This window comes from Planococcus glaciei, assembly GCF_900099655.1.
Taxonomy (GTDB): domain Bacteria; phylum Bacillota; class Bacilli; order Bacillales_A; family Planococcaceae; genus Planococcus; species Planococcus glaciei.
Map to the genome: position 1 here is coordinate 1 of NZ_FNDC01000007.1, position 115,343 is coordinate 115,343.

114 protein-coding genes and 1 other annotated feature (1 of these 115 running past the window's edge) are annotated in these 115,343 nt (G+C 46.5%); of the genes, 25 read left to right on the forward strand and 89 right to left on the reverse strand.

The genetic code is table 11. From position 1 onward, the window contains the following. Window positions 1-508 precede the first annotated feature (508 nt). From BLQ32_RS09900 to BLQ32_RS10040, 29 genes are all read right to left on the reverse strand, one after another. On the reverse strand, window positions 509-1,420 hold the full coding sequence (locus BLQ32_RS09900) for an RluA family pseudouridine synthase (RefSeq protein WP_074510307.1): 912 nt from the start codon (window positions 1,418-1,420) through the stop codon (window positions 509-511). A 5-nt stretch (window positions 1,421-1,425) separates the two neighbouring features. After that, entirely contained in the window at window positions 1,426-1,905 is a 480-nt protein-coding gene (gene lspA, locus BLQ32_RS09905; protein WP_074510202.1) for a signal peptidase II, read from the reverse strand. A 297-nt stretch (window positions 1,906-2,202) separates the two neighbouring features. Continuing rightward, window positions 2,203-4,965 carry an isoleucine--tRNA ligase gene (gene ileS / locus BLQ32_RS09910; protein ID WP_074510203.1) on the reverse strand — a complete coding sequence of 921 codons (2,763 nt, stop codon included), beginning with the start codon at window positions 4,963-4,965 and terminating at the stop codon, window positions 2,203-2,205. 43 nt (window positions 4,966-5,008) lie between these two features. Continuing rightward, window positions 5,009-5,224: a binding site (T-box leader), on the reverse strand. 43 nt (window positions 5,225-5,267) lie between these two features. Beyond that, window positions 5,268-5,783, reverse strand: coding sequence for a DivIVA domain-containing protein (locus BLQ32_RS09915; protein WP_036806865.1), 516 nt, complete (start codon window positions 5,781-5,783; stop codon window positions 5,268-5,270). Between the two features lie 95 nt (window positions 5,784-5,878). Beyond that, complete coding sequence (locus tag BLQ32_RS09920) at window positions 5,879-6,664, reverse strand: YlmH family RNA-binding protein (RefSeq protein ID WP_074510204.1); 786 nt, start codon at window positions 6,662-6,664, stop codon at window positions 5,879-5,881. 65 nt (window positions 6,665-6,729) lie between these two features. Next, window positions 6,730-6,993, reverse strand: coding sequence for a YggT family protein (locus BLQ32_RS09925; protein WP_036806871.1), 264 nt, complete (start codon window positions 6,991-6,993; stop codon window positions 6,730-6,732). Window positions 6,994-7,013: 20 nt separating this feature from the next. Continuing rightward, complete coding sequence (locus tag BLQ32_RS09930; protein WP_053166412.1) at window positions 7,014-7,532, reverse strand: cell division protein SepF; 519 nt, start codon at window positions 7,530-7,532, stop codon at window positions 7,014-7,016. Further along, window positions 7,532-8,200, reverse strand: a complete 669-nt coding sequence (locus tag BLQ32_RS09935) for a YggS family pyridoxal phosphate-dependent enzyme (protein ID WP_074510205.1) — start codon at window positions 8,198-8,200, stop codon at window positions 7,532-7,534. Before BLQ32_RS09935 ends, BLQ32_RS09930 begins: the two co-directional genes overlap by 1 nt. Window positions 8,201-8,514: 314 nt before the next feature. After that, window positions 8,515-9,690: a cell division protein FtsZ gene (gene ftsZ / locus BLQ32_RS09940; protein ID WP_074510206.1), complete on the reverse strand. Its 1,176-nt coding sequence runs from the start codon at window positions 9,688-9,690 to the stop codon at window positions 8,515-8,517. Window positions 9,691-9,746: 56 nt separating this feature from the next. After that, window positions 9,747-11,033 (reverse strand): cell division protein FtsA, encoded by a 1,287-nt coding sequence (gene ftsA / locus BLQ32_RS09945; RefSeq protein WP_036806882.1) that lies wholly within the window; start codon window positions 11,031-11,033, stop codon window positions 9,747-9,749. A gap of 99 nt (window positions 11,034-11,132) precedes the next feature. Continuing rightward, window positions 11,133-11,498 carry a small basic family protein gene (locus tag BLQ32_RS09950; RefSeq protein ID WP_036806885.1) on the reverse strand — a complete coding sequence of 122 codons (366 nt, stop codon included), beginning with the start codon at window positions 11,496-11,498 and terminating at the stop codon, window positions 11,133-11,135. Between the two features lie 2 nt (window positions 11,499-11,500). Continuing rightward, on the reverse strand, window positions 11,501-12,217 hold the full coding sequence (locus BLQ32_RS09955; RefSeq protein WP_074510207.1) for a DUF881 domain-containing protein: 717 nt from the start codon (window positions 12,215-12,217) through the stop codon (window positions 11,501-11,503). Between the two features lie 15 nt (window positions 12,218-12,232). Then, window positions 12,233-12,967: a DUF881 domain-containing protein gene (locus tag BLQ32_RS09960; RefSeq protein WP_074510208.1), complete on the reverse strand. Its 735-nt coding sequence runs from the start codon at window positions 12,965-12,967 to the stop codon at window positions 12,233-12,235. Further along, the gene (locus BLQ32_RS09965; RefSeq protein WP_074510209.1) at window positions 12,936-13,730 is read right to left on the reverse strand and encodes a cell division protein FtsQ/DivIB; all 795 of its coding nucleotides are present in this window, start codon (window positions 13,728-13,730) and stop codon (window positions 12,936-12,938) included. Before BLQ32_RS09965 ends, BLQ32_RS09960 begins: the two co-directional genes overlap by 32 nt. A 19-nt stretch (window positions 13,731-13,749) precedes the next feature. Beyond that, on the reverse strand, window positions 13,750-15,114 hold the full coding sequence (murD, locus tag BLQ32_RS09970; RefSeq protein ID WP_074510210.1) for a UDP-N-acetylmuramoyl-L-alanine--D-glutamate ligase: 1,365 nt from the start codon (window positions 15,112-15,114) through the stop codon (window positions 13,750-13,752). Window position 15,115: 1 nt separating this feature from the next. Beyond that, window positions 15,116-16,087, reverse strand: coding sequence for a phospho-N-acetylmuramoyl-pentapeptide-transferase (mraY, locus tag BLQ32_RS09975; protein WP_139150531.1), 972 nt, complete (start codon window positions 16,085-16,087; stop codon window positions 15,116-15,118). A 21-nt stretch (window positions 16,088-16,108) separates the two neighbouring features. Continuing rightward, window positions 16,109-18,556, reverse strand: coding sequence for a penicillin-binding protein (locus BLQ32_RS09980; protein WP_083335301.1), 2,448 nt, complete (start codon window positions 18,554-18,556; stop codon window positions 16,109-16,111). After that, complete coding sequence (gene ftsL, locus BLQ32_RS09985; protein ID WP_074510212.1) at window positions 18,553-18,912, reverse strand: cell division protein FtsL; 360 nt, start codon at window positions 18,910-18,912, stop codon at window positions 18,553-18,555. The genes BLQ32_RS09980 and ftsL overlap by 4 nt, the downstream gene beginning before the upstream one ends. 12 nt (window positions 18,913-18,924) lie before the next feature. Then, entirely contained in the window at window positions 18,925-19,863 is a 939-nt protein-coding gene (gene rsmH, locus BLQ32_RS09990; protein ID WP_036806907.1) for a 16S rRNA (cytosine(1402)-N(4))-methyltransferase RsmH, read from the reverse strand. Window positions 19,864-19,884: 21 nt separating this feature from the next. Next, complete coding sequence (mraZ, locus tag BLQ32_RS09995; RefSeq protein WP_036806910.1) at window positions 19,885-20,316, reverse strand: division/cell wall cluster transcriptional repressor MraZ; 432 nt, start codon at window positions 20,314-20,316, stop codon at window positions 19,885-19,887. 147 nt (window positions 20,317-20,463) lie between these two features. Next, on the reverse strand, window positions 20,464-22,083 hold the full coding sequence (gene bshC, locus BLQ32_RS10000; protein WP_074510213.1) for a bacillithiol biosynthesis cysteine-adding enzyme BshC: 1,620 nt from the start codon (window positions 22,081-22,083) through the stop codon (window positions 20,464-20,466). Window positions 22,084-22,157: 74 nt separating this feature from the next. Continuing rightward, window positions 22,158-22,541, reverse strand: coding sequence for a DUF3397 family protein (locus BLQ32_RS10005; RefSeq protein WP_053166397.1), 384 nt, complete (start codon window positions 22,539-22,541; stop codon window positions 22,158-22,160). 3 nt (window positions 22,542-22,544) lie between these two features. Continuing rightward, a complete protein-coding gene (locus BLQ32_RS10010) occupies window positions 22,545-23,402 on the reverse strand; it encodes a 2-dehydropantoate 2-reductase (RefSeq protein WP_074510214.1) in 858 nt (285 codons plus the stop codon). Between the two features lie 73 nt (window positions 23,403-23,475). Continuing rightward, the gene (locus tag BLQ32_RS10015; RefSeq protein ID WP_074510215.1) at window positions 23,476-25,026 is read right to left on the reverse strand and encodes an acyl-CoA carboxylase subunit beta; all 1,551 of its coding nucleotides are present in this window, start codon (window positions 25,024-25,026) and stop codon (window positions 23,476-23,478) included. A 28-nt stretch (window positions 25,027-25,054) separates the two neighbouring features. Beyond that, complete coding sequence (locus BLQ32_RS10020; protein WP_074510216.1) at window positions 25,055-25,270, reverse strand: biotin/lipoyl-containing protein; 216 nt, start codon at window positions 25,268-25,270, stop codon at window positions 25,055-25,057. After that, window positions 25,267-26,616: an acetyl-CoA carboxylase biotin carboxylase subunit gene (locus BLQ32_RS10025; RefSeq protein ID WP_036806928.1), complete on the reverse strand. Its 1,350-nt coding sequence runs from the start codon at window positions 26,614-26,616 to the stop codon at window positions 25,267-25,269. Before BLQ32_RS10025 ends, BLQ32_RS10020 begins: the two co-directional genes overlap by 4 nt. A gap of 158 nt (window positions 26,617-26,774) precedes the next feature. Further along, window positions 26,775-27,527 (reverse strand): enoyl-CoA hydratase/isomerase family protein, encoded by a 753-nt coding sequence (locus tag BLQ32_RS10030; protein WP_074510217.1) that lies wholly within the window; start codon window positions 27,525-27,527, stop codon window positions 26,775-26,777. 83 nt (window positions 27,528-27,610) lie between these two features. Next, window positions 27,611-27,787: a 50S ribosomal protein L32 gene (rpmF, locus tag BLQ32_RS10035; RefSeq protein WP_036806933.1), complete on the reverse strand. Its 177-nt coding sequence runs from the start codon at window positions 27,785-27,787 to the stop codon at window positions 27,611-27,613. 24 nt (window positions 27,788-27,811) lie between these two features. Next, window positions 27,812-28,345, reverse strand: coding sequence for a YceD family protein (locus BLQ32_RS10040; protein WP_036806936.1), 534 nt, complete (start codon window positions 28,343-28,345; stop codon window positions 27,812-27,814). Window positions 28,346-28,472: 127 nt separating this feature from the next. Between BLQ32_RS10040 and BLQ32_RS10045 the strand changes: the two genes are divergently transcribed. After that, a complete protein-coding gene (locus BLQ32_RS10045) occupies window positions 28,473-29,672 on the forward strand; it encodes a nucleotidyltransferase (RefSeq protein WP_074510218.1) in 1,200 nt (399 codons plus the stop codon). Here the strand turns inward: BLQ32_RS10045 and BLQ32_RS10050 are convergent. From BLQ32_RS10050 to rsmD, 3 genes are read right to left on the reverse strand one after another with little or no spacing between them, the layout of a single operon-like run. Then, the gene (locus BLQ32_RS10050; RefSeq protein ID WP_074510219.1) at window positions 29,660-30,685 is read right to left on the reverse strand and encodes a SepM family pheromone-processing serine protease; all 1,026 of its coding nucleotides are present in this window, start codon (window positions 30,683-30,685) and stop codon (window positions 29,660-29,662) included. The genes BLQ32_RS10045 and BLQ32_RS10050 overlap by 13 nt on opposite strands. 56 nt (window positions 30,686-30,741) lie before the next feature. Then, window positions 30,742-31,221 carry a pantetheine-phosphate adenylyltransferase gene (gene coaD, locus BLQ32_RS10055; protein WP_074510220.1) on the reverse strand — a complete coding sequence of 160 codons (480 nt, stop codon included), beginning with the start codon at window positions 31,219-31,221 and terminating at the stop codon, window positions 30,742-30,744. Beyond that, complete coding sequence (rsmD, locus tag BLQ32_RS10060) at window positions 31,214-31,789, reverse strand: 16S rRNA (guanine(966)-N(2))-methyltransferase RsmD (RefSeq protein ID WP_036806950.1); 576 nt, start codon at window positions 31,787-31,789, stop codon at window positions 31,214-31,216. Before rsmD ends, coaD begins: the two co-directional genes overlap by 8 nt. 82 nt (window positions 31,790-31,871) lie before the next feature. On the opposite strand from rsmD, the gene BLQ32_RS10065 reads away from it, so the two are divergent. Beyond that, window positions 31,872-32,252 (forward strand): DUF7147 family protein, encoded by a 381-nt coding sequence (locus tag BLQ32_RS10065; protein ID WP_036806953.1) that lies wholly within the window; start codon window positions 31,872-31,874, stop codon window positions 32,250-32,252. Here the strand turns inward: BLQ32_RS10065 and BLQ32_RS10070 are convergent, their stop codons facing one another. Further along, window positions 32,253-32,525 (reverse strand): YlbG family protein, encoded by a 273-nt coding sequence (locus tag BLQ32_RS10070; RefSeq protein ID WP_036806955.1) that lies wholly within the window; start codon window positions 32,523-32,525, stop codon window positions 32,253-32,255. It lies immediately after the preceding gene. A 211-nt stretch (window positions 32,526-32,736) separates the two neighbouring features. On the opposite strand from BLQ32_RS10070, the gene BLQ32_RS10075 reads away from it, so the two are divergent. Next, a complete protein-coding gene (locus BLQ32_RS10075) occupies window positions 32,737-33,654 on the forward strand; it encodes a glycerophosphodiester phosphodiesterase family protein (protein WP_036806958.1) in 918 nt (305 codons plus the stop codon). Window positions 33,655-33,738: 84 nt separating this feature from the next. On the opposite strand, the gene BLQ32_RS10080 is transcribed toward BLQ32_RS10075, so the two are convergent. Beyond that, on the reverse strand, window positions 33,739-34,185 hold the full coding sequence (locus BLQ32_RS10080) for a YlbF/YmcA family competence regulator (RefSeq protein WP_036806961.1): 447 nt from the start codon (window positions 34,183-34,185) through the stop codon (window positions 33,739-33,741). A gap of 74 nt (window positions 34,186-34,259) precedes the next feature. Here BLQ32_RS10080 and BLQ32_RS10085 point away from each other — a divergent pair, with 74 nt between their 5' ends. Next, window positions 34,260-34,745, forward strand: coding sequence for a PaaI family thioesterase (locus BLQ32_RS10085; protein ID WP_074510221.1), 486 nt, complete (start codon window positions 34,260-34,262; stop codon window positions 34,743-34,745). Between the two features lie 3 nt (window positions 34,746-34,748). Here the strand turns inward: BLQ32_RS10085 and BLQ32_RS10090 are convergent, their stop codons facing one another. Then, window positions 34,749-35,813 carry a CAP domain-containing protein gene (locus BLQ32_RS10090; RefSeq protein WP_074510222.1) on the reverse strand — a complete coding sequence of 355 codons (1,065 nt, stop codon included), beginning with the start codon at window positions 35,811-35,813 and terminating at the stop codon, window positions 34,749-34,751. A gap of 142 nt (window positions 35,814-35,955) precedes the next feature. On the opposite strand from BLQ32_RS10090, the gene BLQ32_RS10095 reads away from it, so the two are divergent. Beyond that, window positions 35,956-36,321 (forward strand): YugN family protein, encoded by a 366-nt coding sequence (locus BLQ32_RS10095; RefSeq protein WP_074510223.1) that lies wholly within the window; start codon window positions 35,956-35,958, stop codon window positions 36,319-36,321. A gap of 100 nt (window positions 36,322-36,421) precedes the next feature. Then, the gene (ytvI, locus tag BLQ32_RS10100) at window positions 36,422-37,480 is read left to right on the forward strand and encodes a sporulation integral membrane protein YtvI (RefSeq protein WP_074510224.1); all 1,059 of its coding nucleotides are present in this window, start codon (window positions 36,422-36,424) and stop codon (window positions 37,478-37,480) included. A gap of 74 nt (window positions 37,481-37,554) precedes the next feature. Here the strand turns inward: ytvI and BLQ32_RS10105 are convergent, their stop codons facing one another. The 7 genes from BLQ32_RS10105 to cyoE all read right to left on the reverse strand — a co-directional run bounded on the left by BLQ32_RS10105 (window position 37,555) and on the right by cyoE (window position 44,110). Next, window positions 37,555-38,016 (reverse strand): DUF420 domain-containing protein, encoded by a 462-nt coding sequence (locus BLQ32_RS10105; protein WP_074510225.1) that lies wholly within the window; start codon window positions 38,014-38,016, stop codon window positions 37,555-37,557. A 24-nt stretch (window positions 38,017-38,040) separates the two neighbouring features. Next, complete coding sequence (gene ctaG / locus BLQ32_RS10110; protein WP_074510226.1) at window positions 38,041-38,964, reverse strand: cytochrome c oxidase assembly factor CtaG; 924 nt, start codon at window positions 38,962-38,964, stop codon at window positions 38,041-38,043. A 208-nt stretch (window positions 38,965-39,172) separates the two neighbouring features. After that, complete coding sequence (gene ctaF / locus BLQ32_RS10115) at window positions 39,173-39,505, reverse strand: cytochrome c oxidase subunit IVB (protein WP_036806983.1); 333 nt, start codon at window positions 39,503-39,505, stop codon at window positions 39,173-39,175. 1 nt (window position 39,506) lies between these two features. Continuing rightward, complete coding sequence (locus BLQ32_RS10120; protein ID WP_074510227.1) at window positions 39,507-40,133, reverse strand: cytochrome (ubi)quinol oxidase subunit III; 627 nt, start codon at window positions 40,131-40,133, stop codon at window positions 39,507-39,509. After that, the gene (gene ctaD, locus BLQ32_RS10125) at window positions 40,120-42,006 is read right to left on the reverse strand and encodes a cytochrome c oxidase subunit I (protein WP_074510228.1); all 1,887 of its coding nucleotides are present in this window, start codon (window positions 42,004-42,006) and stop codon (window positions 40,120-40,122) included. Before ctaD ends, BLQ32_RS10120 begins: the two co-directional genes overlap by 14 nt. A gap of 35 nt (window positions 42,007-42,041) precedes the next feature. Continuing rightward, window positions 42,042-43,139, reverse strand: coding sequence for a cytochrome c oxidase subunit II (coxB, locus tag BLQ32_RS10130; protein ID WP_074510229.1), 1,098 nt, complete (start codon window positions 43,137-43,139; stop codon window positions 42,042-42,044). 53 nt (window positions 43,140-43,192) lie between these two features. Continuing rightward, on the reverse strand, window positions 43,193-44,110 hold the full coding sequence (cyoE, locus tag BLQ32_RS10135; protein ID WP_074510230.1) for a heme o synthase: 918 nt from the start codon (window positions 44,108-44,110) through the stop codon (window positions 43,193-43,195). A 399-nt stretch (window positions 44,111-44,509) separates the two neighbouring features. Between cyoE and BLQ32_RS10140 the strand changes: the two genes are divergently transcribed. Next, entirely contained in the window at window positions 44,510-45,373 is an 864-nt protein-coding gene (locus BLQ32_RS10140; RefSeq protein WP_235525077.1) for a COX15/CtaA family protein, read from the forward strand. Between the two features lie 33 nt (window positions 45,374-45,406). Here the strand turns inward: BLQ32_RS10140 and pyc are convergent, their stop codons facing one another. The 3 genes from pyc to BLQ32_RS10155 form a co-directional block, all read right to left on the reverse strand. Next, complete coding sequence (gene pyc, locus BLQ32_RS10145; RefSeq protein ID WP_074510231.1) at window positions 45,407-48,847, reverse strand: pyruvate carboxylase; 3,441 nt, start codon at window positions 48,845-48,847, stop codon at window positions 45,407-45,409. A gap of 15 nt (window positions 48,848-48,862) precedes the next feature. Beyond that, window positions 48,863-50,029 carry an FtsW/RodA/SpoVE family cell cycle protein gene (locus BLQ32_RS10150; protein ID WP_074510232.1) on the reverse strand — a complete coding sequence of 389 codons (1,167 nt, stop codon included), beginning with the start codon at window positions 50,027-50,029 and terminating at the stop codon, window positions 48,863-48,865. 62 nt (window positions 50,030-50,091) lie between these two features. Continuing rightward, a complete protein-coding gene (locus tag BLQ32_RS10155; RefSeq protein WP_036807037.1) occupies window positions 50,092-50,373 on the reverse strand; it encodes an Fpa/YlaN family protein in 282 nt (93 codons plus the stop codon). Between the two features lie 165 nt (window positions 50,374-50,538). On the opposite strand from BLQ32_RS10155, the gene BLQ32_RS10160 reads away from it, so the two are divergent. The 3 genes from BLQ32_RS10160 to BLQ32_RS10170 are packed head-to-tail and all read left to right on the forward strand — an operon-like array spanning window position 50,539 to window position 51,710. Further along, window positions 50,539-51,045, forward strand: coding sequence for a molybdopterin-binding protein (locus BLQ32_RS10160; RefSeq protein ID WP_074510233.1), 507 nt, complete (start codon window positions 50,539-50,541; stop codon window positions 51,043-51,045). Between the two features lie 12 nt (window positions 51,046-51,057). Beyond that, window positions 51,058-51,261 carry a YlaI family protein gene (locus BLQ32_RS10165; protein ID WP_036807042.1) on the forward strand — a complete coding sequence of 68 codons (204 nt, stop codon included), beginning with the start codon at window positions 51,058-51,060 and terminating at the stop codon, window positions 51,259-51,261. Then, window positions 51,261-51,710, forward strand: a complete 450-nt coding sequence (locus tag BLQ32_RS10170; RefSeq protein ID WP_036807045.1) for a hypothetical protein — start codon at window positions 51,261-51,263, stop codon at window positions 51,708-51,710. Before BLQ32_RS10165 ends, BLQ32_RS10170 begins: the two co-directional genes overlap by 1 nt. Here the strand turns inward: BLQ32_RS10170 and BLQ32_RS10175 are convergent. Both BLQ32_RS10175 and typA read right to left on the reverse strand, forming a co-directional pair. Further along, the gene (locus BLQ32_RS10175; protein WP_036807104.1) at window positions 51,704-52,003 is read right to left on the reverse strand and encodes a YlaH-like family protein; all 300 of its coding nucleotides are present in this window, start codon (window positions 52,001-52,003) and stop codon (window positions 51,704-51,706) included. The two genes, BLQ32_RS10170 and BLQ32_RS10175, sit on opposite strands and share 7 nt — an antisense overlap. Before the next feature lie 57 nt (window positions 52,004-52,060). After that, window positions 52,061-53,908: a translational GTPase TypA gene (gene typA, locus BLQ32_RS10180; RefSeq protein ID WP_036807048.1), complete on the reverse strand. Its 1,848-nt coding sequence runs from the start codon at window positions 53,906-53,908 to the stop codon at window positions 52,061-52,063. A gap of 109 nt (window positions 53,909-54,017) precedes the next feature. Here typA and BLQ32_RS10185 point away from each other — a divergent pair, with 109 nt between their 5' ends. Further along, entirely contained in the window at window positions 54,018-54,203 is a 186-nt protein-coding gene (locus BLQ32_RS10185; RefSeq protein ID WP_036807051.1) for a YlaF family protein, read from the forward strand. A gap of 37 nt (window positions 54,204-54,240) precedes the next feature. Here the strand turns inward: BLQ32_RS10185 and BLQ32_RS10190 are convergent, their stop codons facing one another. Continuing rightward, window positions 54,241-55,032, reverse strand: coding sequence for an inositol monophosphatase family protein (locus tag BLQ32_RS10190; RefSeq protein ID WP_074510234.1), 792 nt, complete (start codon window positions 55,030-55,032; stop codon window positions 54,241-54,243). Between the two features lie 86 nt (window positions 55,033-55,118). Continuing rightward, window positions 55,119-55,313 (reverse strand): hypothetical protein, encoded by a 195-nt coding sequence (locus tag BLQ32_RS10195; protein WP_036807058.1) that lies wholly within the window; start codon window positions 55,311-55,313, stop codon window positions 55,119-55,121. 164 nt (window positions 55,314-55,477) lie between these two features. Between BLQ32_RS10195 and BLQ32_RS10200 the strand changes: the two genes are divergently transcribed. Further along, the gene (locus BLQ32_RS10200) at window positions 55,478-56,116 is read left to right on the forward strand and encodes a YktB family protein (protein WP_074510235.1); all 639 of its coding nucleotides are present in this window, start codon (window positions 55,478-55,480) and stop codon (window positions 56,114-56,116) included. A 43-nt stretch (window positions 56,117-56,159) separates the two neighbouring features. Here BLQ32_RS10200 and BLQ32_RS10205 read toward each other — a convergent pair whose 3' ends face one another. Together BLQ32_RS10205 and BLQ32_RS10210 are read right to left on the reverse strand one after the other, a co-directional pair. Further along, entirely contained in the window at window positions 56,160-56,438 is a 279-nt protein-coding gene (locus BLQ32_RS10205) for a UPF0223 family protein (protein WP_074510236.1), read from the reverse strand. A 15-nt stretch (window positions 56,439-56,453) separates the two neighbouring features. Continuing rightward, a complete protein-coding gene (locus tag BLQ32_RS10210; protein WP_074510237.1) occupies window positions 56,454-57,419 on the reverse strand; it encodes an NAD(P)H-dependent flavin oxidoreductase in 966 nt (321 codons plus the stop codon). 134 nt (window positions 57,420-57,553) lie between these two features. On the opposite strand from BLQ32_RS10210, the gene BLQ32_RS10215 reads away from it, so the two are divergent. Continuing rightward, window positions 57,554-59,023: an aminotransferase class I/II-fold pyridoxal phosphate-dependent enzyme gene (locus BLQ32_RS10215; protein WP_074510238.1), complete on the forward strand. Its 1,470-nt coding sequence runs from the start codon at window positions 57,554-57,556 to the stop codon at window positions 59,021-59,023. 364 nt (window positions 59,024-59,387) lie between these two features. On the opposite strand, the gene BLQ32_RS10220 is transcribed toward BLQ32_RS10215, so the two are convergent. The 6 genes from BLQ32_RS10220 to BLQ32_RS10245 form a co-directional block, all read right to left on the reverse strand. Then, window positions 59,388-60,236, reverse strand: a complete 849-nt coding sequence (locus tag BLQ32_RS10220; RefSeq protein WP_074510239.1) for a polysaccharide deacetylase family protein — start codon at window positions 60,234-60,236, stop codon at window positions 59,388-59,390. Between the two features lie 101 nt (window positions 60,237-60,337). After that, window positions 60,338-61,747, reverse strand: coding sequence for a dihydrolipoyl dehydrogenase (gene lpdA, locus BLQ32_RS10225; protein ID WP_074510240.1), 1,410 nt, complete (start codon window positions 61,745-61,747; stop codon window positions 60,338-60,340). Window positions 61,748-61,752: 5 nt separating this feature from the next. Next, complete coding sequence (locus BLQ32_RS10230; RefSeq protein WP_074510241.1) at window positions 61,753-63,135, reverse strand: dihydrolipoamide acetyltransferase family protein; 1,383 nt, start codon at window positions 63,133-63,135, stop codon at window positions 61,753-61,755. A 28-nt stretch (window positions 63,136-63,163) separates the two neighbouring features. Beyond that, window positions 63,164-64,141: an alpha-ketoacid dehydrogenase subunit beta gene (locus tag BLQ32_RS10235; RefSeq protein WP_036807083.1), complete on the reverse strand. Its 978-nt coding sequence runs from the start codon at window positions 64,139-64,141 to the stop codon at window positions 63,164-63,166. Between the two features lie 3 nt (window positions 64,142-64,144). Beyond that, complete coding sequence (gene pdhA, locus BLQ32_RS10240) at window positions 64,145-65,257, reverse strand: pyruvate dehydrogenase (acetyl-transferring) E1 component subunit alpha (RefSeq protein ID WP_036807087.1); 1,113 nt, start codon at window positions 65,255-65,257, stop codon at window positions 64,145-64,147. A gap of 256 nt (window positions 65,258-65,513) precedes the next feature. After that, a complete protein-coding gene (locus BLQ32_RS10245) occupies window positions 65,514-66,155 on the reverse strand; it encodes a YkyA family protein (RefSeq protein WP_074510242.1) in 642 nt (213 codons plus the stop codon). A gap of 142 nt (window positions 66,156-66,297) precedes the next feature. Here BLQ32_RS10245 and def point away from each other — a divergent pair, with 142 nt between their 5' ends. Continuing rightward, window positions 66,298-66,864, forward strand: a complete 567-nt coding sequence (gene def, locus BLQ32_RS10250) for a peptide deformylase (RefSeq protein ID WP_074510243.1) — start codon at window positions 66,298-66,300, stop codon at window positions 66,862-66,864. A 520-nt stretch (window positions 66,865-67,384) separates the two neighbouring features. Here def and BLQ32_RS10255 read toward each other — a convergent pair. Further along, window positions 67,385-68,155: a Cof-type HAD-IIB family hydrolase gene (locus tag BLQ32_RS10255; protein ID WP_074510244.1), complete on the reverse strand. Its 771-nt coding sequence runs from the start codon at window positions 68,153-68,155 to the stop codon at window positions 67,385-67,387. 286 nt (window positions 68,156-68,441) lie between these two features. On the opposite strand from BLQ32_RS10255, the gene BLQ32_RS10260 reads away from it, so the two are divergent. Together BLQ32_RS10260 and rnjA are read left to right on the forward strand one after the other, a co-directional pair. After that, window positions 68,442-68,654, forward strand: a complete 213-nt coding sequence (locus tag BLQ32_RS10260) for a DNA-dependent RNA polymerase subunit epsilon (RefSeq protein ID WP_036807097.1) — start codon at window positions 68,442-68,444, stop codon at window positions 68,652-68,654. 2 nt (window positions 68,655-68,656) lie between these two features. Next, window positions 68,657-70,324: a ribonuclease J1 gene (rnjA, locus tag BLQ32_RS10265; RefSeq protein WP_036807100.1), complete on the forward strand. Its 1,668-nt coding sequence runs from the start codon at window positions 68,657-68,659 to the stop codon at window positions 70,322-70,324. Between the two features lie 174 nt (window positions 70,325-70,498). Here rnjA and BLQ32_RS10270 read toward each other — a convergent pair whose 3' ends face one another. Both BLQ32_RS10270 and BLQ32_RS10275 read right to left on the reverse strand, forming a co-directional pair. After that, window positions 70,499-71,158 carry a potassium channel family protein gene (locus tag BLQ32_RS10270; protein ID WP_036807111.1) on the reverse strand — a complete coding sequence of 220 codons (660 nt, stop codon included), beginning with the start codon at window positions 71,156-71,158 and terminating at the stop codon, window positions 70,499-70,501. A 79-nt stretch (window positions 71,159-71,237) separates the two neighbouring features. Beyond that, the gene (locus BLQ32_RS10275; RefSeq protein ID WP_036807114.1) at window positions 71,238-71,534 is read right to left on the reverse strand and encodes a hypothetical protein; all 297 of its coding nucleotides are present in this window, start codon (window positions 71,532-71,534) and stop codon (window positions 71,238-71,240) included. Window positions 71,535-71,829: 295 nt separating this feature from the next. Between BLQ32_RS10275 and BLQ32_RS10280 the strand changes: the two genes are divergently transcribed. The 6 genes from BLQ32_RS10280 (at window position 71,830) to BLQ32_RS10305 (ending at window position 77,465) form a co-directional block, all read left to right on the forward strand. Next, window positions 71,830-72,372 (forward strand): helix-turn-helix domain-containing protein, encoded by a 543-nt coding sequence (locus tag BLQ32_RS10280; RefSeq protein ID WP_036807117.1) that lies wholly within the window; start codon window positions 71,830-71,832, stop codon window positions 72,370-72,372. 15 nt (window positions 72,373-72,387) lie between these two features. Next, window positions 72,388-73,494 carry an ABC transporter ATP-binding protein gene (locus tag BLQ32_RS10285; RefSeq protein WP_074510245.1) on the forward strand — a complete coding sequence of 369 codons (1,107 nt, stop codon included), beginning with the start codon at window positions 72,388-72,390 and terminating at the stop codon, window positions 73,492-73,494. Next, window positions 73,484-74,305: an ABC transporter permease gene (locus tag BLQ32_RS10290; protein WP_074510246.1), complete on the forward strand. Its 822-nt coding sequence runs from the start codon at window positions 73,484-73,486 to the stop codon at window positions 74,303-74,305. The genes BLQ32_RS10285 and BLQ32_RS10290 overlap by 11 nt, the downstream gene beginning before the upstream one ends. After that, a complete protein-coding gene (locus tag BLQ32_RS10295; protein ID WP_074510247.1) occupies window positions 74,289-75,086 on the forward strand; it encodes an ABC transporter permease in 798 nt (265 codons plus the stop codon). Before BLQ32_RS10290 ends, BLQ32_RS10295 begins: the two co-directional genes overlap by 17 nt. Window positions 75,087-75,088: 2 nt before the next feature. Further along, on the forward strand, window positions 75,089-76,165 hold the full coding sequence (locus tag BLQ32_RS10300) for an ABC transporter substrate-binding protein (RefSeq protein WP_074510248.1): 1,077 nt from the start codon (window positions 75,089-75,091) through the stop codon (window positions 76,163-76,165). Between the two features lie 109 nt (window positions 76,166-76,274). Further along, entirely contained in the window at window positions 76,275-77,465 is a 1,191-nt protein-coding gene (locus tag BLQ32_RS10305; RefSeq protein ID WP_036807133.1) for an MFS transporter, read from the forward strand. Between the two features lie 196 nt (window positions 77,466-77,661). Here the strand turns inward: BLQ32_RS10305 and BLQ32_RS10310 are convergent, their stop codons facing one another. The 14 genes from BLQ32_RS10310 to fadH form a co-directional block, all read right to left on the reverse strand. After that, a complete protein-coding gene (locus BLQ32_RS10310) occupies window positions 77,662-80,235 on the reverse strand; it encodes a vWA domain-containing protein (protein ID WP_074510249.1) in 2,574 nt (857 codons plus the stop codon). Then, window positions 80,216-81,949 carry a vWA domain-containing protein gene (locus BLQ32_RS10315; protein ID WP_074510250.1) on the reverse strand — a complete coding sequence of 578 codons (1,734 nt, stop codon included), beginning with the start codon at window positions 81,947-81,949 and terminating at the stop codon, window positions 80,216-80,218. The genes BLQ32_RS10310 and BLQ32_RS10315 overlap by 20 nt, the downstream gene beginning before the upstream one ends. A gap of 11 nt (window positions 81,950-81,960) precedes the next feature. Further along, entirely contained in the window at window positions 81,961-82,821 is an 861-nt protein-coding gene (locus BLQ32_RS10320) for a DUF58 domain-containing protein (protein ID WP_053165583.1), read from the reverse strand. Further along, complete coding sequence (locus BLQ32_RS10325; protein WP_074510251.1) at window positions 82,818-83,810, reverse strand: AAA family ATPase; 993 nt, start codon at window positions 83,808-83,810, stop codon at window positions 82,818-82,820. Before BLQ32_RS10325 ends, BLQ32_RS10320 begins: the two co-directional genes overlap by 4 nt. A 14-nt stretch (window positions 83,811-83,824) precedes the next feature. Further along, the gene (locus BLQ32_RS19705; RefSeq protein WP_139150533.1) at window positions 83,825-85,237 is read right to left on the reverse strand and encodes a hypothetical protein; all 1,413 of its coding nucleotides are present in this window, start codon (window positions 85,235-85,237) and stop codon (window positions 83,825-83,827) included. Between the two features lie 12 nt (window positions 85,238-85,249). After that, window positions 85,250-86,092, reverse strand: a complete 843-nt coding sequence (locus BLQ32_RS10335; RefSeq protein WP_036807153.1) for an ABC transporter permease — start codon at window positions 86,090-86,092, stop codon at window positions 85,250-85,252. Then, complete coding sequence (locus BLQ32_RS10340; protein WP_074510252.1) at window positions 86,089-87,024, reverse strand: ABC transporter ATP-binding protein; 936 nt, start codon at window positions 87,022-87,024, stop codon at window positions 86,089-86,091. The genes BLQ32_RS10335 and BLQ32_RS10340 overlap by 4 nt, the downstream gene beginning before the upstream one ends. Continuing rightward, window positions 87,021-89,372 carry a hypothetical protein gene (locus BLQ32_RS10345; protein WP_074510253.1) on the reverse strand — a complete coding sequence of 784 codons (2,352 nt, stop codon included), beginning with the start codon at window positions 89,370-89,372 and terminating at the stop codon, window positions 87,021-87,023. The genes BLQ32_RS10340 and BLQ32_RS10345 overlap by 4 nt, the downstream gene beginning before the upstream one ends. 102 nt (window positions 89,373-89,474) lie before the next feature. Further along, entirely contained in the window at window positions 89,475-90,590 is a 1,116-nt protein-coding gene (locus tag BLQ32_RS10350; RefSeq protein ID WP_074510254.1) for an N-acetyldiaminopimelate deacetylase, read from the reverse strand. 13 nt (window positions 90,591-90,603) lie between these two features. Beyond that, window positions 90,604-91,317 (reverse strand): 2,3,4,5-tetrahydropyridine-2,6-dicarboxylate N-acetyltransferase, encoded by a 714-nt coding sequence (gene dapD, locus BLQ32_RS10355; protein WP_074510255.1) that lies wholly within the window; start codon window positions 91,315-91,317, stop codon window positions 90,604-90,606. A gap of 66 nt (window positions 91,318-91,383) precedes the next feature. Then, on the reverse strand, window positions 91,384-92,259 hold the full coding sequence (locus BLQ32_RS10360; RefSeq protein ID WP_036807167.1) for a transcriptional regulator CcpC: 876 nt from the start codon (window positions 92,257-92,259) through the stop codon (window positions 91,384-91,386). Then, window positions 92,252-93,727 carry an MDR family MFS transporter gene (locus BLQ32_RS10365; RefSeq protein WP_083335303.1) on the reverse strand — a complete coding sequence of 492 codons (1,476 nt, stop codon included), beginning with the start codon at window positions 93,725-93,727 and terminating at the stop codon, window positions 92,252-92,254. Before BLQ32_RS10365 ends, BLQ32_RS10360 begins: the two co-directional genes overlap by 8 nt. A gap of 117 nt (window positions 93,728-93,844) precedes the next feature. Continuing rightward, the gene (gene cbpB / locus BLQ32_RS10370; RefSeq protein ID WP_036807175.1) at window positions 93,845-94,288 is read right to left on the reverse strand and encodes a cyclic-di-AMP-binding protein CbpB; all 444 of its coding nucleotides are present in this window, start codon (window positions 94,286-94,288) and stop codon (window positions 93,845-93,847) included. A gap of 101 nt (window positions 94,289-94,389) precedes the next feature. Next, complete coding sequence (gene fadH, locus BLQ32_RS10375; protein ID WP_036807178.1) at window positions 94,390-95,157, reverse strand: 2,4-dienoyl-CoA reductase; 768 nt, start codon at window positions 95,155-95,157, stop codon at window positions 94,390-94,392. A gap of 293 nt (window positions 95,158-95,450) precedes the next feature. Between fadH and BLQ32_RS10380 the strand changes: the two genes are divergently transcribed. Next, window positions 95,451-95,912, forward strand: coding sequence for a YkyB family protein (locus BLQ32_RS10380; RefSeq protein ID WP_053165588.1), 462 nt, complete (start codon window positions 95,451-95,453; stop codon window positions 95,910-95,912). A 76-nt stretch (window positions 95,913-95,988) separates the two neighbouring features. On the opposite strand, the gene BLQ32_RS10385 is transcribed toward BLQ32_RS10380, so the two are convergent. From BLQ32_RS10385 to BLQ32_RS10405, 5 genes are all read right to left on the reverse strand, one after another. Continuing rightward, a complete protein-coding gene (locus BLQ32_RS10385; protein ID WP_074510257.1) occupies window positions 95,989-96,846 on the reverse strand; it encodes an NAD(P)-dependent oxidoreductase in 858 nt (285 codons plus the stop codon). Window positions 96,847-97,050: 204 nt separating this feature from the next. Beyond that, window positions 97,051-98,274 carry a DUF4129 domain-containing protein gene (locus tag BLQ32_RS10390; protein ID WP_074510258.1) on the reverse strand — a complete coding sequence of 408 codons (1,224 nt, stop codon included), beginning with the start codon at window positions 98,272-98,274 and terminating at the stop codon, window positions 97,051-97,053. Continuing rightward, window positions 98,271-99,425: a DUF58 domain-containing protein gene (locus BLQ32_RS10395; RefSeq protein ID WP_074510259.1), complete on the reverse strand. Its 1,155-nt coding sequence runs from the start codon at window positions 99,423-99,425 to the stop codon at window positions 98,271-98,273. The genes BLQ32_RS10390 and BLQ32_RS10395 overlap by 4 nt, the downstream gene beginning before the upstream one ends. A 1-nt stretch (window position 99,426) precedes the next feature. Then, window positions 99,427-100,362: an AAA family ATPase gene (locus BLQ32_RS10400; protein ID WP_074510260.1), complete on the reverse strand. Its 936-nt coding sequence runs from the start codon at window positions 100,360-100,362 to the stop codon at window positions 99,427-99,429. Between the two features lie 39 nt (window positions 100,363-100,401). Then, window positions 100,402-100,590 (reverse strand): hypothetical protein, encoded by a 189-nt coding sequence (locus BLQ32_RS10405; protein ID WP_036807196.1) that lies wholly within the window; start codon window positions 100,588-100,590, stop codon window positions 100,402-100,404. Between the two features lie 197 nt (window positions 100,591-100,787). On the opposite strand from BLQ32_RS10405, the gene BLQ32_RS10410 reads away from it, so the two are divergent. Both BLQ32_RS10410 and BLQ32_RS10415 read left to right on the forward strand, forming a co-directional pair. Next, a complete protein-coding gene (locus tag BLQ32_RS10410; protein ID WP_074510261.1) occupies window positions 100,788-101,402 on the forward strand; it encodes a CPBP family intramembrane glutamic endopeptidase in 615 nt (204 codons plus the stop codon). A 53-nt stretch (window positions 101,403-101,455) separates the two neighbouring features. Beyond that, complete coding sequence (locus tag BLQ32_RS10415) at window positions 101,456-102,133, forward strand: hypothetical protein (protein WP_074510262.1); 678 nt, start codon at window positions 101,456-101,458, stop codon at window positions 102,131-102,133. 43 nt (window positions 102,134-102,176) lie between these two features. On the opposite strand, the gene BLQ32_RS10420 is transcribed toward BLQ32_RS10415, so the two are convergent. The 10 genes from BLQ32_RS10420 to BLQ32_RS10465 all read right to left on the reverse strand — a co-directional run. Next, window positions 102,177-102,620, reverse strand: coding sequence for a MarR family winged helix-turn-helix transcriptional regulator (locus BLQ32_RS10420; RefSeq protein ID WP_036807205.1), 444 nt, complete (start codon window positions 102,618-102,620; stop codon window positions 102,177-102,179). Between the two features lie 91 nt (window positions 102,621-102,711). Continuing rightward, window positions 102,712-104,061 (reverse strand): TrkH family potassium uptake protein, encoded by a 1,350-nt coding sequence (locus BLQ32_RS10425; protein WP_074510263.1) that lies wholly within the window; start codon window positions 104,059-104,061, stop codon window positions 102,712-102,714. A 126-nt stretch (window positions 104,062-104,187) separates the two neighbouring features. Beyond that, complete coding sequence (locus tag BLQ32_RS10430; protein WP_074510264.1) at window positions 104,188-105,435, reverse strand: anti-sigma factor domain-containing protein; 1,248 nt, start codon at window positions 105,433-105,435, stop codon at window positions 104,188-104,190. Continuing rightward, a complete protein-coding gene (gene sigI, locus BLQ32_RS10435) occupies window positions 105,435-106,187 on the reverse strand; it encodes an RNA polymerase sigma-I factor (protein WP_074510265.1) in 753 nt (250 codons plus the stop codon). The genes BLQ32_RS10430 and sigI overlap by 1 nt, the downstream gene beginning before the upstream one ends. Before the next feature lie 204 nt (window positions 106,188-106,391). After that, on the reverse strand, window positions 106,392-107,168 hold the full coding sequence (locus tag BLQ32_RS10440) for a TerC family protein (RefSeq protein WP_036807214.1): 777 nt from the start codon (window positions 107,166-107,168) through the stop codon (window positions 106,392-106,394). A gap of 218 nt (window positions 107,169-107,386) precedes the next feature. Continuing rightward, window positions 107,387-108,466, reverse strand: coding sequence for an SDR family oxidoreductase (locus BLQ32_RS10445; protein ID WP_074510266.1), 1,080 nt, complete (start codon window positions 108,464-108,466; stop codon window positions 107,387-107,389). A gap of 148 nt (window positions 108,467-108,614) precedes the next feature. Then, window positions 108,615-111,680, reverse strand: a complete 3,066-nt coding sequence (locus tag BLQ32_RS10450) for an efflux RND transporter permease subunit (protein WP_074510267.1) — start codon at window positions 111,678-111,680, stop codon at window positions 108,615-108,617. A 197-nt stretch (window positions 111,681-111,877) separates the two neighbouring features. Then, on the reverse strand, window positions 111,878-113,446 hold the full coding sequence (locus tag BLQ32_RS10455; protein ID WP_036807223.1) for a peptide chain release factor 3: 1,569 nt from the start codon (window positions 113,444-113,446) through the stop codon (window positions 111,878-111,880). 108 nt (window positions 113,447-113,554) lie between these two features. Further along, window positions 113,555-115,015, reverse strand: coding sequence for a UDP-N-acetylmuramoyl-L-alanyl-D-glutamate--2,6-diaminopimelate ligase (locus BLQ32_RS10460; protein ID WP_074510268.1), 1,461 nt, complete (start codon window positions 115,013-115,015; stop codon window positions 113,555-113,557). A 10-nt stretch (window positions 115,016-115,025) separates the two neighbouring features. After that, window positions 115,026-115,343, reverse strand: the end of a protein-coding gene (locus BLQ32_RS10465; protein WP_074510269.1) for a M42 family metallopeptidase. It continues 738 nt past the right edge of the window; the window shows 318 of its 1,056 coding nt (coding positions 739-1,056); its start codon lies beyond the right edge, outside the window; its stop codon occupies window positions 115,026-115,028.

Here is a 115,343-nt window from a genome sequence, read left to right on the forward strand (position 1 = left end):
TGCTGACTTCTGGTTGTTCAGCTGCCCATCACTGGGCAGGTTACCAAGGGTACTTGGCGTTTCAACCAGACCTCCCCGGGTAAGAACGCAATCTTTCCCTCCACCTATCTGCTTCATTTACTGCATGCGACCTTCGGCAGAAAGGGCTTTGCCTTGTTCAGCAGACTCACCCAATCGCACATAGCCTTGTATGAAGTTCGTGTTCCTCAGACCGGAGGTTTGCCGCCCGCTTCCTTCAGATTCCACGTCGCCGTGGACACCCTTGCGCTTGGCTAACGGTTACTTCTGCCTTCACCGTTCGGGACTTGCACCCTATAGATTACGCCCATGCCGGGCACACTAAAAAACCTCTTGCCTGAGAGGCAAGAGGTTAGATGCGCAGAAAAATTAAGCATGGAAGACAGTCTCCCAGCCAGCGTAAATACCTTCTCGGCCTCTCTGGACCGTTTTTAAAGGTGTTGCTTATTCGATTTGTTTTTTTAAGTATAAAGAACAGTCAGCCGTTTTGTCAATCTTTCTCTCGAAGAGATTCCAAAAGCTCTGCAAATTGGGCTGGCGGCTCTGCCGAAAACTCGAGGTATTCCCCTGTTCTCGGGTGATCAAAGCCGATCACTTCCGCATGCAGCGCCTGTCCGTTGATATCCATTGTTTTTTTCGGTCCATACTTCGGATCGCCCACTAATGGGAAGCCGATGTATTTCATGTGGACACGGATTTGGTGCGTACGGCCTGTTTCCAAGCGGCATTCCACTAAAGTGAAATTGCCGAAGCGCTCCAATACGCGGAAATGGGTGACGGCGTGTTTGCCTTTGTCGATGACAGCCATTTTCTGGCGGTCCTTCGAGTCGCGGCCGATTGGCGCTTCGATTGTGCCTTTGTCGTGCGGAATATGGCCATGGACAAGCGCCACGTATTTACGCGTAACGGTTTTCTTCACCAATTGATCGACCAAAGACGTGTGCGCCATATCATTTTTGGCAACCATCAATAAACCGGAAGTGTCTTTATCGATGCGGTGGACGATTCCCGGACGGGCTACGCCGTTAATGCCGGACAAGTCCTTGCAATGGAACATCAGCCCGTTGACAAGCGTGCCGTTTGCATGTCCGGGAGCCGGATGGACCACCATGCCTCTTGGCTTGTTCACAACTAACACATCAGCGTCTTCGTAAGTGATTTCGAGGTTCAAATCTTCCGGAACAACGTCCAGTTCTTCCAACAGCGGCGGCGAGACAATGATGATATCGTCCAGACGCACTTTGTAATTCGGTTTGACCGTTTCGCCGTTGACTTTTACTGCGCCGTCTTTCACCCAGTTGGCAATTTGCGAGCGGGACCAGTCTTCGTCGATTGAGGATACAGCTTTATCAATCCGTACACCGGCCATTTCTTCTGTTATTTCTATTGTCAAATCTTCAATTTCCATTAAGACACCTTTTTCTTTTCTTGTTTTTCGTCAATGATGATAAATAGGATCATCAATACCACACCTACTGTCAATGCAGCATCCGCTACATTGAAAATCGGAAAATCGTAATTGATGACAGGAATCAGCACATCCACAAAGTCCACTACTTCCCCGCGCAGCATCCGGTCGATAAAGTTGCCGATTGCACCGCCGAGCAGCACCATCAAACTCAATTGAAACAACGGTTTTCCGGTTGCGTGCTTATGAAAATACCAAAGAATTCCGGCTATTACAGCCACTGTGATGATGGCGAACAGCCACATTTGCCCTTCCAGCATCCCCCAGGCAGCTCCGCGGTTCCGGTGCGAAAGCCAGCCAAGATACGGGTCCAGAACAGCAATCCGTTCACCCAATTCCATATTTTTTACTACCAGCCACTTGGTCCATTGATCAAGTGCAATGATCACTAATGCAATCCCATAATAAAGTATAAACATGTGTTTCCCCCGTCAATTCATCAGTCAGTTTATTTTACCACATCCCGCCTCGAAAAAGGAAACTGGCTGAAATGTCCCAATAGGATACGAGCCCTTGCCTGCCGATATTGCGCAAACGAGCTAGATCAACCATTTCTGCTAGTAAGCCTATTCAGTGCTATTCATGGCGATGCTCTGAACGACAAAAGCAATATATTCGATTCCTTTCAAGCAACTACAAGCTAAAAAGCTTAACTTTATAGCGATAATAAACAAAAAAGCTGCCAGGATTTCTCCCGGCAGCTTCCAGTATTCGGATTATGCGTATTGTTTTTCGACGACGCTTGCACAACGCGGGCATAGCGCCGGATGTGATTCGTTTTTGCCGATTTCTTCAGAAATTGTCCAGCAGCGTTCGCATTTTTCGCCTGACGCTTTTTCGACAACTACTGCCACTTTATTTAATTTCACTGCCTGTTCCGGTGCTTGTTCAAGCGCTCCGCCGAACTCGTATTGAGATACGATGAACAGTTGAGCTACGTTTTCATCCACCGAAGAAAGCAAGCTGTTTACTTCTTCTGATCCGTAAACGGTCACTTTGGCTTCAAGCGATTTCCCGATGGTTTTCGCAGCACGGGCTTCTTCCAAAGCTTTCAGCACATCATCGCGGACGTCCATGAAATTTGTCCATTTCGCTTCAAGGTCTGCAAATGCCGGGTTTTCTTCGCTTTCTGGGAAATCCGTCAGCTGAACGCTTTCTTCTTCCACAAAGCCCAAGTAGCTCCACATTTCATCTGTTGTGTGCGGGATGATCGGCGTCGCCAATTTCAGGATCGCCATCAAGGAATCGAACATGACCGTCTGCATTGCACGGCGGTGTGGATGGTCAGCCGCTTCAATGTAAACAACGTCTTTCGCTACATCCAGGTAGAATGAGCTCAAGTCATTTGCACAATAGCCATTCAATGCGTGATAGATCGAAGAGAACTCATACGTTTCGTAGCCTTTGCGGGCTGTCTCGATCATCTTCTGCAATTTCATGACCATATACTGATCCATTTCGCGCATATCTTCAAATGCGACACGATGTTCTTTTTCAGTGAAATCCGCCAAGTTGCCGTGAAGGAATTTCAAGGTGTTGCGGATTTTGCGGTAGACTTCCGACACTTGCTTGAAGTTGTCGTCTGATACGCGCACGTCAGCGGTATAGTCAACAGACGCTACCCATAGGCGCAGGATATCTGCACCCATCTGGTTCATGACTTTTGCAGGAACGATGACGTTGCCGAGTGATTTACTCATTTTGCGGCCATTGCCGTCCAATGTAAATCCGTGGCTCAAGATGCCTTTATAAGGCGCGATGCCATTGATGGCGACGCTTGTCGTCAACGATGAGTTGAACCAGCCGCGGTATTGGTCAGAGCCTTCCAAGTACAAATCAGCCGGGTATTGAAGATCTTCGCGTTCTTCCAGGACGCCTTGGTGGGACGAACCTGAATCGAACCAAACATCCATGATGTCGGTTTCTTTGACAAAGATGCCGTTCGGGCTGCTTGGATGCGTAAATCCAGGCGGCAATAATTCGGCAGCCGTGCGTTCGAACCAGACATTTGAACCGTGTTCGCGGAACATTTCTGCGATATGGGAGATCGTTTCTTTCGTGATGATCGGATCGCCGTTTTCTGCATAAAACACAGGAATCGGCACGCCCCAAACGCGCTGGCGCGAGATATTCCAGTCGCCGCGGTCACGCAGCATATTGAAGAGGCGTGTCTCGCCCCATGCCGGTGTAAAGCTTGTTTCGCCGATGGCTTTTAAGATCTGGTCGCGGAATGCTTCGATGGAAACAAACCATTGAGCCGTCGCCCGGTAGATGACCGGCTTTTTCGTGCGCCAGTCGTGCGGATACGAGTGCGTGATGAATGACAAGTGCACAAGTGCGCCTGCTTCGTCCAAAGCTTCCGTGATGGATTTATTGGCTTTGTCATAAAACTGGCCTTCAAATCCTGGTGCTTCGTCCGTCATGACGCCTTTTTCATCAACCGGGCAAAGAACGTCCAAACCGTACTTTTTGCCGATCAGGAAGTCATCTTCCCCGTGCCCAGGAGCTGTGTGGACAAACCCGGTACCGGAATCGATCGTTACGTGCTCCCCGAGCATCATCAATGAAGGTCGGTCGTATAGCGGGTGTTTTGTCAGGATATGTTCAAACTGGGCGCCTTTGATTTCGCGCACCACTTCATAATCCGTCCATTCCACTTCTTTTGCCACTTCATCCAATAAATCCTGAGCCACCACATACAACGATCCATTCACGGAAACTTCTACATAATTGAAATCAGCATGTGCTGAAATGCCCAGGTTCGCAGGGATCGTCCAAGGAGTCGTTGTCCAGATCAGCACGTTCGTGCCTTCTGCCAATACGCCTTTTCCGTCCACAACTTTGAAAGCGACATAAATTGATGGTGATTTTTTGTCAGCATACTCGATTTCTGCTTCCGCCAGTGAAGATTCACTTGAAGGGGACCAGTAAACCGGTTTTAGGCCTTTATAGATATAGCCTTTGTTCGCCATTTTGCCGAATACTTCGATTTGGCGGGCTTCATAGGCCGGCTTCAATGTAACATATGGATTTTCCCAATCGCCGCGAACCCCGATGCGTTTAAACTGCGAACGCTGGTTATCGATTTGTTGGTAGGCATATTCTTCACAAAGCTTACGGAATTCCGCAAGTGACATTTCTTTGCGGTTGACGCCTTTGTTCGTCAATGCCTGTTCAATCGGCAAACCGTGCGTGTCCCAGCCCGGCACATATGGAGCATGGAAGCCCATCATCGAACGCGAACGGACGATCATGTCTTTTAGCACTTTGTTAAGGGCATGGCCCATATGAAGGTCGCCGTTGGCATAAGGCGGGCCATCGTGAAGAATGAAGAACGGGCGTCCTTTTGTGCGTTCCAGCGATTTTTGGTAAATGTTCATGTCTTCCCATTTTTTCTGCATTTCCGGTTCCCGGTTCGGCAAATTTCCGCGCATCGGGAAATCTGTTTTCGGCATCAATAACGTGTCTTTGTATTCCATTGCAATTCCTCCTGTAGGCATAATAAAAAGCCTCCCATCCCTGGAAAGGGACGAGAAGCTAAACTCGCGGTACCACCCTTGTTGCAGCGCTTAGCTGCCACTCGAACACCGTAACGTGGTGGATACGGAACTGGGTACTAATCGATTCCCCAATTCTGCTCAAGAGTGATTTTCCTCAAAACATTCATCACCAGGCTCTCACTGTCCCCGGCTCGCTTTGTCGAATTGTTTGGAGTACTGTCTCCGTCAACGCTTTTAAAGATATGACGTAATTATAGAATTTAGAAGTTGCTGCGTCAAGTTCAGTAGACTTCTTTCTTTTCTTCCAGTTTGTCCAGGTTGGTCGTATCGATGTCATATTCCATCAATGTTTCCCAATCATCTGTTTCAATCAAGTCCAACTGGGCTTCCACCAGCATTTTGAAGCGGTTGCGGAATACTTTGGACTGTTTCTTCAACTCTTCGATTTCCAGCGCAATGCGGCGCGCTTTCGTCAAGGATTCATTGACGATGCGGTCTGCATTTTTTTCAGCTTCGCGGATAATCAGCTTCGCTTCTTTTTGCGTATTGCGGCGAACTTCTTCTGCTGCTTCCTGTGCCACCACAATCGATTTCTGCAGAGTTGACTCAATTGTTGTGAAATGGCCGACGCGCTCATCTGTTTGTGTTAAACGGTCTTCCAATTCTTTCTTTTCTTTTAACAGAATTTCGTAGTCTTTGATGATTTGATCCAGGAATTCGTTTACTTCGTCTTCCTGATATCCTCTGAATGCTTTGCTAAACTCTTTATTATGTATATCCAAGGGGGATAATGGCATAGTAAGGGCACCTCTCCTTAATTAACTTCGTTTCTTTACATTATACAGTCCATGGCAGTAAATATCAGTACTATTTTGCATTTTTTCAAACCGGCTTACTTGGCCGTCTCCAAGCGGCCAACGAGCAGACGGATTTTGTCTTTTTTAGTGCGGCCTTCGATTTCCATCATTTTGACGCGGCCATACCCACGCGATGATACCATATCCGATTCATTCAACTCAAACGAGGGCTGTTCCTGAACCGTCCAGTTGACTTTCACTTTTCCGCCGTTGATCAATGCCGACGCTTTCTGGCGGGAAATATTATAGACCGAACTGATGACGGTATCCAAACGCAGCGAACTGACCGTATGGCTTTCTTCTGTCCAGTCTTCCGCCACTTTTATGAAGCTCTCTTCTGATGCGGCTTCTTCCAAATGGACTTTCACTTTTGCAGCCGTTGTAAAATTAGCCTGCAAATAGCTGCTGACTTCATCTGCAACGGCAATCTGGATTTGCTGCCCGTCAATGCGGATATCGCCAAACTTGCTCCGGTCAAGGCCGATTGACATCATGGAGCCCAGAATATCCGGATGCTGCAGCGTGACGAACTTGGTAGGGTAGTTCAAATCAAAAACGGTGATTTGAAAATCTTCTTTTTGCGGCTCGTAATACGAAGGATACAGCAGCACACGCTGCCTTTCCGCATCTTCGAACAGCCCCGATGCCGCCATTTGGATGTCGCCTGAACCAATCACGGACGTCACGATAAAACGCTGTCTCGGATCCAGAAAATCAGTCAGTTTAGGCGTATAGCGGTCTTCAACATCTATCATCCAGCCTGTCACTTGTTCGATGAACGGCTGTTCGTCTTTTCTGAAATGCTGAAACAATGACTCCATAGAAAGCGCTCCTTTTTGGATAGTTAATGGGTTTCAAGCAAAAAACCTCACGTTATGTGAGGTCATTAGCTGAAATAAGAAAATAAAACGATAATCCCGCGGCTCGCTAAGTTCAAAGCGAAGATGGCAACGATTGGCGAAAAGTCGATCATTCCGAACGGGGGAATAAAGCGCCTGAAAATATCAAGATAAGGGTCGGTGATGCTTGACAGCATACGGCCAAAACTTGATTCTTTCGCATTCGGCAGCCAGCTCATTAAAATGCTGGCAATTAAAATAAACGAATAGATGTTTATAGCGACTAAAATTAAATTCAATAAAGCAATCATCGGTTATTCATGCACCTCTTTTATTGTTGATCGTCATAGTAGTACTCGGAAATGGCTCCGTCAACTTCAACGGTATCCGGCACGCATAGGAATATATCCGTTCCAATGCGCTGTATGTCTCCGCCAAGTGCATAGACGGTTCCGCTCAGGAAATCAATGATGCGCAAGCCTTGGTCTTTCTCAATCCGCTGCAGGTTTACTACGACGGCGCGTTTGTTTTTCAAATTTTCGGCGATGTCCTGGGCTTCGGCATAAACTCTCGGTTCTGCTAAAATCATTTTCGAGGATTTAACTGCACTTTGCAGGCTTACAAGATTGGTAGCTCCTGTTTCCACTGTTTTTTGTCTCCGTTCCTTGGGTTGTTTTCGAATATCCGGCTGCACCGTTACCGCTTTCTCGTAGCGGGAAGTGGTCTGCGGCTTGGGCCGCGGCTGTGTTTGTTCTGGCTGAGGCTTCGGTTGCTGCTGTTGGACTTGCGGCTCGTCTTCTTCAAATTCTTCCAGATAAAAGAAATTTTTAAATTTGTCTTTCATGCTCATCACATTGCCTCACTTTCTGACCCTACTAATGCAGTCCCTATGCGAACAAAAGTCGCTCCTTCTTCAGCTGCGATTTTGTAGTCATTGGACATTCCCATCGAGCACTCAGTGCAAGGGGCATGGCTCATTCCTTCAGCCGCAACTTCAAGTTGAAGCGATTTCAATCCTTTGAATACATTGCGAATGACGTTCTCGTCAGTGGTGTTCGGCGCCATTGTCATCAATCCGACTACCTGGATTTTATCAAAAGCTTCCAGTGATTTAACAAATGCGACTGCTTCTTCTGCAAGTACTCCGCTTTTGGATTCTTCCTTCGAAACATTCACTTGTACAAAGCATTTTAAGGGATGAGTTGCCCGTTTCTGGATTTCCTTGGCCAGGCTCATGCGGTCCAAGGAATGAAGATAATCAATTTGGTCAATGACTTCCTTGACTTTTCTCGTCTGCAGATTGCCGATAAAATGCCAGCTGGCCTCACTTGAGATTGCTTGGCGCTTATTTAACAATCCTTCCGGCCGGTTTTCCCCTAGATGGCGGATGCCAGCTTCAATTGCCTCATTCGTGCGCTCAACACCCACTTGTTTGGTCACCGCAATGACCTGAATGCCGGGCCGGACATTATTTAATTCTTGTGTAATTTCTTCATAGACTGGTTTAATGGGTTTCATGCATTCACAACTTTTCTATTGATGTTCAACTGATCCTGCTTACCACAAGACAAGTCACCTGCTGCATTCAGCGAAAGCCACTGAACACAAAAGTCTGATCGGTTCCACTAGCACTTTCCGGGGAGCCCCCATCTGAATGTAGTTTCACTTTATTGTACCAAGTTACAGGTTTTTTATCAATTCCACCCGATCATTAAGCCCTTCTTATCTTGCAATGCCGCCTTTTCTTGTACAAAAATATGCAGCTTAGGCGATGCTCTGAAATCACTAGGCAAAAAGAAAAACAGCCGCCCTAAGGCGGCTGTCGATTTCAATTATCTTCTCTTTTGGCGGTTGCGCAGGAATGTAGGGATGTCTAATGCATCTTCCTGTGGTTTGTCCTGGCGGGCAGGCTCTTGCTGATACGACGGGTAATGCTCTTCCCGGCGCTGGTCTTCCCGGCGCGATTCACGAAGAGACGGCGGAGACTGCTGTTGGATTGACTGCACTCGGCTTGAGTTTAATCCTGATCCTCTTGGCGTTCTCGGCTGCAGTAATTCTTCGTTAAATCCGGTAGCAATAACGGTAACTACGATTTCATCTTTTAAGTTGTCGTTGATGACCGATCCGAAAATCATGTTTACATCTTCGTCAGAAGCTGAAGCCACGATATCTGCTGCTTCTTGTACTTCATAAAGGCTAAGATTAGATCCGCCTGTGATGTTCATCAAAACACCTTTCGCTCCGTCAACAGAGACTTCAAGCAACGGGCTTGAAACAGCTTTTTTCGCTGCTTCAGATGCACGGTTTTCGCCTGAAGAAACACCGATCCCCATCAAAGCAGAACCTTTGTTGGACATGATTGTTTTTACGTCAGCAAAGTCAAGGTTGATTAGTCCAGGTACAGCGATCAAATCGGAAATACCTTGAACCCCTTGGCGAAGGACGTTATCCGCTTCGCGGAAAGCTTCAAGCATTGGCGTGCTCTTGTCGACGATTTCAAGCAAACGGTCGTTTGGAATGACGATTAGCGTGTCAACAGATTCTTTCATCGTGCTGATTCCGCTGATTGCCTGAGTCGAACGCTTGCGTCCTTCGAAAGTGAATGGGCGAGTTACAACCCCAACAGTCAAAGCGCCCAATTCTTTGGCAATCCCTGCAATTACAGGTGCTGCTCCCGTACCGGTTCCGCCGCCCATGCCGGCAGTAACAAATACCATATCTGCTCCGCGCAAAGCTTCTTCGATTTGTTCTTTGCTTTCTTCAGCCGCTTTTTTGCCGACTTCCGGATTTGCGCCTGCTCCAAGTCCGCGAGTCAGTTTGCCTCCGATTTGAAGTCTAGTTTCAGCTTTTGAAAGGTTTAAAGCTTGTGCATCTGTATTTACAGCGATGAATTCTACGCCTTGCACTCCGTGTTCGATCATACGGTTTACTGCGTTGTTTCCGCCGCCGCCTACACCGATTACTTTAATGACTGCCAGTGCATCGATTGATGTATCAAATTCCAACATTCTTTTTCCTCCTATATATTGCTCAGCTTTAGATTAAGCATAATGCAATGTTGATTTTATTCAAAGAATCTATCAAACATTTTTTTAGCTTTTGTAACAACGCCTTCACCGCTTTGTTTAGGCTGCTTTTGCTTTTTAGGCTGCTGGTGCTGTGGTTCCGGCTCTACATGTGCAGATTCGGACAAAGCGCCTCCGCTTCCTACATTGCCATAGAACATATCTTCCATGTAAGCGTACTGGATCAAGCCGACAGCGGTCGTGTATTGAGGCTCACGCACACCGATGAATTCCGGTACATACAGGCGGACGCGCGTTTGCATGATGTGGCGCGCCAATTCCGGCAGCCCTTCAAGTTTAGCCATGCCGCCAGTCAATACGACTCCTCCTGGAAGGTCTTGATATCCAAGACGGTAAAGCTCATCTAAAATCAATTCGAAAAGTTCTTCCAGGCGAACTCCGATTATTTCAGATATGTATTTTTGGCTGTACTGCTCTTTTGAATCGGAACCGATTACTTCCACTTCGAACAATTCATCTTCAGAAGCATCGTCATAAAACGCATGACCATACTCCAGTTTGATTTTTTCAGCTTGTTCTGTTGGCGTTTTCAGGACGATGGATAAATCTTTGGTCACATGGTCTCCACCGACTGGAATAACGGAAGAAGCAGTCAAATGGCCATCTTGGAAGACAGCTATTGATGTTGACCCTCCACCGATGTCGATGCAGGCAGTGCCGTGATTTTTTTCATCTTCTGTCAATGCAACATACCCTGCGACAAGTGGCTGAACGTAAATATCACGGATTTGCAAGCCCGCACGTTCTACGCATCTTAACACATTATGCAAAATGGTTTTTGATGTTGTCACCATTGTACCATCCATTTCAAGGCGAATCCCAATCATACCTCGCGGATCTTTGATTTCATCCAAATGGTCGACGATATACTGTTCAGGAATGATATTGACCAATTCCCGTTCAGGCGGAATGGAAATAACTTGCGCCGCTTCAAGAACGCGGTCCAGGTCATCATCCGTAATTTCGCGGTTTTCGCTGTTGACCGCCACTACCCCTTTGACAGGATGAAGAGCTGCTTTGTTAGCCGGGATCCCCAGCACTACCTCGTGGATCGACTTTCCGATCATGCGCTCCGCTTGGTCAACTGCTTTTTTAATGGATTGAACTGTAGCATCTATATCAACAATCGCACCTTTTCTGATTCCGTTTGATTTTACATTTCCTACGCCAATGACATGTAAAGATTTGTTGGCCATTTCTCCGATTAATACTTTAACGGATGACGAACCGATGTCTAGGCTTACGTATAATTCTGATTGACTCAATTCGTGGCACCTCCTTAATAAACTTCTATATTATATTCTATTGTAAATTGTATCCCTTGTCTAAGTAAAACAGCACAACTTTGTAAATTTTCCTTCAACTTACCCCTGTAATTCACGAACTTCCTTTTTTTCTGCCCATTTTGTCAAAAGAATCCGGCGGATGACAGCGATATTTTGGAATAAGCGAACCCCAAATGCAAAAATGGCGGCTAAATATAAATCGACTCCCAGATGCACGCCGATAAACGCCAGTGCAGCTGCCAGTACAATATTGAAGAAAAAGCCGGAGACAAATACTTTGTCATCGTAAACGCCCTGCAAATGCGCCCGGATTCCACCGAACAAAGTGTCAAGCGAAGCAAGCACGGCAATGGACAAATAATCTGCATATTCAGGAGGGATTTGCATATCGGTTAATAGGCCGAGCGAAATTCCAAGCAATAAACCCAGTATTGACAACCACATACTTATTCCCCCTCCACTTTTTCTAATTGCTGATAGTTGTGTTCTTTGTCATAAGCTTCAACAGTCAGTTGATCTATTGGTTCGGTAATAATGACAGAAAGGTTATCAATATAAAAATCATCGTGTATGCGAGATGACATTAAATGATTATACAGCTTTTCCGTGTCATCCATCGTTTTTGAAACAATTTTAATTTTAAATGGCGGAGTTTGAACTGGAACGGTATTGACAGTGGTCGTTCCATTAATGTCGCGGATGGCGGTTGTATTGACCACTCGGTTGCCGTCAATCGAAATGTAGAGCCCATTATGGCGATTGATTTCATTGACCAGGCGGATCAATAGATCGGGTGCGATCCCTTCAATATTCAAACCTAAAGCGACTGCTTCTGGAGAGGGTTCAATGGAGATTTCTATGCCTGGGCCGGTCATTTCGTCCAGGCCAGCTGCACTTCTTAAATCCTCGACTGTTTCTTTTAATGCCTGTTCCGGACTCTCATTCGATGCATCTTCGTATTTGGACAAGGTATCATCAACGGTGCCGATCTCTGTCAGCAGCTCCGAATGCAGCTGCATTTCGCGCGAAAGTTCCTGCCTGATTTCCCAAATATCCCGTGTGTCGCGCGCATCCGGTTCATTGATGGTGTTATATTGTACCGCCGCCATCAAACCGATGATGAATAAGATGACTGAGAAGCGGGAAGAGAGTTTCTTTTTCATGCTGCCTCTCCCCTCCTATGATTCTGTCAGCAACGCTGGCATGGAAATTTTTTGTCCTGCGTCCAATGTGACGATGATATTATCATTTACAAGCTGATCCATAACGCCGCCTGATAGCTTCATGGAAGATTCCAGCACGTCTGGTTCTCCGATTGCTTCAATTGTGAAAGGCGCCGGGTACTGGACGCCGTCTACGGTAATGACCGGTCCGGTGCAGACAATATACGAATTCGCGTGGATTCGCTGTCCGTTGATTGAAATGGCTTGTGCACCTGAAATATACAGTTCATTGATCACTTGGAACACATGGCTCTCATGTACAATATAATCATTCGGATTCACTGAATCCGGCTCGTAATCGCCGTCCTGCAGCGTTACTTTTAATCCGTCGCCTTTAACCGGCAGAATGCCGATATACCGGCGCAGCGCTTCCGCTTCTTCCGTATAGTCGGCAAAACGGTTTTCGCCGTCTGAAAATGAATCTTCATATTCCTGGACAGTTGCTTGTTTTTCTTGTAATTCCTCACGCAATGATTTGTTGCGTTCCTGCTGTTCAATCAATTCTCCCCGAAACCGCTTTTCTTCCTCAGAGAAAGATTTTCCGTCAAAGTTTCTGGCTGCCTCTTCCTCTTGGGAAAGGCTGTAGGAATAAGCCATGATAAAGCCCAATACGAGAAAAACGAGAGAAAAGATGATCGATTTACTGAAGCTTGTCCGGTTATTCTTCTTCGGCTGCTTCGGATTCTTCATTCTCAGCACCTTCCTTCCGAGGACCGTAGACGTCATCGTACGAACGGAAGAAAATTCCGACCTCCATGTCTATCACACCTTTTTGGCCGTCTTCAAGCTGAGCTACAACAGAAGGATAATAATTCAGCTTTTCAGCCAGCGAACTTAATATCCCTCTTACTTCATTTCCATCGTTCATATAGAGCGTAACATAAGCTGCGTCTTCTTCACTTGGAGACAAAATAATCTGGGAGATCAAGTTAAATACTTCCGAATCGATCTTTGTCAGCTGAGTGACCAGTTTCGATCTCGTTTTAGCATCTTCAAAATTGGTTAAGATGGGGCCATCAACTGAAGTTACCGGTTTTTCCAAAGCAAAATTATTCGATAAAACCATCTGGTAGCTATTGCTTTTATCCAGATAACCGATGCTTTCAAACTCTTTAATTTCGATCTCTACACCAGTCAGCCATTTTTTATTGACCGAGGATTTTTCTACCCATTCCAGCTCGTCCAGCGTCTTTTCAATATCCGATTCTGTGAAGGACCACATCGAGTCGCCGATTGACAAGCCGCTGAGCTGTTCATACTCAGCTTCTGCGTACAGCTCTGTACCTGTGAAAGTGATGTCCTGGATTTTACTGTATTTTGTTTGGCTGTAGATCAGAATGGCCAGCAATACAAGAAAAACGAACAGCAACGCCACGAACTTGCGATTGGTTCTTTTTTTCCGCCGCTCACGAAGCGTCGGGATGCGTTCTTCGATATCAATCACTTTGTCCATACTTGCTGCTCCTTTCCCTTTATTCGTTCGCTTCTGTTACTTGCAGGACTGCATCGATAAATGCATCTCCGCGGATTTCAAAACTTTCATATTGATCCCAGCTTGCACATGCCGGAGACAGCAGTATGGTATCCCCATCTTCTGAGTGGCTGACTGCTTTTTCAACAGCATCCAGCATGTCCCCTGCTTTTGTAATCGCCGGAACTCCGCAATCTCCAGCAAACTCTGCAAAACGGTCAGCGGTTTCGCCAAATGTGATGAGCGCTTTTACCCGTTTCATGTAAGGGCGCAGCTCTTCAAGCGAATGATTGCGCTCAAGCCCGCCAGCCAGCAGGATGATTTGTTCCGGAAATGCTTCAAGCGCACTTTTTGTCGCCAAAGCATTGGTCGCTTTGGAATCGTTATAGAACTTTCTGCCGTTCCAGGAAGTGATAAATTGGGAACGGTGTTTTACACCTGTGAAGGACGTTAACACTCGGGTGATGGTTTCTTTCGTTCCGCCCCATAGAAGCGCCGCAGCTGTCGCTGCCAGGATATTCTCCAAGTTATGCTGGCCGCCCAACATGATTTTCGAGCGTTCAATCACTTTTTCCCCTTGCCAGTAAACAAATTCATCATCTGCACTGATGCTGTGCTGGGTCTTGCCTTTTAACGTAAACGGAATCAGCTGCGCTTTGCATTTCGCTGCAAACGCTGACAGCAGCGGCTGGTCCGCATTGTAGATAAAATAATCTTCCGATGTCTGGTTCTGGGCAATTTTCATCTTCGAAGCGGTATAGTCTTCAAACGAACCATGATAGTCCAAATGCGCTTCATAAAAATTGGTGACAATCGCGATGCGCGGCCGGAATGTGTCTGTCCCTTTCAACTGGAAAGAAGAAAGTTCGGTGACAATGACGTTTTCTTCCGTCGCGTTTTCAGCAACACCGCTTGCAACAGTTCCGATATTCCCTGCAATCAACGGTTTCTTGCGATCCTGGTTGAGCATATGGAACAGCAAAGTAGTGGTTGTCGTTTTGCCGTTGGAACCCGTTATGCCGATAAAAGGAGCTTCACTGATCAAATAAGCCAATTCAATTTCCGTCCATATCGGAATCCCTTTTTCAATTGCCGACTCGATAATCACGTTGTTGTATGGAATACCCGGGTTCTTCACCACTAATTCAAAGCCTTCATCCAATAGATCTTCCGGATGTCTTCCGCAAATTACGGTCACTCCCATGTTCAATAGTTCCTGGGCTTCTGAGTTTTCTTCAAAAGGCTTAGCATCATTAACCGTAACAAAAGCACCTAACCCATGGAGAATGCGAGCGGCTGTAAATCCGCTTTTCGCAAGCCCCAAAACAAGCACCTTTTTTTGATAAAGTTGTTCAACTTGCTTCATTTTATAAGACCTCCAAAGCTACTGCAATTAATGCGGCAATCAGGCCGACCAGCCAAAAGACTGTGACGACTTTCCATTCTGACCATCCGCTCAGCTCAAAATGATGATGAATCGGACTCATTTTGAAAATACGTTTTTTTCTTAATTTGAAACTGCCGACCTGTAAGATGACGGATAGCGTTTCAATAACAAATACCAGGCCGATCAGTAAAAGCAAAAGCTCCTGTTTCAATAAAATTGAAACCATTGCGAGTGCTCCGCCGAGCGCCAATGAACCCGTATCTCCCATAAAGACTTTCGCCGGGTATTTATTGAATACCAGGAACCCAAGCAAAGCGCCTGCTACAGAAAACGTAAACAATGCAATGGCATTTTCATCCTGATGGATAGCCAAAACCCCGAACGCAGCAAAAGCGATTGAAGCTGTGCCTGCAACCAATCCGTCGAGTCCGTCTGTCAGATTGACCGCATTGGAAAAACCGACGAGCCAGAAGATGATAAACAGCACATACACAAACGACAGTTCAATTGCGGCACCCGTGAACGGAATCGACACCGATGTGTCGAATTCTGTGCCGTTCAGAAGCAGGAACGAAATAACGGCAATAACGATTTGGGCGATCAATTTCTGCAGGGAAGTTAATCCCAAGTTTCTTTTTAGCACCACTTTAATAAAATCATCCAAAAAGCCGATTAAGCCGAAACCGAAAAGCACCAGCAAAAGAATCAGAATATCCGCTGTCAGCCCTTCAGTAAACAGTGCGACCAGCAAAACGGTCACAATAATAGCGATTAAATACACAAGGCCCCCCATTGTCGGGGTCCCTGTTTTTTTCATATGGGATTCAGGCCCTTCTTCCCGGATACTCTGGCCAAATTTCATTCTTCTCAATAAGGGAATAAAAAGCGGCATCAGTATAACTGTCAGTAAAAAAGCGGCTCCAAAACCAATTAATAAATTAACGTCCATCATAGAACTCCTTTAAGCAATAAATTATTCAGTTGGATCTTCAACTATTTCTTCTTCGATTGTTTCTCCAGCTGAACCTTCTTCAGCTGGTTCTTCAACAGTTTCTGTTGGTTCTTCCGGTGTTGCTTCTACGGCGTCTACAGGCGTTTCCTCTGCAGATTCTTCAGAAGCTGCACCGTTTTCTTCCGGCACTGCTTCTTCAGGGGTTTCTTCCGTCCCTGGTTCTGCTGCATCTTGTCCTGCTGCGCCTTCAGCCTCGTCTTCGGCCGGTTCTTCAGGTGCGCCTTCAAAACTATCCGTCGACTGGATTTGCGAGGCGTTTTCAGGCGTCTGAAGACGTATGACGACCGGATCTTTTAAGGTGACTTTTGAACCCGGAGAAAGGCTCTGGCTCACGGCATAGCCCTGGCCGGCAAGTTCCACCGATAACCCGCTGAGCGACTGATACGCCAGTAAATCACGTTTTGACCAGCCCGTAAAGTCCGGCAAAATGGACGGTCCTGCGGTTTTTAAAATCACGGTGCCGCCTTCAACGACCGCTTCTCCCGTTGCCGGATACTGGCCTTCCACTTTCGTGCTTCCGCCGGTGACTACCACATTCAGCCCTCTTCCGGCCAATTGTTCTGTAACTTCCGCAGACGATTTCCCTGTGTAATCCTCCAACTCGGTAGTTTTTACTGATTTCGCATTGTCCGGCTTCACATTCATGTGTTTTAAGCCGTTTTCCATGACCGAATTAAAAATCTTCGCTACAGGTGCACTTCCATACTCCCCTGCAGGCAATTGCGGCTGTTGGACACCAATATAGACAAGCAGTTCCGGGTCATCCGCCGGCGCCATTCCCAGGAAAGAATACAAAAATCCATTTTTCCCCTGGTTGATGTAGCGGCCATCCGGTCCCGGCACTTGTGCAGTCCCGGTCTTGCCGGCTACTGCGTAGTCCTTCAATGCAAACGGCCGGCCCGATCCATTTTCGGAAGTGACAGTCGAAGCGAGGATTTCTTTTACCTTTTCGGCAGTTTCTGCAGAAATCGGCTGTCCTGCTTTTTCCGGCTTGCTTTTTACGGTCACTTTTCCAGTGTCCGGATTTTTGATTTGGTCAATGACGTACGGCTTCATCATGACGCCTTCATTGGCAATTGCTGAAGCTGCCTGGATCATTTGGATTGGCGTCACGGTTGAACCTTGACCATATGTTGTCGTCAGACGTTCGATCGGACCGGTATCCAGCACTTTTCCCGGTGCTTCATTCGGCAAATCGATGCCTGTTTTCTTGCCAAAACCGAATGCATCAATATACTTCATGAAAGTTTCAGGCCCAATGCGTTCCAGCAGATAAGCCATCGATACGTTGGAAGAGCGCTGAAAACCTTCCAGGAACGTAATGCTTCCCCAGCCTCTACCGCTGTTGTAATCTCCAATGGTCGTGCCCATCAACGAATAGGTTCCCGAATTGTAATAAGCGTTCGGATCCCATTTGCCTTCTTCAATAGCAGACGCCAAGGTGAACATTTTCATCGGCGAACCCGGTTCGATGGTTAATTCTATACTTTCATTGAGCCAATTGTCGGAAAGGCCCTCACGTGTATTCGGATTAAATGTCGGACGCTGTGACATTGCCAAAATTTCCCCTGTATCCGGATCTGCCACGACAGCAATCATACGGGCCGGTTCATATTCTTTCTGAACTTTCGTCATCGCGTCTTCCAAGAAATTCTGAAGGGTTTTATCAAGCGTCAATTGGACATCAGAACCATCCACTGCCGGAGTAACGGCAGATTCGTTGTTCGGCAGCAAAAATCCCCATTTATCGGTGGAGAATTCGATTTTGCCGTTTTTCCCAGTCAACGCTTTGTTATGGATAGATTCAAGCCCCATCCTTCCTTTTGTGACCATGAGGCCGTCTTTAGTTTCTTCTTTCATCGCAAAACCGATCAAATGGGAAGCGAATGTCCCATTCGGGTAGAGACGCTTTAAATCTTTGACAAACAGAATGCCTGGCACTTCTTCTTCTTTCATTTCAAGCATTTTGGTATGGCTGATTTCACGCCCGGCTACTCCGAATTCCACCTGGTAGCGGTCTTTCTCCACGCCTTGTTCCAATATGTCTAAAACTTTGTCTTCGGCCATTCCCAAATGCTTCGCCAAAAACTCGGCTGTTTCTTCTACATCCACTACGTGGCGGGGATTGCTGGCTTTCTGGGTGGCCGATTCGTCTAAAACCGCCACCACCTTATACGTCAGTGTATCTTCCGCAATCACTTGTCCGTCACGGTCTAAAATTTTTCCACGCTCAGCAGCCAGCACTTCTTCCTGCTGGTATTTCGCCGCGGCTTTAGCTGCCAATTCCTGTCCTTCGACTGTGCCAGTTGCCTGTATTGAGACAATTCTGACGGTCAAAATGAAAAAGAGCCCTGCAAAGACTAAAAATAGCAGAAAGGCTCCCCATTGAAATCGAAACTTTTTTTTCATTGTCCTGGCACTACCTTTACATTATGCTCATTTGATTTTAGACCAAGCTCTTTCGCTTTTGTCCAAATGCGCTCATATGTAGACAGTTCGTTTACTTGTACAGACAAATCTGTATTTTGTTTCACTTTTTCATCGATTGAATGTTCAATTTTTTGAATTTCTTGTGTAGATGCCTGGATCACAGATTGGTTTTGAAGAACCAAAAGTGCACATAGAGCAAATGCTGCAAAGAAAGACAAATAAAGCACTTTCTCGCCTTTTGTAAAAATCCCTTTTTTTCTTACCGGTTGCCGGGCCGGATTTTGAGGAACGGCCGGCTGTTGTATGTATGCTTCTTTTCTTGCATATAGCGCCATTTGAACACGTCCTTACTCTTTGATTTTTTCCACAATCCGCAATTTTGCCGACCGTGAACGATTGTTCTGTTCTAACTCTTCCTCGGACGGAAGAATCGGTTTTCTGGTGATCAATTTAAATTTCGGTTCCATGCCTGCTGGAATCATCGGCAGGTTCGGAGGCAGTTCCGGCATTGACGAAGCTTCCTTGAAAAGCGTCTTGCATAACCGGTCCTCCAGTGAATGGAAGGTAATGACACTGACTCTTCCGCCGACAGCCAGTAAATCGAGTGCATCCTGGAGCGAAGTTTCCGCTGCACCAAGCTCATCGTTTACCGCGATGCGGATTGCCTGGAAAATGCGTTTTGCCGGATGGCCGCCTTTTCGTCTGGCAAATGCCGGTATACCGTCTTTGATCAGTTCCACTAATTGGCCGGTTGTTTCGATCGGCGCGGTTTCCCTTGCCGCTTCAATCTTCCGGGCAATTTGCTTCGAAAATTTCTCTTCGCCGTAGCGGTAAAAAATTCGCACCAAATCTTCAAACGGCCAGTCATTCACTACGTGATAAGCAGTCAGCTCCGCTGATTGGTCCATCCGCATGTCTAACGGTGCGTCATTGTGGTAACTGAATCCTCTTTCCGGTGTATCCAGCTGCGGAGAAGAAACGCCCAGGTCATATAATATGCCGTCCACTTTTTCAATCCCGCGCATTTCCAATTGTTCTTTAATGAACTTAAAATTCGAATGAATAAACGTAATTCTGTGTAAGTAATCTTTCAGTTTTACTTGTGCATGTGCGATAGCTGTCGCGTCCTGGTCAAAACAATACAAATGTCCTTCATCGGATAACTGCTTTACCAGGTACTCGCTGTGTCCGGCTCCGCCAAGCGTGCAGTCTACATAGACGCCATCAGGACGAATGTTCAGTCCATCGACAGTCTCCTGCAGTAAAACCGTGGTGTGGTTGAACAATCCATTCCCCCCGTTCAGTTGTTAAAAATCAAAGTCTGCTAAATTCTCTGCAATGTCATTAAATGAGTCTTCAGACGCTGTAAAATATTCTTCCCATGCATCTTTCGACCAGATTTCAAATCGATTCGATACACCAAGAATCACGCATTCTTTGTCAAGTTTTGCATACGTTAGCAATGTTGATGGTATATTGACGCGCCCTTGTTTATCAAGTTCCACTTCCGTGGCACCTGAGAAAAAGAACCGTGTAAATGCACGTGCGTCTTTTTTAGTGACCGGCAGCTCTTTCAGCTTTTCTTCGATCTTTTGCCATTCATCCATTGTGTAACCAAATAAGCATTGATCCAGGCCACGGGTTATGACAAAGTTCTCGCCAAGTTGCTCACGAAACTTTGCAGGCACGATTAAACGTCCCTTTGCATCAACGCTATGTTGATATTCTCCCATGAACATGCCTGTCACCCCACTTAATGTCTTTAATGTACCACAATCCCCCACTTCTCACCACTTGTTTTTGAAATATTTCATGTTTGTTACAGAAATAAATCTCATATGCACTTAATGAGACAAAAAAAAGTCTGCCAAGGCAGACTTTTGCTGTTACAGATAGATTATTTTGTGGGTTTTGTCATATTGGAAATCGAGCTTCAACAGGTCTTGAACGAGCTCTAAACCATAAACATTCAAGTATGGGAAGGGACTGAAAACACGTTCCTGGAAATTGTCATCCGGGCGCAGTTCCATCTCAATCAATCCGAAATGGTTAAACTGAGTGCTATTCTGCAATACCACTTCATCTTCCAATTTGTTTTTCAAGAATTGAAGCTGCTTCAAATGGAATTGCAGATTTTTCTCCACAAGCGGCGTAAGCCCTCCGCTGATTGCTGAAAAACTCTTCTGGATGTCTTCGTATTTGGCTTCCAGCTGGCGCTGCGTTTCCTCGATCAGGTGTTCCGCTTCTTTTTCCCGAATCGACTCCATCAAGGCTTGGCGGAGTTCCGCCACTTTCAATTCTGTGAAAACTTCGCTGAAAGTCAATTGGTATTTTTGGAGCAAGCTTTGAACTTGCCGGTTCACCAAGGTCATTCCAAGACGGGGCATGACAATCGGCATTTCCATATCCATCACGTTAAAGACGCCTTTCAAGGCAGCCCAGTAGGCAATTTCCCCCGGGCCTCCGACAAACGCCAGAACCGGGAAAACCAATTCCTGCATTAAAGGACGCGTCACGACGTTATTGCTCAGCCGTTCCGGTGAGTTTTTAGCAATATCCAGCAATTCATTCATCGTGAATGACACTGCTCCTTCATTGCCTACAAACTCTTCACCGTTACGCTGAAGCAAAATGCGTTCGCCTTCCACCGTAATAAACAAATTAGCCGCTTGGGGTTCCGCTTCAATGACTGCGGAATATCCTTCTTCGACCAGGTTTTGTTCCGCCGCTATGACCGCTTCGGCAATTTCTTCCGACTTTTCAATCATCCGGACAAAGTAACTTGCTTCGTATTTCCGGAGGTCGGGACTTGCTGCATCAATATACAAAAGCCCTTCTTCGTTGAAAAAATAATTTAGCAGCGCAGCAAAGAAATCCGTAAAGGAGTCGGCGCTGTCCAAAAAGGCAAAAGCCGTTTCATGCATCTCTTTGGAGAACTCGGTTTCAGGCAAGCTCCTGAAATACTCTTCCAGATACGAATGGACTTTCGCCTTGTTCAACTTTGCAGTAGATGCGGAATTCTTTCCATACTCGACATGTGGAAAATTCAGTTTGTCCAACCTGCCGTCTACGCCTCTGTATAAATGGCTGATTTCCGCCAAATCGTGGTCTTCGCCAGCAATCCAGAAGACGGGGACAACTTTTGTTGCCAATTGTTCGCTCGCCTGTTTCGCCAGGACAATCACCGAAATGGCTTTGTGCACGGTATATAACGGTCCCGTCAAAAGGCCTGCCTGCTGGCCGGTTACAACAACCGGTGCACCGTTCTCAAAATCCGCAAGATGGGCTTCCGCCTTTTGTGAAATGCCGTTCGGTTCCATAAATTTGCGCAGGATCGAGCCGACTTTTGCACGGTCCACTTCATGCTGCTGCAGCACTTCAAAACGCTTGCTGAAATTTTCAGCGCTTGGCCCATACGAAAAATACTGTAGAATATTCGTTTTCCCGTTTATGTAGTCTTCCATTAGCTGGCTGGCTGGTTTTATATATTGTTCTTCTAACCTCATGAAAAATTGTCCCCTTTTCCGTTTACATTCAGTATTACTATATCAAACGCAATCGCTGTTGGAAAAATATACGCTTACGAAGATAGAAAACGGCTGATGGTAAGGGCCAGTCCAGTCACCCATAGAAGAAAGTAAGCAATGCTCAAAACCAGGAAATACGTACGCCACGTTTTCCGGATAAACGGGACCACTTTGATTTCTTTCGACTTTATCCACTCAATTGTCAGCAGGAACATCGCGATGACGACAGCGACAATGTACGTGATGGCGGCAATATCATATGGCCAAATGACCGCAGCGCCTACCGGGATGGAAATGAACAATAAAAACGTCGTGGCATCGGCGGCAAGGCCGATTGATCGCCGTCCCATTTTCTTCCGGGCAATCAATAGCGTTAAGATAAATAAAATGAAAGGAGCGAAGATAAATGCGGCTCCGAGAGAATATAAAATGTCCATAGATTAAACCTCAATTGATTTTAATAGTTGATAAAACGCTTTTAATAAAGGGAGTTCGATTGGAGAGCGCTCCAACAAATACAGCACAATGGTGTCCAGCTCCATTTTACGGCCAGCCTGCCTGTCCATCAGCATCGAGGAAGTATTTTCGGCAGTCGCCTTGCATAAGGCGGTTACTTCTTCAAAAGGCAGCAGCGTCTTGATTTCCGGGAAAGCCCGTTCCAGTTCCACGTAGACCCTCTGCATCAGTTCAAATGCATAGGGATTCGTCACCAGCTCCCCGTTTTTTAAAGCCGTTATTGCCGTGAGCGGGTTGATGATGCCGTTCAGCAGCACTTTGCGGAACAGCAGCCGGTCTGCATCCTTATGCCATTCCGACTGGAAGCCCTCAAGTTTGGTAAACGGAAGGAACTTTTGCTGCCGCCCTTTTAACAGGGCCCATTTAACCGTTCCGTTTCCAGTATGCCGGACTTCGTTGCCGCTGATTTTTAGTGCGCCATGTTCTACACTGGCTGCCGCAATATCCTCGTGGGGCAATTGTTCAGCCAAGCGGAGATGGAGCATGCCGTTTTGAAGAAAAACTACCGGATTGTACGGGGCATACCGTTTAAGGGCTGGCACAAGCCCATCCAGCGCATCGTATTTCACCGCCAGCAGGACAAAGGCGTCCGCAGGGATTTCCGCCCAATCTGCAATGGCTGGCACATTGTGGCGGTGCCCGTCTTTTATGATTCCTTGTTCGTTGATGATGCGGGCTTGCTGTTTTTGGTGCGCCAATACCTGTACTGCTGCTCCTGCTTCATCCAACAGGCAGGCAAGCAGCAGGCCGACCGCTCCTGCACCGACGATGACCACTTTCATGGCTTCCCTCCTCATGCAATCTCAAAAAAGAAGCCTGCCATAATAAGGCAGACTTCTTTCTTATTAACTCTCATTATACAGGATAAACGCCGTGTTTTCGATACGGCAATGGCAAATCTTTTGTTTCATAAATGGACAGGCGCTGCGACAATACATCCCGCAGCTGATAAGGAGCTACGATTTCATCGATAATCAGCTCAGACGCCAATTTGTAAATATCGATTTCTTCTTTGTACTCCTGATGTTTTTCCTGAACATATTTCAAGCGCTCTTTCGGATCTTCAATGGCTTCAATTTTATTCGAATACACGGCGTTGACCGCTGCTTCTGGACCCATAACCGCAATTTGGGCAGTTGGAAGTGCGATGCATACGTCCGGCTCGAAAGCAGGGCCTGCCATCGCATATAAACCTGCACCGTATGCTTTGCGGACAATCACCGAAATTTTAGGCACCGTCGCTGAACTCATAGCCGCGATAAACTTCGCGCCGTGGCGGATAATGCCCGCGCGTTCGACTTTCGTTCCGATCATAAAGCCCGGCACATCTGCCAGGAACAATAACGGAATCGAGAAAGCGTCGCATAGGTTGATGAACTTCGCGCCTTTGTCAGCTGAATCTCCGAACAGCACGCCGCCTTTTACTTTCGGCTGGTTCGCCAGGATCCCAACTGCCTGGCCGTCAATGCGGGCAAGCCCGGTAATCAATTCACCGGCAAATAATTTTTTGATATCAAAGAAGCTGCCTTCATCGACCAATTGGTCGATGAGTTCATACATATCAAACGGTGCGTTTTGGTTTTCCGGAATGATGGCTTCTAGCGTTCGTCCGGCTTTCGCTGCTTTTGCTTCAAGTTTTTCAGGCTTGATGGCAAAATTGGCCGGGAAGAATGCCAAATAGCGGCGCGCTTCTTCTATGGCTTCTTCTTCAGTCGAAACCAATACATCGCCAACTCCACTGACGGTGCAGTGCATGCGGGCTCCGCCCATTTCTTCCAGCGTCACTTTTTCCCCGATCACTTTTTCGGCCATCCGAGGAGACCCTAAGTACATCGAAGCGTTGCCTTCAACCATGATGACAATATCGCAAAATGCCGGTATGTATGCTCCGCCTGCTGCAGACGGCCCGAACAATAGGCAAATTTGCGGAACCATCCCAGACATCCTTACCTGGTTATGGAAAATCCGCCCCGCACCCCTACGGTTTGGAAACATATCCAGCTGGTCTGTAATGCGGGCACCCGCAGAATCCACCAGATAAAGCATGGGAACCTGCATTTTTTCTGCAGTCTCCTGAATGCGAATGATCTTTTCAACTGTGCGCGAACCCCATGATCCCGCTTTAACCGTGGAATCATTCGCCATTACACACACCGTCTGGCCATTCACTTTGCCGATGGCCGTAACCACGCCATCAGCCGGCAAATCGCCTGCTTCAACATTTGCGAATCGGCCGTCTTCTGCATAATTCTCATCATCAAACAAAAGCTTAAGCCGGTCGCGGACAAACAGCTTATTGCTTTCCTTCATTTTTTCGTGATATTTAGGATGTCCTCCCGCAAAAATCGTCGCGAGTTTTTGTTCCAAGCGTTCGTTATAGCCGGTTGTTTCACTCGTTTTTGTCATTTCGCTGCCCCCTTTGCATAAAAACGGATTATTCTCCCAGTGTCATCAATGTTTCTTCTTCGTTGACGAATCCGCCGACTTCCACGTGGATTTTTTCCACTGTGCCGCCAATTTCCGCTTCAACCGGAATTTCCATTTTCATTGATTCAATTGTCAGAACAGCTTGGCCTGCGCTTACTGCTTCCCCTTCTACTACCAATACGTTCAATACTGTTCCTGCCATCGATGCTTTTAGTTCTTTCATAGTCCCTGTTCCTCCTTTGTTTTTTCGAGCCATTTCGGCAATACGGATGTCGCGTAATCGCCATTTACAAATTCCTGTGATTCAACAAATTCTTTGAATAGCGGAATATTGGTTTTTACCCCTGTTATTGTAGCATGATTGAAAAAATTCTGTGATTTACGGATGGCATCTATCCGGTCGCTGCCTGTAATGATGACTTTGGAGATCATCGGGTCGTAAAAAGGCGTGACTGCATTGCCCTGTTCGTAGCCGGATTCAATGCGGGCATCTTGCCCCCACATAATGGACTCCAGCTTCCCGGGCGACGGGAAGAATGTTTTCGGATCTTCTGCGTAAATACGGAACTCAATGGCATGGCCGTGGGATTGGATGCTGTCCTGCGGAGGAAGCTCTTTCCCGTTCGCCACGTCAATCTGCCATTCCACCAAGTCGTAGCCGGTCACTTGTTCCGTGACGGGATGCTCCACTTGAAGGCGCGTATTCATCTCCAGGAAGTAAAATTCGTTCTTTTCATCCACGATGAATTCCACTGTCCCGGCATTGGTATAGCCGACCGCACGGGCAGCTTGAAGCGCTGCTTCGCAAAGGCGAAGGCGAGCGTCCTGCGGCAAGTGAGGCGATGGCGATTCTTCGATCACTTTCTGGTTGCGACGCTGGACCGAACAATTGCGTTCGAACAAATGGACGATATTCCCGTGCTTGTCGCCGAATATCTGCACTTCAATATGGCGGGCGTTTGCGATGAATTTTTCTAAAAAGACGACGTCGTCCCCAAAGTAAGCTTTCGCCCGATTTTTAACAGAAACAAATTGCTGACTGAGCGCTTGCTCATTGTCACAGCGCACCATACCAATGCCGCCGCCTCCTGCACTCGCTTTCAGCATTACCGGATAGCCGATGGCCTCAGCTTTTGCCAAAGCTTCCTCAAGTTCGTGGACGCCTTCTTCTGTTCCCGGAACGACTGGCACCCCTGCTTGAATCATCGTGCGGCGTGATTCAATCTTGTCGCCCATTTTTTCCATGATGTCGGCGGAAGGACCAATAAAAATCAACCCCGCCTGCTCGGTTTTTCGAGCGAATTCCGCGTTTTCCGACAGCAAGCCGTAACCCGGATGAATGGCATCCGCTCCGGTGGCCAGCGCCGCTTCAATAATTTTGTCTACTTGCAAATACGATTGAGCGACCGGATTTGGTCCGATCAAAATAGCTTCGGTTGCTTCACTTGCATAAGGCAGATCCCCATCAGCCTCAGAGTGGATGGCAACCGTTTCGATGCCGAGGCGGTCGCAGGTGCGAATAATCCGCCGTGCAATTTCGCCCCGGTTCGCAATCAGGATTTTATTCATATAAGAAATACCCCCTGTGTTTTTCTCCCTCCTCTAGCATATACGATTTTTGTAAGCGATTTCAACTATTGGCGCAAAACTTTTCAGAATAGAAAAATTCATCCGCTGTTTCCTTCTCGTTTTTTCCATAAAAAAAAGACTTCCGTTAATGGAAGTCTCTATTTTTTCGCCTTGGCCAGGAAATTATCGACGGCTTCGTGGTGCACATCGGCTTCCCAAAGTTCGGCGCAGCGGCGCACTTCGGATTCTACCCGGTCCTTCAAGCCACTGACCTGCCATTTGCGGATGGCAATTTCTTTATAGGCACGGTGCACTTCCGACCGGATCTTTTTCATGGAATGGATAAACGCTTCTATATCGGCATCGTCGCGGACAATTTTGGTGGCCCAGCCGTTTTCAAGCAGTTCATCCGCTGGATACGCACGGGCATCGCTGAGCATTTTCAGCGCCCGGTCATGCTGAAGGGTTTCAAACAGGTAGCTACCGCCTCCCCAGCCGCTTGTAATGGCAAGCGTTCCTTGGATAAAGCCGCATTTTGCGTGCTCTCTGACCAAACGGTAATCGCAGGCAGTCGCAATTTCACAACCGCCGCCCACTGCCGCTCCGTTCACTAAAGCAATCACAGGAACCGGCAAGGTTTTGATGGCATAAAGCACTTCGCTCATCCGCTTCAGCATGGGATACGCTTGTTCTTTCGTTTTCAATTCGTGGAATACCGACAGATCGCCGCCGGAACAAAAAGCTTGGGATCCGGAAGCGGTGATGATGACAAAACGGGGGTTTGACTTATGTACTTTTTTTGTTAATTCTTCGAACCCTTCCATCACGCCTTCATTGATGGCATTGCGGATATCCGGACGGTCAATTGTAAAGGTTAGGATTTCGTCTGCCATTTCAATTTTATACGACATCTTACCACTCCTTATTTTTAGGTAGAGAAAAAGGCTATCGAGAGCCATGGCCTCTCAATAGCCTTTTAGCAGCAAATACTGTTTTATTTGCTCGCTACTACTTCTTTCCCTTTGTATGAACCGCATTCTTTGCAGACGCGGTGAGCCAATTTCATTTCGCCACAGCTTGGGCAAGTTACCATGCCCGGCACTGACAATTTGAAATGCGTACGGCGTTTTCTTTTAACGGTTTTGGACGTTCTTCTAGCTGGTACAGCCATTGGTGACACCTCCTTACAATGATTCTATTCATCTGACTGATCAAAATACTTGGCTAAATCAGCAAGTCTTGGATCCGGTTTTGGTTGTGCTTCTTCTTTCTCCGCTTCCGCTTGCTCATCAGTTGAATAGGACCAGTCGTTGCCGCCAGTAATCACGGCTTCTTCGGAATCCTCCTTGAACACTTGCATCGGAATCTCCAAAAGGATAAGTTCTTCTAGCACCGGCTGAAGGTCAATTGTTTCAGTAGCAACCATGTGAACATTATCGTCTTTCGTATCTCGGTCTTTTTCAGACCAGGAGAAAATTTCAACCGATTTGATGTCGATAGGAAATTCAACGTCTTCCCAAGTTCTAGCGCAGGGAAGTATAAGCATCCCTTTGAGTTGAAGCTGGCACGTTATTTGTTGCGAACCAATTGTACAATGCCCCGTGACATGCATAGGTGAAATTTCGCGAATATCGCTATTGCGTTTTTTCACTGCATCCAAGTGGACAATCTCGTCAATCGGCATTCCGTCTTTGCGATGCTTTTGAAGCTGTTGAATCGCCATTTTCATAAGTATCACCTCTAAGACAACAAAGTTGATTATATAATGCACAGAAAAAGATGTCAAGATAAAATCTTGTCAGACAGATCCAAACATCGGTATACTGTTATTTAAGTTTACCAAAGGAGCGTGTGAAATGAAAGCTGCAGGTATTGTTGTTGAGTACAATCCATTTCATAATGGCCACCTCCATCACGCTTTCCAGTCGCGCATCGAGTCTGGAGCCGATGTGCTGGTTGCTGTGATGAGCGGCCAGTTTCTGCAGCGGGGAGAGCCCGCATTTGCCGACAAATGGGCACGGACCGAGATGGCTTTGGCCAGCGGTGTGGATATTGTCATCGAACTTCCCTATGTTTATGCCACTGCTCAAGCTTCGGATTTTGCCAGAGGCGCTATCGCCCTGCTCTCGGCCATCGGCTGCGAATCGTTTTGCTTTGGCAGTGAACAAGGTTCCATTGAGCCTTTCCTTCGGACGTACGGGCTCTTAGAGAGCAAACGCGCTGTTTATGAACAAAAGATCCATGAAGCCGTCCAGACAGGCATCAGCTACCCCAAAGCCTTAAATGAAGCCTACAACAGCCTAACCGAAAACGTTGCAGGCTACGCCGATTTAAAGCAGCCGAACAATATACTGGGCTACCATTACATAGAAGCTGCAAAAAAAATGGCTTCCCCGATTCGCCCGCTGACCATTCAGCGCATCGCCGCCCATTACCACGATCCGATTGACAAAGAACTGACCATCGCCAGCGCAACCGGCATCCGGCAGGCTTTTTTTGAGGGGGCGTCGATGGAGGAAATCGCCAACTATATGCCCGAGGCTTCCATCAACATTCTAAAAGAGTTTAATCGAGGGCATAATGGCTTCGGCAGCTGGGAACGTTTTTATCCCTTGCTGCGCTATAACATCCTGCGGGAGCGGCCATCCCGGTTAAAGGAGTTTGCCGAAGTGACAGAAGGCATCGAAAACCTGATTTATGAAGCGGCAAAAAAAGAAGCTGATGTTGAAGGTTTCATCAGCCGCGTGAAATCGAAGCGTTTTACACGCACCCGTGTACAGCGGATGATGACGCATATCTATACCGGCTTCACCTGGGAAGAGCTCCGTTCTTTCGAAACACCCGCTTATATGCGCTTGCTCGGCATGACCGCTAAAGGACAACAGTATTTAAACCAACAAAAAAAGAATATCGGGCTTCCCTTAATCAGCCGGGCCGCAGATTTAACGGACCCGATGGGGAAACTCGATATTCATGCCAGTGCCATGTATTTGCTTGGAATGGGGGTCGTGGATGTAAAAAAAGAATTCACGACGCCGCCGCGTTATTTCGGCTGAAGTTCATCCAAATATGCAATCGCATCATCGACGGTCTTCACCGGCACAATCTTCATAGTTGTGCCGATTTTTTCTGCCGTTTCCTTGGCCACCTCATAGTTGGAAGCAGAAGCGCCTTCGGTGTCATCATCTGGCGCAAAGAAAACATCCATGCCTTCATTGTCGGCCGCAATCACCTTTTGGTCGATTCCGCCGATTCTGCCTACTTCTCCTGAGCTTTGCATTGTGCCAGTGCCTGCAATGTCATAGCCTTTGGTAATGTCTTCTTCAAGTAGCTGGTTTAAAATTTCCAGAGTGAACATCAAGCCGGCAGAAGGGCCGCCAATATTTTCCGCATCGATCTTCACTTCCGGAGTGGTGGTAATGTCTTTATTTTCTACAAATGAAATGCCGAGGCCAATTCGATCCGGCTCTGTCGGGAGCGGCGCAAGCGCAATGGTTTCTGTCAGTTTACGGCTTTCGCGTTCAAACGCCAACTCCACTTCTTCCCCATCTGCTTTTTCCGCTATATAATCGATAAACTCCTGCTGCGATTCGAATCCATTGCCATCAATCGACAACACTTGATCTCCTGGAGCAAGCACTTCGTCTGCCGCTCCGCCTTCGAGGACGTTCATCACGAAAACGCCATTGTTCTCTACTTCATAAGGCTTCCCGGCTTTTTCAAATGCCACCTGCAGCGCATTGACTTGCGAATCCGACATCAGCTTGAGCTGGCGCACATTGTACTCTTCATCGCTCTCATGCGGACTGCGGACTTCTTCGGGCTTCAGAATTTTATAGCCGTCCTGAAATTTTGCGAAAAGATACAGCGCCGGTGTCGCGTTCAGCATCGAAACCGTCATTAAACTTAACGTGCCTTCATCGTCTTCGTCTCCTCCGACCACTTCCACTAATGGACTGAGTTCGTAGGCGCCTCCCGGCCGGGTAATGTAATAATTCATCTGGTATGTCGATATGAAAATTGCTAAGGCGGCAACGATTACCAATGCAATCAATTTATTGTTTTTCATTATGCTGCTCCTTTCCAAATTGGCAGCCAATAACAAAAAGCCACGTTAAACGTGACTTATTGGAATTTCCGCTTTAAGGCTTCTTCTACTGCGCCTGGAACCAATTCACTGATATTCCCGCCATATTTTGCGACTTCTTTTACAATGCTTGAACTTAAGAATGAATATTGGTTATTGGAAATCATAAACAAGGTTTCAATGTTTTCATTCAAAAATCTGTTCATCGATGTAATCTGCATTTCATATTCAAAATCCGAAACTGCACGCAAGCCTCGGACAATCGCATTCGCTTTTACTTCGCTTGCATAATCAATCAAAAGCCCTCCGAAAGAATCCACTTGCACGTTCGGAAACGACTGGGTGACTTTTGAAATAAGCTCCTGGCGTTCATCCACGTCGAACAGCGGCTGTTTGGAGGAATTGTTCATCACCACCACTTTGACTTCATCGAAAATTGTCGAAGCTCTTTTAATGATGTCTAAATGCCCCAATGTAATCGGATCAAAACTTCCCGGCACAACTGCAATCTTATTCAAATCTTTCTCCCTCTTCCCCTTGAAAACGGTAAATTGAAATAATAGTGGCGCCATAAAGTTCCTTTTTGAAACGCTCGAAAAAAACCGTGCGGTCCTGGAGTTCCACTTCTTTGGCATGTTCGCATACAACGATGGAATCTTCGGTCAATATGCCCATTTCGGCTGCCTTGTCCATCAAGCCATATGCTTGTTCCATATGATAAGGCGGATCTAAAAACATCAGGCGAGCCTGGATGTTGTTTTTTTTAATTGCTTTAAGCGCACGGTCGGCATCCGTTTTGTAAACTTCCGCCTGGTCCGTCAATCGGGTTTTTTCGAGATTCGCCCGGATTGTGTCAATGGCTTTCCGGTCTTTATCGGTGAAAATCACTTTATCGATGCCCCTGCTTAACGCTTCAATGCCAAGGCCGCCGCTGCCTGCGAACAAATCCAACGCATTGCCGCCGTCAAAAAACGGCCCGATCATATTAAAAATGGATTCTTTTACTTTGTCAGTCGTCGGCCTTGTTGAAGTGCCTGGCACCGCTTTCAGCGGAATGCCTTTTACTGACCCTGCTACAACACGCATCTAATCGCCTCTTATTTGCTAAATTTCTTATGAAAAAAATCCGCCTAATGGTAGAATGTTAAATGGAAAGGACGTGACCTATATGATTCAACGATTTATCGAATTAGGCGAAGGGTATGGAGATCTTTATGAACTCCGTGAATTGATCACTGTAAATTCTCACCGTTTCAAACACGGGTTTATTTTTGTTTCAACAACCAAAGGAGGACAGCCGGTACTGTCGGTTGCAGCGGCATTTGAGCCGGCCACAGAAGGCGGCTTCATGCCGATATACATATGCCGGGAAGGAATTCCGGAGAACTCAAAGCGCCTCGGCTTGTTTGAAGAAACGGTAAAAGGGCTTGGGCATGAGCCAATCAAGATGGATGTGAAGCATTCTTCTGCCTATGCGGAAAAGAAATTCTTTTTTAACCACTTGATTGCCATTCTCCGATTAAACCATTACATTCCACCGATGCAATAATTACAAGCCGATCTTATAATCGTACTCTTTGGCTTTATCCGGTTTTGCATTTTCGTATTCCGTTTTCAGGAACGGCCGCTGCGATTCTAGAACCTGTTTCACGTATGGCAGTTTTGACAATTTGTTTTTTGTGCTTTCAATGACTTCCTGGTCCATATAAAGAACGGCATATTTGAGCCTTCGCGAGATAAAATGGACATGTCCGTATTTTCTAAGCGATTTGGCTTGTTTTAAATGATGGACATAAACAATCAGGCCCTGGCGATCACGCATAACTATCCCTCTTTTCTTACTGTTAGAATACCATAGGAAAGAAAAAAGCCGCAACCAGTGAAGCCGAAACATTCGCAAGCTCTTTCCGGCCTGCAAAGCAACAGCGTTTCCATAGCTCAATCCGCTTGCAAGTGCAGGATAAAACTAACAATAAATCCTGGAATTCGTTATAATGACTTTAGTTACATTTTCGAGGGGGTAATCCATTCTTATGGGCAAAAAAACAAAAATCGGACTTGCTGCCGTTGCAGTCGGAGCAGCTGCTTGGGCAGGTTCTAAAGCATTAGCAACTCCACAAACGAGACCCGGGAAAGATGTGCTGGACTACGGCCACCCCATTGTCCTGGCTCATCGCGGGGGCGGTGCCATTGCTCCGGAAAACACAATGGCGGCATTCAGAAAATCAGCAGAACTGGGAGTCCATGGATTTGAAATCGATATCCGATTGAGCAAAGACGAAGAAATCCTGGTATTCCATGACGAATATCTGGACCGGACAACTGACGGAGCTGGGCGTGTAGCGGATATGACGCTTAAAGAGCTTTCGGAATTTGATTTAGGCTATCATTTCGTTGACCCGTCAGGCAAGACGACTTATCGGGGCAAAGGCGAAAAAATCGTGCTTCTGCGTGATTTGCTGGAAGCATTTCCGCAAATGTTCATCAATATTGATATGAAGGATTCTCCGGAAACTTACGAAGGCAGCTTGATTCCTTCAAAACTATGGAGATTGATCGACTCTCTGGGCGTTCATGACCGTGTAGTGGTCACCAGTTTTTATGATGAACAAATTGACCGTTTTAATCTTTATGCCCAAAACCGGGTGGCGATCGGCGCCGGGGAAAACGAAGTGAAAAAAGCGTATACGGCATTTAATAGCCAATTCGGCCATTTGTATAACCCGCGCGCGGATGTCTTTCAAATCCCTGTCCGTTCTTCGATGTTCCGGCTTGACCTGCCGCGGTTCATCGCATTTTTAGCCAACTTGAACATTCCCGTCCATTACTGGACAATCGACGATCCAGAAGTAATGAAGGGATTGCTTGCTGCAGGTGCACAAGGAATTATCACAGGACGGCCGGATCTCGCTGTCGCCCTCATTAGCGAAATGGAAGATCAAACGCAATAAAAAAAATGTGCAACGATTTCGTTGCACATTTTTTAATATATTCTATCTGGCATTAAAGCTAAACGGCCATTTCCGCTTTTCTCTTTAAGCGGAGCATGAGCAGCCGCCGCCTGTACCGCAGCTTCCGCCGCAGGAAGAATCGGAAGAGAAGAACGGGTTGCTGGAAGGGATTTTCACCGCTTCCGAGACAGATCTTCCAAGAATGAAGCTTACTTGGTCCATCAAGTCCTGCAGTTCATTTTCCGCCAAGCGCAAGGCTGCGATTTGTTCGTTCAAATCCAGCCGGCGCTTGTCAACGCGGATCTGTTTCATTACCCGACTGTAATCGGGATGGTATTTGCCGAACCTCTGAACTTCTTCATATTGTTCTTTTAGTCTGGCAAACGCATGGATTTCATCAGCCAAACCTTTATCGTTATAAACAGTATCATAAGCTTTTCGGTAAAGCTCGGCCTGTTCGGATTGCAAAATCATCTCGCTTAACTCTTCTGCAGAGTCAGTTATTTGAACCCATTCGTAGGTCATAAACATATGCATTCCTCCTCTACACGTTTCATCATAGCAGAATTTTACCCATTTTCATACATATTGAAGGGACTGGTTTTATGAAAAATTTATCGAAGCAATTTCAGCGCATTGTGGATAACAGCACATTGGAAGATTTGAAAATTTTGGGCGACTTCCTCGAAAATTTCGAGAAAAAGCAGCAAGGCGAATTCAATACATATTTAAGCGCCAGCTTGAACATGCAGCGGGAAACTGATGAGCATTCGAGTGCCGTCCACATTCCGAACACGCCTTTTATCCACAATAATATCGACATTCCACACGGCGGCATCCTGGCTGTTTTATTGGATACAGCAATGGGTACACTGGCCAGCAGCAAATGCCCCGATGGCTACGCTGCCGTCACCACCAATATCACCATCCATTACCTCGCTGTGGCTGTTGAAGATGAAATCCGGGCAGATGCCCGGATGATTCGCCAAGGTGCCCATACGATGGTTGTAGAGGGCAATATCGTGCAGCAGGACGGCAAACACATCGCCACTGCCACCGGCTCCTTTTTCATTGTTCCAAAAAGGCATTAGGCCTTACTGTTTTTCAGCCGCAGCAGGTTTTTGCTTTAAAAAATCCTGGGTATAGTACTTGCCGAATACCCCTACCCCGATTTGATTGAATCGGCTGGACAATAAGGTATCCCGATGGTTCGGCGAATTGATCCAGCCATGGACAGCTTCTGCAGCGTCGGAGTATTTGGTCGCGGTATTCTCGGCAGCTTCTTCAAAACCGATATTGGCAGTCGTCAGCCGTTCTTCCAAACTTTTCAGTTCAGTTTCTTCTTCTGAAAAATTTTGTTTTGCTGTGTTCTGGCTATGTTCTTTTGCCAGCATGCTGACGGCCGGATTTGTTGCCAATGGATTTTTTTGGTGCCGCAGCCGATACACGTTGGTCAAATCAATAATCTGTTTGGAATTGGCTTCATCGATGGATTGCTGAAGGCCCGAAGACGGCGTAAGGGACGGCAGCAAGTCTCCTGAGAACATCATGTCGTAAGGCTGATGGCGCACCAATGTTTCGGCATCCATAAACCGGACAGCTTCGAGTTTCTGGTCTTCCCCGTCGATATAGAGTTGGGCATATACATCACCGAAACTGGCAAGCAGGCGTTTTTTCAAATCGTCCGAACTGAGGTTAAAAATGTAGATGTTGGTACCGTATTTGACTGTGATTTCGTTTTCGACAATTGTAAAGCGGTATAAGTCATTCAAAGTCTGGCCGATTTTATAAGGCGACGGATCGGTTGCAATTCCCGCTGTATAAACTTGAACAACTTCGCCTTCCTTAATGCCGGCCATCAAATAATTGGAGTACGAGGCGTCATAAACCCACCATTCGTATCCGAAAGCAGAAGGCTCGATTCGGGAAGGTTTTCCAAAATCCGCGATCCAGTCTTTGGAGGGTTTACCTATATAAGTCGACAGCCCTTCCATCGGCCGTTCCACGTCCATCGGATTTTCCACCAAATCCTGTGCCGGCAATGGGTCTTGCGTTTGCGGAGCTTCCAGCATTTCGTTTTCCTCAGCAGGAGAATCGAAATAGAAAAAGACAATGAGAATCACCGATAGAAAAATCATAATGCGCAGCAAGTCTTTCAATCGAACAGCTCCTCAATAAAGTATATATCCACAATTATAACAGTCGTCCGCATTCTGACACAATCTAGCCATTGCAACAAGCCGTTTTTTCATCTATTATTAAAGAAGCATTTAGTCAGTTTGATATCGAGGAGGAGATCCTATGTATTTTGAAAATACAGGACTAGAAAACATTCAAGTGGACTTTACTTTACTTGATGACATTATGAGCCGCCATGGCTTAACTAAAGAAGGCCAATGGGACTATGAGCGCGTTACATACGACCGCAAGTTTATTGTCCGCGAAGGCACTTACTATCTACGCGTTTTCGGCTATGCAATCACTGGCGACATTGATGCTGGAGATGCAGTCGTTAAACTGATGAAACCTGTTGTCGGCAAACACTACTACCCACACGGTGTAGAATACGGCGAAGACGAGCATTTCCCAGAGCATTTAGTTAAATCTTGTGCCGAAGTGCTAAAAGCAATCAAAACAGAAATTGCAGCTTTTGAAATCAAAGCATAAGAAAACCGCAGTTCCTTAGTGAACTGCGGTTTTTATTTTTCCGGTGTTTCCCCTCTTCTCTTATTGATATAATAAGTTATCTAGAAAAAGGAGGTTGAACATGTTTAAGTGGTTAAATAAAAAAGTGTTAACGATTGTCTTGGTCCTCGCAATCGCCGTTTTACTCGCTATATACATACTGCCTATTTCAATCCCCTTGATTATTGCATTGCTAGTCGCAATTTTCCTTGAACCTTTTGTAAAATTCGTCCAACGAAAATCGAAATGGCAACGAAAAACAGCAGTCATCACTGTATTCATCGCTTTTCTTGTAATCGTCTCTGCTATCCTTTACTGGACAGTTACCCGGTTGTTCGGAAAAATGATCGAGTTTTCTCAAAACGTTCCGGATTACATCAATTCACTGACTGACATGTGGAACGAAGTACAGGCAGTTTTCCTGCGTTCGACTGAGGACATGCCGATAGAAGTAAGCTCATCGATTGAAACTGAATTGGCAGGCTTTCTTTCTAGCACTCGCGACTGGATTCTATCGATTGTCAATTACGATACCATCACCGGCCTTCTGGCGGGAATCCCTTCATTTTTAGTCAGCTTTATTGTTTTTCTGATCGCTTTGTTTTTATTTATGCTCGAATTATTAAATTTGAAAGAAATGCTATTCAATCGCTTAAGAGAGCAAACAGCGGAAAAAGTCCGTTTTATGGCTGCCCGCTTGAATAATGTCATTTTCGGTTTCTTAAAAGCCCAATTTTTAGTAAGCGTCATTATATTCCTTGTGTCTTTGCTCGCTCTATTATTTATCGCACCGGAATATGCTATCGCCATGTCATTATTTATCTGGCTAATCGATTTCATCCCAATACTTGGCTCTATCATCGTTTTAACTCCTTGGTTTATCTATCAATTCATTATTGGCGACATTGTCCAAGGCACACAATTGGCCGTCCTGGCCTTGGTATTATTAATTATCAGAAGAACTGTAGAACCTAAAGTTATGGGATCACAGATTGGCCTATCCCCTCTTGCCACACTGGTGGCAATGTACATCGGGCTTCAATTGATCGGGCCGCTCGGCTTTTTTGTCGGCCCCTTGTTCGTCATCCTCTTCACCTCAGCAAGAGAAGCGGGCATGATTCGAGTGGATTTCAAGGTTTAACCTGCAGAGCTCCTCAAACAATCGCCAGCCACTAAAATACAGCCATAAAAAAAGAACCTGTAAAGGTTCTTTTTTTATCCACCTAAAATTGCCTTGAAAACAGAAGTGGTGTGTCCGCCTTCGTAGATTACGTAAAGCAAAAGGTAGACGACTACGCCCGTAATCGCTGTGAAAAACCAGATGATGCTCGTGATTGGGCCAAACTTCCGGTGTTTTTCGAGACGATTCTTTAAGCCAAGCCAAATCGTGATCAGCCCCATAATGCCGCCGGTAGTAGCCAGACAGATATGGAAAATCAGGAAGATGGTATAGATTAGTTTGTATTCATCAGGTCCACCGAATGCAGTGTTTCCGATAAAAATTGTACGGGACATGTAGATGATGAAAAACGTCAATGCGGCAGCACCTGCTGCCAGCATTACTTTCTTATGCGCTTCAATGTTGCGTCGGCGGATCAAATACCAGCCAATCGCTACTAAAACGGCACTTAATACGATAAAAAAAGTACTGATGGTGGGTAATAGCGGCAAATTCATTTAGTAGTTTCTCCTTTGGCTTCTTCAAGCATTATGTCTGTGTAAGGCCATATTCTTTCTATCTTCAATCGTTTTCGCTGTAATTTCATCAGCATTTTTATTTTCATTTCTCAGCCATTCATAGAAAACGAGCCACAGGAATACCGTAAAGATCAATTCCTGCACCACTTTCATGGTAATGCCGCCAGTCCGCTGATCCTCAAGCGCCGACATATTCGTAAACAGTTCCGGACCGGTCAAGCCGAGTTGGGCAAGTGTACCCGCGGGCACACATAATGCCATGGCTTGCTGCCATGCCTGGCCATCTGTATAAGTGGCATAGAATGCTGTATCGCTGAAAATGATCAATGCGCAGGCAGGCGTGATCAATACGCTTAACCCGAATAAATAGGCAAGCTTTTTCAATCCATGGAACTTATATGCTCCTTCCAGGTTGTTGACGACTGGCCACCAATACAGCAAAGCCGAACCGAACAGAAGGATGCTGACTGCTGCATGCAACAATGAATTCATTTTCACAAAATCAAAAATCAAGGGAATGTGGTAAAAAGAGAACACCATTCCGAAAATGATGATTGCTAGCATAGGTTTCGTGAATAAATCAAAAACAGGTTTAATCACCGGACGATTGATGATGGAGCGCCATAGCCAGGACGGGATCCCCATAATAATAAGAGGCGGAGCCAGAAGAACCAAAAATGCCATTTGGAACATATGCATGGTGAAAATGATATGGCCCAGCAAATCAACTGGCCCTCCTTTGATTATATACAGTAAAAGCATACCTGAAACAAACAGAAGTGCTTCTTTTTGTTTTAGTGGCTCGCTGTCTTTGAATTTGTTTCTCCATTTAACGGTAACCAAAAAATATAAAATCGTAATTAATACGAGGACTCCCAAGAAGTATGGACTCCATAAAGCCTGAAACCCAAATATACTAATCGGCATGCCAGCATACCTCCTTTTTTCTTAAGTACCCCCATTATATAGTGTGGGGGTAGGTATATCAATGAACGAACTATGACAATTGGCGAAAGCAGTTGGCATGAAGCAGAGCTGCTAGGCTGGGACTTGATCAGCCGATTAGGAATTTCTTTGCTATTAAGCAAGAAAAAACCCCGCTTGCCCAAGAAGGCAAGCGGGGTTTTTGGTGTACTTACCACCAAACAATTGTTACTAATGCAAGAATCGTGATAAAGGCAACAAACATACCGCTGAACATAAAGAACGCGACCATGCCATGGCCTTTATTGCTCATGTGCATAAAGTGATACAACTGAAGCACCACTTGAACAGCAGCCAACAATAAAATGATTGGCGTAATCAAGTAAGGAGAGAAATCTGCTGCAACTGTCGTAAATGCAATCAATGTCAAGAAAATCATCATTGCAAAAGAAGTCAGTTGGTTGCGCATCTCTTTTGCCCGTTGGCGGCGTACGTATTCGTATTCTGCTTGTGATCTAACATGCGTATGTGTGTCATGTGCCATATTAACCGATCACTCCCATCAAATAGACGACAGTAAAGATGAAGACCCATACTACGTCGATAAAATGCCAGTATAACGCTACAAGGTAGAATTTAGGTGCATTATAAGTGTTCAAGCCGCGTTTAGCGTTGCGGAGCATCAATGCGATGAACCAGCTAAGACCGAACAATACGTGAGCTCCGTGAGTTCCAACCAGCGTATAGAAAGCAGCACTGAAAGCGCTATGCGTATAGCCGAAACCAAGGTGTACGTAATGATTGAACTCGTAAATCTCCAAGCCCAGGAATGTCGCTCCAAGTAACACCGTTACCATAAGCCAAGCCTGCATCGCTTTAAAATTGTGGTTCTTCATGTGATACATAGCATAAACACTTGTAAGAGATGATGTTAGAAGAATCATCGTCATCGCAAAAACCAAAGGAAGTTCAAATAGATCTGCAGCTGCAAATTCCATGCCGCTTGGCCCTTTGTCTTTCAAAGCCAAGTACGTAGCGAAAAGTGAAGCAAAGGTTACGGTTTCAGCAGCAAGCAAAAGCCAAAACCCGACAAACTTATTCTTCCCTTCCATTGTAGCCGTTTCAGGATGATCAGGCCATGTTTGTGGGGTATATCTCTTATTTAGATCCATCCATCTTACCCCCTTTAGCGTCTTCGATCAATTCCTCTTTCGAGATATGGAACCCAAGATCATCTTTCAATGAACGCAACAACATTGATCCGAAAGTGATTAATAATCCTAGGATAAGCACTGGAAGTGGCCAAGATTTGTCTCCGTCCAGGAAGTAAAGGGCACCAAATGAAGCAACGAACAAACCAAATGACATAATTACAGGAATAATTGAGCCGTTTGGCATGTGAATTTCTTCCAATGGTTCAGCATAGAGCATACCTTCTTTATTGCCTTCCATTTTTTCAATCCAGTAAGTATCCAGACCACGAACTAATGGTGTTTGTGCAAAGTTATAGAACGGCGGCGGTGACGGGATTGCCCACTCAAGCGTACGGCCATCTTCCCATGGGTCATTGCCCACACGCTCATTTTTAACAGTTGTAATTACTACGTTGATCAATAATACGATAACACCAATAGCCATGAACAACGCGCCGACAGAACTGATAGCGTTGAACAAATCCCAGCCCTGGTCAGCGCCGAACGTGTAAACGCGTCGCGGCATCCCCATTAGGCCTAAGAAATGCTGGATAAAGAATGTTAAGTGGAAACCGATAAAGAAGAACCAGAAAGTGATTTTCCCTAATTTTTCGCTAAGCATTGTACCGAACATTTTCGGCCAGTAAAGGTGTGTAGCTGCAAAAATCGCAAGTACAACCCCACCAACGATAACGTAATGGAAATGCGCAACGATAAAGTAAGAATCATGCAATTGGTAATCCAGAGGAGCAATCGCTTGCATAACCCCTGTTACCCCACCTGCAACGAACGACGGGATAAAGGCAATCGCATAAATCATTGGTGTAGTGAATTTGATGCTGCCTCCCCAAATGGTCAAAAGCCAGTTGAAGATTTTTACTCCTGTCGGAACGGCAATGATCATGGTTGCCAATGCGAATACAGCGTTAGCTGTTGCCCCAAGACCAACTGTGAACATGTGGTGAGCCCACACCATGAATCCGTAGAAACCGATCAGAATTGTTGCAAATACAAGCGCTGTGTAACCAAATAGACGCTTGCGTGAGAAAATCGCAAAGATTTCTGAGAAAATACCGAAAGCCGGCAAAATCAAGATATAAACTTCAGGGTGACCAAAGATCCAGAATAAATGCTCCCAGATAATTGTGTTCCCGCCGTTTGCTACATCAAAGAAGTTTGCCCCGAACATGCGGTCGAATACCATAAAGAACAGACCGATTGTCAATGGAGGGAAAGCCAGCAAAATCAATGCTGAAGCTACAAAAGTCGTCCATGTAAACAATGGCATTCTCATATAAGTCATACCAGGAGCACGCATGTTGATGATTGTAACCAGGAAGTTAATCCCTGAAATCAAAGTACCGAAACCGGAAATCGTTAATCCAAGTGTGTAAAAATCAATTCCGTGCCCTTCTGAAGCAAGTGCAAGCGACGCATAGTTCGTCCACCCTGCATCAGGTGCACCGCCCATAAACCAAGAAAGGTTCAGGAAGATACCACCGAAGAAGAACAACCAGAATCCAAGCGAATTCAAGAACGGAAATGCTACGTCACGTGCGCCGATTTGCAATGGCATGACGGCGTTCATAAATGCTAGCAAAATTGGCATGGCAGCCAGGAAAATCATGGTAGTCCCGTGCATTGTCAGTACTTCGTTATAAGTACCGGCGCTCAGGAAATCATTTCCGGCTTTCATTAGTTGGATCCGGATCAACATCGCTTCAATACCGCCGATTAGGAAGAACAATCCTCCTGATGTGAGATAAAGATGTGCGATTTTTTTATGGTCTACTGTTGTCAAGTAGTCCCATATCATTGCACCGAAGCCCTGTTTTTGAGCAATAGAACTCACAATGTAAACCTCCCTTTTTTTAAACTCCGTTTCTTTTACTCTTCAACGGACAAAGACATCAAGTATGCTGCAAGTGCATCAAGCTCTTGCTCTGTGAAATCTTTCCCATCGTTCAAAGATTTAGGATCAGGCATCAAGTTGCCCGGTTTGTATTGTTGTGGATCTGAAATCCATTTTTTAAGATTTTCTTCGTTATGTTCCATGAAGCCAGCTACGCGGTTGCGGTCGCCGAATGTTGCTACGTTCGGTCCCTGCATAACCCCGCCTTTTCCTGATCCTGAAACTGCGTGGCAAGCGATACAGCCAGCGCCATCAGCACCGAAAAGCTGTTCTCCTTCTTGCGCAAGCGCGCCTTCAGCAGGAGTCGCTTCTTCTTGCATTGCTGCTACCCATGTATCAAATTCTTCGCGTTCAAGTGTTTTTACTTTAAAGTCCATCAAAGCGTGGGATGGACCGCAAAGCTCGGCACATTTTCCGTAGAAGACGCCATCTTCAAGTTCTGAAGATTTTTGATCAAAGGTTAAGTAAAAAGTGTTGACGTTTTCAGGGTTAGCATCCAATTTACCGCCAATGGATGGAATCCAGAATGAGTGCTTAACATCAGCAGAGATCAAGTTGAAATAAACTCTCTCGCCTGTAGGAACAACTAATTCCTGGGCAGTAACGATTCCTTGCTCAGGATATTCGAATTCCCACCAGTACAACTTAGCTGTTACGTTGACTGTCAAATGAGTCATGCCTTCCCCATCTTCAGCCTGTACATCCATTGTAGAAACATCCGCTAAATCAAATGTAGAATACACGGTTGGAACTGCAAGGATTAAAAGCAATACGATTGGAATGGAAGTCCATAAAAATTCAAGTTTTGCGCTTCCTTCAACTTGTTCAGGGATTAGATCTTCCCCAACTTTCGAACGGCGGAATTTAACAATTGCCAAAACGTAGATAATCGTTACGACAAGAATGACGAACGCCATTACTATTGAAGACAAAATCAATAAGTTAAATTGATCTTGAGCTACTTCGCCAGCGGGTATTAATGTAGAAATTTCTTCTCTACCGCAACCTGCAAGAAAGACGACCAGTGCAGTCATCAATGCAAAAAGGCGCCATTTTTTGAGCCCTTTAATCATAGCTTTTCATACCCCTCTCTCATTTAAAAAATTTGGTTCTGCAATGTTGGAAACTAGACAAAGACGGCGAAAATGATCATCGACACAAATAGGATGGTCATATAATTCAACGAATAGATGAACATTGTCTTTGCCCATTTCAAATCATCTTTTACATTGAAGCCCCGGATGGCAAGTACCAGCCAGCCGATATTCAGCAATGTCGCTAAGATGATGAAGCTTATTCCGAGATCCATTAACAGGAATGGCAGAGGGAACAGCAGCAAAACCCATGCAAGCATAGATTTCTTAGTGCGGTGGAAGCCTTTGACCACAGGCAGCATCGGAATGCCGGCTGCACGGTATTCTTCAGTGCGCTTCATAGCCAATGCATAAAAATGTGGCGGCTGCCAAACGAACATAATTAAGAATAATGCCCATGCGCCCCAGCCGAGCGTCGGTTCAACTGCAGCCCAACCGATTAGCGGCGGAATGGCTCCCGAAATGCTCCCTACAATTGTGTTGCTGACGTGTTTTCTTTTGGACCACATGGAATAGAGGACTACGTAAGCCAAAATTCCTGCAAGCCCGAACAAACCAGCAGAGACAGAAGCAGAGAACAAAAATATTTCGCCTATAACGATGAAAAACGAAGCGAGCGCTAAGACAGCAGACGGCTTAAATCTTCCTGTTACAGTTGGACGCGCTTTCTTACTCGCCATCAATGGATCGATGTCCATGTCAATGTAATTATTCATCGCAGCAGAACCCGCTATGATGAATGCAGACCCGACCAATGCATAGACGAGGATGTCCATCTCCTGCAGGAAATGCCTGTCGGAAAACTGAAACGCAAGCCACAGTCCCGTAAAAACGGTAATTAAATTGGAATTCACAATCCCGATTTTGATCAACGCGAGAAAATCCTGGAGAAAAGTGGTGGTTTCGGCTGCTTCATGAGTTTCCGCAGACAAAGACCGGCTGTTTGACATATAACCCCCTCCTTTCAAAGTTGTAAGCATATTCCGCTAACCATAACTATATCTAAATTCCAGTTGTTTTTCTACTTCAAACTGAAATTTCCCGATAAAAGCAATGATTTTCATGTAATTTGCCTCAGAAATATGCTCTATTCATCATACCTTAGTGCACTAGTTATTTTAAGATAGAAAAAAATTTGTTTTTGAACAGTTTGTGAAGCCTTTCGTAATATGTCTAAATCTTGAAAGTTTCGGCTATTCCCCATTTTCCGTTGTGTTTTGCAGCGACTTTCGATATTATCGAGTATGCAGGGAACGGACGTATAAATAAGTTTCAACATGAAAAAGTAGGTGACATTCTTGCAACAAGGTAAATATATAAAATGGTTTGCGGTAGCTGCAACCATCGGCATGCTATTGATCCTGCTTGGCGGTGCACTTGTCACCAAAACCGAAAGCGGAATGGGCTGCGGCCGGTCATGGCCAAGCTGCAACGGTGAATTGATTCCAGAAAAAATCACCGCTGAAGTCCTGATTGAATTTTCGCATCGCCTCGTGACTGGCGCAGTCGGCATCTTGATCGTCGTATTAGCGGTATGGGCATGGAGAAAATATGGCCATATCCGTGAAACGAAATTCTTAGCCGTCATGGCCGTATTTTTTTTGGTCTTGCAAGCCTTAATCGGAGCTGCACAAGTATTGTGGGGGCAGGGTGATTTCATTCTCGCGCTGCATTTCGGAATCTCGCTGATTTCGTTTGCTTCGGTGCTGCTTCTGACTTTGCTGATTTTTGAAGTGGACCGGAAATTTGATGCTGACCGACTGGTTATTGGACGGAAATTGAGAATCCACACCATTGGAGTTACGCTTTATTCCTACATTGTTGTATACACAGGAGCTCTTGTGCGCCATACAGATTCCAGTTTGATTTGTTCAGACTGGCCGCTATGCCGTAACGACCAGTTCGCTTTGCCAAACAATATGTACGAATGGGTTCAAATGGGGCATCGCTTTGCTGCCGGCATGATCGTATTGTGGCTGGCCTACATCGCTTGGCACGCGTTTAAGAATTACAAAGAACAGCGCGTCATTTACTGGGGCTGGATCATCGCCTTCATCATTGTTGTGCTTCAAGCCACTACCGGAATGCTCGTAGTTTTGACCAAATTGAATTTGGCAGTAGCCCTTCTACACTCGCTGCTGATTTCACTCTTGTTCGGATTGCTATGCTATATGATTCTGCTCGTATCCAGAAGCAGAGCCAAAGCCAAATAAAAACAGCCAGCGCATTTTGCGCTGGCTGTTTTTTTAAACTCTTTCCATTTCAATCAGCAAATCGCCGCTTGAAATGCCTTCACTCGCTCCAACATGGATTTCTTTGACGACGCCGTCAAATGGTGCTTGTACCGTCGTCTCCATCTTCATCGCTTCGGTTACGATCAAATGGTCGCCGCGCTTCACTTTGGCGCCTACTTCCGCCACCACTTTCAAAACGGTTCCCGGCATAGTTGCTGCAATATGGGATTCGTTTTTCATGTCAGCTTTCGGTCTTGCCGAAGCATCGGCTTCCACCGTCATATCCTGGATATTCACTTCACGCGGCTGGCCGTTCAGTTCGAAATAGATGGTCCGGTGGCCATCTTTTTGCGGTTCTCCGATAGACACCATCTTGATCATCAAGGTCTTCCCTTTTTCGATCTCCACTTCGATTTCCTCGCCTAAGCGCATTCCGTAAAGGAACGTCAAAGTATCCAACACAGAAACATTGCCAAACTGCTGGTTTGTCACGGTATACTCTTCAAAAACTTTCGGATAAAGAGCGTACGCCAAAACTTCCTGGCTCGTTACCGGCCGCTCCAACCGTTCAAACAAGGTCTTTTTGATTTCATCAAAGTCCGCTGGTTCAAGCAATTCTCCCGGACGGACTGTGATGGCTTCGCGGCCTTTTAAGACGACTCGCTGAAGCTCTTCCGGGAATCCGCCGTGCGGCTGGCCGATATAGCCTTCAAAGAATTCAATGACGGATTCCGGGAAGTCGATCGTTTCGCCGCGGGTAATGACGGTTTCTTCATCTAAATCATTTTGGACCATGAACAACGCCATGTCTCCGACAATTTTAGAAGAAGGCGTCACTTTGACCACATCTCCAAACAGCATGTTGACGCGTGAATACATCGCTTTGACTTCTTCCCAGCGCATTCCGAGCCCTACCGCTTTCGCTTGCTGCTGCAGGTTGCTGTACTGGCCGCCCGGCATTTCGTGCACATAGATCTCTGAATGCGGGCTGTTCATGCCGCTTTCAAAATCGCTGTAATATTTGCGGACGTCTTCCCAGTAATGCGACAATTTTTCAATCGACTCGATTTCGGTCCGTACTTCACGCCCGCTGCCTTTCATAGCGTAGTAAAGGGAGTTTGCACTCGGCTGTGAAGTAAGCCCTGCCATATTGCCAAGAGCCGTATCAACGATGTCTACACCTGCTTCAATCGCTTTTGCGTACAAGTAAATGCCGTTGCCGCTCGTATCATGTGTATGAAGATGAATCGGCAAGGAAACGGTATCTTTCAGTTCCGACACCAGGCGATACGCAGCTTCCGGCTTCAAAAGCCCTGCCATATCTTTGATCGCCAGAATATGTGCACCGGACGCTTCTAGTTCTTTAGCCATTTTCTTGTAATAATCAACCGTATATTTATCGCGGCTTGGGTCCAGAATATCACCGGCATAGCATATTGCGGCTTCTGCCACTTTTCCGCTTTGGCGAACTTCATCAATAGCCACTTCCATGCCTTTGATCCAGTTCAAGCTATCGAAAATACGGAATACATCAATTCCGGCTTCTGCTGATTTGCGGACAAAATCACGGATGACATTGTCCGGATAGTTCTTGTAGCCGACAGCATTGGCGCCGCGGAACAGCATCTGGAACAATACATTCGGAACCTGCTCACGCAATTTGATCAAGCGCTGCCATGGATCTTCTTTCAGGAACCGGTAGGAAACGTCGAACGTTGCGCCTCCCCACATTTCCATCGAGAACAAATCATGCTGCAAGCGCGCTGTTTCGTTCGCTATCGCAAACATATCATGCGAACGCAGGCGAGTCGCAAGCAATGACTGGTGGGCATCACGGAAAGTCGTATCCGTCAGCAAAACTTCCTTTTGTTCGTGAATCCATTTTGTCAGGCCTTCAGGACCTTGTTCGTCCAGTATCTGCTTTGTTCCGCGCGGTGCCGGTACGGATAAATCCATTTCCGGTATTCTCGGCGCTGCATGAATCGGTTTCTTTTTCTTTTCAATGCCCGGGAAACCGTTGACTGTGATATTTCCGATATACGTTAACAGTTTTGTTCCGCGGTCTTTGCGGACCGGGAAAAGAAACAGTTCCGGCGTTGAATCGATAAAGCTTGTGTCAAATTCACCATTGATGAAATTCTTGTGGCGAACGACATTTTCCAGGAATGGAATATTGGTTTTAATGCCGCGGATCCGGAATTCCTGCAAGTTGCGGTCCATTTTCGCAGCTGCTTCTTTGAATGAGTTGCCCCATGTCGAAACTTTTACCAATAAAGAGTCATAAAATGGCGTAATGACTGCGCCCTGGAATCCGTTTCCTGCATCCAAACGGACACCGAAACCGCCGCCTGAGCGATAAACCATGAGTTTACCGGTGTCCGGCATGAAGTCATTCAACGGATCTTCCGTCGTTACACGCGACTGGATCGCAAACCCGTTCAACGGAATATCCTGCTGAGCCGGAATTCCGATTTCTTCGCTGTGCACGGAATGCCCTTGGGCAATCTTGATCTGCGCATGCACAATATCGATCCCTGTAACCATTTCTGTTATTGTATGTTCGACTTGAATGCGGGGGTTAACTTCAATAAAGTAAAACTCGTCGTTTGCAACTAAGAATTCAACCGTTCCCGCATTTATGTAATCGATATTTTTCATTAATTTTACTGCAGCATCACAAATCTGATTTCTCAGTTCGTTGCTGATTGAATTGGAAGGTGCAATTTCCACCACTTTTTGATGGCGCCGTTGTATGGAACAATCGCGTTCATATAAATGAATGATGTTCCCTTCGACGTCCCCTAAAATTTGAACTTCGATATGTTTTGGCTTATCCACAAATTTTTCGACATACATTTCGTCAGATCCGAAAGCGGCTTTCGCTTCGGATTTGGCGCGTTCATAGGCTGAAGCCAGCTCCTCTTCCGTTCGGACGATGCGCATTCCGCGGCCGCCGCCCCCTAGAGATGCCTTGATCATTAACGGAAAACCAGCTGTCTTGCTGAATTCTTCCACTTCTTGAAGAGATGCAACAGGGCCGTCTGTTCCTGGAATTACCGGAATATTGGCTGCTATTGCCTGATCGCGTGCTTTCACTTTGTCGCCGAACATATCCAAATGCTGAGAAGTCGGACCGATGAAGACAATGCCTTCTTCTTCACAACGACGCGCAAAATGAACATTTTCGGATAAAAAACCGTAACCTGGATGAATGGCATCTACCCCTGAATCTTTGGCGATCCGAATAATGTCTTCAATATCCAAATACGCATCAATCGGCTTTTTGCCTTTGCCGACTAAATAAGACTCATCCGCTTTATAGCGGTGATAGGAACCACTGTCTTCCTGTGAATAAATTGCAACTGTTGGAATTTTCAGTTCCGTACAAGCGCGGAAAACCCGAATTGCGATTTCTCCGCGGTTTGCTACTAGAATTTTGCTAATCGTTTTCACACCGCAGCACACCCTTTACTTTTTCGATTTTTCGAATTTGTGGACCATGGAAACATTCATCAATACTCCCATAGCTAACGATAACAAAATTACGGACGTTCCGCCATAGCTTATAAAAGGAAGTGTTACGCCGGTTAAGGGAATAAGGCCGGTTAACCCTCCTAAGTTAACGAAAGTCTGGATTCCGATCATGCTCGCAATTCCCGCAGCAAGCGTGCGGGCAAGCGGATCTTTGGTCGTCATCGCAATTGAAAGGCCGCGCAAGACGATAAAGGCAAGGCCGCCCAGAACGAAAATCACTCCGAGTACGCCAAGTTCTTCAGCAATTACCGACATGATGAAATCCGTATGCGGTTCCGGAAGATACCCAAGTTTTTGGATGGATTGCCCCAGCCCGAGTCCGCTAAGCCCGCCCGAGCCTATTGCGAGATACCCATTGACGATTTGAAGCCCAAAGCCCAGTTCGTCTGAAAACGGATTGAAAAAGGCATCCAGGCGCCCCAAGCGTTTTTCCGTGAAAATGATGTCTGATGCAAAAAGCATAATTGGAATAATAAACACTGCACATCCAACTGCAACCCAGCCAGCCATCTTCGCAAAAAATTTGATGCTGATGCCGCTCGCTGCCATTACCGACAAGCCGACTGCCCCGATAATCATCATGGACCCCAAATCGGGCTCCAGGAATACAGAAAGCAAAACCAGCGTCAGAATGATGACTGGCGGAGCAATCGATTCGTTTAAATTATTGATATTGCCTTTTTTGTATTTATTGGAGAAAACACCAGCCAAATAGAAAATAATGCCGACTTTGGCGACTTCAGAAGGCTGGATATTTGCAAAGCCCAGATCAATCCAGCTTCTGGCGCCCCCTGCTTCATATCCGATTAAATGGACAAGTATGAGTCCGATAAAGATGACAGCCAACACAAGCTTCATCATCCATTTCTTGCCGAAGTGTTTGTATGGGAAAATAGAGGCAACTGCAAAGGCGGGGAATGCAAAGGCCAAGTTCATCAATTGTTGTATGTAAAAGCGGTTTGGTGCATCATCGTAATAGTTTACGGACCAGGCCATGCTGGCGCTGTAAATCATAATGAGCCCGAAAAGCGTTAATGCGATGTAAACAAATAAAAGCGGATAGTCCAAATATCTGGTGTACTTTTTAAAATAAGTTTTCATTTCCATACCTCGATTTATCAGATTAGTAAAAAAACTCAAACAAGTTTCGTTTGAGTTTTAAGTCATTTATTTGTATACGCGTCGTGCAGAATCGAAAGTTTCTTCTCTAGCGTATCCATTAAATTTTTGCCAATTTCACGTTCGATTAACCCAAGCTTTACAGCAAAATCGATTTCACGTGAAAGTCCGAACATTTGTGTATCGAGCACTTCTTCATATAAGGGGCAAGAAGGCAATGTTAAATTATCCATTTGGACTTTAATCAATTGCTCAATTTTTTCGGCATCCGCTTTGAGGAGTTCCAAAGCCTTAACTTGGTAAGTTTGTTCTTCTGTATGTTCCATGAGGACTCCCCCATTTAATGATATTTATCTCTATTAACCTGTTTAAAGTGTATCTGCAAAACGCCAAAATTGCAAGCGTCTATCGCCTTTAGTATTAATCCCTTTAGCAATTTGCGCGGAAAAGGTATACTTATAAAAGATGGATTAAATGATGGAGGGTTTACAATGGAATTTATCGTACCTTTTAAAGGTGAAGTGAAGTTTAAAATCGCACTAGATCCTACTGTCTGGATTTTTGATGACCGCCGGATTGACTTGGATACTTATTTTGATGAAGAGCGTGTTGAAATTGACGAGATGGAAGAATACAAACGCGGCATGGGCGAACACTGGTCCCGCGAAATCATGGAAGGCGCTACGGTGCCACAGACGCTGAAAACCGAAAAAAGATACAGCCGCCAGGAAAAAAACGAAATGATTACTGGCACTTACGGCATCAAATTCGCTCCTTTTTTAAAAAATGCAGAGCCTTCGGCTGATGCAAAAACAGTGGTTTTTGAGTCGGCCAACGGCGAATACGCATTTCCAATAGAAGCAGCAAACGAACTGATTTTCAAATTCAGTGACAACGGCAAGCCGTTGAAAGAAGACGGCCCTGTCCATGTCCTGCTTCCTGATGGATCCAACCAAGAAAATCCCATTACACATATTTTAGCGATCCGAGTCGAATAGGAGTGAACCGCCATGCGCGTACAATGTGTTATATGCGACACCATCGAAGAACTGGTTGACGATACACTCGAAGCCAAACGATTGCGGAACCGGCCGATCCACACACATATGTGCAAAGCTTGCCATGATCGCATTACAGAAAGAACAAAAGAACGGCTTGCTACCGGCTCTTTCCATTTCTTCAGAAGTTCCCGCAGAATTGAGGACGACTTCTGATGAAGCTGCTAAAAGGCCTGTGGATCGGATTTTGGAGCGGTTTGCTTTTGGGAATTTTACTGAAATGGATTCAAGCCGTTACAGGGGAACAAGTTTATACGTTGTTGCTGAACGTCGACTTTATTCCCTTGATCGGAGGAATCAATTGGTCTGAACCTGTTGAATTCGCTTTCCACTTGGTCATATCTTTGCTAATTAGCATTGTATATGTCTACCTGGCGAAACGGAGACCTTACACATTCGGCCAGCTGGTTTTGTTCAGCCTGGCCATGTGCATCCCGTTTTTCCTCCTTTACTTCCCGCTTGCCGCTCTTGCAGTGCGTCCGGATGTGCCGGCATTAAATGACGGCGGAGCCATCCTGTACTGGATGTTTGCACATCTGACCTATGCATTGGCATTGCCGATTCTCTATAAAACCTTTGAACGAAAAAACGCTGCTTCTCAATGAGAAGCAGCGTTTTCGCGTTTTTCACGCCATAAGCGTATTTTGTATAGAATCAAGATCAGTGCGGCAATGACCAGTCCTTCTACAACCGGCAGGAAGAAGGCTAAAAATGTCAGCCCCAGCCCACCAGCCAGAAGGAAAAGCGTAATGACCGCATTTTTCCCGATCGATAATTTTTTTGCGAACCCCAATTTATATACGAACGCCGACAGCAGGAAGATGACTGCAAAAAGTGCATAGCCTGCAATGGTGTAATTCGGCAAATTCTCATATAAAACACGGGCTACGGGATACATACTGTCATAGACAAAAGCTTGCTCGTCTCCCACAGATATTACACCCTTCCTAGTTCATTATTCTTCGATGGCAACTTTCTTTTTCTTAGCCATGCGCTCACGTTCGTTTTTATCAAGAATTTTCTTGCGCAAACGAATGTTTTGCGGAGTGATTTCACAATACTCATCATCTGCCAAATATTCAAGTGCTTCTTCAAGACTCATCAAACGAGCTTTTTTCAATGTAGTCGTCTGGTCTTTGTTTGCTGAACGGATGTTTGTCGCAGCTTTGATTTTAACAATGTTCACTGTCAAATCGCTGTCGCGGTTATGTTCGCCGACAATCATGCCTTCATAAATCTCAGCGCCTACTTCAACAAAAGCAGTTCCGCGGTCTTCGATGCCCATCAAGCCATAAGTTGAAACTTTTCCGCGCTCCATGGAAACCAATACACCTTGGCGGCGTCCGCCGACGCGCCCTGAAGCGACTGGCTGGTAGCTATCGAATGTATGGTTGATGATTCCGTATCCGCGAGTCTGCGTCAAGAATTCAGTTGTGTAACCGATCAAGCCGCGTGCAGGAACGTTGAATACCAAACGCACTTGTCCACTTCCGTTATTGATCATATCCAGCATTTCACCTTTGCGCTCACCCAATGATTCGATGATGGCTCCAGTATATTCTTCAGGCACGTCAACTTGTACACGTTCAACCGGCTCACAGCGAACGCCGTCAACCATGCGGACGATTACTTCCGGTTTAGATACTTGAAGTTCGAAACCTTCACGGCGCATGTTCTCGATCAAGATCGACAAATGCAATTCCCCGCGGCCGGAAACGATCCAAGCATCAGGTGAATCTGTATTTTCTACACGCAATGACACGTCCGTTTGTAATTGTGCATCCAAACGTTCCTGAATTTTGCGTGAAGTGATCCATTTACCTTCTTTGCCGGCAAATGGGCTGTTATTGACTAGGAAAGTCATTTGCAAAGTCGGTTCGTCAATGCGAAGAATCGGCAATGCTTCCTGATGGTCAGCCGGACAAACCGTCTCACCTACGTTGATGTCTTCCATACCCGAGATGGCAATCAAATCGCCCGCTTCGGCTTTTTGGATTTCAACACGTTTCAGACCCATGAAACCGTGGATTTTCGTAACACGGAAGTTTTTGACAGATCCGTCTAATTTCATAAGGGCAACCGATTGCCCCACTTCGATCGTTCCGCGGAATACGCGTCCGATTCCGATACGGCCTACGTAGTCGCTGTAATCAAGAAGTGCAACCTGGAATTGAAGTGGCTCATCTCTGTTATCGATTGGCGCTGGCACGTGTTCCATAATGGCATCATAAATAACCTGCATGTTTTCTTCTTGATCTGCAGGATCAGATGAAAGGCTTGCAGTACCGTTCATACCTGAGGCAAAAACAACCGGAAATTCAAGCTGCTCGTCGTTAGCTTCAAGTTCGATGAACAATTCGATTACTTCGTCAACCACTTCTTCCGGACGAGCGAAATCGCGGTCAATTTTATTTACAACAACGATTGGCTTCAGATTTTGCTCCAATGCCTTTTTCAAAACAAAACGGGTTTGCGGCATACAGCCTTCGTAAGCATCTACTACAAGCAAAACACCATCAACCATTTTCATGATACGTTCCACTTCTCCGCCAAAGTCGGCGTGTCCAGGAGTATCCAAGATGTTGATCTTAGCGTCTTTGTATTGAATTGCAGTGTTTTTCGCAAGAATGGTAATTCCGCGTTCTCTTTCGATATCGTTTGAGTCCATTGCACGTTCTTCAACGTGTTCATTTGAACGGAAAATCCCTGACTGCTGTAGCAGTTGGTCCACCAAAGTTGTTTTACCGTGGTCAACGTGGGCAATAATAGCAATGTTTCTTAAATCATTTCGTAAGTTAGTCATACTTTCACTCCAATATTCTTTTTTCATGTCCATAACTGTGTTAGTATAGCACATATGGGGAGAAAACCCTACGATTTTATTTCAAGCAAACAGTGCAGGAGGAAAAAGTTTGAAAGACATAAAATGGATTTTCGTATTTTATTCATTGGCGGCACTTTTGGCAATGGCAGGAATCGGCGTAGCAGTCGGCTTGCGCAGCATCCCTTTGATCCTTTTGGCGGTATTGCTTCTTTGCGGCATCATGGGCATGGGCTTTAAAAAGAAAAAAGAAATGCGGGAAGCCGGTTTACTTTAATCATGCAAAAAGAGGGTGCGACGAATCGCATCCTCTTTTATTTTAACCGAATATAGTCCGATAACATAATATTGTGTATCGAAGGATTGGCTGCGATGAACGTGTCTTGTTTGAGCAGGTTCGCGGCTTCTCCTTTGAAATTGGTCATGACCGCCCCTACTTCTCCTGCAATAACGGCGCCTCCCGCAATATCCCAGGGAGACAGCCTCATCGATACATAGGCATCTATGCGGCCGCTCGCCAGGAACGCCAGTTCAAGCGCAGCCGACCCATAGGACCGCGTTCCGCGTACAGTTTGGACAAGACGGATCGCTGCTTCATGGTCCAAATACCGGTTTGGCGCCAGCCAGCTGGCATTGATGGCGACAATCGATTCCGCAATGGAAGTGTCAATCAGCGGCTTCAATTTTTCATCGTTGTAATAAGCGCCTTCCCCGCGCACTGCATAATACAAATCATCATTGACAACATCATATATGTATCCGAGCTGGCCTGTTCCGTTTTCGTAAACGCCTAGGGAAACCGCGAAATTGCGCTTCTGATGAACAAAATTCATCGTACCGTCAATCGGATCAAGCATCCAAACAACGCCTTCCAGGTGCTGGATATCGTCTCCAAACCCTTCTTCCCCAAAAATGCGGTGCCCGGGATAATCCCGGCGTATCCGTTCAATAAAAAATTGTTCAATTTCTTTATCAATATTCGTCACCAAATCATTGGCATCGGACTTCGTTTCAATCGTAATATCGCTGATAAACGAATTCCGGATTCGGTGCCCCGCTTCTTTGATCAATGATTTGATGTATAAATCCATTGCATGCAATTCCATATGCCCCGCCTCCTTGTTTCTCTCCATTATAACGAAAAAGGCGCCTACTGTCTGTTCACAGTAAACGCCTTTATGTGATGGATTTATCAGAGCGCATGAAGTGCCTCCAGTTCTACATAAATTTCATGGAGCCGTTTTTTGCTTTTATCTGCTTCACGGCTGTCTTTAAGCTGCATGGCATCAAACAATGAAGCAAGTTCATAATCCAGTTCAAGCTTCAGGACGTTAATATACTCTTTCTCTATTTCGGCTTTACGAATGATTTGAATCATCTGTTTCATAATAAGCACCCCTTTCTCTCCGCATTTCGATAATTCAGATTATTATAAATATAATTGCTATAAAAATCAATACCCCAATGGCGTTTAGGAAAAACTTATTTATACTCTTTCTTCCCAAAGTTCGCTAAAATGAAACCTGTAAAACAGATAAAGGAGGAAAAAAGTTGACGTCCTATTGGAATAAGCAAGATTTTGAAGTATTTAATACACCTGGGCTTGAAGCCCGGATGGGATTGCTGATCGAACGGGTGCGCCCGAAATTCGAAGAATTGGGCAGCCACTATTCTTCATTTTTTTCAGCCACAACCGGAGATGAGTTCTTCCCGCATGTAGCGAAGCATATGCGCCGTACGGTAAATCCGCCAAATGACAGCTGGGTGGCTTTTGCGCCGCATAAAAGAGGCTATAAAGCGGTTCCCCACTTCCAGATCGGTTTATGGAGCAGCCACATTTTCATCATATTAGCGGTCATATACGAAGCCCCAAATAAAACAACAATGGCGCAGAACTTATTGGACGAAGGAGCAATTGCTGCTTTGCCGGAAGGTTTTGTCGTGTCAGGCGACCATATGAAACCGGATGCGGCTCCATTGGCCGAAATGGCAGATGGCGAGTTGAACAAGCTGATTGTCCGTTTGCGTGATGTCAAAAAAGGCGAATTTGTGATCGGCCGCCATATTTCAAAAGAAGAAGCCATCAAAATGAGCGAAGAAGAGTTCAAAGAATTTGCTGAAGAAACCTTTGCGGCTCTTTTGCCTGTTTATAAGACCCTCTTACAGAAAGAAAAAATGCCGCAGCGCTGAGCTGTGGCATTTTTCTTTTGTTCTACTATTAAAATCAGCAGACTTATCTTTTTTTAATTTTAATGACATCGCTGTCGTTTTTGGCTTTCATTTCTTTGATCACCGGAAAACTGGCATAGCCGCTTTCTTCTTCGAATTCACGGAAATACGTTTTCTCTTCCGCGATAGAAGGGACGATTTCTTTAAAACGGCGGTAACGCGCCATGATATTGTCCCGTTTGATCCCTTTTTCGTAAGCCATTTCAATTCCTTCGAAAAATGTTACGACGTCAATGATTTCTTCTGTTGTCCAGTCGATAGAAAACGGATAAGAATAATCCATCTTTCATCCCTACTTTCATGGTGTAATCGCCCATCTTTTGCGTATTTCTCCCGCTTCGCCGACCATCCGGCCCAGCAGTTCCGCTACAGTCGGTACATCTTTGATCAAACCGGTGACTTGGCCGGCCCAGCCAAACCCTTCATCCAGGTTTCCTTCATATATATACCTTTTATTGGCCTCGCCGCTGACATAATTGCGCAATGCTTCATAATTTGGTGTAGCAGCTTCAATTTCAAGAATTTTATCGGTCCAGCTGTTTTTCAAAGTCCGGGCAGGCGAACCGATGCTTTTCTTAATAATAACCGTATCGCTTTCTGTGCTTTCAATCAATGCTTTTTTATAAACTTCTGAAGCATGGACACATTCTTTGGTTGCGATAAAACGGGTTCCCATCTCAATTCCCTCTGCACCGAGCGCATGAGCGGCCATCCAGCCGCGGCCGTCGCCGATTCCCCCTGAAGCAATGACCGGGATTGAGACAGCATCCACCACTTGCGGAATCAGCACCATCGTGCCGATGTCATCCCGCCCTAAATGGCCGCCGCCTTCATGCCCAACAACCATGACCGCATCCGCTCCTAGCTCTTCCGCTTTCTGCGCTTGGCGCCTCGCTGCGACAAGCACCAATTTTTTTATCGAAGTGCCTTTCAATTGATCGAAAATTGGCGTCGGATTCCCTCCGGTCATTGACACGACCGGCACATTTTCTTCAATCGCCACTTCCAGCATGTGTGAAAATGCCCGGCCGTGTTCACCAATAGCAAAATTGACGCCAAATGGCCGGTCTGTCATTTGCCTGACTTTCCGGATCTCCTCCCGCAGCATTTCTGGAGACGATAAGCTCATTGCTGTAATCTGGCCGAGCCCTCCTGCATTTGAAACGGCAGCCGCCAGTTCAGCATACGCCAAGTACGCAAGCCCCCCTTGAACAATCGGCAGCTCCGTCCCTAATAAGTCTGTTACCCGTGTTTGAAAATTCATCTAATGTATTCCCTCCCCTTCATTTTCTGTATTCGATAGAACCGGCCAAATTCCTTTTATTTTTATAGTATAGCTTTGCGCAACGTGCTATAATTCTTTTTGTTTTCATTTTTATAAAGTGAGGTGGGTTACCATTGTCTCAATTAGAAACTCCGTTATTCGATGCGCTCCTAAAGCACCGTAACCGGCACCCAATACAATTCCATATTCCTGGACATAAAAAAGGGCAAGGCGTCGATCCGGCTTTCCGGGAATTTGTCGGCGATAATGTTTTATCCATCGACTTAATCAACATTGCCCCTTTAGATGATCTTCATTCACCTAAAGGCGCCATTAAACAAGCTCAAGAATTGGCTGCCCAAGCATTCGGGGCAGATTATACGTTCTTTTCCGTACAAGGAACAAGCGGTGCCATTATGACGATGATTTTAAGCGTCGTTGGCCCGAATGATAAAATCCTGGTACCGCGAAACGTCCATAAATCAATTATGTCCGCTATTGTATTTGCCGGCGCCATTCCGATTTTTATCCATCCGGAAGTGGATACGGAACTGGGCATTTCCCATGGCATTTCAGCAGAAGCTGTTGAAAAGGCTTTGGTGGAATATCCGGACGCTAAAGCCGTACTCGTCATCAACCCGACTTATTTCGGCGTAGCCGCTGATTTAAAACGCATTGTGGACATTGCGCACGGCCGCGACATTCCGGTGCTGGTCGACGAAGCCCACGGCGTCCACATCCATTTCCATAAGGCGCTCCCTGTATCGGCGATGGCTGCCGGAGCTGATATGGCAGCCACTTCTGTCCATAAACTGGGAGGATCCATGACGCAGAGTTCTGTTTTGAATGTGCGTGAAGGGCTGGTTTCACCAAAACGCGTCCAATCGACGCTGTCCATGCTGACCACCACTTCCACATCGTATCCGATTCTGGCGTCACTCGATACCGCCCGCAGACAACTGGCGATCCATGGCTACGATTTGATCGACCAGGCAATTCGGCTGGCGCAGGATGCACGCAAACGGATCAATAAGATCCCTCATTTATATTGCGTCGGCAAAGAGATTTTAAATACGTCCGCTACTTACGATATGGATCCGACGAAACTGCTGATCAGTGTCAAAAACCTTGGCATTACAGGCCATCAAGCGGAAGAATGGCTGAGAGAAAATGCCAATATTGAAATTGAATTGTCCGATCTTTATAATATCCTTGCTTTAGTGACCATCGGGGATACGCGCAAAGAGCTCAATCTTTTGATTAACGCTTTGCAGCGGATGAGCGAGGCATTTGAAAGCGAAGCCGCTATCATTGAACCTGCGGTGCTGCTGCCGGATATTCCAAGGCTCGCCATGACGCCAAGAGATGCTTTTTATGCCACAACGGAAGTCATTTCCATCGAAGATGCGGTTGGCCGCATTTCGGCTGAATTCATCATGGTTTATCCACCGGGCATTCCGATTTTCATCCCTGGGGAAATCATTACACAGGAAAACATCAATTATATCGATATGAACGTGAAAGCGGGGCTTCCAGTTCAGGGGCCTGAAGACGATACATTGAAAAAGCTGCGCGTCATTAAAGAACAGCAAGCGATTCGTTGAAACACAAAAGGCCAGGGAGTTTTGACTCCCTGGCCTTCAGCTCGTTGAGAAAGATATAGAAAAATTCCCTTCAGAACATCTCCGCTGTTTTGCTCCATATCAAGGGAAGGCAAACAACCAAGGTGTGCTTCATTTTGATTCCTCTTTACATATGAATCCCTGTAAAGAAGCAGGAAAAATGAATGAAGCGGAAGGCGGCGACTTCTGCGGGAAAGCGAAGCCGTTGAGACCCTGGAGTCGCAAAGCGACGAAGCGGCTCGGCGCGAGCCCGCGAAAAGCGTCCGCCTGAAGCGGAATAATTATGACTGTCAGGGTTTCTCGACAGTCTGAAGGCCAGGGAGTTTTGACTCCCTGGCCTTTGTCTTTACTTTACACCTTCTATTTCATCAGGTTCGACAAAGGAATACCCTTTTGCTCTTAAGCCTTCAATAATGCCTGGCAACGCTTGCGCTGTCCACTCGCGGTCATGCATCAGCAAATTCGCCCCGTTCCGCAGAAATTCTGTATTCACCATGATATCCGTCAAGGCAGCAGCATCCATGTATTGTTTTTCCCAATCATAGCCGTATGTCCAGTTCATCAGCAGCATGCCTTCCTGCGCAATCAACGCTTTGCTGAAATCTGTGTTCGAGCCGTTCGGCGCACGGAAGAACTTTGGCTTTTCTCCAATTATTTCCCCGACCGCCTCGCTCAGCGATAAAATTTCTTCCTGCTGCTGCTCTTCGCCGATCGTTTTTAAATTGTTGTGGTTGTAAGTATGGTTGCCGATGGCAAAGCCCATCTCGTGAATTTTTTTCAGATTCGCTTTTTCTTCATCGCTGTCCAAAAAATGGCCGTTGACAAAGAAAATAGCTGGAACATCCAATTTTTTAAGAGTTTCCGCCATTTCTACGGAATGGTCTGCCGGGGCATCGTCTATCGTAATCAAAACCGCTTCCGCGGGAGCATCGCTAATCGGCTCCATATTCCAGTTTGCCGGATTGAGGCGGTATTTGGGTTCAGCTGCCAACTTAGCAGGTTCTTCCGCCTTTTCCGCCGGGACTTCCGTCTGTTCTACCTCAGTTTTTTCTTCTGGATCTTTTTCAGTCGTTTCCGGAACGGCCTGTTCGGTATCAGGCGTTCCTTTTTCCGTCTCTGGCTCAGCATTTTCTGCATTGCAGGCTGTTAAAAGAGCCAGTGCGGCAGCCAGTAAAACCCCTTTTGTATGTACCATGCCCTCTCCCCCATCCAGTTGCTTCATTGAACAAATTTTACCATAATCGGACCACAGAAAAAAGAAGCCTTGCATAAGTAGCTGCAGGGCTTCTTTCACTATTACTTAATGATGTGGATTGGAGTTCCTAGAGCTACTTCCGCAGCTTCCATTGTAATCTCAGCCAATGTCGGGTGAGCATGGATTGTCATCGCGATATCTTCAACTGTCATGCCTGCTTCAATAGCAAGGCCTAGTTCAGCGATCATATCGGATGCGCCAGCTCCCACGATGTGAGCGCCAAGAAGCAAGCCGTCCGATTTGCGTGAAACCAATTTCACGAAACCGTCTGGAGCATTCAATGACAACGCACGGCCGTTTGCGCCGAATGGGAATTTAGCAGCAGTGAATTCAAATCCTTCAGCTCTTGCTTGCTCTTCGGTCAAACCGACGCTCGCAAGTTCAGGATCTGTAAAGCATACTGCTGGAATTGCCAAGTAATCGACAACTGATTTTTCTCCTGCAATTGCTTCAGCAGCTACTTTGCCCTCGTATGATGCTTTGTGCGCCAATTGAAGGCCAGCAACAACATCACCGATTGCGTAGATATTCGAAATGCTTGTACGGCACTGTTTGTCAACTTCGATCAAACCGCGCTCAGACATTTTAAGGCCCAATTCTTCAAGACCCATTTCGTCTGTGTTTGGACGGCGTCCAACAGTTACCAAAACGTAATCCGCTTCGATTGTCTTTTCTTCGCCGTTTGCTTCATAAGATACAGTAACGCCGTTTTCTGATTCTTCCACGCCTTTAGCAGACGCTTTCGTGATCACTTCAACGCCTTTTTTCTTCAAGCCTTTTTTAACAATTGCTGTCATTTGTTTTTCAAATCCAGCAAGAATATCAGGTGCGCCTTCAAGGATCGTTACATCGGATCCCATGTTTGCGTACGCTGTTCCAAGCTCAGTACCAATGTAACCTCCGCCGATTACGACAAGTTTGCCTGGTACTTCCTGAAGGTTCAAAGCTCCAGTAGAATTGATGACACGTTTCGAAAATTTAAAAGTTGGAATTTCTACCGGACGTGATCCTGTAGCAATAATCGCATTTTTAAATTTGTACGTTTGTGCTGCGTTTTCAGTGATGACACGGATTGAAGTATCATCAACAAAATAAGCTTCACCGCGGACGATTTCCACTTTATTGCCTTTAAGCAACGATTCTACGCCGCCAGTCAATTTTTTCACAACGCCGTTTTTAAATTCCTGCGCTTTTTCGAAGTTCAAAGAAACTTCTTTGGCAACAACGCCCATAGCATCTGAGTGCTGCGCTTCTTCAAAGCGGTGACCTACAGAGATCAAGGCTTTTGAAGGAATACATCCGACGTTCAAGCAAACGCCTCCGATGTATTCTTTCTCAACGATTGTTACTTTTTGTCCAGTTTGCGCTGCACGGATAGCTGCTACATATCCGCCAGGGCCTGAACCGATGACGAGCGTGTCTGTTTCGATTGGAAAATCTCCTACTACCATAAGTTTTACGCCTCCATTAATAGTAATTCAGGTTGACTCAATAAACGCTTAATGTGATTTAACGCATGTTGCGCCGTTGCTCCATCAATCATACGGTGATCGAAGCTCAATGATAATGCTAACACAGGAGCGGCAACAATTTCACCATTTTTAATTACAGGTTTTTCAGCGATGCGGCCGATTCCAAGAATCGCAACTTCCGGATGGTTGATAACCGGAGTGAACCACTGGCCTCCAGCGGAACCGATATTTGTGATAGAACAAGAAGCGCCTTTCATTTCTGCAGGGCTTAATTTTCCATCACGGGCTTTGGTCGCAAGCTTATTGATTTCATCAGAAATAGCAAAGACGGACTTGCGGTCAGCGTTCTTGATAACCGGCACCAAGAGGCCTTTTTCGGTGTCAGCAGCAATCCCGATGTTGTAATAATGCTTCTGGATTACTTCGCTCGTTTCATCATCGAACGATGTATTCAACGCTGGGAATTCACGCAGCGTGCTTACTAGCGCTTTGACAACGTATGGCAAATAAGTAAGTTTGATTTCTTTTTCTGCTGCAATGTCCTTGAACTTTTTGCGGTGAGCAACAAGTTCGGTTACATCGACTTCGTCCATCAGCGTTACGTGTGGAGCCGTGTGTTTTGAATGAACCATTGCTTTCGCAATTGCTCTGCGCATTCCGGACATTTTTTCGCGCGTTTCCGGGAATTCGCCTTCCGGCAGCGGAGCCGCTTTTGGTGCAGCTTCTTTCACTTCTTTTGTTTCTTCCTGCGGAGCCGCTTGCGCTGTTTCCTCTACAGCTGGTGCAGCTGCTTGTTGCTGGCCTCCGTTCAAGAATGCTTCAACGTCTTCTTTCAGGATACGGCCGTTGTTTCCAGAACCGGAAACTTGTGTGATGTCGACTTCCTTATCGCGTGCAAATTTACGGACAGAAGGCATCGCGATTACACGCGCGTTCGGATCCTGCGAAGTAGTCTGAGGCTGAGCACCAGCACCGGTTTCGCCCATTTTAGGCTGTTCTTCTTTTACTGATTCTTTTTCTACGTCTTGAGCAGCTTCGGCAGTTCCCGCTTGCACTTGCTCTTCCGTTTCCTGTTTTTCTTCAGGAGCGGAAGTTTCTTCAGTGCTTGCGCTTTCGTTGTCGGCTGCATCATCACTTTCAATGCGAACCAATACATCTCCAACTACGGCTACCGTTCCTTCTTCAACAATGATTTCCACGATTTTTCCAGTAACTGGCGACGGCATTTCAACAACTGCCTTATCGTTTTGCACTTCAAATAGAATGTCGTCCTCTTCGATTGTATCTCCGACTTTGACGAACCATTTTACGATTTCACCTTCATGGATACCTTCTCCGATATCCGGTAAACGAAATTCAAAAGCCATTAGTTTCACCCTTCCTTTTACGCAACTATTAGAACGTTAGAACTTTTTTCGCTGTTTCTACTATATCCTTCGAGTTCGGAAGCCAAACTTGCTCCGCCTGCGAGAATGGGAAAATCGAATCTGGCGCTGCTACGCGAAGTACCGGTGCTTCCAGGCTTAAAATCGCGCGGTCCATAATTTCTGCCACTACGTTTGCAGCAATCCCCGCCTGTTTCTGGGCTTCTTGTACGACCATGGCACGGCCTGTTTTTTCAACAGATGCCACAAGAGTTTCGATGTCCAATGGCTGAATTGTACGAAGATCGATCACTTCTGCAGAATAGCCTTCTTTTTCAAGTTCTTCAGCAGCTTTCAAGCTTTCTTGTACCATAGCGCCATAAGCGATGATGGAAATATCTTTCCCTTCGCGTTTAATGTCCGCTTTGCCAAGTGGAATCGTGTACGATTCTTCAGGGACTTCCTGGCGTCCTGAACGGTAAAGTTTCAAGTGCTCAAGGAAAATAACCGGATCGTTGTCGCGGATTGAAGAAATCAATAATCCTTTTGCATCGTAAGGAGTAGACGGAACAACCACTTTCAATCCTGGTTGTGAAGTCATCAATAATTCCAAAGAGTCAGCGTGCATTTCCGGTGTATGAACACCGCCGCCGAATGGAGAACGGATGGTAACCGGTGCATTCAAGCTGCCGCCGCTGCGGAAACGCATGCGAGCCAGTTGTCCGCTGATCGAATCCATTACTTCATAAACGAAACCGAAAAACTGGATTTCTGGAACCGGACGGAATCCTTGCAATGCCAGACCGATTGCCAAACCGCCAATTCCGGATTCTGCTAGAGGTGTATCAAAGACACGGTCTTCTCCGAATTCTTTTTGCAACCCTTCAGTCGCACGGAAAACCCCGCCGTTGTTTCCGACGTCTTCTCCGAAAATCAGAACGTTCTCATCGTTTTGCAATTCCAATCTGAGAGCGTCCGTAATTGCTTGAACCATAGTCATTTGTGCCATCGCTTACTTCGACTCCTTCGCTTTGTAGATTTCCAGCTGTTCCTGCACGTTGAATGGAACATCTTCATACATAATTTCAAGTAAGTTTGTTACTGTTTGTTTCGGTGCGCTGTCAGCTTTTTTAATTGCTGTTTTGATTTCATCTTTAGCACGCTCGATTACTTCGTTTTCTTTTTCTTCGTTCCATAAGCCTTTTGCTTCCAGGTATTTGCGGAAACGGACTAATGGATCTTTCTTTTCCCATTCGCTGTCGATATCAGATGTACGGTAGCGTGTCGGGTCATCCCCTGCCATCGTATGCGGTCCGTAGCGGTAGCAAAGTGTTTCGATCAAAGTCGGCCCGTCGCCTTTCACTGCGCGTTCGCGTGCATCACGCGTAACAGCATAAACTGCCAATGGATCCATACCGTCTACCAAGACGCCTGGAATACCTGCGGCAACAGCTTTTTGAGCAATTGTTTTAGCAGAAGTCTGCAATTCACGCGGAGTAGAAATTGCATACTGGTTGTTTTGCACAATGAAGATTGCCGGTGCACGGAAAGCACCCGCAAAGTTGATTCCTTCGTAGAAATCCCCTTGTGAAGAACCGCCGTCACCTGTGTAAGTGATTGCTACTGATTCTTTTTTGCGTTTTTGCATGCCAAGTGCCACACCAGCTGCCTGGATGTACTGGGCACCAATGATGATTTGCGGCGGCAAAATGTTTAAGCCTTCAGGCATTTGGTTCCCCATGAAATGTCCACGCGAGAACAAGAAAGCCTGGTGAAGCGGCCAGCCGTGCCAAATCAATTGAGGAACATCACGGTAGCCCGGCAAGATGAAATCATCTTTCTCAAGAGCAAAATGAGAAGCCAATTGTGAAGCTTCCTGTCCTGCAGTCGGTGCATAGAAGCCTAGACGGCCTTGGCGGTTAAGCGAGATGGAGCGCTGGTCAAGAATACGCGTATAAACCATGCGGCTCATTAATTCCTGAAGCTCCTCATCTGACAACTTCGGATCTGCCTCTTCATTGACAATGACGCCTTCTTCATTAAGAACTTGAACCATTTCAAACTTTTCTTCGATTGCATTAAGCGTTTCCACTGGATCGAACTGCTGTGATTTTTTCGCAGCCATAAAAGCAACTCTCCTTTATCTGTATTAAAATTATTATATTCAATTAGTAATACAATTGCACATTCTAACTCAGTATACGTTAGATGATTTGCTCGGTCAATCATAGCGAACCTATATTAAACAAGCATTTTTTGCCATTAAGAAACGAGGTTCCACGAAAACTGTATTAGTGCACGGTTGACACCTGTATTATAAAACAGCCTATAAATCCTTCTTCTTTTATAGCACAGAAAAAAGCGGCCGGTGCGGCCGCTTTTTATTCATTCTCTTTCAAGTTATCCACAATTTGATTTTTCATTTCATTGAATTGTTCAGTGCTGTTATTAAATGCTGTAACAGCGTCCTGAACGGCTGTGTTTTGTTCATTGACTTCCAGGGCTTTTTCCTGCATCGTCTTGAGCTCTGTTTCTTCGTCCATCAGCATCGTGTACAATTCCTGCTGAAGGCCGTTCAAGGTTTCGTATGCTTCCGTAAATTGGCCGTGGGCATCAAACCGTTCCTGCATTTTCTCTTTCAAAGAACCTAGCTCTTCTTTCAGCTGAGCGTCATCCGTTTCTGCAATGACCGTATCGATTTCTTTGAAATTTTCCTGGGCATTGCCCATGGATTCTTTTTCAGCTGCCAGAAGTTCCAGCCGTTCTTGTGCTGAAGCAAGTGCTTCTTCCGCCTTGCTGTCCACTTCGTCTTGCTGTTCCTGCGTCAAAGCCATGATCGATTCGAACAATTGCTGTTCGTCTTTTTCAAGCTCTTCCATCTTTTTTTGCGTTTCCCGATACTCTTTTTCAGCATCGAATGTATCATTTAACACAGCGTCCAATTGCTCTCCTGCTGCCGGGCCTGAACATGCACTCAAAAGCAGCACACTTGTAAAAATGCCGGCTGAAACGATTCTTTTCATGCCAAACCCTCCTTAATGCTTAAATCAACTATAATAGCTGATTTTGAAAAACACAACCGGCGGCAACGGCTTTTTTCTTTTCCCAGCACGGCGGATTGCGCTATACTTAAATATAGTGGTTTTAATGAAAGGATGAATACTCTTGATATTGATGAAAGACATTATACGCGAAGGCCACCCTACTCTCCGGGCACGTTCAGAAGAAGTTGCCTTTCCGCTTTCCGAAGAAGACCGGAAACTGGCGGAAGACTTGTTGGAGTATGTTGTAAATAGCCAGAACGATGAAATGATCAAAAAATACGATTTGCGCCCCGGCGTTGGAATTGCCGCGCCGCAGGTCAATGCACCAAAACGGATTTTCGCCTTGCATTTCGATGAAACTTCCAGCGAGAACTTGAGCCTGATTGCCATCAACCCGAAAATCGTCAGCCATTCCGTTGAACGCTCGTATTTAGCAGCCGGCGAAGGCTGCCTTTCTGTTGACCGGGCAATTCCAGGCTATGTTCCCCGCTATGCACGCGTTACCATCAAAGCACTTGATATAGAAGGCAAAGAATACAAAATGCGCTTAAAAGGTTTGCCGGCCATCGCTTTCCAGCACGAACTTGACCACTTGAACGGCGTGATGTTCTTCGACCATATCAATCCCAAAAATCCATATGCAGAAATTGAAAATGCCATAGCAATAGGAAGAGACTCGGATGAATAATCCGAGTCTCTTTTAGGCTGTCGAGAAACATTCCATTCTTTAAGGCATTTCGCTCCAAGTGGACGCTTTCCGCGGGCCCCGCTTCAGCCACTTCCTTCGCGTTGCTCAGTCCAGGGTCTTCAGCTCGTGCTGCTCCCGCAGGAAACAAGACTGTGAAGCAGACTTGTTTGCGACGAAGCTAGCGAAGCGATACAGGAGCACAATGTTTATTCTCGCCACTTTCCGCTTCATTCGGCTCACTCTTTTCATAAAGAATTGTTTTTATTAGAAAGAGTAGATGAGTATACATGCTTTTTATTCACAGTTTACTGTCGATATGGAGCAAACCAGCGGAGACGCCTGCGGGAAAGCGAGACAGCCGAGACCCCGCAAGGTGCGGAAGCACCTGAGGAGGCTTGGCGGATCGCCCGCGGCAAGCGCAGCTGGTTTGCGGAATATCGGTAATATTCCAAAAAAAATTTTTTCTATTTCTTTCTCAACAAGCAGGAAGAAACTCGGATGAATAATCCGAGTCTCTTTTTTAAATCAATCCAAGATGTTTAAATGCTTTGGCAAGGCCGTCGTTGTCGACGTGATCAGTGACGTGAGTCGCTACTTGTTTGACTTCTTCTTCGCCGTTGCCCATTGCCACACTGACACCGGCAATTTCCATCATCTGCACATCGTTCAGGCCATCTCCGAAGGCTATCGTGTCTTCAATGCCGTGGCCAGTCGCTTTGATCAGGTGCTTGATGCCGCTCGCTTTGCTTCTGCCTCCCGGCGTAATGTCACAGGAAACCCGGTGCCAGCGCACGAATTCCATATTGCCGAATGTTTCATGGTATTGCTTCTGATCCGCTTCTTCACAGAACAGCAATGCCTGATAAACCTCGTGCTCCAAATGGAAGTCTTCAATCATCGCAGGGTGTGGAAATTTCAGGCTTTTGATGCCTTCGTCAATATCCGGGTGGTAATCGATGGTAGACACCATGCGTTCATCTGTCAGAAACACAATGGGATGGTCCCGTTGTTCCGCGTATTCCACAATTTTGGACAACGTATCGGTATCCAACGCTTCTTTATGTATAAGTTCTCCTTTATTGACTACGTATTGACCATTGAACGTAATAAAGGTATCGATATTCAACTCACTCAACACGCGTTTGATCATGAAAGGCCCCCGGCCTGTAGCTATCGCCAGTTCGTGCCCATTTGCCCGCGCCTGGATCAAAGCATCTTTAGCGCTTTGGGGAATTTCTTTTTTCGAATTCATCAATGTGCCATCAATGTCCAACAACAATAATTTACCCATTCATCATTCTCCATTCTAATTTTTTTGTGCCCAAATCGGCTCTATTCTTTACATTTATCAGAAAATACAGTATAATACCCTCAAGGAGTGAGATAGCCATGCTGAAACTGAAACGTATTCGGAGAAGACTGCTCAGACAGCTGAACGGCATTATGAACAAAAAGAAAATCGCTTGACCTTGTTTAGCCCTTCTGAATAAATAGGAGGGCTATTCTTTATTTTAAAACAATGTCATGATAATATAAAGAAAGTGATTTTAATTGAACGTGCAAAAGGAGAGCAAAATATGATTTTTAAAGTATTATACCAGGAAAACCGTGCAGAGGTACCAGTTCGCGAAAACACAAAGAGCCTCTATGTAGAAGCATCAACCGAGCGTGAGGTCAGATTCCACCTTAAAGACCGCAATTACAACATTGAATTCATTCAGCTGCTTGAAGGAAATCACCTAGCTTACGAACAAGCCAGCGAGAATTTCAAAGTTGAGAGTTTGGACTAATTATGAAGTTTGTAAAGAATGACCAGACTGCTGTATTCGCCCTCGGCGGACTAGGCGAAATCGGCAAAAACACGTATGGTGTCCAATTCCAGGATGAAATCATCCTGATTGACGCCGGCATTAAATTTCCGGAAGACGATTTGCTCGGAATCGATTATGTAATTCCGGATTATACTTACCTCGTTAAAAACGCAGATAAAATTAAAGGGCTGTTTGTCACTCATGGCCACGAAGACCATATCGGCGGAATTCCTTATCTTTTGAAAAAGATTAATATTCCGGTATACGGCGGAAAACTCGCTTTGGGCTTGCTGCGCAAAAAATTAGAAGAACACGGTTTGCTTCGCCAAACCAAAATGATTGAAATTGAAGAAGATGACGTGATTAAATTCAGAAAAACTTCCGTCAGCTTTTTCCGCACGACCCACAGTATTCCCGATGCTTTTGGCGTAGTTGTCAAAACGCCGCCAGGAAACATTGTGCATACAGGAGATTTCAAATTCGACTTTACTCCAGTCGGCGAACCTGCCAACTTGTTGAAAATGGCTCAAATCGGCAGCGAAGGCGTTCTGTGCCTGCTTTCAGACAGTACGAATGCTGAAGTTCCCGACTTTACCATGTCGGAACGCAAAGTCGGAGAGTCGATCAAGGACATCATGCGCAAAGTTGATGGCCGTCTGATTTTCGCCACTTTCGCTTCCAACATCTATCGTTTGCAGCAAGTAACCGATGAAGCTGTTGCCCAAGGCCGCAAAATCGCGGTTTTCGGACGAAGCATGGATAATGCCATGACCATCGGCCGCGAACTCGGCTACATCAATGCTCCGGAAGATGCGTTTGTCGATACACAGACTTTGAATCGCCTTCCGGCAAATGAAGTGCTTATTTTATGTACCGGGTCCCAAGGTGAACCGATGGCTGCCCTTTCACGGATTGCCAACGGCACACACCGCCAGATCCAGATTCAGCCGAATGATACAGTCGTCTTCTCGTCTTCCCCGATTCCGGGCAATACGAGCAGCGTAAACCGCACCATCAACTTGTTGTTCCGCGCAGGAGCGGATGTTATCCACGGTTCGTTGAATAACGTCCATACTTCCGGCCACGGCTCACAGCCTGAAAACAAATTGATGCTGCGCTTGATCAAACCGAAATTCTTTATGCCGATCCACGGCGAATACCGGATGCAAAAAATGCATGCCCAATTAGCTGTAGATTGCGACGTTCCGGAACAAAACACGTTCATCATGGAAAACGGCGATGTTCTGGCACTAGGCCAGGATGAAGCTTCGGTTGCCGGCCGCATTCCTTCCGGCGATGTTTACATCGACGGCAGCGGAATTGGAGATATCGGCAATATCGTCCTTCGCGACCGCCGCGTCCTTTCCGAAGAAGGGCTAGTGATTGTTGTAGTCAGCGTCGATATGGAGAAAAACAAAATGGTTTCCGGACCGGACATCATTTCACGCGGATTTGTCTATATGCGCGAATCCGGCACCATGATTTACGAGGCTCAGCAAATGCTGAACCGCCACCTCAATAAAAAAATCCATGGCAAAAACACCGAATGGACAGAGCTGAAAAACGAAATCTCTGACGTTCTCGGACCGTACTTGTATGAAAAAACAAAACGCCGTCCAATGATTTTGCCGATCATCATGGAAGTCTAGAAAAACTAAAGCGCCTGTCTCAGTCCCTCGGGGCTGCAGCTGGCCATCAGAAAAATGTTAGTGACTACGAACTGAAAAAGGAAGCCCCGAATTTCCGGAGCTTCCTTTTTTATGCCAAAAAACCCGTCCGCGTCAGGAGTTTCTGACACGGGCGGGGTTTCATTTTCCCGCTGTTTAGTTCAATACTTTTTTCTCGAAGCGGTTGATATCGGCGTCTGAACCGATAATAATCAGCACATCTCTCAGCTCAATTTCCATATCAGCTTGAGGCGATACAAGAATTTCTCCGTCCCGTTTGATGGCCACAATGTTGATGCCATACTTTGCCCGGATATCAAGTCCGATCAATGTCCGCCCTGCCAGTTTATCGTTGGCCTGAATCTCGGCAATGGAATGCTCATCAGACAGCTCCAGGTAATCCAACACATTGTTGGAGAGCATATTATGGGCAATGCGGATGCCCATATCGCGCTCAGGGTGCACTACTTGGTCGGCCCCAATTTTGCTCAATACTTTGGCGTGGTAATCGTTCTGGGCTTTAACAGTGATTTTTTTCACGCCGATTTCTTTCAGCATCAGCGTGGTCAAAATGCTCGCTTGGATATTTTCGCCGATGGCCACAATGACATGTTCAAAATTGCGGATGCCCAGTGATCTCAGCACTGCCTCATCGGTTGTGTCCGCCACTACCGCCTGTGTGGCAATCGAAGCGTATTCATCGACCCGTTCCGTGTCTTTATCAATCGCCATGACATCTGCGTCTTGTTCGATCAGTTCACGGACTATGCTGCCGCCAAAACGCCCAAGGCCAATGACTACAAATTCTTTTTTCATATGAATCCCCCAAATCATCTAATTGGCATTAGTTTATCACATTCTGCCAGTTTGCATACATGCCATAAAAAATCCCCGCTTATCTGCGGGGATCTAGTGGCCGTTGGGGCCGTCTTTCGCAATATTCGCAGCTGTCGTCGCTGCATTTTTCTTCACGCCATTCGTTGCATGTTGAACAATAGCTTGCATCAAATTCATCATCAAAGGTCAAAGCGGACAAACACGTATGGCAATACGTATGGACATCCATCCAGTTAATAAATTTCTTATTCGCCACTAAATAAAGGCCTTGTTGGTCCTGTTTGTAATTCATAATTGAAGATTTCTGGATAACACGATTTTTCGGATCCAAGAAAAAATTCATTTTGCCATTCACTTTTATCACTCCCACAGTATTGGTCGGGCTCGTTCATTTTTATTTAAATCCACTATTTTAGTTGGATAAGGAAAATTAATATAAACCAAAGCTTTTTTACCATTTCTTTATAATAGTAAATACTCATGGCAAAAAGCAATAGATACGATTAAAGAAATCAAAATAATTATTATATCTTGTATCTTAGCAAAGATTTTGTATAATAAAAGATGTTGTTTGTAAACTTAAAATCTATTTTAACTAAACTTTCATTTCTCACAGTTTACTTATACTAAATTGAATCGGGTGAAATAGTATGCAAATCGGAACCAAAATCAAACGGCTACGTTTGAAAAACGGGTTAACACAAGAAGAGCTGGGCGAACGCACAGATCTCAGCAAAGGTTTTATTTCACAGCTGGAACGAGATTTGAATTCCCCTTCGATTGAGACCTTATTCTCCCTTCTAGAAGTTCTTGGAACAACACCAAGAGAGTTTTTCGATGACTCCGATAAGGAAAAGAAAGTGGTTTTTACGACAAATGAACACACCATCCATACCGACGAAGACATGGGCTATGAAATCGACTGGCTGATCACCACTTCCAATAAGAAGGAAATGGAGCCCGTCTATTTAACCTTACAGGAAAAAGGCCAATACAAACAGTTTGAGCCTTCCCTTGCCGAAACATTCATCTACGTGTTGGAAGGGAAAGTGCGGCTTCTGCTGGGCGACGAGGAATATTTGGCATCAGCCGGAGACTCGCTCTACTACGAAGCGTCTGATCACCACCAATTAATCAATGCATTTAGCGGAAAATCCGAAATGATTATTGTCGCTACTCAATCTTATTTATAAACCAGGAGGTATCGTATGTCTGACACACCTATTATCCGCTTTGAAAACGTCACCCAACAATACGAAGGAGCCGGAAACGTGCTCAGCAATATCAGCTTTGAATTGGAACGAGGCAAATTCTACACGCTGCTTGGCCCTTCAGGCTGCGGCAAAACAACGATTCTTCGGCTGATCGCCGGATTCATCACACCGACTACAGGCGATATTTACATTGAAGGAAAAAAAGTCAATCATTTGCCTGCAAACGAACGCCAAGTAAATACCGTCTTCCAGGACTATGCGTTGTTCCCCCATTTGAACGTTTTTGAAAACGTAGCATTCGGACTGCGCATCAAGAAGCTGAAAAAGGCGGAAATCGACCGCCGCGTCAAAGAAGCTCTGGAATTCGTCAACTTGAAAGGCTACGAAAACCGGGAAATCCAGGAAATGTCCGGCGGCCAGCGCCAGCGGGTTGCGATTGCACGCGCCATTGTCAACGACCCGGAAGTGATTTTGCTCGATGAGCCGCTGTCTGCGCTTGATTTGAAATTGCGCACTGAAATGCAGTACGAATTGCGCGAATTGCAGCAGCGTTTAGGCAAGACTTTCATTTTTGTCACACACGACCAGGAAGAAGCACTGGCGATGTCGGATGAAATCTTTGTTATGAACGCAGGAGAAATTCAGCAAAGCGGCACGCCCATCGACATTTACGACGAGCCGATCAACCGCTTTGTAGCTGACTTTATCGGTGAATCGAATATCGTCTCTGGCGAAATGGTCGCCGATTACCGGGTCCGGTTCGCCAACAAAGAATTTGACTGCGTGGATGCCGGGTTAAATCCGAACGAACATGTGGAAATCGTTATTCGTCCGGAAGATCTTGAAATTACAACGGTAGCCGACGGCAAAATGGCTGTGACTGTGGATACGCAGCTTTTCCGAGGCGTCCATTACGAAATTTCCACCTTGGATGAAGCGGGCAACGAATGGCTCGTGCATTCGACGAAGAAAGCGGAAGTCGGTTCGCTGATCGGTTTGGCTTTCGACCCGGAAGCGATTCACGTCATGCGCTTGAACGAAAGTGAAGATGCATTCGATGCACGGCTTGAAGCATACGGAGAAATGGCTAATGAAAAATAATTCCCGTCCTCTTTATATGGTTCCCTACTATCTATGGATTGTGCTTTTTGTCATCGCTCCGATCGTTTTGATCGGCTATTATTCATTTTTGGACTTGGACGGCAAATTCACGCTGGATAATTACCAGAACTACTTTTCTTCTGTTTACTTGCGGCTGACTTTGAGTTCGTTCTGGTATGCGTTTCTAATCACGTTCTTTTCCATCCTGATTGCCTATCCGACAGCTTATTGGCTGACAAAGACAAAACATAAGCAATTGTGGCTGCTGCTCATCATCATTCCGTCATGGATCAACCTGCTGCTGAAAACATATGCTTATATCGGCATCTTCGGCTTGTATGGCCCTGCCAATAAATTCTTAAGCATGATCGGCATAGGCGAGCAGCAAATTCTTTTTACCGACTTCAGTTTCATTTTCGTTTCGGTTTATATCTTTATACCGTTTATGATATTGCCGATTTTCAACTCGCTCGATAAATTGAATCCGGCGCTTATTGATGCTTCACGGGATCTTGGGGCTTCTTCCTGGATGACTTTCCGGAAAGTGGTCTTCCCGCTGGCAATCAATGGCGTGAAATCGGGGGTGCAGGCAGTTTTCATCCCTGCCCTGTCCCTGTTTGTGATCACGCGCCTGATTGCCGGAAACAAAGTCATTACACTGGGAACAGCAATTGAACAGCAATTCCTCGTGACGCAGAACTGGGGCATGGGGTCCACCATTGCCGTATTCCTGATTTTATTCATGTTCATTATTATGATGGCGACGGGCCAGAAAGATAAAGGAGGCGCTGAACATGGGAAAGTTAAGTAAACTGGGCAAAGTCTATTTGGCGGCCGTCTTCTTTATCTTATACGCCCCGATCTTTTATTTGATTTTTTATTCGTTTAACAGCGGCGGCACGATGTCGAGTTTCGACGGCTTTACGCTCGAGCACTATGCAGCGGTTTTTAACGACACGCGGCTCATTATCATTTTGATGAACACCGTCATTGTGGCATTGTTGTCGTCATTGATTGCGACGGCGATCGGGGTGCTTGGCGCTATCGGCATTGTGTTTCTGCGCAACCGCAAAATGCGCAATGCCATGCTGTCGCTCAACAACATCCTGATTGTCAGCCCGGATGTCATCATCGGTGCTTCGTTCCTGATCCTTTTCACCATGATCGGCGTTAAGCTCGGCTTTGCTTCCGTACTGATTTCACACATCGCCTTCAGCATCCCGATTGTCGTCATCATGGTGTTGCCGAAGCTACAAGAAATGAGTTCCAACTTGATCGATGCCGCAGCGGACCTTGGTGCATCGAAACGCGATATTTTGACGCGCGTCATCATTCCGTATATCAAGCCTGGAATTTTCGCCGGCTTTTTCCTGGCGCTTACCTACTCACTTGACGATTTTGCCGTTACGTTCTTTGTGACGGGCAACGGGTTCTCCACTTTGTCTGTTGAAATCTATTCCATGGCACGCGCCGGCATCACACTGACGATCAACGCCCTTTCTGCCTTGATTTTTGTGGTGACGCTCGGGCTGGTGGTCGGCTATTACTTCTTTAATCAACGGGCACGCACCGTTGGAACGGGAGGCCAGTAATTATGAAAAGCATTATCCAAACTAGCGTCGCCATTTTAGTTGTTTGCGCGCTGCTGTTCTACGGTGTGTCAGCGCTTGAGAAAAGCTCAGCGACAAGCGGCGGCGGCTCCATCACGATTTACAACTGGGGCGAATATATTGACCCGGAACTTATCACGCAATTCGAAGAAGAAACGAACATCAATGTCGTCTATGAAACATTCGATTCAAATGAAGCGATGATGACGAAAATCGAGCAAGGCGGCACTTCCTACGATGTGGCCATGCCTTCCGAGTACGCCATCGAAAAAATGAAGGAAAACGACCTGTTGATTCCGATTGACCAGGAAAAAATTCCAAACTTGAAAAATATCGACCCTTACTTTTTGGATTTGCCATTCGATCCGGGAAATGAATATTCAATCCCTTACTTCTGGGGAACTGTTGGCATCGCCTTTAATCCGACGCTTCTGGAAGGGCAGACTTTTGAAAGCTGGGATGATTTGTGGGACCCGAGCCTCGAGCAGGAAGTCATAATAGTGGACGGTGCCCGTGAAGTCATTGGCATGGGCCTGAATAGCCTTGGATATTCCCTCAACTCGCGTGATGCGTCCGAGCTTCGGGAAGCCACCGATAAATTGAAAACCTTAGGGCCGAACATCAAAGCCGTAATCGGCGATGAAATCGTTGAAATGATGCGCCGGGAAGAAGCGGCAGTCGCATTGACCTGGTCCGGCCAAGCGGCAGATATGATGTTCGTCAATGAAAACATCGACTTTTCCGTTCCGGAAGAAGGTTCGAATCTTTGGTTTGACAATATGGTCATTCCAAAAACGTCCAGCAACGTGGATGGCGCCCATGCATTCATCAACTTTATGCTGGATGCAGAAGCTGCTGCACAAAACACGGAATACGTCGGATATTCGACGCCGAACCAAGCTGCTGTAGCTTTAATGGACCCGGAAGTCACTGGCGACGAGCGCTTCTACCCGCCTGAAGAGCTGCGGGAACGCCTCGAAGTGTATGAAAACCTGGGGCTTGAAATGCTTGGCATCTATAACGAATTATTCCTTGAGTTTAAAATGGATATGGAAAATTGACAGGCAGACTATTCTGCCTGTTTTTTTCTTGGATTACCGGGTATTGTAATTAGACCCGTATGTGATAAACTTTTAGACACACGAAATAATGACGAAAGAAGGACAATATATGGCCGCAAAGTCAAATAAATTTGCTTTATATGTATTGATGTTCAATATGTTTATTGCAATGAGCGGAATTGGATTGATCATTCCCATCATGCCGGAATACTTGGATACATTTGGAGTAGCTGGACAGGCGCTTGGCACGTTGATTGCCACATTCGCTTTAGCCCAATTCTTGTTTTCCCCGCTTTCCGGCCAGCTGTCAGATAAATACGGCCGCAAAAAACTCATCATCTTCGGATTGGTCATTTTCGGACTCTCCCAATTGGTGTTCGGTTTAGCCAGCCATTTATGGATCCTTTACCTGGCACGCTTTTTCAGCGGCCTCGGCGCAGCTTTTTTGATTCCGCCGATGATGGCGTTTGTCGCGGATATCACAACGTTTGAAGAACGCGGAAAAGGGATGGGCCTGCTAGGCGCCTCTATGTCCCTCGGCTTTATGGTTGGCCCGGGATTCGGCGGATTTTTAGCCGAAGTCAGCCTTCAATTCCCATTTTATGTGGCAACTACTGTTGCCATCCTGGCCGCTGCTATTTCTTTTATCGCGCTGCCGAATGTCGCACCGACCGTGCCGGCTGTTCCGCCTAAAAATGAAAATTTGCTGCAGCAGCTAAAACGCTCGGTTTATACCCCGTATTTCGTCATGTTGCTTGTCATGCTCATTTTTGCTTTCGGCCTGGCGAACTTCCAGTCGACAATCGCATTATACGTGGACAAGAAATATAACTTCTCGCCAAAAGAAATTTCTGTTTTAATTACCGTCGGCGGTTTTGTCGGGGTCATCGTCCAAACATTCGTCATCAACTGGCTGTTTAAGCGGTATGGCGAGATGAAAGTCATCCTCGTCAATTTGCTGATTTCCGCCGCTGCCATGATTGGTGTGCTATTCGTCCATACATTTTGGACAATTTTGCTTGTGGCCACCGTATTCTTTACAGCAGCTTCGCTCTTGCGTCCGGCCATCAACACCTTGATTTCAAAACTGGCCGGCACCGACCAAGGCTACGCTGCCGGTATGAACAACGCCTATATGAGCCTGGGCAATATGATCGGCCCGGCTTTAGCCGGCATCCTTTTTGATATTGATATGAGCAGCCCGTACATTTTCGGAGCCATCATTTTAATCACCTGCTTCCTGATCGCCAACACCTGGTCCTCCAAGAAACAGCAGCTACTAGCAGCCAGCCGAAGTTAACAAGAAAAGCGAAGGTGCCTGTTCAGCTCCGACAAGCGCTGGAAGCCTAGCCTGTAATGGCGGTGTTTGCCATTATGAGCTAGGCTGAAGCGACCTCGAGGGGCTAGGCGCTGCAGCTGGACAACTAAGAAAAGCGAAGGTGCCTGTTCAGCTCCGACAAACGCGAATAAAGACAAAACAAAAAGCGAAAAAGAGATTAACTTCTCTTTTTCGCTTTTATTAATTGGCCGATCGTTTGATCAGTTTGTTCCGTTTCTGCTTTCTTTTCTTTTTTCCGGATCGGCATTCTTAGCCCGAACCGTCGAAAGGTGATATCTGCAAAAAACAACAGCATCGCCAACAGCAGCAGAAATTGCTGAATCGGCTTTTGGCTTCCGCTTTCATACGGAATGTCCCGCATGGCTTCGTCCAGGGAACCAAGAACCTGCCCTCCGCTTCGCTCAGCAAGCGTTGTGAGCAACGGCAGATTCGGATTGCTGATCTTGTATTCAGCGCCGTATGGCACCGTCAGACCCGTTCTATAGGATGCCCCGTTTTCATTGGAAACACTGAAAAACACCAAACCGGGTTCTGCGTCCATCGTGACTTCAATTTCCCCGGGTGCAACCGGTTCGCTTTTCAGCGGCACTTCATTCCCTTTTTCATCAACCGCTGTGACATTTATGATGGCTGATTTTCGGGAAGGGTCTTCAATTGCATACACGCCTTGCTGTTTTGCAGTAACCGAGAAAGGAATTTCGGCGAAAGACGGCAGCAATTCGGACACGGTGCGGTTCCAGAATGCCGGCCAGTTTTGCCAGGATTGGAAATCTCCGCTCCATCCGCCGCTTCCGGACGTGTAGGCGATGGTTTTTCCAAGGCCGTAATTCCAAGTCGCGAGCACCGGATCTTCTTCTTCGCTTTCAAGCGCAACAGACGCTGTGCTTTTCGCAGTCGTTGCAATATAGGCGTTCATTTGCGGCACTCCCGCCGTGAACAAATCGTTCCAGCGGCTGTTGTAAACAACCGGTTGGAACGGTTTGTCGACAATATAAGTCCGTGACATCATGATCGTCTCTCTCGACAAAATGGCCGGAATGGTGGTGGCATCGGTGACGTCGTAATAGCGACCGCTGCCTGTTGTTGCCAAGCTTTCCAGCAGATTTTTATCTGCATCGCCGCCAATGGAAACCGTCGACAAGGTGACGTTTTTGTCTTTTCCGTCTTCTATCAAGCTATCGTAATCATTGGAAGTCGAGGATTGGCCGTCCGTCAACAAGATGATGTGCTTGCGCTGCAATTCCAAATCTTCCAGCTGGCTATAGGCTTCTTCCAGGGAGTGGTAAATTTCTGTTCCTCCGCCAGGTGATACGGAGAGAATTTTATCGGCTGCCTCTTTTGGATCTGCCAATTTCTCGGTCGGTACGATTTGCCACGGCTGGTCGTCAAACGCAATAACGCCCACCGTATCGTCTTCGCGCAATAATTCTACGGAGCGCGCGGCAGCTTCTTTCGCCAATTCCATTTTGGTGCCTGCCATGCTGCCCGACCGGTCCATGACAATGACGAGGCCAAGCGAAGGCAGTTCGTGCTTGCCTTTGACTTCCATTTCAACCGGCAAAATCCGTTCAATCGGCGATTTAAAATAGCCGCCGAGGCCAAAACTCTGGTCGCCCCCGACCATCATAAAGCCCATTCCGAATTGCTGGACGGCCTGCTCGATTACTGCCATTTGCTGGCTGCCGACTGATGTACCGGAAACATTGTCAAAAATGACGGAATCGTATTGCAGGATAGACGACAAATTCGCCGGCAGCTGATTGGCCGTGATGGATGTAACGCGAATGTTTTCCGTGTCCAAAACTCCTGGAATCGGGCTGGCCTCACTGCCGCTGACCACCAGCACTTCCGGGTTGCCTTCCACTTCGGTGATGCTGATCAACGCGTTGTTTTCCAGGAACGCATCACTTTCCAGTTCCAGCCGGGCTTCGTATTTCGCCATCCCTTCCTCTGGCGCGGGATACGTATAAGAGAATAAATTCTCCCCTTCCACAAGCGAAATTTTCTGCCTGCCAAATTCTTGGTCGTTTCGCGAAAACACCAAATGCCCCGTTGTTTCCTTGTCCGAATCGATGGTGACAGAAAACGCTTGTGCTTCTCCTAAAAAGGCATCTGCGGGCGTCTCGAAACCGATAATGGCTGCATCATTTTTATCTGCTTGTTGAAGCGGCAGAACATCGATTTGCACACGGTCCCGGTCCAGCCGGTTCAAGCTTTCAAGAGCGGAAGCCTGAGTTTCATTGCCATCAGTCAAAACGACAACCCGCGTCGCCAAATCCGTGTTGCCGCTATTGGCAGCCAATTCAATGGCACGGGCGAGGTTCGTATGGCGCCCATCTCCCTGCGCCTGCTCTCTCGGCAGCGGTCGCGGCTCTTTTGAAACCGGCAAAAGCGTCTGGAAATCTTCTGCGAATGTGTAAACCCCTACGTTTTGTGAATCCTTCTTATTTAAAATGACTGTTTCAATCGCGTCGGCCATTTCTGCTTCCAAGCCCTCCATTGAAGCAGAGCGGTCCATCAGGAAAATTATTTGTTCTTCTTGCGCTGGCCGGTATGCAGCCGGCTCTGCCAGTGCAAAAACTAAAAGAGCAGCGGTCAGGAAGCGTACAGCATAAACAAAGCGGTAGAGTTTGGCATACTTTTTGAAGTTGCGGTAACCGAGCAGCCCAAAATAAGCAATCACCGGTACAAGCAGCCAAAGCCACAATGGATTATCTAAGCGCAATTCCACGTCGGTACACCTCCCATTCCGCCACCAGCAAAATCAAAATGAACAACAAAATGCCTGGCACGAGAGAGAAACGGACGGTTTCTTCTTCACTGGCTGCTTGTCCGATTTGGTAAGCTGATCCAGTTTCAAGCGTTTTTTCTTCATTGCTCAGCTGGACAATCATTTTCAAGCTTTCGCTGCCGCTCGTTACATCGTAGATGCCGGGTTCAGCAGGTGCGATAAAAGGCCCTTCCCCTTCAAGATAGGAAGCCATGTAATTGCTGTCTTTAAAGATTTCCCATTCCCCTGAACCGGAAGCAAGTGCTACTGAACGGTGTTCGTTCGGCTGGAAAAAGCCGAGAAAGCTTTTGCTTCCTGCCAGTTCATTGACTGCGCTCCATAAAAATAACGGAAACGAAGGGCTAAGCGGCCAATCGGTGGACTGGATATCTGCCAGGACAATAAGGTCTCCTTCCGGTGACACTTGGATAAAGGGTTTGCCATCGATTGAGGCAATGGTTTCATAGTTTTCAAAAGCCGGATAGAGATGCGAAACGTATACTTCTTCAAGTGCCGCATATGTGAATAAAGGATGGTCAGTTGTTTCGACTTGTCCAGCTGCTTCGCTCGGTGTTTCATCGTTTCTGCCCATCAACAAGACAGGTGCATCTCCTGCCAGCAGCTCTGTCTGGTTGGTGACGATCGGCGCACCTTTTCGGTTTGCCAGTTGGTCCGGGGCGAGCGATGTTACTTTCATGTCCAGCGAACTAAAGCCGCTGGCCACCAGTTCGTGGAGGCTGGAATCGATAAAAACAGCATCGATGGGCTGCTGCACATAAGAAGCCATGGCATTGTCGGCGCTATAATCATCATCGACCTCCAATGTAGCCTCCCATAACTTTCCTGCCGGCAAGCCTTCAACAGGCGCCAAAATTTCTTCTTTCGGTTCCAGTTCGATAGCCGATTCTTTTTCTGTTTCTCCATTTGATAAACGAAGGGTGCCGGACATCGGTTCGCTGCTTTCATTGATCACTTGCACAATCGCCCGCATGCCCCCTTCTGTTTCCGCCAGACCGAATTGGCGGATGGACACATTGCGCAGCGGCTCGCCGATGCCGTGTACCGCATACACTTGATCTGTTTTGCCTGCTAAAGCAGTTCGGTCAAGAGCGTCCGTAAAAACATGGATCACGGTCGACTCGCTGTCGACAAGCGTTTCTGCAAACAGCAAAGTCTGTTCCATCTGGGCAGTTTCATAACTGATCTGCAGTTGTTCTATCGCTTGTTCCAGCACTTCAAGATCCCGTTCATCCCGTACCAGGACTTCCGGGCTTTGGCCGGTTTTCACGATCGTCACCGGTTTTCCGCCTGTTTGCTGCAGCAACCCGGCCATTTTTTCTTTTTGCTGTTCAAAATGGCTCGGACTTCCGGCAAGCATTGTTGCTGAAGTATCGACCACAAAAATAAATTCATTGCCTTCAAGTGTATCCGAATTGAAGTAAGGCTGGAGAAGACCCAATACACACAGCAAAAGGGCGGCTAATTGAAGGTAAAAAAGCAAGTGGTGCTGGAGTTTTTTCAGATAAGGGGAAGCCTGAATTTCTTTCATCGTTTCCTGCCAGAACAATGTCGAAGAAATGGGCTGGTCTTTGTATTTCTTCCGGAAAAAATAATACAAAATGACTGCCAGCGGCATGAATGCCGTCCAGATCCATCCCCAGTTTTCAATTCCCATGCCGCTTCACCTCATTCAATCCAATTTTTCCGTGCCAATTGTTGAAACAGGACGTGCTGAATGCCTTCTTCGATGTCAATCTGCATATAATGCACACCGTGCTTCGCGCATAAAGATTTCAATCCTTCGGTGTGCACGTTCCGTTTATTTAAATACGTCTGCAACGACTGATTGGTCATCGTCACATTAATGGCGTCTCCCGTTTCTTCGTCAATCAAACGCATATCGCCTTTAAAATCCGGCATCCGTTCTTCTTCAACCGTCAAATGCAAAAAACGGACATCGTGCGAAAAGCGGGGCACTTGCCGAAAAAAAATCTGCCAGTCTTCCAGCGGCTCTAAGCCGTCCGAGAGCACAAACAATACCGTCGAATCTTTGGCCGCATAGAAACTGGCATCTTTTGCAAACGATAATTTCTCAGGCTGCGGCAAATTCGATATGAAATGCTCATACAGTTTTCGGGCTGATTTCCCTTTTTTCCGAAACGGCGCAATGGCCGATTGGCCCGCAGAGACAGTCAGCCGGTCATCATGGCTCAACACCATCAACCCGAGTGAAAAAGCCAGTTGCTTGGCAAACAGCCACTTTCCTTCCATCGACTTTGAACTGTCGATCAAGAGATGGACGCGCATTTCCTGTTCATCCAGAAAACGCTTAATGTAAACACGGTCGGTACGCGCATAAACATTCCAATCCACATGGCGGACATCGTCCCCCGGATGGTACTCCCGGAAATCGGAAAAATCCAGGGACGAACCGAAACGGGCAGAACGGTGAGAGCCTTTGTGGTGTCCGCGGATTTTCGATTTGGTGGCAACGGAAAGACGTGCAATCCGTGTGATCCAGTCTCCTGGCAGACCCAGTTCCGTCATTTCAATACGCCTCTTCCGGCACCGCTCGCCACTAAATCAATCAGTTCATCCGTGCTGATGCCCGTCGCTTCTCCTTCATAATTCAATAGGAGGCGATGGCGCAGAACCGGTTTCGCCACATGTTTCAAATCGCCGATGGACACATGGTAGCGGCCTTCAGTCAATGCGCGCGCTTTTGCCAAACGGATCAAACTTTGCAGTCCCCGAGGTCCGCTGCCGTATTGAATAAACTGCCGCACCGGCTCGTACTCCGATTGCGCAGGATGCGTATTTTGGATCATATCCACCGCGACCATTAAAATATCTTCTGCAATCAAAACCGCTTTCACCATTTCCTGAGCTTCAATCAAAGCAGCCGTATCCATCTTTTTCTGCAAGTGGATGTTGAGTGAACCTGTAGTCCGCCTGCTGATTTCGGCCAGTTCTGTACGCGTCGGATAGGCCACTAGGATTTTGCATAGAAAGCGGTCCATTTGCGCTTCCGGCAAGGGATAAGTGCCTTCCATTTCAATCGGATTTTGGGTGGCCAACACAAAAAATGGCCGCGCCATCTTTTTCGTATCGCCTAAAATAGTCACCGTCTTTTCGCCCATCGCTTCAAGCAGTGCGCTTTGGGTTTTCGGCGTCGCCCGGTTAATTTCATCGGCAAGCACCATCTGGTGAAAAATCGGCCCTTCCCGGAACGTGAATTGCTGGCGGCCGTCAGCGTCCCGTTCAATCAAACTGGTTCCCGTAATGTCAGTCGGCATCAAATCAGGCGTAAACTGAATTCGGGAAAAAGATAAATCAAGCACTTCGGAAATCGTGCGGATCAGCATCGTTTTGCCGAGCCCCGGCAATCCTTCCAATAATGCATGGCCATCTGCCAAAATCGCATAAAGGGAAAACTCGATTGCTTCTTCCTGCCCAACGATAAAGTGGCCAATTTCTTCTCGCACTTCCTGCAAACGTCCGCTCATTTCAGTGAATTGTTCCGGTTTAAACGTCATATCATCCCTGCTTTCTATTGTTCTGATTCAATTGAAGAAAAGTACTGCTCGACCACTTTTTGCAAATCCGGAGGCAATTCCAGTTTTTCGGCACTGGAGAAATAAGAATCCGAATACTGGCCGACTACGTCACGATACGGGCGGACTTCTCCGCGTTCAGCAGGGACAACCGCTTCCTGTTCATCCGCCGCTTCTCCTTCTCCTAACTCGCCGCTGTCGACTTCCGTTTCTCCTGTCCCACCGATTCGGGAAGGCACTGTCAAAAGTTCTCGGTTGCCTTGTCCAGTTCCTGCACCTTGTCCCTGACCTTGGCCTTGGCCTTGCCCTTGTCCCTGGCCTTGCCCTTGACCCTGACCTTGGCCTTGGCCTTGCCCTTGTCCCTGGCCTTGCCCTTGGCCCTGGCCTTGGCCTTGGCCTTGGCCTTGGCCTTGGCCTTGGCCCTGGCCCTGTTCTTGGCTCTCGCCTTTTCCTTGGCCGGTTCCAGGCTGCCCAGAGGAAGTCGCTGCATTCTCGCCGTTGCCGGCAGCAGAAGAACTGCTGCTGCCTTGTCCGGTTTGGGTTTCTGCATTTCCGGCTTTTGCCGGGTCGCTATTGGCGATGGTGCGCTGCAGCGGCAAATTGACGGGTTTTCCCATATTGCTTAGGGCTGTTTGGGTTTTCCCGGCTTGTTCAGCCAGCTTGTCAGCAGCCTCTCCCCGTTCTTTGCTTTCCTGCTGTGCGGCTTCCCCTTTACTTTCTGCTAATTTTTGTTTTTGAAGAGCCAGCTCTTTCTGCTTTTTCATCACTTCTTTTAACGCCTCTTCGGCCTTTTTGCTTTCCGCCACTTGTTTTTGCAATTCCTTCATTTCTTTTTTCAGCGGTTCGGATTTTGCTTCTTTTTCAATTTTGGCCACTTGTTTTTCAATCTGGCTGATTAAATCCAGTTCTTTTTCCGCATCTTTCGCCTCTTGCTGCAGCGTGCTTGGAAATAAGAGCAGCAAACTTAAAAACACGGCACCCGCTAACGAAGCCAGCAGCCATTTGCCAAGCAGCCACTGCCGCGGTTCTTGTTTAAATAGCTGATAACTATGCGGCAGTATTTCTGCGGTTTTATTCACAAGTGTAGTTGCCAGTTCACCTGTGCCTTCTGTTTGCCAGGCCGTGAGCAGCTGGTTATGCGGAGTAAACCGGTCGAGCTCGTTGACAGCTTGATGCTGGTCCGGCAGATTGCGCATAGAAAATGCCAGCCACACCAATAAAGCCAGTGCCCCGGCAGCATATGCATAAAATTCATAATAAGGAAGCATAAACAACCGAGACAGGAACAGCAGCAAAACGGCCGCAGTTAACCCGATCAATAGCGCTTTTTGAAGCGATTGGCTGACGTGCACACTTTTCAGTCGTCTTCCGGCTCGTTGGACAAAGCCGGCAATGTCCCGGTTGTTCATGTAAATCCCTCCTTATTTGTATTTAGACATATTGACGCGCAAACGCTTGACCGCCAAGAATAGAGCCAGCGCGGTAATGAACAGGTAAACTATCAGATAGCCGACCCAGAGCGGCAAGGGCACTACAGTCATGTTCTGAATTTCCTGGGCATAGGCCGGCTGCAGCAATGTAAACAGGACGACCGCCGGATTTATGCTTGCCCAAAAGTAAGTGAAAGGCGAGAACGTCGGCGTCGTGCTGCCAAATTGCGAAATTTGGGTCGATATGATCAGGAAAAATCCGGTTGCTGCCGTCAGGAATATCATGGTCCCGTAAGTCGCAATCATGGAAACGATGGTTTTCCGGATGATCGTCGAAAACATGATGCCGATGCTGCCAATCGTCAGCAAGGTCAAGAAATAAAACAAAAAGATGATCGCAATTTGGCTTGGCGATACACCGCCGTATAAAAACACCAAACTATAAATAGGCAGCCCCGCCACAATCATCAATAACAAAAAGGCAACGGAAGACGACATTTTCCCGAAAATGATCTGGAAAGAAGTCTGGGCTGTCGTCAGCAGAATATTCAAGGTCTGCTTTTCCCGTTCGGTGCTGATGGCGCCTGCTGTCAGCCCTGGCGTAATAAACAGGATTAACCCCAGCTGGATATAGGTCATCATCGTAAACAGCATAAAACTTTCATCCGGACGGAAAAACCCGCTGCCGGAAAATGTCGTGGTCATAAAGATAAAACCGAAGACAAAAATGCTCATTGCGATTAAATAAAACAGGATGCCGGTAAAACTTTTCAGATTGCGGAACCGCAATTTGATTTCTTTGATCAATACCGGATTGGCCAGGAGTGCTTTCACGAGGCATCTGCTCCTTTCGTAATCGCCATAAAGACATCTTCCAGATCGGTTTCTTCTTCAGCGAACGACAAGATCGGCAGCTGCGCAGCCATCGCTTTTCGCAGCAACACCATTTGCTCTTCTTCAGATCCCCGGTACAGGAATTCAATCAGATTGTTTTCCGGTTTTTCAACGATTTGGGAAACAAAAGGATCATTTTCAAAAAATGCCGAAACTACAGAAACGAGGCCCGCCACTTTGACGCGCATCACTTTTTCGCTTTGCAGCTGTGCTTGTATTTCGCTGACAGAGCCTTGGGCAATCAGTCTCCCGGTATCTATCACGCCGATGCTGTCGCACATTTCCGCCAGTTCCGGCAAAATATGCGAAGAAATCAAGATGGTTTTCCCCATCGATTTGAGTTCCCGGAGGATTTCACGCATTTCGACACGGGCACGCGGATCAAGCCCCGATGCCGGCTCATCCAGGATTAAGATGTTCGGGTCGTGGATCAATGCACGCGCCAGGCACAGCCGTTGCTTCATCCCTCTCGACAATAGATCGACATACTCGTAGCGTTTATGGCTTAAATTGACGAGTTCAAGCAATTGAGGAATCAATTTTTCCCGGTCTCTCGGTTTCAATCCGTAGCTTGCACCGTAAAAATCCAAGTATTCATCTGCTTTTAACTGGTCATAGACGCCGAAGAAATCCGGCATATAGCCGATCTGTTTTCTGACTTCATGGGCATTTTTTGTCACACTCAGGCCATTAACAAACGCATCTCCTGCAGTCGGCTGCAGCAAAGTGGCCAAAATGGAAAAAGTGGTTGACTTGCCTGCGCCGTTTGCGCCTACAAAACCGAAGACAGTGCCGTCTTCCACAGTCAGATTCAAATCCTGCAACGCATACAAAGAACCATATTTTTTAGTCAATCCAATGGTTTCAATCATGGAGCAACCACCCCTTTCAACTTAATTTTCGGCATGGTTAGTTCAGGTTCGCCATTTGCGGAATTGTTTTCAACGACGAATTTGATTTCTCCTTGCGGCGAGACGTAATTGCCAACGGCTTCTGTGATGCTTTGTTGGCTTCCGCTGATTTCTTCAGCTTTTCCCGTTTTTGCATTGAGTATGGAAACCGTCAGATTTTGTTTTGCCGCAGTGACCGCTAATTCCTGCCACTCGGTTTTCTTTAAATCCACTGCATCCGTGACTGCATAGGTCAATTCGAATTTCCCTTTATCCATATAGAAAAGATAAGGGTCATCTGTCACATTTTCAAAATAGGACGATCCACTGACCTGCAGCTCAAACGTATCGGCGTTCAAACTGACTTCCCCTGTCAAATTGACGTCCGGCTTGAATGGCTGGGCGATCAAGTGGACAGCCGAAACGGATGCGCGCTGGTCTTCCAGTGAAATCGGCACGATGGCATCATTTGTATAGGCGACCACATAAGGGGAGCTTTCATTGTCCTTAAACTGATTATACGCCATTGACAGAATGGTTTGTTTTCGGGCTTTTTTCAATTGCTCTTTATCGGCAATCGGCTGGTAGGCGAACGTAGAGCTGATCGGTGAAGCGGAAGGCAAAATATCCGACTGCACCGTCTGGTTCACTGCCAGCTGTTCGCCCGGTGCAAGATTCCCTAACGCCATCAAGCGTGTACCCGTCCAAATCGATACATCTTCAAGCGCAAAGGGGAAATTGTTTTGAATGGTTCCTTTAATGGTCTTTTTCTCCACCGCCAATTGGATATCGAAGTTTCCGGTTTTTTCAATATACGATTGCCCGATGACGGAGCCGACGGACCAATAGCGCATATCGCGCAAAGTCATCGTATTCTGTGTAGCCTGTTGTTCCAGAATGGCAGATTGCTGCTGCGCCCCTTCAGAGAACTGGGTGTTCTGGCGAAACGTCATCGTGGTTCCGGACGGAGCAGCAAAATGGTAATCGCCTCCGCGATTGGATAAAAGCGTATTCATATAATAGCCGTTTAACCCGCTGTCCTGGTCGGCTTCAAAAAAGCCGGTCTGCTGAATCTGCGGGTTTGCAATGCGGTCTTTTGCGCCGATCGCAAAAATGCCGATGGACGTGACTAAAGCGGCAACCGGGATGATGACCCAGGCGAGTTCACGCTTGTCCCGCTTTTTCAAGACGATATACAGGACGGGAATAATCAGTAGGATATACAACAGGATAATGCCCATGACCAACGTTTTGGAAACCGCGAAGCTCTCAAAAAGCTCATTGACGTTCCCCACTTCGTAAGACATGATTTCCTTCAGCGATTCGCCTTGCGTCATCATGCTGTTTGAATTCGTGTTGAGCGTCAGCAGATTGGCCATCAATTGCACATATTCCTGCTGGGAACTGACCGTTTGATCGCCTAGCGAAAACCCGGTCTGAATCAGGCTTCCGGCACCGATTTTCTGGCGCGCGGCCAACACTTTCCCGTCTTTTTCGAGGAGCGGATCCGCTCCTTCTTTGATTGTAGCGCTAAAGGCTGGAACCGGTTTTGCCAGCGGCTGGACTTCCGCAGTGCCTTCTTCGCCAAGTTCCAGCGGCAAGTAGCTGCTGAGATTGCCCATGGATGCTGCGATGTTTTCAGTAGAGCCTGCCACCACATGGCCGCCTTGCTGCACCCACTGAAGGACAGCTTGCTGAACCGCTTCCGGCAAATCACTGTAGGAAACTTCATCAATCAGCAAATAATCGAGTGTTTCCCATGCCATCGCTTCCGTCGGCAAGGCATACTGGTTCAGCTGATTCAAGTGGAAAACTTGTGTCGACTCGCTGCCTGCCGGAGAAATCTGGTTCAGCGGCAGAAGCCGATCCGGGTTATCCGTCAACGTCCCGATAAACAGGGAATTTGGATAAAAAAAGCCGGGGCTTAAGGATTTTGAGCCTTTAAAATTGATGGCCTTTCCATCTTCCCATCCGCCTTCATACAAAAAGATCGTTTGAGTGGAAGGTCCGCCCATTGAAACCATATCGGATAATCCTGGAATGGCCACTTGAATGGTTTTGGTTTCTCCCTCCGCCAATTCCACCGGCACCGATAAGCCAGCTCCGAGGCTATAAGTTTCGCTGTAGTTTAACACCAGCTCGCCCGAGAAATCCGAGCCGTTGTTTGTGATTGTAAACTGAACCGGCAATCCTTTTTCATACTTTACTTTGTTTTGCAGACCGGCGTCTGCTTTGATCGTTATTTCAGGTGCAGCCAGTGATGCCTGCGGCATAAAAAATAAAAACAGGACACACGCAAATGCAAAGAGTGCCAGCAGTCGTTTGAACATAATGAACCCCCTATTCTTCTCTCTATAAAGTAGTACGTTGTAAGGAGGAAATAGTTCCTTCCACACAGAAAAAAGAACGGACAGCGCCAGGCTGCCCGTTCGTTAAATTGTTTTGAAAAAACGATGGATAAATTTCGGCAGAATATCGAGAACCGCTTCATCCGGATTGAGCTTGGCATGATGCAAGCCATATTCCGAAGAGACCCCTGCCCAGAACATCAGGCCGGGAAGCTGCTCTGTAAAATAGCCAAAGTCTTCGCCCGTCATGGCCGCTTCGCTTCGCACGGCTTTGACGCCTTCATCGCTTTCCGCAAATTGAAGAAACGTTTCCGCCAAATCTTCATCGTTGTTGACTTCCAAATAGCTGGAGCCGTAATCTATGGATACCCGGCAATTGTAAGCTTCTTCTACAGCCCGGCACATCGCTTCAATCCGCTTTTTCACTTTGAGCATCGATTCCAAATTCAACGTGCGGATGGTGCCCTCAAGGCGCGCATGCTCCGCTATGATGTTTTGCACAGTTCCTGCGCTCAATTTTCCGACAGTCAATACAGCCGAATCCATCGGGTTCACATTGCGGCTGACGATGGTCTGCAGCTGCATCAAAAGCGAGGCTGCTGCCACTGCCATATCTTCCGTCAGATGAGGATAAGCTGCATGGCCGCCTTTGCCCTGCAAGTCGATAAAAAGTTCAGACGTGTTGGCAAACAACAGGCCCGGTTTGGTGGCCACTGTTCCGGCTGGAAGTTCCGGTGCAATGTGCAGCGCGAAAATCTGGTCCGGCAAAAAGGTCGGCTGATCGTGCTTCAGCCATTCCCGGAAAGGAAGCGCTCCGCCCGGACCTTCTTCTGCCGGCTGGAACAGGATGACCACATCGTTTGCAATCGGCTCCTGGACCAATTGGTTCAAGAGGCCGAGCGCAACCGTCATATGAATATCATGGCCGCAGGCGTGCATAAACCCGGGGTGTTCCGACTGGAACGGCAATCCCGTTTCTTCAGTAATGGGCAGCCCGTCAATGTCTGTACGCCAGCCAATGGTTTTTGCGGAATCGGTGCCATGCACTTTTACCGCAAGGCCAGTTCTCCACTCAACAATTTCCAGACGCTCCTGGGGCATTGTTTCCAACAATTCCTTTAAATACGCCTGTGTTTTCCATTCCTTAAAGCCGATTTCAGGAATCGCATGCAATTTTCTTCTGATTTTCAGTAAATCCATCTGAAAGCCCCGCTTACAGCTGGCGAAGTTCTTGCTTGATTTCGGTTTTTGCGCGAGTTTTTTCGTCCATCAATTTCAAGACGCGTGCTGGTGTTCCACCGACTACTGAGTTTTCAGGAACATCTTCGATGACAATAGCACCGGCTGCAACAACTGCGCCTTTACCAATCCGCACACCTTCAAGAACGACAGCATTGGCGCCGATCATGACATCGTCTTCAACGATTACCGGTGTCGCAGACGCAGGCTCGATAACGCCGGCCAATACTGCACCCGCACCGATATGGCAATTTTTGCCGACAGTTGCGCGGCCGCCAAGGACAACGCCCATATCAATCATTGTACCGTCGCCGATGACCGCGCCGATATTAATGACTGCGCCCATCATGATAATACAGTTATTGCCGATTTCCACGTTTTCACGGATAAATGCACCGGGTTCGATGCGGCTGTTGATGTTTTTCATATCCAATAAAGGAATCGCAGAATTTCTGCGGTCATTTTCAATCACCGAGTCTTCAATTACAGACGCGTTCGCTTCCAATGCTTTTTGGACTTCAGCCCATTCACCGAATACTACAACGCTATTTCCTTCGCCGAAAACTTTTGATCCTTGGCCAAAATCAAGAGAAGCGACGCCTTTGCCTTTTACGTAAACTTTCACCGGTGTTGATTTAGTTGCATTCTGTATGTACGAGATAATTTCATTTGCATCCATTTGTTTCATCAATAAAAACCTCTTTCTATGGGTGATGCTGTAATTATAGCGGATATAGTATAAAAATTCAGCACTTTAGCTTAATAAAGCGGCATGTTTTTTGACTATATCGACAAATGCCTCAACTTGGCGCAGCTGAAACGACGATTCGTACCCAATCAGCCACGTATCCCGGGTCAATTCCAGCTCTTCTGCACTGCTAGATAAAGGAATCATATGGACGCCTTCGTTGCCTGTCAAGGTGATGGACGGCAAAATGGCATAGCCAATGCCGTTGACGGCCATCTGCTTGCAGGTTTCAATCTGATCGACGGTAATTTGCCGCTTCGGATTTGACGGGAAATGGCGCTGCCACCATTGCTGGATTTCTTCGTAATAATTGGAGTCGCTTTTAAACTGGATAAACGGGCGTTCCGTCATTTCCACTTTTTCCAACGAATCGATTTCCTTGTCCACTAAATACAAGGTATCCCGAAACAGATGCATCTTCGGCCCTTTCCAATCGGTATGCCCCCGGACAATCCCGATATGGGCTTCTCCTTCATAAAGCGATCGGGCAATTTCCGAACTCCAGCCGGTAATGAGCTGGATTTTCGCTTCCGGATAAAGCGTCACAAAATCTTTCAGCACTTTGGGCAGCCAATTTTGTCCGATGATGGTGGCACAAGCGATTTTTAAAGTTCCATGTACTTTGGAAGTCAAGGTATGAAGCACTTCGAACACTTCTTCTTTTCGCTGGACCATCTCTTTTGAATACTCAATGACCAATTCGCCGGCAGGCGTCGGCGTCAGCCCTTTTTGGGAGCGGATGAACAATTGCTGCCCCCAATCTTTTTCAATCGATTGAAGCCGTTGGGAAAGCGCCGGCTGCGATAAGAAAAGGCGTTCCGCAGCTTTTCGCATATTCCCTTCTTCTGCAAGCACTTTCAGGATCAATTCTTCATTAGCCATTGCTGCTCACTCCTTTTTTTCTTGGCAGGCCGAAAATCAGCACAAAACTGATGACAGCAAAAATGGCAGTCAAGCTATAGACGTTTTGAAGCGCCTGGGTCAGCCCTTCCTGCAAAAAACTGAGCACGTCCACAGGAAGCTGATTCCGGCTGTCTTCCGTCAGCATTCCATTGACCGAATTCAGCGTATAGTCTCTTTCATTGTCCTGGAAGTACTTCAACAAGCTTGAATTCAAAAGGCTGCCAAGCAGCGCCACGCCGATGGTACTGCCCAAATTGCGCATAAACATATTGGAGGCTGTGGCCGTACCGCGCTGTTCATACGTAACTGCTGCCTGGATGGAAACGATAAAGGCGGTAGAAGTTAATCCCATGCCGACGCCAATCATGAAACTCGACATCGCGGCCCACAGCGGCCCGAATTCAGGGCGCATCGCGACAAAAAGCAAACTGCCGATCACCAGAAATATCCCGCCGGCGAGCGAAGTTCTGAAATAGCCGATTTTGATCAGCAGCCGCCCTGAGAAAAAGGCGGCAATCGGCCAGCCAATCGACATGGCGGTCAGTGTAAAGCCGGCGACGGTAGCTGGCTGTTCCATAACACCGGTGACATAAGTCGGCAAATAGCTTGAAACGGATATTAAGATCATGCCGGTAAATAAAGAAACAAGATTGGCATACAAAATTGATTTGTTTTTCCAAATATCAAAAGGCATCATCGGGTCTTTCGCTTTCTTTTCAACCAGCACAAATACGGCGAATACGGCAGCGGCACCGAGTGACAGGGAATAGGACAGCGCTGAATTCCACGCAAACCCTACTCCGCCTTCCACTAGCCAATAAAGAAAGCTGGTCAGCGAAACCGTCAGCAAAAAAGCACCCAAGTAATCGATGGACGGCTTCGTCTTTTTCTGCGGCTCCACCAGGAAAAGCAGTACACCTGTCAGCGCCAGGATGCCAAGGGGAATGTTCACCCAAAACACGTATTCCCAGCCAATTGTCGCCACTAGAAATCCGCCGATTGCCGGACCGGTCACTGCCGAGATTCCCCAGACACTGGACAAATAGCCTTGGATTTTCCCGCGTTCTTCCGCTGTATAAATATCGCCGACAATGGTTGTGGCAATCGGCATGACCGCTCCCGCCCCGATGCCCTGGATAAACCGGTAAAAGATCAGCTGCTCCATGGAACTCGCCAGCCCGCACAAAAGGGAACCGATTAAAAAGAGGATGATGCCGAACGCAAAAATCGGCTTGCGCCCAAATATGTCGGACAGCTTGCCGTAAAGAAGCACCGTGACCGTGCTCATCAGCAAATAAGCCGAAAACACCCAGCTGTATTTAGAAAATCCGCCAAGATCTGCAGAAATGCTGGGCATTGCCGTTGAAACAATTGTTGCTTCCACTGCCCCGATAAACATCGCGAGCATGACCGAAGCCAGCACAAGCGGCCGGTTGGTTTTTTTCATTTTCGAACCTTCTTTCATTTGACAGAAAAAAGGCCTCACAATGAGACCTTTTTGTACGTTTGATTTTAACGTGCTTTGAATGGCAGCAGAGAAACCTGCCGCATGAAATTGCACTTCTTATTTTCTCAATTGATAAATCTGTTTTTTTAGCTGCTTAAGTATGACCCGTCGGGTAAGTATGCCCATAAACATGGCGTCATCATCGATTACGCATAAAAAGTTCTGGTCGATCAACAAATCCAAAGCCCGCTGAAACCGTTCGGAAATATGAATCAATGGAAAATCCGTCTGCATAATATCTTCTACCCGGATTTCCGGCAAGCGTTCGTATTCAATGTGCTCCATCCCAAGAATGGCATCCGTAATCCGCTGCGCATTAATCAAACCGCAAAAACGATATTTTGAATCCAACACTGGAATTGCAGAATAACCCGTCTTTGTCAGAACCAGCAAGGCATGTTCCGCACTGTTGTTGATTTGGACATGTGCGACTTTTTCAGATGAAATTATATACTCTTCAATGGGGGTATCGAGAAAATCACGGCTAGGTAATGAAATCATATACTCTACTCCTTTTGCATCGTAAACGAGCCATCCTGTCTTCGGTAACATCATAACATAACCCGTTTGGCGAAACTATTTAATTGTATTTCCGATTCGCCTTAAAATGGAAATTTGTTTAGCCACTGCCCGCCGTCCAGCGTCACAATTTCACCATTCATATACGAAGCTTTGTCCGACATCATAAAGGCGGCCAGCTCTGCCACTTCTTCCGGCTTGCCTAAACGGCCAAGCGGAATCGATTCCAATGTCCGTTTGGCGGCTTTTTCTGATTCCCATAGTTTTTCAGCACCGCCGGTCCGTTCAATCGGCCCCGGAGCGATGCCGTTTACGCGAATTCCAAACTGCGTGCCCCATTCCACTGCTAGTGTCCGCGTCAAAGACATGACACCCGCTTTGGCGGCTGCCGAATGCGCCACCCCTGCTCCAGCGGTCCAGGCATAGGTGGCCAGCATATTGATGATGTTGCCTTTTATACCGTGCTCAATCCAGTAATTGCCGACTGCATGGGAACAGAAAAACGTGCCATTCAACACGATATCAATCACGGATTTCCAGCCGTTGGGCGATAATTTTTCAGCATGGACGATAAAGTTGCCTGCCGCATTATTGACGAGCCCGTCAATACGGCCAAACTTTTCATGCGCAAAATTAACCATCGCTTTTGCATGTTCCGGCTCCCGGACATCCATTTGAAATACTTCTACAGAACCGTGCTGTGCGTCAATTGTCCGAACTGCTGCATTCAGTTTTTCCATATCGCGTCCGGTAATGACGACGTTCGCCCCTTCCGCTGCAAACTTTTCAGCCATATGAAGCCCCATTCCGCTTGAGCCGCCTGTCACAATAATCGTTTTGTCTTTTAACATAACCAATTCCCCTTTCGGTAAATGTCTTATAATTTTTTCTTTATGCACTCGCTTAATCCACACCGCTCAGCGATAGCGTACCAGCATCCATTAGCCGAATAGGGCCCCATCTATTGAAGCGCTTTCATTTAAAACGGCGGAATTTCTTTTATCTGTCCCTTTGATCTTGCAGTTGCGAAGCTTTCTTGACAAAAATCTAGTAAAGCCGGCGGTCTTCCGTATACACTGTTGGTAAATTTTGATATGATAAATAGGCATTATACATGAAATTTATTATAGAAGGGAATGACTCCATGGCATTTGATAAAACCGATTCCGATATTGCCCAGGCAATTTTCACTGTCAATCGGCATGCAAAAACCGCCCCAGACAACCAGTATTTATATGCATTAAAAAAAGAAGCGCTCGTGTTGATGATCACGCAAAAGCGTGCAGAAAAAATCGGCCTTCACTTCAGCAAAAACCCCCGGAAAAGCCAACAACAATCTTCAGTCCTCGTAAAATGCGGTAACTATTATTTTCACATGCTGCCGAAAAAAGAAGATTTTGAGTGTCTTGAACATTTGGGCCAGTTGGACGAAACATACCGGAACCCGCCAAGCAGGATGAATTTGAAGACGGCAAAAGACATATTGAGCAACTTTACCGGGCTTCGTCCACAGAAAAAAGAAACTGCCGCATCCCAATCAACAAAATCCTATAAACCGCGTCCAATCGACCGGTTTTATACGCCTAAAAAATCTTATTTCGATTGATGACTGGAACCGGAAGCCTCCAAGGGCTTCCGGTTTTTTTGTGCCTTTTTAAGTTCCCGGAATGCTGTTGCAATATTTATTCGAAATGCTTGATCAAAGCCTGGGTGCCGTTTTCACTGTAGCCTTGTTCCGCTAATTTTTCGTACATGCCGAGCGACAAACGCAGACCCGGCAAGTCCAGCCCCATCAATTCCGCTTCTTCCGCCGCAATTTTCATGTCTTTTATGAAATGCTTAATATAAAAGCCCGGTGCAAAATCCTCTGCAATCATCCGCGGAGCCAGATTCGATAAAGACCAAGAACCGGCAGCACCGGACGAAATGGACCGGAGCACCTGCTCGGGATCAAGGCCGGCTTTTTTGGCATACACGAGAGACTCGCAGACGCCGATCATGTTTGTTGCGATGTTGATTTGATTGCACATCTTGGTGTGCTGGCCGGACCCTGCAGGCCCCTGATAAACAATGTTCTCCCCCATTAATTCGAGCAGCGGCAAAACTTCCTGAAAATGCGGTTCTGCTCCCCCCACCATAATCGACAAGGTCCCTTTCTGGGCACCGATGTCTCCGCCGGAAACCGGTGCATCCAACGCTTTTAAGCCTCTCGAAGCCGCTTCTTCAAAAATGCGCTTCGCCAAGTTCGGCTTAGAAGTTGTCAGGTCGACAAGTACTGCCCCTTGTTGGGCATTTTCCAAAATTCCGTTGTCCCCGAAATATACTTCTTCCACATCGGATGGATAGCCCACCATTGTAAAAATGGTTTCCGCAGCCCGTGCCACTTCTTTTGAAGACTCCACCAGCTTCGCTCCGGCTTCCACCAGACTTTCGGCTTTTTTAGCCGTGCGTGTATAGATGATGACATCATGTCCAGCAGTCAACAAATGTTTCACTAAGCTGCTGCCCATTACGCCTGTGCCAATAAATCCTACTTTCATATGTACGTCACTCCTTCTGTTATGTCTACAGTTTATCAAAACTTTTCAGTTAATTCACGAAATTCCAGAAAAATTTAACAGACGGGATTCCATTTCCTTAAAAAAACAAAAAAAAGAAGCCGATCCGCTGTTCGGACCGACCACAAAAGGGGGAAATGAGAATGTTGCTGTGTTCAAATATACTATGCCCGCCCCAACAGGCGTTTAAACATATTCTTTTAAATATTTTTCTTTTATTTTTTTTATTTCTTCCAGGAAAGGTTCGCCTTCTGATGCGGTCAAGGTTCCGGAACCGTAACGCACCAAATCGTAGGTTTTGAAAAAACTTTCGGATACGGTCCAGCTCATGCGGTCCATCCACTCCCGGACAGTTTCGTATTCTTTGCGTCCGAGTCCGGCAGCGTCGGCTTCCTGTTCCAAGGCGCGGTACGCTTTCCGGACAGCTTCCACATCCAGTTCAGCATACTGAACCGGTACCGGCTGCAGGGACGGCTCGTTGGCAGCAGTTGTCGGGTAGCGATGAGAAACTGCCGCTCCCTTATTTGCAGGCTCCTCTTTTTCCGGCTTGTTTTTCACCAGCCAGATAACCAGCAAGGCAAAAAAGGCCAGCAGCACCGCAGCCATAATAAATTCCACCGGAAAATCAGCGGCTTCTGGTTGGAAGCTTGCCTGGGCTTCCTCCTCGGCAACTGTTTCCGGATCCAATTTCTCCAATGTTTCCTTCATTTCCTGTTCGGTGGAAAGCCCGGACAAATACTTCGTGAGTTTTTCCATCAACCCAGCAAACGGCCATAGGACAATCTGCAAAACGCTGCCCAGGACCCATCCAGCCATTCTTCTTGCGTCTTCAGCCAGCAAATAGACCAGAAAACCGCTTAAACTTGCTGAACCGATTACAGCAGACATGCCAACCGCCATTAGCGAAAAGGAAACCCCTTCTTTCCGCGTCAGCATATACCGGTACAACAGCCGGAAGCACACATAAAACCCCGTCGCCGCCATAGCTATGGCAAAAATCTCTTCGGAATTTTCAGCTCGGGGGTTGAATAAACTGATGACAAGTGCCACGGAAAACAACAGGACAAATACCAGCAGAAAATGGCCCTCCTGCTGGCCATCGCCATCAAAAACGGAAAAACGGACGTGCAGCCGGTACAGTGTCAGCATCCCCAGAACCACTGCAAGCCAAACGGGCATGCCCAAGACCATCGCCGCTGTCAGAATCATTGCGGCAACCAAAGCCGCACCCATGACATGATAAGAAAATTTGAGAAAGAGGGCAAATGCAAGAGCCGCAGCTCCGAAACTGAGAAGCAGCCACAGCCACATTAACGGAATGGCCGTTTCATTCTGAATAAAAACCAGCAACAGTGAACTGGCGAAGGCATCCAGCATATAATTTCCGGCAGACCATAAACGTGAAATCATCGGACGCCACTTCCTTTTCTGCCAGGCAGCAATTTGAGTTCGGTGCGGGTTCTCCATTGAGCTACAAAGCGCTGGATTCCTGCAAATTCATCGGCCATCAAATACGTTGTAAACGGCAGTTCGATATGGCCATCCAAATGAGCAAGCATTGAAGGAAATGGCATGGTCGAGTGATTTTTGGACATGACCGAAAGCATCTCCAGTGCTTTCTGCCGTTGGTAAGGCCCTTCACCTGTCGCCAAATGGAGAAAAGGCATTTTTCCAGTGGAGCGGATATTGACGGCCAAAGCATACGGTATCCCTTCCCGGTAACAAGTTTCGATGTAAGAAGCCAGTTCTTCGATGCGTTCCTCCAAGTGGGGAATCGTTGCGTAATGGTCAGCCACATTCAAAGCGAACAAAACCGATTCATTGGCCACTTGCTCAAATACCTTGGTTTGATAGGATTGCAGTCGGGCACTTGCTTTCCAGTGGATTGTATTGAAACTATCCGTCGGCACGTAATCACGGGTGCCGATCGGCTGAAACGCATCGTCGAACAAGGAATGTTTTAAATTGAACTGCCCCGGTTTTTGGCGGGACGGCGAATAATGGAAAAAGGCTTTACGGAGTTTCGGATAAACCAGCAATTCCTGCAAAATCATCGGCTTATACTCAAGCACCACAGAGCCTTCGCCAAACGGATGCGGAACATTCAGCTCCATTTTCTTCAAGCGGGCAAGCCCTCTGCGGTTTCCAGTCACTGGAATGTTCACAGCGAGCGTTTCGTTATGGCCGATGGTGAAAGGCACATCCAGTTCAACAAGATCTCCATAATTCACAATGAGCGGGCCCTGAGGCAAAACTGCATCCTGAAACCAGATTTTCAAATGGCCGCCGAGCACCGGCAGCCCCTTGTTTTCAAACACCAGCTCCCAGGCGCTTTCGCCGCCAGCCAACAGGCGCTTCCGGCTTCTCACATTGACCAGTTCCAAGCGCTTTCCGACATGGACGACATAAAGCCACTGCAAGCCTGCAACTGCTGCGATAAACGCTGCAACCGCTGCCGCAGTAAATTGCAGAAAAGCCATCGCTAAAAAAAAGAATACCGCCAGTAAACTTAACAGCCATTTTGTACTCGTCGAATTGGAGTCGTGGCGAATCCACACCATATTAAAAGGCCTCTACCGGTGAAGGAATCGAATCTGCCACTTCCTTCAGCACTTCCTGTACCTCCCGCACCAACATGCCTTCCGCGGTCAACAGAATTCGGTGAACCGCTACAGGTTCTAAAATGGTTTTCACGTCATCCGGCGTTACGAAATTACGGCCATTGATAAACGCATAGCCTTGAGCAGCATGGACCAATGCCAGGGCCGCACGGGAACTCAATCCCAGTTCAATGGACGGATGGCGGCGAGTAGCGCGCACCAGTTTCAGGATGTATGTTTCAATATCCTCATGGACGGCTACTTTTTTCGCTTCTGCCGACCAGGCCCGCACATCTTCTATGGAAGCGACTGCCGTTATCTTCTTTTTATGCGAAACGTTCCCACGGAAATTCCGGATGATTTTCATTTCTTCTTCATAATCCGGATAGCCGATTTCCAACCGGAATAAGAAACGGTCCAATTGGGCAGCAGGAAGCGAAAATGTCCCTTGCTGGGATTCAACCGGATTCTGCGTGGCAATCACGATGAACGGATCCGGCAGTGCCAGCGTTTCCCCATCAATGGTCGCTTGTTTTTCCTCCATCGCTTCCAGCAAACTGGATTGAGTTCGGGGAGTCGCCCGGTTTATTTCATCTGCCAGCAGCAGATTGGTCAGCACGGCTCCGGGGCGAAGTTCAAATTCCTGTGTTTTGGGATTAAAAAACCGGATTCCTGTTACATCCGAAGGCAGTACATCCGGCGTAAATTGAAGACGCTGAAATATACCATGGAAAGACCCAGCAAATGCTTTCGCCATCCAGGTCTTGCCGGAGCCGGGAACGCTTTCAAGCAAGACATGCCCTTCCTGGATTAACGCAATCAACATAAAATCAATTTCTTTTTCCCTGCCCACCACCAATTCGTTCAAATGCTTTTTGACACCCCTTAAATTTTCCACACAGTTTCCCCCCATGTTTAAATTCTTCTGCAGTTCCCCTTACTTGGACGGTTCTACGGTATATGTATAAATGGTAACGCCGTGATGATAGGCCGCCCCTCTAAAATGCTTAAAATCTTCCCGGGCGATCAGGACCTTTCGGAAATCAAGAAAATCTTCTTTTTCGATAGTCAGTGAAGAAATTTCCCCTTGCTTTAATTGCTCCAATTGCTCGTTGTAGTCTGTCATACAATCTTCCCCTTTTCGTTCTTTTCGCTTTCTTGCTTCTGTTATAATAAGTTTGAACAGGTAAAGATGAAAAGCAGCGCGCTTTCCACCTGAAAGCCGATTACAACTAGTATAACGTATCGACAGAAGTTGGACATCTTTGGCCAAGCCGTTCTTGTTTCATTCAGATCGGCGTTTATTTTTTAGGAGGATTTTTCATGTTTAATTTTTTCAAGAACCATAAATTGATTGTGTTCATTCCGTTGGCATTTGCTTTGTACAGTCTGGCGTTTCAAGACGCCAAGATTTTCTGGTATATGTACACATTTGCATTGCTTGTGCTGATGTCGTTCTCGGTCATTTTCACTAAGGTTTTCGACGAGATGCCGACTTGGAAATCGTTGATTTATGGCCTTGGCTATGGGACAGCCATTTATGCAATTATTGCCGGCGGCTTTCAATTTTTCAAACTGCTTTCGTTCAATATAGAAGGATCGGTGTCTTCCTTTATTTCCACTTTCGCCCCCAGCTCTATTTGGCATTATCTGCTTTTGATGTTTATCATCGTGCCTGGCGAAGAGATTTTCTGGAGAGGTTTTGTTCAACAGAAACTGAAATCCTATGTTTCTACAAGAGATTCGGTACTGATTGCCGCTTTGTTGTTCGGGCTCGCGCTCGGCTTTGGCGGTTTTGTGCCAGGGGTTTTCGCTGGAATTGCCACTGGCATCGTCCTCGGCTTCTTGTATGAATGGAAACGGAGCATGCCACTTTTAATCGTTGCCCATTTGGTGATGATCGTTTTGCTGTTTTTGGTGCTGCCGCTGCCAGCGTAATCTGAAACATTTTTGCTTCTGATCCGTCAACTAGAGGAAAAGGAGGAATAATTATGAAAAAAAGTTTGGTGTCTGCCGCGCTTTTGCTGACTATGGGCGCTGTTTTAGCGGCTTGTGGGACTTCAGAGTCCACTGAAAATGCAAGTTCAACTCCACCTGAGACCTCAACTGAAGAAACGGCCGGCAAGGACGTTGCAGATAAAGAAACGGACAGCAACAAGAACGTAGCTGAAGAAACTACGGACGAGGAAAATGCGGTTGAAGAAGCTCCGCCTGAAGAGGCAGTTGGCGAAGAAGCTAGTTCTGCAGCAGAAGGCACGCTGGCCGAAAGCGATGAACAGCCCTATGAACTGCACGTGCTGCCTGGTTATGTGTTAACTTCTGAAGAGCCCGGAAAAGATTCCTTATACAAAGAAAGTGATCCTTCTGCCTTTATGCGGATTGAAACATTTGCTCCTGGGGAAATTGATTTTTCGCAAGCTGAAACACAAGTTAAAGAAACCTTGAAAGCTGTGAATGCAGAAGCCGAAATTGCCGAAGGCCAGGCATTAGCAGGTGCGGGCATAGTCAAATCCTCGCGGTTTGAAGTGCCAAGCGCAGAAGGCAAAGTGACCGGAGTGGTGATTGAACAAGAAAACCAGCTGGTCCGCTTAACGATTTTCGATAGCGAAGCAGCCAATGCCACAGCAGATTTAATCGCTATGGGACAAACCATCAAAAGAACAGAATAACGAAACAAAAAAAGCCGCCTTTTCAGGTGGCTTTTTTTGCTATTTAATAAGATAAATCCTTGATCGATAAGCCCAGCTTTTTCATCAGTTCGATCGCCTCATCTTTTTCTTCACTTGATAAAGCATTGGTCAATTCATGAAGGTTTTTCTCGTGTTCCGGAAAAATCTGTCCCATGAATTTTTTTCCTTCTTCAGATATTTCCGCATAGGTTACCCGGCGATCGGTCGGGCAGTTTACACGGGTAATATATCCGCGCTTCTCCAATTTATCAATAACATAAGTGATTGATCCGCTCGCCAGAAGGATTTTTCCGCCGATTTTCTGAAGAGGCTGCTTTCCTTTATGGTACAGGAGTTCCATCACAGCAAATTCAGTCGGATTTACCCCGTGCGCCTGAAAAAAATGATTGGTTTGTTCTGTTATGGCTTTATGGGCACGCGATAAAACGATAAACAGCTTTAACGATTGTTTGATTTCTTCGTTCATATGATCCACTCTTTCCCAATTTAAAAATCTCTTATAATAATTATAGTCTTTTTATAAGAAAAAGGCACGGGTAATAAGCCATCTCCTATAATTATCCAATAATAACGCGTTCTTTCGGATAATGGAATTTGGTTTTATCGCTTTTTCCGCCAATTGTGAACAAGAACGAAATCAAGCCAACGCGCCCGATGAACATCAGGGCCATAATGACAACTTTCCCGAACGCCGACAAGTCGTCCGTAATGCCAAGCGACATCCCACACGTTCCAAACGCAGAAGTGATTTCAAAGACGATTTGCACAGGTGTTGCATGCGGTTCCGAGATGATCAATGCCATGGTCGCAAAAAGGACCATAAAGCAAGCCAAAATAATTACGGCATAGGAACGAAAAACATCGATCAGTTCAATTTCACGTTTAAAAATTTGAATCGTGTTTTTGCCTCTGGCAAAATTGATCAAAAACAGCAAAGCGATAGCAAACGTGGTTGTCCGGATTCCGCCGCCAACCGAGCTTGGCGAAGCACCGATGAACATCAATGCGCTCATAAACACATTGGTGGCTTCGCTGAATTGCGTAATGTCCATGGTGGTAAGCCCCCCGGAACGGGAAGAAACCGAATGGAACATCGCCGCAAATAAGGTTTCATGCCAGTTGTACCCTTTGAAGGCATTCAGCGATTCAAAGGCCAGCAATACCAGTGTTCCGACGACCAGCAAAATGCCAAATGTGCTGGTCGTAATTTTGGTAAACAAGGAAAAGCGGAAATTCTTATTTTTGTTCGATAAAAACTCTTTTATTTCGATCAATACGGGAAAGCCAATGGCGCCTAAAATGATCAAGATCATATTGATGATCTGTACGAAATAATCGTTAAAAAAAGGAGACAGCGATTGTCCGGTAATATCGAAGCCGCCGTTGGTCGTTGCACTTACAGATGCAAATATGCCCTGCAGCAGCGCTTCATTGAAGGTGTCAAAGTACTGCGTGAAATACAAGGTGAAAATGACAGCTCCCACTAATTCAATCAATAAAAGAATTTTGATGATTTCCCGAATCAGTTTAACAACTCCCGACATATTGAATTGGTTGTGGTCAACCATGATCAACTGCCGTTCCCGCAGGCCAATCCGTTTCCCAATCAACAGCCAAAAGAAAGTTCCCAATGACATAATGCCAATTCCACCAAGCTGCAGGATAAACATAATCATAATGATGCCGAAAACCGAATAAGTTTCGGAAATATTGACAACTGTCAGCCCTGTTACGCTAACCGCACTGACGGCTGTAAACAAGCTATCCAACCAAGGCATATCGATTCCAGGGTTATGGACACCTGGCAATCGGAGCAACAGAAAGGAAGACGCAATCGCAACGAAATAATAAGATACGATGGCTTGGGCAGGCGTCAGATTCCGTAGTTTTTGAAATGAACTGTTCATAGTGTTTAATTCCTTTCTGCCTTCGTTCTCTACCTATTCTAAGAAAAGAAAGGCTAAAAGGAAAGGGGCAATTAAAAATGTCATTTTTTTAGGATCCAAAAGAGAAAAAGAGCAGAATAACAGCTTCTACTCTTGTTCCTTGCTATTCTTTTTTTTCGGTTCAGATTTTTTCTTGTCAGCTGCTTTTCCGGTTTTGGGATTCTCTTTTTTAGAAGTATCCGGATTCCCTTTTTTCTGTTGAGGCTTTTTGTCTTTTTTTGTTTGACCGGACTGGTTCTGTTGTTTCTTCTCCTGCCCTTTTGGAGCGGCTTTCTTTTCCTGTTTAGGCGGAGCTGCCTTTTTCTCTAGCCCAGGCGGCGTCTTCTTGGTTTTTGGCTCCGTTGGGGTTGCTTTTCTCTCTTGTCCCGTCGGTTTTTCTTTCGGTTCCTGCGGCGCCTGTTTCTTTTCCTGCCCAGGAGGCATAGTTTTTTTCTCTGGAACTGCAGGATTTTCATTCTTTTTCGGTTCCGCCTGCATTGTTTTTTTCTTTTGGCCTGGCGGAGTTTCTTTCTTTTGCGGCTCTTGAGGAGCTGCTTTCTTCGGCAGTTCTATAGGAGTTTCACCGGTTTTCCAAGCAGGTGCGCTTTCTTTTTTGCGCTCTTTTGGCGAAACACCCTTTCCATCTTCTATTCCCGACCCTTTTTTCTCTTTTGAATTTTTATGCGGCTGCTTTCCTTCTTCTTCGGCCGGCGCCTGTTGTGTTGGAGGGACAGGGATGTATTTGTCGATTTTTTGGCCCACCGGCACACTTTCTTTGACCGACTCTCTCCACTGTTTAAGCGTCGCTTTTTTCAAATGAACGTCAATATTTCTTGTTACCGCACTTGCTGCAGCCGCCGTGACCACTTTTTCTACAGGTTTCTTTGCTTTTTCGCCGTCATCCACCGTAGTGATGGTCACTTCTTCCGTGGAATCAGTGATTGACAAGGCAATCACTTTTCCAAGCACTTCATCCAACGAATGGTTTTTCCATTCGCCAAGCCTGCCTATAAGAATGTCGCCATCGTCATTCAAATCGCGGATTGAAATGACGCGGTAGTCCTCATCGAGCCCCAATTCCACTCCTGGGTTGATTTCCACTTGTACATAAGCAAAAGCTTCATCCGATGGCAGAAGCACGGATAAAAACAAAAGCAAAACAGCAAATGCCGCAATTGCCGAAACCCAAATCGGCTGCCAGTTGATTTTCGCTTTTCGGCTTTCTTCATAAAAATAGCCTTCCTCGCCGACCATTGTTTGTTGAACGGCCCGTCCAGCTAAAAATTGGCCGTCTCCCGTTAAGTATACAGAGCGGTCGCCTTTTGATTCAACACATATTCCTTTTTGCATTTTCATCAATGCAACCGCTCCTTTAGGTAATCTTTTAAATAATGTAAATCGCTTTGGAGCAAAAGAGCCATCGCGATTATGTATTTTCGGTTTCGTTCGATGGTTTTTCGTGAAACCCGAACCATTTTTTCGATTTCTTTGATGGGCAGCTTTCTTTTGTTCATCAAAAATTCCCTGTACTCTTCTGTTTCAGCCACCATCTGTGCAATTTGCACAGCGGTTTGCCGGGCATCTTCATGCATAGGCGCAATTTTAGCCAGCATTTGAAAATTCAAATCAAATTCTTTTAATATCGCCTCATACAAAACGATTTCTTCCCTGCGGATTTCGGCTTGCTTTTCCAAGTTGAAATTCTTGATGGAAGCCGTTTCTTCGATCCACTTAGAAGATTCGGCGTCCTCATTGGATGAGGCGCTGAAGTCGTGGACAAATTCCGTACGCTGGCTTTCTTTTCGGATAAAATCAATGACCCGCCGCCGGATAATCAAATGGGCGAACGTCAAAAACGAGGCGTTTTTCTCTTTTTCATAGCCTTGTACCGCTTCGTGAAAAGCGGACAGGGCTATGCTGTATTCATCATCATGATCGTCGATAAATCGTTTGCATACTTGGGCAGCAGTTTTTTTCATAAACGGAGAATAGGACTGAAGCAAATGGTGAAGCGCGGTGTCATCGCCATTTTGTGCCATTAAAGCCAATTCTTCTGCCGGTACATTTTCACTGCGTCCAAACATTCCAGCCAAAACAGCCATTAACATACGCTCACCTCTTTTCTGCAGACACTACCTTTGATTGTAACGGCAGTAATTGGAAAAGAAAAGGGCGTTTCGTTGGTACTTTATATGTATTCGTTTTCCGGTTCATATTTCTGTCGGTCCTGTAAATTAAATTTATGAAGCCATGAATCCCCTTAGTTTTATAATTGCCCATAAAAAAAAGCCTCCAACCGGAGGCTTTTTTTGTTAAGCATTTTCTTCTTTGTTCTTTTTAACACCCGTAATAACGCCTACGACTACAATTCCGACCAACACGGTCCAGAACGTAAGCGTCCATGGCGTAGAGTGCGGGAAGTCATGCGGCAAGACACCAAGTTTTTCGTGAGAAAGTGTCATGACAAGCAATTTTACCCCTACCCAACCAACGATGACAAATGCTGCTGTCTCCAATTGTGGGTATTTCTCAAGGATTTGAACAAATTTATGGGCAGCAAATCGCATGATGATAACCCCAATCAAACCACCAGCCAACATAACGACAAATTGTCCGGAATTGATCCCGCCAATATCTTCCAATCCGAATACATTCAAATGCGGCAAGGTGACAGCAAGCGCTACCGCTGCAAGCATTGAATCAATCGCAAACGCGATATCCGCCAATTCTACTTTTAAAACGGTCATCCAGAAACTTGAACCTTTTTTCGGCGCTTTTTCAACGTCAATGGCATGATCGGTATCGCCTTTCCGTTGATCATAAATATTCTTGATTGAGATAAATAATAGGTACGCCGCTCCAAGTGCTTGTATTTGCCAAATGTTTACAAGCAGCGTAATCATGAACAAAGCTGCAAAGCGGAACACAAATGCACCTACCAAACCGTAGAACAAAGCTTTTTTCTGCTTGTCTTTTGGCAAGTGTTTTACCATAACTGCCATAACGACCGCGTTATCCGCAGCCAACAGCCCTTCAAGCCCCACCAGTACAAGCAGGACCCAGGCATACTCCAATAATATTGCTTCCATTCTTTCTCCTCCTGTTATTTTGCCAGCAAAAAAGACCCCTGCCTAAAAAAAGGCAAAGGTCTCGCTAAGCAAATAAATTCACTATCATAACCGATGGTTACTAGCCATGTCTTGACGATTATGAAATAGGTTTCCCTAAAGCTACTCCCCCTTGACTGAACGTCAAAGTGTATGAAGTTGTAGAATTATCATACCATAATTTTATTTATTGTAAAAGATTAGCGTATAGCGATATGGTAATTTTTATCCTTTTTATGGAGCTCATAAAACCGGACCATGGAAGGCATCGACTTCAGAAAATCGGCGCATTCAATGCCGCTTCCTGTTAGCAGCCGTTGAGCTGTGCTGGTATCAAAAGAAGCGCTCCACGTTAAATAGTCCAAAGTCTCTGCTTCAACACCAAGCAATTTCCGCACGGGCGGCACCGCTAAGGAAACTTCCGCCAGTTTATGCGGCAACCGGGTTTTCGGAATTTTTCCAGTCATCTCCACCACCATTTTTCGGTAGACTTCCTCTACCGGATGGGGACGGGGATCCGTCAAGTGGACTGTTTCTCCAGCAGCATCGGGCAGCGAACTTAAATAGACTGACGCATTGATAATATAGTCGACCGGCACCACATTGATATAGGCCGTTGAACGCCCGAGGTACGGAATCACCGGCAGCTTGCGGACACGGTCAATCATATTGAGGAAAAAATAGGGTCCATCAAATTTTACTGTTTCCCCAGTCTCGGAATGCCCGCGGACTATGCCCGGACGGATAATTGTCAAAGGCACCGCTTGTTTCAGCCCTTCAACCAGCAATTCCGCTTCAAACTTTGTTTCTTCATAAAAGTTTTTGAATTTCTCCGGACGAATCAATTCCTTTTCGTAAAGAACCCCTTCTCTTGCCCCAGCGACATAGGCAGTGCTGAAGTACATATAACGTTCCAGGTTTGGCAAAGTAAGAATGAAGTCATTAACATGCTGTGTGCCTTCCACATTCACTTTCCATGCTATATCTCTTGGGACTGCCAAATCATAAATGGCGGCCAAGTGCCAAAATACCACTTTTTTTGAGTGAAGGTGCTGAATGTTTTCCTGGCTTAATCCAAGACCGTTTTTTGTAATATCTCCATCCATTATACGGATTGGCCTGCATCCTGTTTCTTGCTGGATTTTTATTGCTTCCCGTTCCGCTTTGGGTCGTTCTGACGGCAAGATAATAACCGATATGCCAGTATTGCTATGAACGGATTTTCGAATCAATTGGCTTGCAATAAATCCCGGGAATCCGGTAAAAACGATTTCTCTCATCACTTCCACCCCTTTCCCTTATTATACGTAATATTCCAACACTTTACATGCGAAATGAAGAATATTTTTTTTGCTGTATTTCAGCCTTCATAAAAAAACTGATCCATATGACCTCAATTCGGTCAGATGAATCAGCTTTTGTCAGTACTTACTTTGATTTTCGGTTCATTCTTCTTGTCTGGCGATCAAACAGACTATAAACAATTGGAATTACATACAGCGTCAAGAAAGTCGAGCTAATCATTCCGCCAATTACCGTAATCCCCATCGGCTGGTTGATTTCCGTTCCTTCACCGATTCCCAGAGCCAATGGAATCAGCCCCAATATAGTGGTCAGCGCCGTCATTAAAATTGGGCGCAGCCGGTCATGGACGGAAGTAACGATGGCTTCATAGGAATCCATGCCAGCTTCTTTTCGTTGATTGATATAGTCGACCAATACAATCCCGTTGTTCACCACGATGCCGACCAGTACAAGTATCCCGATTACTGCTGTAATGCTGATCGGCGTCTGTGTCAGGAATAACGCAAGCGCCACGCCGATTACCATCAATGGCACGGTAAACATGATGACAAACGGATACTTGAACGATTCAAATTGAGCTGCCATAACAATATAAACCAAAACTACCGCTAAGACGATCGCCAAGGTCACATCATCGATGGCATTCTCAAACAATTCGCGGTCTCCGCCAAATGAGATTTGAGTGTCTTTATCCAAGTTTAATTTTTCCAAGGCTTCGTCCACTTTATCGGACATTTCCCCAAGCGTAACATTCGATTTATGCTGCAATGTAAACGCTACACTGTCAGCTTGGTCTACACGTTTTATATCAACAGGGCCTTCGGAAATTTCGACATCTGCAAGTTGTTCAAGAGTGACAAATTGGCCGGCAGGCGTCCGCAGTTTCATCGTCCGCAGTTTTTCTTCGCTGTCTCTGAACTGCTCGTCCAACCCGACAAACACACTTAATACTTCATCATTCTCTGACAACACTTGCGTGGCCAGCACACCTCTGGTCATATTGTTGACCGTCTGGGCAATTTGCGCTGGCGCCATGCCATACTCCGTTGCGGCATCTCTTTTAATCTGTACTTGAATTTCTTCAATGGTTTCATCCCGGTCGTTTGTCAATTCGGTTACTTCCGGGAGCTCCCGAATTGCAGAAGAAATATCAGTCACTGCTTTATCCAGACGCTCTTTGTCTGTATCGGTGGCGGTGAATGTCAACGAATTCGGAGACGATCCGGCAGCTGTCTGAAGGTTGAAGCTTACTTCAGCCCGGTCCCCGACTTTTTCCAAGACACGCGGCTGAACTTCATCGACAAATTCAAATACCGAGCGTTCCCGTTCATCCAGCGGCACCATTTTCACGTATATTTCTGCGGTATTGGTTTCAGTTGTTCCTTGCGACTGGCCCTGCTGGGTGCTCCCAATCAAGCTGACAAAGACACTGACATCTTCCTCTTTTTTCAGCTCTTCCTCGATTAGATTAACCACTTCATCGGTTGCAGCCAGAGACGATCCATTTTCAAGCCCTACTGAAACGGTTGCGAACCCTTCATCGGTTGCCGGCAGAAATTCTGTCCCCACTTGATAAATGCCTAAAATGCCCGCGCCTAAGAAAACAAGCGCCGCCAACAAAATAATAATCCGGTGAGCCAATGCCCAGACCACTGAGCGCTCAAAACCTTTCATCCATCTCGAGCGTCTGGTTTCCGGTTTCTTGGTCTCTTCTTTGTCTTTTAATAGCCGCGATGCCATCATCGGCACGACCGTCAAAGCGACAGAAAGACTTGCAAATAAACTGAATGAAATGGTGACAGCAAATTCAAAGAAAATCTGGCCGATCAATCCGGTGATAAAAGCAACCGGAACAAAAACTGCTACCGTAGTAAGAGTAGAAGCCGTAATGGCTCCTGCCACTTCCTTTGTGCCTTCTGAAGCCGCTTGGCGCGGCGGTTTGCCCATCGCCAAATGCCGTTCAATATTTTCGATTACGACAATGGAGTTATCCACCAGCATGCCGATTCCGAGCGCCAACGCGCCCAATGTCATAATATTGAGCGCGAAATCAGAAAAATACATCAAGACAAATGTCACGATGACTGAATACGGAATCGCAATCCCGATAATCAACGGGCTTTTTATGCCGCGCAGGAAAAAGAACAGCACGAGCATTGCAAAAACACCGCCGAGGACAAGCGTTTGGCCAATATTTCCGATTGCCAGCCGGACGTAATCCCCCTGGTCGAACAGCACATCGGCTTCGACTCCCTGAAAACGGTCCTCTTCCAGCAATTCATCCAACTTCGTTTGAAAGGCTTCTGATACATCCGCCGTATTTGCCCGGGACTCCTGCAGGGCCGAAAGCAAGACGGCCGGTTCTTCATTCGCCCGTGTTTCGCTATTGCTTTCCTGTTCGGCCACGGCGACTTCTGCCACATCGCCGATGGTCACATTTTCGCCGTCCAATGGATTGACGGTGATCACCAAATCCCGGACTTCATCGACACTGGTCAAGGTACTGACCACCCGGGTGGTCAAATGGCGGCCATTCTCCGTGTCAATCGGTTCACCTGGCAGTGAGATATTGTTTGCTTGAATCAGCTGCACAACATCCGACTGCTGAAGACCCCGGCTTTCCAGCTGTTCCTGGTCCAAGGAAATCTGGATTTCTTCAATCAATGAACCCGAAATGTTGACACTTGCCACGCCTTCCGTTTGCAGCAGCTCGGTTTCAAGCTCTTCAGCGAGCACCCGCACGTCTTCTCCGGACTCTGTAGCGCGAACGGCCAGTTGAATTACAGGAAATTGTGCCGGATCAAACTTGAAAAACTGCGGTTGGTTGGAGTCTTCCGGAATGGGGGTCTGATCAATCCGTTGCATGATATCGGTCTGGACATCATCAATGTTCGTCGACCAGTCAAATTCCAGCAAAATGAAATTCGAGCCTTCTTCTGAAGACGATTGAAGGGACTCCAAGCCCGGCAATGTCGACAAACTTGTTTCGAGCGGACGCGTGACTTTTTCGCTTACTTCCGTTGGGCTTGCCCCTGGATAGCTGGTCACTACGACGCCTACTGGCGGATTTAGTTCCGGTATTAAGGTAATGGGGATTTTAAAGAAAGAAACTGCTCCCAGTATAATGATTAAAAACATGATGACAATGGTGAAAACCGGTCTCTTTATGGAAAAATCACTTAACTTCATGTATCCCAAACCCCTTCTTTGTCTCGTGCTTTTATCATAAGAAAAATCAGCAGCAACCGCAAATTTAAATCTTGCCAACCGAGCGGCAGCAGCGGAAAAGGTTCTAATGCATTATTTCGGCTTATACAATATCTGCTGTTTTCTTAATTTCTTGCTGGCCTTCGGGCAAAAGAAAAAACCTGCCTAAGCAGGTTTTTTTACAGTAAGCTGTACAAGCGGATTCCAGGATTTTTGTCTTGGAACCAGCGCGTGGCGAATTCATTTTCAAACAAGAAGACGTAGTTATCGAAACGGTCTTTCACAAGCATCGACCGGCTGCTCGACATGGATTCTTTTACATCTTCCTCGTTTTCGATCCAGCGGGCAATTTTATTGCCGACCGGTTCCATGCGGACATCCACATTGTATTCATTCTTCATGCGGTGCTCGAACACTTCAAATTGCAGTTGTCCGACAGCGCCCAGAATAACTTCTTCCAGGTGGAGGGTTTTGTAGTACTGGATAGCCCCTTCTTGCACAAGCTGAAGGATCCCTTTATGGAAATGCTTCTGTTTCATAACGTTTTTCGCTGTTACTTTGACGAATAATTCCGGCGTAAACTGCGGCAGGTTTTCGAATTGGAATTTCTTCCCGCTCGTAATCGTGTCTCCGATCTGATAGTTGCCCACGTCGTGAAGACCGATAATATCTCCCGCCACTGCTTCTGTCACCGTTTCACGGTCATCCGCTAAAAATTGAGTGGTTTGGCTCAATTTAAACGATTTTCCGGTACGTGCCAAAGTAACGTTCATGCCCCGCTCAAATTTTCCTGAGACGATGCGGACAAAAGCGATGCGGTCCCGGTGAGCCGGATTCATATTCGCCTGAATTTTGAAGACAAAACCAGAAAACGGCATTTCAATCGGATCGATTGCTTCGTTTTCCTGGGTTTCACGCGCTTGAGGCGACGGCGCGAATTGAAGATAGGTTTCAAGGAATGTTTCCACTCCGAAATTGCCAAGGGCACTGCCGAAGAATACCGGCGTCAATTCCCCTTTTTTCACGCGGTCAAGGGAAAAGTCATTTCCAGCTTCGTTCAGCAATTCAATGTCTTCCATCGCTTGCGTATAATAAGAGGTTTTGGTCATTTCGTGCTCTTCTGCCAAATTGCCTTCTTCATCCAATGCCAGGAACCGTTTTCCTTCGGTGCGAAAAGGCTCGATGCGTTTGTTGTAGCGATCGTAAATCCCCAGGAACTCTTTCCCCATGCCGATCGGCCAGTTCATCGCATACGACTGGATGCCAAGAACTTCTTCCAGTTCTTCCATCAGTTCAAGCGGTTCTTTTCCTTGGCGGTCCATCTTGTTGATAAAAGTGAAGATCGGAATGCCGCGCATTTTGCACACTTTAAACAGTTTTACCGTTTGTGCTTCGATCCCTTTTGCCACGTCGATGATCATGACTGCACTGTCTACTGCCATCAATGTGCGGTACGTATCTTCACTGAAGTCCTGGTGTCCAGGAGTATCCAGAATGTTGACACGATGTCCGTCGTAATCAAATTGCATGACAGAGGAAGTAACGGAAATCCCTCTTTGCTTTTCGATTTCCATCCAGTCGGATGTGGCAAACTTTCCGGATTTCTTTCCTTTTACCGTTCCGGCATCACGGATGGCGCCCCCGAACAACAGCAATTTTTCAGTCAAAGTGGTTTTCCCGGCATCCGGGTGGGAAATGATGGCGAAGGTTCTTCTATTTTGAATTTCATTTTTTAATTGGGTTGACATTCTGATACGCTCCTTTAATTCTACTCTATTCATATTAGAGAAGGGGGCCAAAAAAAACAAGGGATTTCAACCTTGGACGTGAAAAAAGAAGCCGGATATGGCTTCTTTTCATCGGAATTTTTTTAGTGCTTCTTGTACAGCAATTTCTTTGTCGCTGTGAGGGTATTTTGTCGAGCCGATGATTTGGTAATCTTCATGGCCTTTTCCTGCCAAAATGATGATGTCCCCCGGTTCAGCTTGGGCAACGGCATGTTTGACCGCTTCTGCCCGGTCGCCGATGCAGGCGAAATTGGCATGTGCCATGCCGGTTTGAAGGTCGTTCAAAATGCTGTCATATTCCTCGTAGCGCGGATCATCCGTCGTCAACACGACATAATCCGCAACGGAAGCTTTTTGTGCCATGATCGGCCGCTTCGTCTTGTCCCGGTTCCCGCCTGTACCGACTAAGAAAATGATCCGGTTCGTCTTAAAATCAGCTACTGCGTCAATGGCTTTTTCGATGGCATCCGGTGTATGCGCATAATCGATGAAAATGGAAACAGGAGCGTCCAATTCCACTTTTTGCATACGCCCTTCTACCGGTGCGATTCGGGACAATGCAGCCAATACCTCTGCCAGCTCAAATCCTTCTGCATACAAGGCAGTAATGGCCGCTAATGCATTGGATACATTGAATTGTCCGAGCAGCTTCATCGAAACCGCAAATTCGCCTTCCGGACAGGTCAATGTGAATTTTGTGCCCTGGTCACCCATTTCAATATTTCCCGCTTTAAACTGAGCCGCTTCTTTCACTCCATATGTATAAACGGGATGTGAAGTCATATCCGCATACTTTTTCGACCAAGGATCATCAGCGTTCAAAACGGCTTGCTTTTTCTCCTGAAGATTCTGGCCAAGCTGCGAAAACAGCAAGCCTTTTGCATGCCCGTATTCGTCCATCGTCCCGTGGAAATCCAGGTGATCATGCGTTAAATTAGTGAAAATCGCCGTGTTGAATTCAACTCCCGCCAGGCGCCCAAGCACCAGCCCGTGAGAAGAAACTTCCATCGTCATATGGGAACAGCCTGCTTCTTTGGCTTTCGCAATCATTTGCTGCGTAGTCAATGCGTCACTCGTCGTATTTGCTGACGGGTGCAGCTCCCCGTTCAGATTAAAGCCGATGGTGCCGGTTACTGCAGAAGTTTTGCCCAGTTCCATCAGCATGGAATGCAGAATTCCGGACACGCTGGTTTTGCCGTTGGTGCCGGTTACGCCGATCATCTGCATTTCTTTTGACGGATAGCCATAAAATTTGGCAGCAAGCAAACCAAGGGTCCGGTCTGAATCTGCGACAATCAACACCGGAGTGTCCGGCAAGTCGAGCGGCTGCTCCGATACAATCAGGACAGCGCCTTGCACAGCCGCTTGCTGGGCAAAATCGTGCCCATCCACTGTATATCCTTTGATGCAAATAAAAACAGATCCTCTTCTCACTTCACGGGAATCCATGGTAATGTGTTCCACCGTTTCCGGCAATGTCCCGATCAATTGATTATAAGGAATATTTTCGATCAATTGTTGTGTGTTCATGAAAATCCTCCTACTCTGTAACTAGCGGAGACATGACATATGCGTGAAGCAATGCCCCCGCGGCTTTCAATGAATCGATATGGGTGCGTTCATAGGAATGCGATGCTTCAATCCCCGGACCGAACAAGGCATGTTTGACGTCTGCCCCGGCTCCGATTGCCGCTGAAGCATCAGATCCGTAATACGGATAAATGTCGACTTTGTAATCGATCTGGTGCTGATTCGCCAAGGCGATCAAATGGCGGGTAAGGCCATAGTGATAAGGTCCGCTCGAGTCTTTGGCACAAATCGATACGGTGTATTCATCCGACGTTTGGCCATCACCGAT

Excerpts from the sequence above, each read along its gene's own strand:
- lspA (WP_074510202.1), bottom strand. The coding sequence starts at position 1,905 with ATGTTTATACTTTATTATGGGATTGCATTAGTGATCATTGCACTTGAT.
- ileS (WP_074510203.1), bottom strand. The coding sequence starts at position 4,965 with ATGGAATACAAAGACACGTTATTGATGCCGAAAACAGATTTCCCGATG.
- BLQ32_RS09915 (WP_036806865.1), bottom strand. The coding sequence starts at position 5,783 with ATGCCATTATCCCCCTTGGATATACATAATAAAGAGTTTAGCAAAGCA.
- BLQ32_RS09920 (WP_074510204.1), bottom strand. The coding sequence starts at position 6,664 with ATGGAGTCATTGTTTCAGCATTTCAGAAAAGACGAACAGCCGTTCATC.
- BLQ32_RS09925 (WP_036806871.1), bottom strand. The coding sequence starts at position 6,993 with ATGATTGCTTTATTGAATTTAATTTTAGTCGCTATAAACATCTATTCG.
- BLQ32_RS09930 (WP_053166412.1), bottom strand. The coding sequence starts at position 7,532 with ATGAGCATGAAAGACAAATTTAAAAATTTCTTTTATCTGGAAGAATTT.
- BLQ32_RS09935 (WP_074510205.1), bottom strand. The coding sequence starts at position 8,200 with ATGAAACCCATTAAACCAGTCTATGAAGAAATTACACAAGAATTAAAT.
- ftsZ (WP_074510206.1), bottom strand. The coding sequence starts at position 9,690 with ATGTTGGAATTTGATACATCAATCGATGCACTGGCAGTCATTAAAGTA.
- BLQ32_RS09950 (WP_036806885.1), bottom strand. The coding sequence starts at position 11,498 with ATGTGGTTGTCAATACTGGGTTTATTGCTTGGAATTTCGCTCGGCCTA.
- BLQ32_RS09955 (WP_074510207.1), bottom strand. The coding sequence starts at position 12,217 with ATGAAAAAGAAACTCTCTTCCCGCTTCTCAGTCATCTTATTCATCATC.
- BLQ32_RS09960 (WP_074510208.1), bottom strand. The coding sequence starts at position 12,967 with ATGAAGAATCCGAAGCAGCCGAAGAAGAATAACCGGACAAGCTTCAGT.
- BLQ32_RS09965 (WP_074510209.1), bottom strand. The coding sequence starts at position 13,730 with ATGGACAAAGTGATTGATATCGAAGAACGCATCCCGACGCTTCGTGAG.
- murD (WP_074510210.1), bottom strand. The coding sequence starts at position 15,114 with ATGAAGCAAGTTGAACAACTTTATCAAAAAAAGGTGCTTGTTTTGGGG.
- mraY (WP_139150531.1), bottom strand. The coding sequence starts at position 16,087 with ATGATGGACGTTAATTTATTAATTGGTTTTGGAGCCGCTTTTTTACTG.
- BLQ32_RS09980 (WP_083335301.1), bottom strand. The coding sequence starts at position 18,556 with ATGAAAAAAAAGTTTCGATTTCAATGGGGAGCCTTTCTGCTATTTTTA.
- ftsL (WP_074510212.1), bottom strand. The coding sequence starts at position 18,912 with ATGGCGCTATATGCAAGAAAAGAAGCATACATACAACAGCCGGCCGTT.
- mraZ (WP_036806910.1), bottom strand. The coding sequence starts at position 20,316 with ATGTTCATGGGAGAATATCAACATAGCGTTGATGCAAAGGGACGTTTA.
- bshC (WP_074510213.1), bottom strand. The coding sequence starts at position 22,083 with ATGAGGTTAGAAGAACAATATATAAAACCAGCCAGCCAGCTAATGGAA.
- BLQ32_RS10005 (WP_053166397.1), bottom strand. The coding sequence starts at position 22,541 with ATGGACATTTTATATTCTCTCGGAGCCGCATTTATCTTCGCTCCTTTC.
- BLQ32_RS10010 (WP_074510214.1), bottom strand. The coding sequence starts at position 23,402 with ATGAAAGTGGTCATCGTCGGTGCAGGAGCGGTCGGCCTGCTGCTTGCC.
- BLQ32_RS10015 (WP_074510215.1), bottom strand. The coding sequence starts at position 25,026 with ATGACAAAAACGAGTGAAACAACCGGCTATAACGAACGCTTGGAACAA.
- BLQ32_RS10020 (WP_074510216.1), bottom strand. The coding sequence starts at position 25,270 with ATGAAAGAACTAAAAGCATCGATGGCAGGAACAGTATTGAACGTATTG.
- BLQ32_RS10025 (WP_036806928.1), bottom strand. The coding sequence starts at position 26,616 with ATGAATAAAATCCTGATTGCGAACCGGGGCGAAATTGCACGGCGGATT.
- BLQ32_RS10030 (WP_074510217.1), bottom strand. The coding sequence starts at position 27,527 with ATGTCGTATAAAATTGAAATGGCAGACGAAATCCTAACCTTTACAATT.
- rpmF (WP_036806933.1), bottom strand. The coding sequence starts at position 27,787 with ATGGCTGTACCAGCTAGAAGAACGTCCAAAACCGTTAAAAGAAAACGC.
- BLQ32_RS10040 (WP_036806936.1), bottom strand. The coding sequence starts at position 28,345 with ATGAAAATGGCGATTCAACAGCTTCAAAAGCATCGCAAAGACGGAATG.
- BLQ32_RS10045 (WP_074510218.1), top strand. The coding sequence starts at position 28,473 with ATGAAAGCTGCAGGTATTGTTGTTGAGTACAATCCATTTCATAATGGC.
- BLQ32_RS10050 (WP_074510219.1), bottom strand. The coding sequence starts at position 30,685 with ATGAAAAACAATAAATTGATTGCATTGGTAATCGTTGCCGCCTTAGCA.
- rsmD (WP_036806950.1), bottom strand. The coding sequence starts at position 31,789 with ATGCGTGTTGTAGCAGGGTCAGTAAAAGGCATTCCGCTGAAAGCGGTG.
- BLQ32_RS10065 (WP_036806953.1), top strand. The coding sequence starts at position 31,872 with ATGATTCAACGATTTATCGAATTAGGCGAAGGGTATGGAGATCTTTAT.
- BLQ32_RS10070 (WP_036806955.1), bottom strand. The coding sequence starts at position 32,525 with ATGCGTGATCGCCAGGGCCTGATTGTTTATGTCCATCATTTAAAACAA.
- BLQ32_RS10075 (WP_036806958.1), top strand. The coding sequence starts at position 32,737 with ATGGGCAAAAAAACAAAAATCGGACTTGCTGCCGTTGCAGTCGGAGCA.
- BLQ32_RS10080 (WP_036806961.1), bottom strand. The coding sequence starts at position 34,185 with ATGTTTATGACCTACGAATGGGTTCAAATAACTGACTCTGCAGAAGAG.
- BLQ32_RS10085 (WP_074510221.1), top strand. The coding sequence starts at position 34,260 with ATGAAAAATTTATCGAAGCAATTTCAGCGCATTGTGGATAACAGCACA.
- BLQ32_RS10095 (WP_074510223.1), top strand. The coding sequence starts at position 35,956 with ATGTATTTTGAAAATACAGGACTAGAAAACATTCAAGTGGACTTTACT.
- ytvI (WP_074510224.1), top strand. The coding sequence starts at position 36,422 with ATGTTTAAGTGGTTAAATAAAAAAGTGTTAACGATTGTCTTGGTCCTC.
- BLQ32_RS10105 (WP_074510225.1), bottom strand. The coding sequence starts at position 38,016 with ATGAATTTGCCGCTATTACCCACCATCAGTACTTTTTTTATCGTATTA.
- ctaG (WP_074510226.1), bottom strand. The coding sequence starts at position 38,964 with ATGCCGATTAGTATATTTGGGTTTCAGGCTTTATGGAGTCCATACTTC.
- ctaF (WP_036806983.1), bottom strand. The coding sequence starts at position 39,505 with ATGGCACATGACACACATACGCATGTTAGATCACAAGCAGAATACGAA.
- BLQ32_RS10120 (WP_074510227.1), bottom strand. The coding sequence starts at position 40,133 with ATGGATCTAAATAAGAGATATACCCCACAAACATGGCCTGATCATCCT.
- coxB (WP_074510229.1), bottom strand. The coding sequence starts at position 43,139 with ATGATTAAAGGGCTCAAAAAATGGCGCCTTTTTGCATTGATGACTGCA.
- cyoE (WP_074510230.1), bottom strand. The coding sequence starts at position 44,110 with ATGTCAAACAGCCGGTCTTTGTCTGCGGAAACTCATGAAGCAGCCGAA.
- BLQ32_RS10140 (WP_235525077.1), top strand. The coding sequence starts at position 44,510 with ATGCTATTGATCCTGCTTGGCGGTGCACTTGTCACCAAAACCGAAAGC.
- BLQ32_RS10150 (WP_074510232.1), bottom strand. The coding sequence starts at position 50,029 with ATGAAAACTTATTTTAAAAAGTACACCAGATATTTGGACTATCCGCTT.
- BLQ32_RS10155 (WP_036807037.1), bottom strand. The coding sequence starts at position 50,373 with ATGGAACATACAGAAGAACAAACTTACCAAGTTAAGGCTTTGGAACTC.
- BLQ32_RS10160 (WP_074510233.1), top strand. The coding sequence starts at position 50,539 with ATGGAATTTATCGTACCTTTTAAAGGTGAAGTGAAGTTTAAAATCGCA.
- BLQ32_RS10165 (WP_036807042.1), top strand. The coding sequence starts at position 51,058 with ATGCGCGTACAATGTGTTATATGCGACACCATCGAAGAACTGGTTGAC.
- BLQ32_RS10170 (WP_036807045.1), top strand. The coding sequence starts at position 51,261 with ATGAAGCTGCTAAAAGGCCTGTGGATCGGATTTTGGAGCGGTTTGCTT.
- BLQ32_RS10175 (WP_036807104.1), bottom strand. The coding sequence starts at position 52,003 with ATGTATCCCGTAGCCCGTGTTTTATATGAGAATTTGCCGAATTACACC.
- typA (WP_036807048.1), bottom strand. The coding sequence starts at position 53,908 with ATGACTAACTTACGAAATGATTTAAGAAACATTGCTATTATTGCCCAC.
- BLQ32_RS10190 (WP_074510234.1), bottom strand. The coding sequence starts at position 55,032 with ATGGAATTGCATGCAATGGATTTATACATCAAATCATTGATCAAAGAA.
- BLQ32_RS10195 (WP_036807058.1), bottom strand. The coding sequence starts at position 55,313 with ATGAAACAGATGATTCAAATCATTCGTAAAGCCGAAATAGAGAAAGAG.
- BLQ32_RS10205 (WP_074510236.1), bottom strand. The coding sequence starts at position 56,438 with ATGGATTATTCTTATCCGTTTTCTATCGACTGGACAACAGAAGAAATC.
- BLQ32_RS10210 (WP_074510237.1), bottom strand. The coding sequence starts at position 57,419 with ATGAATTTTCAAACACGGGTAACAGACTTATTAGGGACGGAGCTGCCG.
- BLQ32_RS10220 (WP_074510239.1), bottom strand. The coding sequence starts at position 60,236 with ATGGTACATACAAAAGGGGTTTTACTGGCTGCCGCACTGGCTCTTTTA.
- lpdA (WP_074510240.1), bottom strand. The coding sequence starts at position 61,747 with ATGGTAGTAGGAGATTTTCCAATCGAAACAGACACGCTCGTCATCGGT.
- BLQ32_RS10230 (WP_074510241.1), bottom strand. The coding sequence starts at position 63,135 with ATGGCTTTTGAATTTCGTTTACCGGATATCGGAGAAGGTATCCATGAA.
- BLQ32_RS10235 (WP_036807083.1), bottom strand. The coding sequence starts at position 64,141 with ATGGCACAAATGACTATGGTTCAAGCAATTACGGACGCTCTCAGATTG.
- pdhA (WP_036807087.1), bottom strand. The coding sequence starts at position 65,257 with ATGGCTGCGAAAAAATCACAGCAGTTCGATCCAGTGGAAACGCTTAAT.
- BLQ32_RS10245 (WP_074510242.1), bottom strand. The coding sequence starts at position 66,155 with ATGAAAAGAATCGTTTCAGCCGGCATTTTTACAAGTGTGCTGCTTTTG.
- BLQ32_RS10255 (WP_074510244.1), bottom strand. The coding sequence starts at position 68,155 with ATGGGTAAATTATTGTTGTTGGACATTGATGGCACATTGATGAATTCG.
- BLQ32_RS10260 (WP_036807097.1), top strand. The coding sequence starts at position 68,442 with ATGATTTTTAAAGTATTATACCAGGAAAACCGTGCAGAGGTACCAGTT.
- rnjA (WP_036807100.1), top strand. The coding sequence starts at position 68,657 with ATGAAGTTTGTAAAGAATGACCAGACTGCTGTATTCGCCCTCGGCGGA.
- BLQ32_RS10270 (WP_036807111.1), bottom strand. The coding sequence starts at position 71,158 with ATGAAAAAAGAATTTGTAGTCATTGGCCTTGGGCGTTTTGGCGGCAGC.
- BLQ32_RS10280 (WP_036807117.1), top strand. The coding sequence starts at position 71,830 with ATGCAAATCGGAACCAAAATCAAACGGCTACGTTTGAAAAACGGGTTA.
- BLQ32_RS10285 (WP_074510245.1), top strand. The coding sequence starts at position 72,388 with ATGTCTGACACACCTATTATCCGCTTTGAAAACGTCACCCAACAATAC.
- BLQ32_RS10290 (WP_074510246.1), top strand. The coding sequence starts at position 73,484 with ATGAAAAATAATTCCCGTCCTCTTTATATGGTTCCCTACTATCTATGG.
- BLQ32_RS10295 (WP_074510247.1), top strand. The coding sequence starts at position 74,289 with ATGGGAAAGTTAAGTAAACTGGGCAAAGTCTATTTGGCGGCCGTCTTC.
- BLQ32_RS10300 (WP_074510248.1), top strand. The coding sequence starts at position 75,089 with ATGAAAAGCATTATCCAAACTAGCGTCGCCATTTTAGTTGTTTGCGCG.
- BLQ32_RS10305 (WP_036807133.1), top strand. The coding sequence starts at position 76,275 with ATGGCCGCAAAGTCAAATAAATTTGCTTTATATGTATTGATGTTCAAT.
- BLQ32_RS10315 (WP_074510250.1), bottom strand. The coding sequence starts at position 81,949 with ATGGGAATTGAAAACTGGGGATGGATCTGGACGGCATTCATGCCGCTG.
- BLQ32_RS10320 (WP_053165583.1), bottom strand. The coding sequence starts at position 82,821 with ATGACGGAACTGGGTCTGCCAGGAGACTGGATCACACGGATTGCACGT.
- BLQ32_RS10325 (WP_074510251.1), bottom strand. The coding sequence starts at position 83,810 with ATGACGTTTAAACCGGAACAATTCACTGAAATGAGCGGACGTTTGCAG.
- BLQ32_RS19705 (WP_139150533.1), bottom strand. The coding sequence starts at position 85,237 with ATGAACAACCGGGACATTGCCGGCTTTGTCCAACGAGCCGGAAGACGA.
- BLQ32_RS10340 (WP_074510252.1), bottom strand. The coding sequence starts at position 87,024 with ATGATTGAAACCATTGGATTGACTAAAAAATATGGTTCTTTGTATGCG.
- BLQ32_RS10345 (WP_074510253.1), bottom strand. The coding sequence starts at position 89,372 with ATGTTCAAACGACTGCTGGCACTCTTTGCATTTGCGTGTGTCCTGTTT.
- BLQ32_RS10350 (WP_074510254.1), bottom strand. The coding sequence starts at position 90,590 with ATGGATTTACTGAAAATCAGAAGAAAATTGCATGCGATTCCTGAAATC.
- dapD (WP_074510255.1), bottom strand. The coding sequence starts at position 91,317 with ATGAAACAAATGGATGCAAATGAAATTATCTCGTACATACAGAATGCA.
- BLQ32_RS10360 (WP_036807167.1), bottom strand. The coding sequence starts at position 92,259 with ATGGCTAATGAAGAATTGATCCTGAAAGTGCTTGCAGAAGAAGGGAAT.
- BLQ32_RS10365 (WP_083335303.1), bottom strand. The coding sequence starts at position 93,727 with ATGAAAAAAACCAACCGGCCGCTTGTGCTGGCTTCGGTCATGCTCGCG.
- cbpB (WP_036807175.1), bottom strand. The coding sequence starts at position 94,288 with ATGATTTCATTACCTAGCCGTGATTTTCTCGATACCCCCATTGAAGAG.
- fadH (WP_036807178.1), bottom strand. The coding sequence starts at position 95,157 with ATGTTAAAAGACAAAACGATTATTGTGACAGGCGGCTCAAGCGGAATG.
- BLQ32_RS10380 (WP_053165588.1), top strand. The coding sequence starts at position 95,451 with ATGGCATTTGATAAAACCGATTCCGATATTGCCCAGGCAATTTTCACT.
- BLQ32_RS10385 (WP_074510257.1), bottom strand. The coding sequence starts at position 96,846 with ATGAAAGTAGGATTTATTGGCACAGGCGTAATGGGCAGCAGCTTAGTG.
- BLQ32_RS10390 (WP_074510258.1), bottom strand. The coding sequence starts at position 98,274 with ATGATTTCACGTTTATGGTCTGCCGGAAATTATATGCTGGATGCCTTC.
- BLQ32_RS10395 (WP_074510259.1), bottom strand. The coding sequence starts at position 99,425 with ATGGTGTGGATTCGCCACGACTCCAATTCGACGAGTACAAAATGGCTG.
- BLQ32_RS10405 (WP_036807196.1), bottom strand. The coding sequence starts at position 100,590 with ATGACAGACTACAACGAGCAATTGGAGCAATTAAAGCAAGGGGAAATT.
- BLQ32_RS10410 (WP_074510261.1), top strand. The coding sequence starts at position 100,788 with ATGTTTAATTTTTTCAAGAACCATAAATTGATTGTGTTCATTCCGTTG.
- BLQ32_RS10415 (WP_074510262.1), top strand. The coding sequence starts at position 101,456 with ATGAAAAAAAGTTTGGTGTCTGCCGCGCTTTTGCTGACTATGGGCGCT.
- BLQ32_RS10420 (WP_036807205.1), bottom strand. The coding sequence starts at position 102,620 with ATGAACGAAGAAATCAAACAATCGTTAAAGCTGTTTATCGTTTTATCG.
- BLQ32_RS10425 (WP_074510263.1), bottom strand. The coding sequence starts at position 104,061 with ATGAACAGTTCATTTCAAAAACTACGGAATCTGACGCCTGCCCAAGCC.
- BLQ32_RS10430 (WP_074510264.1), bottom strand. The coding sequence starts at position 105,435 with ATGAAAATGCAAAAAGGAATATGTGTTGAATCAAAAGGCGACCGCTCT.
- sigI (WP_074510265.1), bottom strand. The coding sequence starts at position 106,187 with ATGTTAATGGCTGTTTTGGCTGGAATGTTTGGACGCAGTGAAAATGTA.
- BLQ32_RS10440 (WP_036807214.1), bottom strand. The coding sequence starts at position 107,168 with ATGGAAGCAATATTATTGGAGTATGCCTGGGTCCTGCTTGTACTGGTG.
- BLQ32_RS10445 (WP_074510266.1), bottom strand. The coding sequence starts at position 108,466 with ATGAGAGAAATCGTTTTTACCGGATTCCCGGGATTTATTGCAAGCCAA.
- BLQ32_RS10450 (WP_074510267.1), bottom strand. The coding sequence starts at position 111,680 with ATGAAGTTAAGTGATTTTTCCATAAAGAGACCGGTTTTCACCATTGTC.
- BLQ32_RS10455 (WP_036807223.1), bottom strand. The coding sequence starts at position 113,446 with ATGTCAACCCAATTAAAAAATGAAATTCAAAATAGAAGAACCTTCGCC.
- BLQ32_RS10460 (WP_074510268.1), bottom strand. The coding sequence starts at position 115,015 with ATGAACACACAACAATTGATCGAAAATATTCCTTATAATCAATTGATC.